Genomic DNA, 112,403 nt, shown 5'->3' with positions numbered 1-112,403 from the left:
TGGCGGTCAATTGGCGATATTCGGCCGAGGCGCGCCAATCGGTCAGCGGCGTGTAGTCCGCGTCGAAGGCGTTGCGTGCGGCCATGACGGTTGCCTCCGTCCACGGCTTGCCGATCAATTCTGCCTCGACCATGCGCGCGCGCTTCGGCGTACCGGCCATGCCGCCGAAGGCGATGCGGATATCTTCGACATTGCCGGCAGCATCCAATGACAGATGGAAGGCGCCGCAGGCGGCCGAAATATCCTCGTCGCGGCGCTTGGAGATCTTGTAGACGGCGAAATGCGCTGAAACGGCCGGGTAGGGCACGAAGATGCCTTCCACAAATTCGCCGGGATGCCGGTCCTGCTTGCCATAATCGATGAAGAAATCCTCCAGCGGCAGGCTGCGCGTTCCCGCTGTCGAGCGCAATTTGACCGTTGCGCCGAGCGCGATCAGCGGCGGTGGCGTGTCGCCGATCGGCGAGCCGTTGGCGATATTGCCGCCGATCGTGCCCATGTTGCGCACCTGCTCGCCGCCGATTCGATTGATGAGGCTTGCAAAGGCCGGGATCTTTTCGCTGATCGCTGCAAAGGCGCGGCTATAGGTGACGCCGGCGCCGATGCTCAGCCCTTCCGCTTCCACCGAGATTTTCTGCAGATCGGTCAGGTGGTTGATGAAGACGACCGGATTGAGCCGGCGCATCTGCTTCGTCACCCACAGGCCGACATCGGTCGAGCCGGCGACAACGGTTGCCTTCGGCTCTGCGGCAAGCACCTGTGCCAAAGCGGAAACGGAGCCCGGCACGATGAGGTGATCCTCACCCTCGACAATCTCGATGGTGTCGCCGCCCTGCATGGCCCAAAGGCGGGCGATGATATCGGCTCTGGTTTTTTCGAGGGGATCGAAGAGCGCGCTCGGCCGCTTCTGGCTGACCTGCTCTGCCGCCTTGACGATCGGCTCGTAGCCCGTGCATCGACAGAGATTGCCCTGCAGCGACTTCTCGATCTGCGCGCGGCTCGGCTTCTCCGTCGAAAGCCACAGGCCATAGAGCGACATGATGAAGCCCGGCGTGCAGAAACCGCATTGCGAGCCGTGGCAATCGACCATGGCCTGCTGCACGGGATGGAGGGTGCCATTCTGGGCGGCCAGATGCTCGACAGTCACGACATGCGTCGCATGCAGCGAGCCGACGAAGCGGATGCAGGCATTGACGGACTCATAATGCAGCCCGCCATCGATCAGGCGTCCCACAAGCACCGTGCAGGCGCCACAATCGCCTTCCGCGCAGCCTTCCTTCGTTCCTGTCAGGCGCCGCTGTAGGCGCAGGAAGTCGAGCAGCGTCTCGGTGGGGCGCAGGCTGGATAGCGTGATATCCTCGCCGTTGAGGATAAAGCGAATACTGTCGCTCATGTCGTTCCCGTTTATAATGTCTTGGTGGGGCCGGATGCGCAGACGAATCCGGCCCTAACCGTATATGGTTATTCTGCGGTCCAGCCACCGTCAATCGAGACGTGCGTGCCGGTCACCTGGCGTGCCTCGTCGCTGGCAAGGTAGAGCGAGAGGGCGCCGATCTCCTCGGCCTTGACGAATTCATGCGTGGGCTGGGCCTTGAGGATGACTTCGTTCTTGACCTGCTCCTCGGTCATACCGCGGGCCTTCGCGGTGTCCGGGATCTGCTTCTCGACAAGCGGGGTCAGCACGTAGCCGGGGCAAATGGCGTTCACCGTGACGCCGAATTCGGCAAGCTCCAGCGCCGCCGTCTTGGTCAGCCCAAGTATACCATGTTTTGCAGCGACATAGGCGGATTTGAACGGGGAGGCGACCAGGCCGTGTGCCGAGGCGATGTTGATGATGCGGCCGTATTTTTTGGCCTTCATCAGGGGAATTGCGGCGCGGATCGTGTGGAAGGAGCTGGAGAGATTGATCGCGATGATCTGATCCCACTTCTCGATGGGGAAATCCTCGATTTTCTCGACATGCTGGATGCCGGCATTGTTGACGAGGACATCGACGCTGCCGAAGGTGGAATTGGCCGTTGCAATCATGTCGGCGATCTCGGCGGGCTTGGTCATGTCGGCCGGATGATAGATCACCTTACCGCCGCCGGAGGCTTCGAGCTTGCTCTTGATCGCATCGATTTCCTCCGGTTTTCCGAAGCCGTTGATGACGACGTTATCGCCCTTTGCGGCGAAGGCCGTCGCGATGGCGAGGCCGATACCGCTCGTGGAACCGGTGACGACAACTGTTCTAGCCATGATCTTCTCCTTGGACAGCGCAGCTTCCCTGCTGCAGTGCAAAACGGCCCAAACCTAGTCCCAAACCTGCGGATATGGCAATCGCATTGCTACCGGCCCCTCGGCCACGATGCCGTGAAGCGGAAAGCGTATCCTTTGGCGAAAAATTTCGTTTTGCTTTCTTTTCACATTCGTTTTGCTCGCGTATTTGTTGTTTCGGGATGCAATAAGGCGGGAGGAATGCATGAGCGGTTATGTCTTGGCGATCGATCAGGGAACGACGTCGACGCGGGCTATCGTTTTCGACGGCAAGATGAAGGTGGCCGGTGTCGGGCAGAAGGAATTCACCCAGCATTATCCGAAGCCCGGCTGGGTCGAGCATGATCCGGAAGAGATCTGGTCCTCTGTTCTCGTCACCGTTCGCAAAGCGATCGAGGCTGCCGGCATTACCGCCAAGGATATTTCCGCGCTCGGCATCACCAACCAGCGCGAGACAGTCGTCGTCTGGGATCGCGAGACGGGCAAGCCGATCCACAACGCCATCGTCTGGCAAGACCGCCGCACGGCGAGCTATTGCGAGAAGCTCAAGCGTCAGAACCTGGAAAAGCTGTTCACACGCCGCACCGGCCTGCTGCTCGATCCCTATTTCTCCGGCACCAAGCTCGCCTGGCTCTTGACCAATGTGAAGGGTGCGCGTTCCCTTGCCGCCAAAGGCAAGCTGTGCTTCGGCACCATCGATACCTTCCTGATCTGGCGGCTGACTGGCGGCAAGAGCTTCGTCACCGATGCAACCAATGCCTCGCGGACGCTGATGTACAATATCGGCGCGAACGAATGGGACGAGGAGCTGCTCGACATCCTGCGAGTTCCCGCGGCGATGCTGCCCGAAGTGAAGGATTGCGCCGATGATTTCGGCGTGACCGATTCCTCGCATTTCGGCGCCGAAATTCCGATCCTCGGCGTTGCCGGCGATCAGCAGGCGGCAACGATCGGCCAGGCCTGCTTCGAGCGCGGCATGATGAAATCCACCTATGGCACCGGCTGCTTCGCGCTTCTCAATACCGGCGCGGATATGGTGCGTTCGAAAAGCCGCCTGCTGACGACCATTGCCTACCGGCTGAATGGCGAGACGACCTATGCGCTGGAAGGCTCGATCTTCATCGCGGGCGCCGCCGTGCAATGGCTGCGTGATGGTCTGAAGGCGATCCAGCGCGCTTCGGATTCCGGCGAGCTGGCGGCAAAGGCCGATCCGCTGCAGGAGGTCTATCTCGTGCCGGCTTTCACTGGCTTAGGAGCGCCGCATTGGGATCCGGATGCACGCGGCGCGATCTTCGGCCTTACGCGCAATACCGGACCTGAGGAAATCGTCCGGGCGGCGCTGGAAGCCGTCTGCTACCAATCGCGCGATCTGCTGGATGCCATGCATAGGGATTGGCGCAATGGCAGCGGGCAGGATACGGTGCTGCGTGTCGATGGCGGCATGGTCGCTTCCGACTGGACGATGCAGCGGCTCGCCGATCTGCTGGATGCACCGGTCGACCGCCCGACGATCCTCGAAACGACCGCGCTGGGTGCTGCCTGGCTTGCGGGCAGCCGCGCCGGCGTTTGGCCGGATCGTGCGGGTTTCGCGAAGGCCTGGGCGCGTGACAAGCGCTTCGAGCCCGGCATGGATGACAAGACCCGAAACGCGAAGCTTAAAGGCTGGAAGAGCGCGGTCTCGCGCACCTTGAGTACACGGCAGGGATGATCGGCCTTCGCCGACCGCTCACCCTAGGTTATATCGTGTAAGATTTCTTTATTTTGCTTATATAAGTGCGCGCAGCGATACTCGCATTGTTCGTGGCTCGGGGAGGATTCCGGGCCACCTTTCGCCGGAGCGAGCCGTTCGAGGACGGACGCCTTCTTAAGAGACGATAAAGCGAATAATGGCTGCTCAATTTTCCGAACTGAAAAAACATTACTATCGGCAGATCAAATATCATTTGACCAGACCGAAGCCGCCGATGCTGGCCAAGCGGTTCGATGGGCCTGTTCTCGTCGTCGGCTCGGCACCCGTTTCGAACAGGCCGGCGGATTTCGATGAGAGCTTCCGGGTCATCACCATCAATGGTTCGCAGATGGTGACGAAGGGCTGGGGAATAGAGGCGCCCGACGTGACGCTCGTCCAGTTCAACCAGATCGAGGGAACGAATACAAACGCCGTCGAGGTGCGCCGCGTGCTGAATGGCGAGCGCACGAAGATGCTCTACGTCCTGTTATGGCGGAAGGAGTTTCAGCGGCTGGAAGACGGGCTGAAAGCCTTCAATTACGGCTACGACAAGCTTGAGATCGTCGATCGCTACAAGCGCATGGCATTGCTCGACCGGGTCGGCGGGGTGAAGTGCAGCGAGCTCGGTGCGGACGACAAATGCTCCAACGGCATCAACGCCGTGCTCTTCGCGCTCTATAATGGCGCGACTGAAGTCATCATCACAGGCATCAATCCCGATTCCGGTGGGCACGTCTACAACACGGAAAATCTGGCGCGACTGCATGTGCGGAAGGACCGTGAGGTTCTCGAGCGGCTGATCGAGCGCGGCTATCCTGTGTTCACCGCCGATCCTGGCGTTTCGCAATCGGTCGGTCTGCCGCTATGGACAGGCAAGGCGAAGGCCGGCCGGACAGTCGAAGCCGATGCCAAGGGCAAGCGACCGGCACCGATAACGGCTGCGGCTGTCATCAACCCTTGAGCCAAGGGCTCGCCAACGGTCAATCTGCGGCTGACGCTGGTCGTGATTCCGTGCCAAGATCGCGGCATGGAATCACTCGATTGAGCAGAGGTCAGTCCAATGCTGATGCCGCCGCCACCACGGCCGGGCGACAAGGTGCGCTTTGTGTCGCCCGCAAGCTCGCCCGACAGGGACAGGGTTCTGAGGAACGCCGAAATCCTGAAGGGCTGGGGGCTTACAGTCGATTTCGGCGAACATGTCTTCCGCAAGTGGAATTATCTTGCTGGCACGGACGAAGAGCGGCTGTCGGACCTTAACGCCGCGCTTCGCGATCCCGATGTGCGGGCGATCTTCACCACGCGCGGCGGCAAGGGAGCTTATCGCATCGCGGATCAACTGGATTTTGCCGCGGCGCGGCGTGCCCCGAAATTCGTCATCGGCTTCAGCGATATCACCGCATTGCATTTGATCCTGCTGAGGCATTGCCATCAGGTCGGCATTCACGGCGCTTTTTCTATCGGGCCGGGTGAAGAGAGCGTTAGCCCCTATACGCATGACTCGCTACGGCAGGCGTTGATGGCAATCGAGGACATCATCATTGCAGCGCGCCCGGAAGAGCCGACCTCGCGGCTGACGACAAACGGAACGGTCAAGGGCAGGCTGATCGGTGGCAACCTCGATATGGTGGCGGCATCCGCAGGCTGGGCGCTGCCGGATATGCACGGTGCCATCCTGCTGCTTGAGGCCATCGGTCTGTATCCCGGTCAGGTGGACCGGCAGATGACGATGCTGCGCAAAGCGGGGCATCTGGATGGTTTGGCAGGTGTTGCTGTCGGTCAGTTTACCGACTTCGAATTCGATCGCCCTTATTCGGTAATCGATATCCTGCGTGAGCATTTGACGGCACTGAATGTCCCGATCCTCGGCGGCTTGCCGCTCGGGCATGGCGATAGCCCGGCAAGCGCCTTGATCGGTGCGGTGGCGGAGCTCGATGCGAAGGCCGGTATCCTGGCGATCCGGCGGGGGAACGTCTGACGTCCTCTTCAATATTTTTTTGACGTAGCCTGTCGGTGCAGATGATATTCCTTCGTCTTTAAAGGGAGAAGGGAATCCTCATGCTCTATGCGATCCTATGCTACAACGACGAAGATACCGTATTCGCCTGGTCCAAGGAACAGGAGGAGGCAACCATGGCACGGCTGATTGCCGTGCAGGAGCCGCTCAGGGAGGCCGGCAAGCTCGGTCCCGTGGCGCGCTTGATGCCGACGACGGCGGCAACGACGTTGCGCAAGGGCAAGAACGAGCCGATCGTCATTGACGGTCCCTTTGCGGAAACGAAGGAGCAGTTGCTCGGCTTCTATGTGGTCGATTTCGAGACCCTCGACGAAGCCATCGGTTTTTCGAAGGAGCTTGCGGCGGCCAATCCTGGCGTCGGCTCCTATGAAATCCGCCCGCTTTACGTCTTCCGGCCGGGAGCTGTTGCGACATGACCGACATTGCTTGGATCGACATCGCTCTTACCAATGCCCGGCCCCAGGTAATGGGCGCGCTTTTGCGCTATTTCCGCAATCTCGACACCGCCGAGGAGGCCTTTCAGGAGGCCTGCCTCAGGGCTTTGAAGACCTGGCCCGACAAGGGGCCGCCGCGCGATCCCATTGCCTGGCTGATCTTCGTCGGCCGCAACAGCGGCATCGATACGGTGCGCAAGCAGGCCAAATTGCAGAGCCTGCCGGATGAAGAGGCGATCTCCGATACGAGTGATGTGGAGAGTGATCTGGCCGAACGGCTTGATGGCTCCGGATACCGCGACGATATTCTCCGGCTGCTGTTCATCTGCTGCCATCCGGATCTGCCGGCAACGCAGCAGATTGCGCTGGCTTTGCGCATCGTTTCCGGCCTTTCGGTGCAGCAGATCGCCCGCGCTTTTCTGGTGAGCGAGAGCGCGATGGAGCAGCGGATCACCCGCGCGAAGGCACGGGTGGCCGCAGCCGGTGTTCCCTTCGAGACGCCGGGCGCCGTCGAGCGGAGCGAAAGGCTGGCTCTCGTGAGCGCCATGATCTACCTCATCTACAACGAGGGCTATTCCGCCGGTGGGACGCATCGCGAGGCCGCCGCCTTCGCCGACGAGGCGATCCGGCTTGGCCGGTTGCTGTTGCGGATCTTTCCCTCCGAGCCGGAAACCATGGCGCTGCTGGCGCTGATGCTCCTGCAGCAATCGCGCAAGGACGCTCGTTTCGATGCGGACGGGCAGATCATCCTTCTGGAAGATCAGGATCGTTCGCTATGGGATCGGACATCGATAGACGAGGCGCTCGCCCTTCTCGACAAAGCGATCCGCCATCGCCGGCCAGGCCCCTATCAGGTTCAGGCGGCGATCGCAGCGCTGCATTCGAGGGCAAAGAGGGCTGAGGATACGGACTGGGAAGAGATCGACCTTCTCTATCAGATGCTGGAGCGGTTGACGCCGTCACCCGTCGTCACGCTCAACCGTTCGGTCGCGCTCTCGAAGCTGAAGGGGCCTGAAGAGGCTCTGGCACTCGTTGCGACGCTGGAAGCGCAGCTTGACAGCTATTTCTATTTTCATGGAGTGAGGGGCGGCCTGCTCGCGCAGTTGGGCCGCTCGCAGGAGGCGCGCGTCGCCTTCGACAGAGCCATCGCACTTGCCCGTTCGCCCGCCGAGGCCGCCCATATCCGCCATCAGCTCGATTGTCTGAGCGCGGATGCTGTTGCCGCTGCAAAATAATCGAAAAATCTGCGTCTGCGCTGTCGGGAAATGACGGTCTCGAACGTCATTAGAGTATGAGCCAAGCAGGCCGCGTCAAGCAGCAAAGAGGAGCAAGACATGACTGAGCAGAGCCAACGCCACGCGCTTTCCCTGACCCGCGTCATCGACGCACCGCGAGACAAGATCTTCCGTTGCTGGACCGAAGTGGAGCTTATGAAACAATGGTTCGCGCCGCTGCCATGGACGGTTTCGGCAGCCAGCGTCGACGCGCGTGCCGGCGGCTCGAGCTCGATCACCATGCGCAGCCCCGAAGGCGAGGATTATCCTGGCAACGGCGTCTATCTGGAAGTCGTTCCCAATGAGCGGATCGTCTTCACGGATGCCTTCACCAGCGCCTGGGTGCCATCGGCAAAGCCCTTCATGGTGGTGACGATCCAGCTCGACGATCTCGGTGGCGGCAAGACCCGCTATACCGCGACCGTCCTGCATTGGTCGGCCGAGGATCGCGAGGCGCATGAGAAGATGGGCTTCCATCAGGGATGGAGCCAGTGCGCCGAGCAGCTCGCCGCGCTGGCGGCCAAGATCTGAATTTCCGATAGAATTCCGGGGGATATGACAATGTCTTATGCAGCTGATTCACCTCTGCCGTCGGTTACGCGCGCGCAGCGCGTGGCCGGCATGATCCTTAGCGGACTGGTCGTTGCCTTTCTTGTCTTTGACGGCGCGATCAAGCTCGTTCCGCTTCCAGTCGTCACCGAGACGATGGCGGGGCTCGGCTATTCGGCCGATCCGGCGCTTGCGCGGCTTCTTGGCGTCATCACGCTCGGCTGCGCCATTCTCTATGCGATCCCGAGAACGTCGGTTCTCGGCGCCATCCTGCTGACGGGTCTGCTCGGTGGGGCGATCGCGACGCACTTGCGGGTCGGCAGCCCGATCTTCTCGCATCTGCTGTTCGGCGTTTATCTCGGGGTGATCGCCTGGGGCGGACTTTATCTTCGCTATGAAGCGGTTCGGAAAATGATTCCGTTCTTTCAGCGAAGCTTTTGATTTCGGATTCGATTTGCTAAGGCTCGCTCCTCCAGATCACCTCGGCATTTCATGGAAATGCCGAGGTGATCTCTGTCTGTTTCTACGCAATTCCGGTTTCCTGGAATTGCTCTGACGAGGGGAGCGAGGCATGCCGCAAGTGATCATCGCACCGGTCAGGCAATCGGATGCGGACGAGTTGATCGCCGCCAATATCGCCAGCCGAGCCCACCATGTGCCATGGGCCTATCCCTTTCTCGACCGTGACGGTTTCGACGCGTGGTTCGGTCAGACGGTGACGGGTCCGAACATCGGGCTGGTGGCGCGAGACCCCGGTTCGGGCGGCATCGTCGGCGTCGTCAATATCAGCCAGATGGTCTGGGGCGGCTTTCGCAGCGCCTTTCTTGGCTATCACGGCATGGTGGGTTTCGCCGGCCAGGGGTTCATGACGGAGGCGGTGCGTCTTGCCGTCGCGCATGCTTTCGATGCGGTTGGCCTGCATCGGGTCGAGGCCAATATCCAGCCGGGCAACCATCCGTCCATAGCGCTGGTCAAGCGGCTCGGCTTCCGCAAGGAAGGGTTCTCGCCCAAATATCTGAAAATCGGCGGCGTCTGGTGCGACCATGAACGCTGGGCATTGCTCGCGGACGATCCGCGTTCCTGACCTCTTTCGGATTTCGAAAGCCGCGCTATCTGGCGGAAAACCTCACAAAGACATTGACTGCGCGGAGGGAAGGGGCGAAAGCGACCTTGAGCCTCTCGCTGAACGTTGCCGAGAGTGCGGGGGTGCCGGAAGCCGTAGATGATCGTTTCGACCGAAGAAGAACTGACCAAACTGAAAGATATCGGCCGCATCTGCGCCAATGCGCTGCAGGCCATGGCGGCCGCGCTGGAGCCGGGCATCACCACGCTGGAACTTGATGCCATCGGCCGCAAGGTGCTCGAGGATGCCGGCGCTCAATCGGCGCCGGAGCTGGTCTACAAGTTTCCCGGCGCGACCTGCATCAGCGTCAATGAGGAAGTTGCCCACGGCATTCCCGGCCCGCGCGTCATCAAGGCAGGGGATCTGGTCAATCTGGATGTATCGGCCGAGAAGGATGGTTTCTTCTCCGATACCGGAGCCTCATTTACCGTGCCGCCGGTCAAGCCGAAGATCGAACGCCTGTGCCGGGACGGTAAGCGTGCGCTCTGGGTCGGCCTCAATCAGGTGAAGAGCGGCGCGCCGCTTGCGAAGATCGGGCAGGCCGTCGGCGCCTTCGCGCAGAAGAACCGCTACACGCTGATCGCCAATCTCGCCAGCCATGGCATCGGCCGCTCGCTGCACGAAGAGCCCGCCGAGGTTTCCACCTGGGCGGACCCTTCCGAGACCCGGATCATGGACGACGGCCTGGTCTTCACCGTCGAGCCATTCCTGTCACTCGGTGCGACATGGGCAGAGGGCGGCGACGATGCGTGGACGCTCTATGCCGATCCGCAGGCGCCGACGGTCCAGTACGAACACACGATCATCGCTACCCGCAACGGACCGATCATCCTGACATTGCCGGGCGCCTAAGGCGCCGGCTCAATCGTCGGATTTCGGTTCGTCCTGGCCTTTCGTTTCGCCGCGGATGATCTCGGCGGCGGCGTGTTCGAGGATTGCCGCGATGCGTAGGCCTTCGGCCTTGCTCCAGGGGAACTTCGAACGCAGTGCGGAACGCAGCAGGTGGCGGGCGCGATGGACATCGCCGGCGCCATGGCGATCGAACGGATTGTCGCGGCCATCCTCATCGCCACCATCGAAAACCTCGCGGACGCGAGCCATCTTCTCGCCGATGGAGGTGAGCTTGGCGAGCGTTACCTCGACCAGATCTCGGTTGTCGTCGACGCGTTTCTGGCCGCTTTCGGTGATGCGGTAAAGCTTCTTCGTGCCGCTCACCTCGACTTCGGCCTGGCCGGTCTCCTCGAGATAGGTCAGCGCCGGGTAGATGACGCCCGGGCTCGGAACATAGAAACCGCCGGAGCGCTCCTCGAAAGTCTTGATCAGTTCGTAGCCGTGGCGCGGCTGCTCGGAGAGCAGGGCGAGGATGATGAGCTGCAGGTCGGCTGCATCGAACTTGCGGCCGGTGCGAAACCCGCCGCCGAACATGCCGCCCTTGAAGCCTCTCATGAAGTCTCTCCTGTGCTCGCCGTGCGATTCACGGCCTCGGCCATGTCGTAGGATATATGCCTCGACGATGTCAAAGCCATCTCCGAACATGTGGCGATCTCTAAAACCTCTCATGTCGTTTCTCCTTGAAGTGTGAGAGTTTGTATCGTTAGTCATGTCGTAAGATATATATCGTAAGATAGAATTCTGCAAGGGGACGGACTGCAGATGGGATGGATTGGAGGAGAAGGTGCGACCGTATAGGGGAGGCGCTCATCCAATGGGTGAAAATTCGCCGCTGAACAACTGCATCACGATCATGGGATAAGCGATTACATCTACGTAAGAATAGGCCGCTGGCGGTTGCCGCTCCCGGCGAACTGTCCTAGGCTCGCCACAAATTGACGCCATTGCGGTCGTTCGAACCAGATCAAGGAAGCTTATCTCCCGTGTTCCATTCTTTCTTCCCGAATCCGAGACTGTTTTTTTCCTCAGCGGTCGTCTGGGCGCTCGTCTGCGTCTTCCTATGGTACTTTGTCGGCGCACAGGTCGTAGCGTCCATGGGCTTTCCTCCATTGGCGGAAGAACAGCAGCCGGTCGGGGCGGCGTTCTTTGTTGCTCCTACTAATTTCTTGTTTTACCTTTACTTTATTCTCTGCGCCGCGGTCTTTTGCGGTTTTTGGCATGTGATTTCGAAGAGCAACCCCTGGATCGCCTGGTCCGTGTGGGGCTCTGCTTTCATCGTCTTCATCACTTATTTCGGTGTTCAGATCGACGTGGCGGTGAACGTGTGGCGCCGGCCTTTCTTCGACCTCCTGCAAAATGCGCTCGGTGGAAAGCCCGGTGTTACGGATGGCGATTTTTATGGATTGCTGTGGGCATTCACGCAACTTGGCCTGGTGGGGGTCGCGGTCAGCGTCATTTCATCGTTTTTCCTAAGCCACTATCTCTTCCGCTGGCGTTGGGCGATGAACAATTTCTACATGTCGAAATGGGAGAAGCTTCGGCACATCGAAGGCGCATCGCAGCGCGTCCAGGAAGATACGATGCGTTTTGCAACCAACCTAGAAGGGCTCGGCGTCAGCCTAATCGGCTCCGTCATGACGCTCATCGTCTTCCTGCCGATCCTGCTAGAACTGTCGAAATACGTAACCGATCTGCCGATTATCGGCGCAATTCCCTATTCGCTCGTTTGGCTGGCGCTGATTTGGTCGGTGTTCGGTACGTTCCTGCTCGCGCTTTTCGGGATCAAACTTCCGGGGCTGAACTTCCGTAACCAGCGTGTCGAGGCGGCCTACCGAAAAGAGCTTGTTTACGGCGAGGATCGCGAAGATCGCGCACAGCCGCCCACCATGAAGGAACTCTTTTCAAACGTTCGCCGCAACTATTTCCGCATGTACTTCCACTATGCCTATTTTAACGTCGCTCGCTATTCCTACGGTCAGCTCGACGCGATCTTCCTCTATTTCGTGCTGGTGCCGACTTTCGTCGCGCACAAGATTACGCTCGGCATCTGGCAGCAGATCGCCACGGCCTTCGGCCAGGTCAGCAACTCCTTCCAGTATCTCGTCAGCTCCTGGACGACGATCATCGAGCTTCTGTCGATCCACAAGCGTCTAAAGGCCTTCGAGGCCGCTATCTATGACGAACCGCTGCCGCCGATCGATCAGCGCTATTTGGAGCGTGAAGCAGGCGTCATTCACGCCGATGGCTGACGGCAAAAGGTCTGATCTTTTCATTGATTAGAAGATTGGGCCATCCGCGCCCTTCGACAAGCTCAGGGTGAGGATGGAGAGCGCTGTTGCGTGAAGCCGGTGCAATATGTGGCCTTGCGAGGGGGGCTCATGGTGAGGAGGCCCGAAGGGTCGTCTCGAACCACGAGTGCGTATGGTGAAACCTCGGAAATCGGGCACGCTTGGCAAGATGGCCTCTACCCCTGCTGCGGCTTGCCTCTTGCCGTGATTAGCGGGATCGCCTCGGTATAGCTGACGCAGGCGACATCCTGCTTGTGGCAGACATCGCTGACAAAGCGGTCGAGGGCGCGCCAATAGGCGCCGTCGTTCATTTCGACGAAATGGAAACCCAACTGCAGCGGGATGCGCTCGCCGTCATACTGCTTGTTGAAGGCGGCTTCGAAGGCATCGAAGGTGCGGTCTTCATAGGTCTTGGCGTTGGCCTTGTCCTCGGCGCCCTTGGAATGGCGGACATAGAGATTGTAGTCCATACCGATGACCAGGCGTTGCTCGGGACCTTCAGGGATCAACGGCAGGCCGAAGCGATAGATGCCGTCAACCACCTGCGGCAGGGCAGGGCCTTTGGTGACCAGGCTTGCATCATACTGGAAGCCCATCTCCTTTTCCGCCGGCACGAGGCCGTCGCTGGTGGAGAGATAAGGCGCGCGGAATCCCCTAACGTCATTGGTGGCGAAATCTTCCCAGCCCTGCGGTTCCTTGTCGGCAAGGCCGACATTCTTCCAGGCGTCGCGAAGGGCGATGCGGGCATTCATGAATTCCTGCTTCCAGTCAGCGGCGCTCCAGCCCTTGCCATCGAAATGGCCGCAGGCGTGACTGGAAATGTCGTGGCCTTCCTGATGCGCGCCCCAGATGTTGGCGATGCGCGTGCGCACATCGTCCTCGCTCTTGGCAAAGCCGACGTTGGATTTGCCGACACGCTGCTTTGGCCCCTGATAGGCCTTGGCCTGCGTCTTGTTCATCAGGAAGGTGCAAGAGAGGAAATAGGTGAAATGGGCACCATTGCGCGAAGCGATCTCACGGCTCTTGGTCCAGAGCGCATTGTCATGAGCGCCATCGAAGGAGATCATCACGAGTTGCTTGGGCTTGCCATCGGCCTGGGCGGCGGCGGGTAGGCCCAGGGAAATGGCGACGGAGAGACAGGTAGCAAAGCGAAACATGGGCACCGAATATTGATTGGGTCGAGCACGGCTTGCCAGGGATCGTCCAGCGATATCGGATGGCGCGCTCGGGGTCGCTTCCTTCCTTTCGTGCAAATGCGGCGAAGCTGCGGTGATGCTGGTATTTTTTTACGGCAGCCGATAAGGATGTGACTACAAGACCATAAAGGATCTCATCCATGGCATTGCTCATTCTCGGCATTGTTCTCTTTCTCGGCCTCCATCTGATCCGTGTCGTCGCCCCTGGCCTCAGAAGCTCGATGATTGCGAGTTTGGGCGAGGGCGGCTGGAAGGGGGCCTATTCGGTTGCCAGCATCGTGGCGCTGGTCGTGCTGATCTACGGCTTCGGTCAGGCGCGCGACATGAACCCGATCTGGACGCCGCCGTTCTGGATGAGTCACATCACCATCCTGCTGATGCTTTTCGCTCTGATCTGTCTTGTCGCCTCGCTGCTGCCGGCGGGGCATATCGCGGTCCGAACCAAGCATCCGATGGTGCTTTCGGTGAAGATCTGGGCGCTGGCGCATCTTCTGTCCAACGGCGACGGCGCGGCGATGCTGCTCTTTGCCGCCTTCCTCGCCTGGGGCGTGATCCTTCGCATTTCGCTGAAGCGGCGCGAGCGTGCCGGCGAAATTACCCTGCGTCCCTTCGTTTCGGCGAAATATGATCTTTATGCGATCGTCATCGGTGCTATCGTCTGGGCCTTGATCATTTGGAAGCTTCATGCGTGGATTATCGGGGTTTCGCCGCTCGTTATGTGACGATTTCTGCCATTCCCCCTTACATCAGGCGCAAAATGGAGTAGAAGGCCCCACTAAACCTAAGCTTTGAACTATTTGGCCTGGGCCGGAGACAAGAATGGCATTCAATGACGATAGCTTCATCCGCGAGGTGAACGAGGAACTGCGCTCGGACCAGCTGCGGTTCATATGGCGCCGTTTTGGCAAGCTCATCATCGGGGCTGCCGTGCTCGTCGTTCTCGGCACCGCGGCTTATAGCGGCTATCGCTATTGGGCCGGCAATCAGGCCGGCAGCGGCGGTGATCAGTTCCTTGCCGCGCTGACGCTTGCCGATCAGAACAAGACGGATGAAGCGCTGGCCGCATTCGCTGCCATCGAAAAGAGTGGCCCTGGCTCCTATCCGGTGCTGGCCCGCCTGCGCGCTGCGACGTTGCAGGCCCAGAAGGGAGACAAGGCCGCTGCCATCGCGACGTTCTCGGCGGTCGGCAAGCAGACGGACCTCCCGGTCGTTATCCGTAATGCGGCCCGCTTGCGCGCTGCCTATCTGCTCGTCGATACCGGCACTTACGATCAGGTTGCCGCCGAAGCCCAGGAACTGGCCGTTCCGGCTGATGCCTTCCGCCATTCGGCACGCGACGTTCTCGGTCTTGCCGCTTACAAGGCCGGCGATTTCGTGAAGGCCCGGCAGTGGTTCCAGGCGATCGTCGATGATCCGCAGAGCCCGCGCAACGTTGCCAACCGTGCCCAGATGCTGCTCGATCTCATCACTGCATCCGGCAAGGCTCCGGTCGCAAAAGGCTGAAGGATCGCTCAATGAGTTTTACGGTCGCGATCGTCGGTCGCCCGAATGTCGGCAAGTCCACGCTGTTCAACCGTCTGGTTGGCAAGAAGCTGGCGCTCGTCGACGATACGCCGGGTGTGACGCGTGACCGCCGTCCCGGCGATGCCAAGCTGATCGATCTCCGTTTTCGCATCGTCGATACGGCCGGTCTTGAGGAGGCTCAGGATGAATCGCTTCAGGGCCGCATGCGCGCCCAGACGGAAGCGGCGATCGACGAAGCCGACCTGACGCTGTTCGTCGTCGATGCCAAGATGGGCCTGACCCATGTCGACAAGACGCTTGCCGAAATGCTGCGCAAGCGTGGCCGGCCGGTGGTGCTCGTTGCCAACAAATCCGAAGCGCGCGGTTCCGACAGCGGCTTTTACGATGCCTATACGCTCGGTCTCGGTGAACCTTGCCCGATCTCGGCCGAACATGGCCAGGGCATGATGGATCTGCGTGACGCGATCGTAGAGGCGATCGGTCCCGAGCGCGCTTTCCCGGAAGAGGAAGACGAGGCCGAGACGAATGTCAGCATTCCGCGCCCGGCTGTCGGTGAAGATGGCGAGGAGATCGACGAAGAGCCCGCCTATGACGAAACGCGGCCGCTGCGCGTGGCGATCGTTGGCCGCCCGAATGCCGGCAAGTCGACGCTCATCAACCGGTTCCTCGGCGAAGACAGGCTGCTGACCGGCCCGGAAGCTGGCATCACGCGCGATTCCATCTCCGTCGACTGGAGCTGGCGCGGCCGTACCGTCAAGATGTTCGATACCGCCGGCATGCGCCGCAAGGCGAAAGTGACCGAGAAGCTGGAAAAGCTGTCCGTCGCCGATACATTGCGCGCGATCCGCTTTGCCGAGACAGTCGTCATCATCTTCGATGCGACCATTCCCTTTGAGAAGCAGGATCTGCAGATCGTCGATCTCGTGATCCGCGAAGGACGCGCCGCCGTGCTTGCCTTCAACAAGTGGGACATGATCGAGGATCGGCAGGCCGTGCTCGCCGATCTTCGTGAAAAGACCGATCGGCTATTACCGCAGGCGCGCGGCATCCGCGCCATTCCGATTGCCGGTCAGACGGGCGAAGGGCTTGATCGCCTGATGCAGGCAATCGTCGATACCGACAAGGTCTGGAACAAGCGTGTCTCGACCGCACGTCTCAACCGCTGGCTCGAGACGCAGCAGGTTCAGCATCCGCCACCGGCGGTATCCGGCCGCCGCATCAAGTTGAAATACATGACACAGGTAAAGGCGCGACCGCCGGCCTTCATGATTTCCTGCACGCGCTCGGATGCGCTGCCGGATTCCTATGTGCGCTACCTGATCAATGGTCTGCGTGCAGATTTCGCCATGCCGGGAGTGCCGATCCGCATCCATTTCCGCTCGTCGGAAAATCCTTACGAAAACAAAAAGAAGCGATAATTCGCTGAAGCGCCCCATCGGGATATGGGCGCGCTTCAAATCAGGCGGCGTTCCTGCTGAGCGCCTCGCGCAGCGTCGTGATTTCCGCCTTCAGCCGTGCCAGTTCATCGACCGTCTGCTCGGTGGCATCGAGAATGCACGGCGGAACGGTTGCGGCTTTCTTCTTCAGCGCCTTGCCTTCGCTGGTCAGCTGAATCAGCACCTGGCGCTCGTCTTCCTTGCTGCGGATGCGCTTGATGAAGCCGGCGGCCTCCAGGCGCTTCAACAACGGTGTCAGTGTGCTTGATTCCAGGAACAGCTTTTCACCGATGCCGCCAACGGTCTGGCCGTCTTCTTCCCATAGCGTCACCATGACAAGATATTGCGGATAGGTGAGGTTGAGCGCGTCCAGCATGGGTTTATATAGGCGGTTCATCGCATGGTTCGCCGAATAGAGCGCGAAGCAGATGAAGTTATCCAGCTTTAACGGGTCGTCGGTCATCTCAAGTACTCCCTGAGAGGTCTAATGTAAGTCGTGCGATAAATAATTGTACACCCAAATTTATGCTCGGGCTATGGGTTTCTTCTGCTTTTTGGAAAGGCGGCCCGACGGGGCAGGCCGGAGACGATCCATATCAAGGAAGCGGCCGGCGTCATCGGGCCGCTTGCCGAACGCGCTCGAAGCGCCAACATGGATCTCGTCATCAAAATGGATTGCCAGGGATCGGAGTTTGGAATTTTCGAGGCTCTGGCGAGGCGCGGTCTTTTCGGGTCGATCAATGCCATGGTGATCGAATGGCATAAATGGTGGTCCAAAGATAAGAACCAAATGACACTCATCGCTCCATTGCTAGATGCGGGCTTCATCGTGCTGGATAAGACGCAGCTATCCAATCCTCATGCAGGGTTATGCTATGCCGGCAGGGCAGTGCGGTGATCGTTGACGGCATGTGAGGCCGGTCTGCAATTTCACCGGCGATGCCGATCATCCGAGAATTCAATGTTCGTTGTGGACGTGCAGCCGGCCTCGGTGATTGGCAATCCGGACATTGCCGATGAATTGCGCCGTCGCGGCCTCCCAGGAATAGTTGAGTGCCAGTGCGCGCGCAGCATCGCGGGAGCAGGAGAGTGCAGCAAGGCAGGCTGTCGCCAGATCCGCGTCTACCACGCCGGCTGTCCTGTCTTCCCCCAGGATGTCCGCGGGGCCGGTAACCGGATAGGCCGCGACCGGAACGCCGCTCGCGAGCGCTTCCAGAATGGCGTTGCCGAAGGTGTCCGTCTTCGATGGGAAGACGAAGACGTCGGCCTGGGAATAGGCATGGGCCAACTCCTCGCCGAACTTCGCTCCCAGAAAATGCACATCCGGATAGAGCTTCTGCAATTCTGCCCGCGCTGGCCCATCGCCAACCACCACTTTCGATCCAGGCAGGTCGAGATCGAGGAAGGCGGGCAGGTTCTTTTCCAGCGCAACCCGGCCGACGGTCATGAAGATCGGACGGGGCAGGCCGAAGGGTTTGTCGTCAAGTGGTTGGGGACGGAAGAGGTGGGAATCGATCCCACGGCTCCAGGGCAGCAGATTGCGGATGCCGCGCAGCTTCAGTTCGCTCGCAAGGCTTGGTGTCGCCACCATGCAGCCGTAGCCGGCATTGTGAAACCATTTGACGAAGGCGTAGAGCCAGCTTTCCGGTATCGGCAAACGCGCGGCCACATATTCCGGAAAGCGGGTGTGATAGCTCGTGGAAAAAGGCATGCCGTTTTTCAGGCACCAGCGCCTTGCCGTGAGCCCGAGGGGACCCTCGGTGGCAATGTGGACATAAGTCGGCCGGAGTGCTTCTATTCTTGCGGCGATCTTGCGATAGCTGGCGATCGAAAGCCGGATTTCCGGATAGGTCGGGCAGGGGATGTTGCGAAAGCCGTCCGGCGTGATCATCGAAACTTCGACGCCCATGCGCGTCAGTTCGCGATTGGTGTTCTCGATCGAGCGGACGACGCCGTTGACTTGCGGATGCCAGGCATCGCTGACGATGAGCAGCCGTTCGGGCACCGCGACAGGTGTCGCCGCCTGCGCCCAGGTGGTTTGATCGATGTCTGACAAGCGTTGCAACATGCCCAAAACAGTCCATCCGCACCGCATCCTCATGATGACGGTGCCAGCGATTGCGGTGTTTCAAACATGATTCCCGCGCCCACTCTATTGTGGGGGGTGTCCATGATGGAAATATTACAGCGTTTAGCGGATGGATTTCAGCTTTTCAGGAGCGACGAGTGCACCGTATTCCTGGATGACCTTTGCTGCGATCTTGGCTGCGAAGCCGGCGGCGGCGACCGCATCCTGGTGCTGCAGGTAATGCGCCAGAAATGCACCGTTGAAACTGTCGCCGGCGCTGGTCGTATCTATGACCTTGCTGACCTTGGCCGCCGGAACGAGAGTCTCATCGGTGCCATCGCCGATGGTTGCGCCGTCAGGGCCATTTTTGACCACGACCATATTGGCCCCGTATTGCCGGTAGCGGCGAATGGTCGTGGCAATTGAATCATCACCGAAATGGATGGCCTCGTCGTCAAAGCTCGGCATGACGAGCGTCGCAGCCCGCGCACCTTCCGAGATCATGGTGTGCATGGCGTCCAGGCTCGACCAGAGGCGCGGGCGCAGGTTCGGATCGAAGGCGACGAGCTTGCCGGCCGCCTTGGCGCGGCGCAGCTCTGCAAGAAGCGTGAAGGCGTCTTCGCGCGACAGGATCGCCAGCGTGATGCCGGAAAAGTAAAGCACGTCAGAGGCTTCGATTGCGATGCGCAAAGCATCACCGTCGGCTGCAAGCTGGCGGGCAGCGGAACTGTCGCGCCAATAGCTGAAGGAGCGCTCGCCGTCCTTCAGGTTGATCATGTAGAGACCGGGCGTCTTGCCGCGAAGGCGGCGGATGCTGTCCGTGCCGATGCCGGCACCATCCATGAAGGTGACCATTTCGTCGGACATGGCATCGTCGCCGAGTGCGGTGAAATAATCGATCGACCAGTCTGCGGGCAGGCAGGCACGGGCATACCAGGCGGTGTTGAATGTATCGCCGGCAAAGCCTTTGCGCAGATGTCCGTCATCGGCCTGCGACAGTTCCACCATGCACTCGCCGATCGAAAGAAAACGCCCGCCCAAAACTGCCTCCTGCATTTTGTCTTGGTGCTGCATACGCGCAAGCAGCGGCTGGGGCAAGGTGGACGGCGACTGTCGCCGTCCACTTTTCTTGGGGCAGCTTTACGGCCGGTCCATGTGATAGCAGGCCGCCGTCTGGCCCGGGCGCACCTGTTCGGTCGGCGGCATTTTCGTGCGGCAGACATCCGTCGCCTTCCAGCAGCGGGGCGAGAAGACGCAACCCGGCGGCGGGTTGAGCGGCGAGGGCGGATCGCCCTGCAGGCGGATGCGCTCGCGGCCGCGCGCCAGCTTCGGGTCGGGGATGGGGGCCGCAGAAAACAGCGCCTGCGTATAGGGATGGGCCGGATGATCGAAGACCGTCGCGGCCTCGCCCGCTTCCACCACCTTGCCGAGATAGAGCACCAGCACGTCGTCCGAGATCAGGCGCACGACGGAGAGGTCGTGGCTGATGAAGATCAGGGTTAGGCCGAATTCCTTGCGCAGACGGCGCAGGAGCGTGATGACCTGACCCTGGATCGAGACGTCGAGCGCCGAGACTGGTTCGTCGCAGATGATGAGCTTCGGACGGGTGATCACGGCGCGGGCGATGCCGATGCGCTGCGCCTGGCCGCCCGAGAATTCGTGCGGGTAGCGGTTGATCATTTCCGGCACGAGGCCGACCGCCGCCATGATCTCGCGAACGCGATCCTGCCGCTGCGCGCGGCTCAGCTTCGGCTCGAAGACGGTCAGCGGCTCGGCGATGATGTCGCCGACGGTCATGCGCGGATCGAGCGAGGCGATCGGATCCTGGAAGATGATCTGCATGTCGCGGCGTGCGGCGCGCATTTCCTCTTCCGTGAGATCGAGCAGGTTGCCGCCCTGCCAGAGGATGCGCCCCTTCTGCGCCTTGATCAGCCGCAGGATGGAGCGGCCGAGCGTGGACTTGCCGCAGCCGGATTCGCCGACGATGCCGAGCGTGCGACCGGTCTTCAACTCGAAACTGACGTCATTGACCGCCGTGAGGATCAGCGGCGGCTTGAAGAAGGATTTCGACGGCAGCTCGAATTCGGTGGTCAGATGTTCGACTTTCAGAAGCGTTTGCTCAGCCATGGACGAGGCTCCGTTCCTGATCAGCCGAAAGGGGATGGAAGCAGGCTGCGCAACGGCGTGGCGCCAGCGGATCGAGCGGCGGTGCCGCATCCAGACAGTCGTCCTGCACATGGGCACAGCGCGGCGAGAAGGCGCAGCCACGCGGCAGGTGCATCAGGTTCGGCGGACGTCCCGGAATGACGGTGAGATCGTCGACATCCTGGTCGGGGCGCGGGATCGCCGAGTGGAGCGCTGCCGTATAGGGATGAGCCGGGCTTTCGTATAGCTCTTCCACCGGTGCTTCCTCGACGATGCGGCCGGCATACATGACGGCAACGCGATCGGCGAGGCCGGCGACGACGCCGAGGTCATGGGTAATCATGATAAGCGCCGTGTGCATTTCCGCCGTCAACTCGTTGAAAAGATCGAGGATTTGCGCCTGGATCGTCACGTCGAGCGCCGTCGTCGGCTCGTCGGCGATGAGCAACTTCGGTTTGGTGAGCAACGCCATGGCGATGACGATACGCTGGCGCATGCCGCCCGAAAGCTCGTGCGGATAGAGGTTGAAGCGCCGCGTCGGGTCAGGGATGCCGACCCGCTTCAGCATGTCGAGCGCCGCTGCCGAGGCAGCACGCGCCGTCAGGCCGCCATGAACCTCGAGTTGTTCTGTCAATTGCCTGGATATGCGCAGTGACGGATTAAGGGCGGTCATCGGGTCCTGGAAGACCATGGCCATGTCCTTGCCGCGCACATGGTCGAGTTCACGCGGTTTCAAGGTCAAGAGGTCCTTGCCGTCAAGCAGCGCCTGGCCGCTGGTGCGGCCGTTCTTGGCAAGCAGGCCCATCAGACCGAGGAAGGTCTGGCTCTTGCCGGAACCGGATTCGCCGACGATGGCGATGCGTTCGCCGCGGCCGATCTTGAGGTTCATCTTCGAGACCGCCGCCACTTCGCCCTCGGGCGTGCGGAAGGTGATCGAATAGTCTTTAAGTTCGAGAAGTGTGTCTGTCATGTCAGCGATCCTTCGGATCGAAAGCGTCGCGCAGACCGTCGCCGATGAAGAGCAGGCTCATCAGCAGCGCGACCAGGAACCCGGCCGGGAAGAACAGCAACCAGGGCGTCGTCTCCATGCCGGCAGACCCTTCGGCAATCAGCGTGCCGAGCGAGGTCAGCGGCTCTTGGACGCCGAAGCCGAGATAGGAGAGGAAGCTTTCCGTCGCGATGATTTCCGGGATGGTCAGTGTCGCATAGATGACGACCGGGCCGACGAGGTTCGGCACGATGTGCCTGAGGATAATCTTGAATGACCGTTGCCCGGAGGCGCGTGCGGCTTCGATGAATTCCCGCTGCTTGATCGACAGGGTCTGGCCGCGCACGATACGGGCCATGGTCAGCCATTCCAGCGCGCCGATCGCTGCAAACAGCAGATAGACGTTACGGCCGAAGATCACCATCAGGAGGATGACGAAGAGCACGTAGGGCAGGGCGTACATGATATCGACGAAGCGCATCATGATGGCGTCGACGCGGCCGCCGAAATAGCCGGCGACGGCGCCGTAAAGCACGCCGATCACAACGGAGACAAGCGTTGCCACCAGGGCAACGGTCAGCGAAACGCGCGTGCCGTAGAGCGTGCGGGCGAGAAGGTCGCGGCCGTTGCCATCGGTGCCGAAATAATGGCCGGCGGCAAAGTCAGGCGCGCCGCGGAACGAATTCCAGTCCGGATCTTCGTAGTTGAAGGGCAGGAAATACGGGCCGAATATGGCGACCAGAACCAATACTGCCAGCACGATCAGCGAAAGTGCCGCTGCCTTGTTGCGCAGCAGGCGGCGCATCGCGTCGCCGGTGAGGGAGCGCCCCTTGGGGGCGAGCCCCTCTGCCGAAAGCAATTCCGCTTCCAGCAATTCTCTCTTGGCGGAATTGAGGATCATCGCATTCTCACTTTCGGATCGAGCCAGGCGTAGGCGATGTCGACCAGCAGGTTGAGGACCACGATCAGGACCATGTAGAAAATGACCGTGCCGAGAACCATGCCGTAGTCTCGGTTCAGCGCCGCTCCGACGAAGTAGCGGCCGACGCCGGGGAGGCCGAAAATGCTTTCGACGACCAGCGAACCGGTGAGCAGGTAGCTTGCCGCCGGTCCGAGATAGGAGACGACGGGCATCATGGCCGGCTTCAATGCGTGCCGCATGATCGTCAGCCGCGGGCCGATACCTTTGGCCTTGGCGGTGCGGATGAAGTTCTGGCTCATTACCTCGATCATCGAACCACGCATCAGGCGTGAGATGCGTGCTGCGTGCGGCAGCGTCAGGACGATGATAGGCAGGATCAGGAACTTGACGGAGCCGTCGCCCCAGCCGCCGACTGGCAGCCAGCCGAGCGTATTGCCGAAGATGAGCTGGAGGATCGGAGCGATCAAAAAGCTCGGCATGACCAGGCCGATAAGGAGGCCGCCGCCCAGCCAGTAGTCGGCCGCGCGGTTCTGATAGAGCGCGCCAAGACAGCCTATGAAGATGCCGACGACGGTTGCGAGAACGAATGCGGAGCCGCCAATGGTCAGCGTGTAGGGGAAGCCGGACATGATCTGCTGGGTGACGGTGAAGTCCTGATTGGCGAAGGAGGGGCCAAGGTCGCCCTTCATGACGTCGCCGACATAGATCAGGTATTGCTCAACCAGGGGCTTATCGAGGTTGTAGTGAGCCGCGAGGTTGGCTTTGACTTCCGGCGGCAATGGCCTTTCGCCATCGAAGGGGCCGCCGGGAGCGAGGCGCAAAATGAAAAAGCACACTGTCACGGCAATCCATAGAACGGGGATTGTCGACAGCAAACGACGGAGAGCGTAGCCAAACATGGTCTTAGACGGCTCCCTCCCGGTTGTGTCCGGGAGGGAGCCTGTTCCCAATTATTCTTTAACCGACAGCCAGCGCGTGCGGTGGATGTCCTGGATGTTGTCGACGAAGCCCTGGACCTTCGGGGCGACGATGTTCTGGGAAACGTAGTAGTAGATCGGGATAGCCGCGCTGTCGTCGAGGGCCAGCTGCTCGGCCTTCTTGTAGATTTCGGCGCGCTTCTTCAGGTCGATCTCTTCATTGCCCTGCTTGATCAGGGCATCATAGTCCTTGTTGCTCCAGCGGCCGTAGTTCATCTCGACGCCGGTGGACAGCAGATTCAGGAAGTTGATCGGGTCGTTATAGTCGGCGAGCCAGCCGGCACGGCCGATCTGCACCTCACCGCGCTGCATTTCATCGTAATGCACCTTGGTTTCGGTGTTGTAGAGCTCGATATCGACGCCGAGCGGCTTCCACATGGCGGCGATCGCAACGGCGATGCGCTTGTGGTTGTCGTTGGTGTTGTAGCGCAGCTGTGCCTTCAGCGGATGGTCAGGGCCGAAGCCAGCTTCCTTCAGCAGCTTCTTGGCCTCTTCGACCTTCTGCTTGTAGGGCTCATCCTTCCAGCTGACATAGGCCGGTTCGCCGTAGTTCGCCGTGCCCGGCGGGACCCAGGAATACATCGGCAATTCGCCGGTGCCGAGGATTTTCGGACCGATGACTTCGCGGTTGACGGCCATGGAGAGAGCCTGGCGGACGCGCTTGTCGTTGAAGGGCGGCTTGGTGGCGTTCAGGACGTAATAGTATGTGCCAAGGAACGGCACCACATGCGCCTGACCGGGCAGGTTCTTCTGGATCCAGTCGTACTGGTCGGCTGGGAAGGAGGTGAGAATGTCGAATTCGCCGGCGCGATAGCGCTTCAGAGCGGCGGCCTGATCTTCCAGCGTGTAGAAGTTCACCTTGTCGATTTTTACGTCCTTGGCGTCGTAATACTGATCGTTCTTGACGTTGGAGACGTGCGAGCCAGGGACCCATTCGACCGGCTTGTACGGGCCGTTGGTCACGATGTTCTCGATCTTGACCCATGCATCGCCCTTGGCTTCGACGACATGTTTCGGCAGCGGGTAGGCCGTATAGTGCATCAGAGCATTGAGGAAGTAAGGAGTGGGGTTCTCAAGCGTGATTTCGAGCGTCTTGTCGTCGATCGCCTTGACGCCGAGCTGGGTCGGATCCTTGATCTCGCCCTTGTTGATCTTTTCCGCGTTCAGGATCGTGTACTGCAGATAGGCGTACTGGGCGGCCGTCTTCGGATCCATGAGGCGCTGGAAGGCAAAGACGAAGTCCTGAGCTGTAACCGGCTGGCCGTCAGACCACTTGATGCCGTCACGCAGCTTGAAGGTATAGACCTTCTGGTCGGGGGAAATGGTCCAGCTGGCAGCCTGGCCGGGAATTGGATTGTCCTTGGGATCTTCGGTCACCAGACCTTCGAAGATATCGCCGTCGATGCGGTTTTCCCAATCGCCGGAAATTTTTTGCGGATCGAGCGAAGTCGGGTCGCCGCCGTTGTGGATATTCAGTGTGGCAGCGTGCGCAGAAACGCTCAATATCGTGCTGACGAAGGCAGCAGCGATAAATTTCCTGGTGATATGAGTCATATGTTTTCCCACCTTTCTGGAGTTATTGTCCTTGTTTTACAAGGGTATTCTTGATCCCGCAGGTGACCTGTACGTGCAGGTCAATGCGCGAAATTATCGAAAGCGACGTCGCTTTCAAGTTAAAAAAAGTCGGGCATGCTTAGCGTGTGAACTTTCATATTGATAATTCGCTAAAATTGATACTGCGAATTTATCCGCCCGGTGGTTGAGCTTCTCAGGTGGCCGATTGCGGCTTGCCGCTTGAGCCCGAGTGTGCAAACTGGAAGGCCTTGTGCGATATCGAGGCGGTTTGATGAAATCGACGAATAAAGCGGCGGGAGCCGACTGGTGGCGCGGGGCAGTGATCTATCAGGTCTATCCGCGGTCGTTTCAGGACACGGATGCCAACGGCCTTGGCGACATCAAGGGCATTACCCGACGCCTGCCTCACATTGCCGCACTCGGGGTCGACGCAATCTGGCTGGCGCCGTTCTTCACCTCGCCGATGGCCGACATGGGCTACGACGTCGCCGATTATTGCGACGTCGATCCGATCTTCGGCACGCTTGCCGATTTCGATGAGATGATGGCGGCAGCGCACGAGCTCGGGCTCAAGGTCATTATCGACCAGGTGATCTCGCATACGTCGGACCGGCATCTCTGGTTCGTGGAGAGCCGGGCAAGCCGCGACAATCCCAAGGCGGATTGGTATGTCTGGGCTGATCCGAAGCCGGATGGGACGGCGCCGAACAACTGGCTGTCGATCTTCGGCGGCCCCGGCTGGGAATGGGACGGCGTGCGCCGGCAATATTACCAGCACAACTTCCTGACATCGCAGCCGGATCTAAACTTTCATAGCCAGGAGGTTCAGGACGCGGTGTTGGCGGCCGTCAAATTCTGGTTGGACCGGGGTGTCGACGGTTTCCGCCTGGATACGGTCAACTACTATTTCTGCGACAAGAAGCTTCGCGACAATCCGCCGGCGCTCGTCGCGACGGGCGGGCTCGATGCACCCGAAAGCAACCCTTACGGTATGCAGAACCACCTCTACGACAAGACGCAGCCGGAGAATATCGGTTTCCTGAAGCGCTTCCGCGCATTGCTCGACCAATACGAGAACCGCACGACTGTCGGCGAAGTGGGCGACGGCGCGCGCTCGCTGGAGACGGTGGCCGCCTATACCAGCGGCGGCGACAAGCTGCACATGTGCTATACGTTCGATCTTTTGGGGCCTGATTTCACGCCGGCGCATTTCCGCCGTTGTGTCAGCGACTTCCAGGACAATGTTGTCGACGGCTGGGTCTGCTGGGCCTTTTCCAACCACGACGTTCAGCGCCATGTCAGCCGCTTTGCCAAAACGGAAGAAGAGCAGCCGCGCGTTGCGAAGCTTGCGATCTCTCTGCTTTCGACGTTACGCGGCTCGATCTGCCTGTATCAAGGGGAAGAGCTCGGCCTGCCCGAGGCGGAGCTTGCCTTCGAGGATCTGCGCGATCCCTACGGCATTCGCTTCTGGCCGGCCTTCAAGGGGCGTGACGGATGCCGCACGCCCATGCCCTGGGAAGCGAGCCGCGCCCATGCCGGCTTTACGACGGCCGAGAAATCATGGTTGCCGGTTCCCTACCAGCATGCGGCGCTTGCGGTCGACAAGCAGGAGGTGGACGCGGATTCCGTACTGCATCACTATCAGCGGACGCTGGCCTTCCGTGCAGAACATGCCGCATTGCGCGATGGCGACATGACCTTTCTTGATACCGAGGAGGATGTCCTCGCTTTCACGCGCTCCAAGGGAGAGGAGACGCTGCTCTTCATCTTCAATCTCTCCCGCAAGCCTGTGAAGGTTGCCTTGCCCGAGGATATCAAGCTTGGCAAGACGATCGCCATGCCAGGGTTTGGTACGGCTGATGCCGGGGCGACGGTGGCGCTTGCCGCGCTTGATGTTTATTGCGGCAAGCTCGCCTGATCAGCCGATCAGCATGAACTTGTCGACATCGACCAGGCCTTTGTCCGATATCTTCAGATGCGGGATGACGGGCAGGGGCAGGAAGGCGAGCTGCAGGAAGGGTTCTTCCAGCGTCGCGCCAAGGGCATAGGCTGCCTGGCGCAAGTGGTGCAGCGTGTCGCGCACACTTTCATAGGGCTCGAGGCTCATCAGGCCGGCGACGGGCAGGGCGATTTCACCTGTCACGACGCCATCCTCGACGACGACGAAGCCGCCGTTGATATCGCTGAGGCGGTTGGCGGCGAGCGCCATGTCATCCTCATTGACGCCGACGACGCAGATATTGTGGCTGTCATGGCCGACTGTGGAGGCGATCGCGCCTTTCTTCAAACCAAAACCTTGGACGAAGCCGTTGGCGTGGTTGCCGTTCTTGCCGTGCCGTTCGATGACGGCGACTTTGATGATGTCGTTGCCGAGGTCGATATCGGTCTGGTTGCCGTTGGTCGGCAGGCGATAGCGGCAATGTTGGGTGATGATCTTGCCGGGCGTCACGCCAATGACGGAGCTTTCGCCTTCGGTGACCGGCACGCCGAAATCGGCGGCGTTGATCGGGCGGGCCTTGACGCTATCGAGGCCGACCGGCGCAATGGTACCGCGCGTGGCAAACAGCTCGGCCGTCACCCGCCTGCCGGCGGAAAAGACCATCTCGGCCTTGCAGTTCTCCAGGCTGTCGACGATGACGAGATCGGCGCGCCAGCCGGGCGCCACCAGGCCGCGGTCGCGCAGGCCGAAGGCGCGGGCGGCGGAGATGGAGGCGGCGCGATAGATTGCCAGCGGCTCGACGCCATGTGCGATCGCCGTGCGGATCATGTAATCGAGATGGCCCTGTTCGGCGATATCAAGCGGATTGCGGTCGTCGGTGCAGAGTGCCAGATGCGGCGACAGGCGCTCGGTTATGATCGGCATCAACGCGTGCAGATCCTTGGAGACGGAGCCTTCGCGCACCAGCACATGCATGCCCTTGCGGATCTTTTCGAGTGCCTCTTCGGCGGTGGTGGACTCATGTTCGGTGCGGATGCCGGCGGCGAGATAGCCGTTGAGATCGTTGCCGCGCAGCAGTGGCGCATGGCCGTCGATATGGCCGCCCTGGAAGGCCTCGAGCTTCGCCATGCAGACGGGATCCTTATGGACCACGCCGGGGAAATTCATGAATTCGGCAAGGCCGATCACCTGCGGATGATTGCGGAAGGGCAGGAGTTTCTCGATCGGCAGATCGGCGCCGGAGGTTTCCAGATGCGTCGCGGGCACGCAGGAGGAAAGCTGGACGCGGATATCCATGATGGTTTCCAGCGAACAGTCGAGGAAGTAGCGTATGCCCTCGGTGCCGAGCACGTTGGCGATTTCATGCGGATCGCAGATGACTGTGGTGACGCCGTAGGGAAGGACGCAGCGGTCGAATTCGAGCGGCGTTACCAGCGAGGATTCTATGTGGAGATGCGTGTCGATGAAGCCCGGTACGACGACGCGGCCGGCAATATCGATCTCTTTGCGCCCCTGATAATCACCGAAAGTGCCAACGACGCGATCGCCGCAGATGGCGATGTCCGAAGCAACCAGCTCGCCCGTCACCAGATCGAAGAACCGGCCGTTCTTCAGCACGATATCCGCTGGCTCCCGGCCAACGCCCTGGTCGATATAGCGTTCGAGTTTGGTGGTCATGGTGTTTTCCTGCATCTACTTTGATTCCGTATTGCCCCTCACCCTAGCCCTCTCCCCGTTTTACGGGGAGAGGGGATCTGTCCGAATATGTTGATAGAGCTGTGTTTCATACGGCGAGACGTGAAGGCTCCCTCTCCCCGCTTGCGGGGAGAGGGCTGGGGTGAGGGGCTACTTCGAAGACGCAGCCGGAAGAAACTTGAAATCGCGGGCTATTACGGCTTCGGTCAATCGGTCCTCGCAGATTGCAACGATGGTGTCGAGCACGGATGGCATGTCTGCAATGACGTCAATGTTCCAGAAGCGAGCGACGGACCAGCTCTTTGCCGTCATGAATTCGTCGCGGATTGTGTCACGCCCGCTGACTGCATGTTGGCTGCCATCGATCTCGATCACCAGACAGCGTTCCCGACAGGCAAAATCGGCGAAGTAGGGACCGACTGGAAACTGCCGAACGAATTTGAAACTGTTCAGTCGTCGGTTGCGCAGCTCCGACCAAAGTTTCGCTTCGGCATCATTGTCCACTTGCCGAAGGCTGCGTGCGCGATTTGTTGTTTTAGGTTCTGGGCCGCGCATCTCGGTGTCCGTTGGAAAAAGCCCCTCCCCCTAACCCTCTCCCCGCAGGCGGGGAGAGGGGACGTTCGCGAATTCGCCGATGTCACTTTGCCTCATTGAGGTGAGGGCGCGCTGTAGCCGCTTCAGGTATTATTCTGCAAGATCTCTCTCAGTTTGCCGAACAGTTCGTCGATGTGGTGCTTTTCGATGATGAGTGGCGGCGAAAGCGCGATGATGTCGCCGGTGGTGCGGATCAGCAGGCCCTTTTCGTAGGCCTTGAGGAAAGCGGTGAAGGCGCGCTTGGTGGGCTCGCCGGCGATCGGGTCGAGTTCGATGGCGCCGATCAGGCCAGTGTTTCTGATGTCGATGACGTTCGGGCAGTCCTTGAGCGAATGCAGGGCGTCGGCCCAGTAGTCGGAAAGTTCGGCCGCGCGCGTGAGAAGGCCTTCTTCCTTATAGGTGTCGAGCGTCGCAAGCGCCGCGGCAGAGGCGATCGGGTTGCCGGAATAGGTGTAGCCGTGGAAGAACTCGATCATGTGTTCGGGTCCCTGCATGAAGGCGTCATGGATCTCCGAGGTGACGAAGACCGCGCCCATCGGGATAACGCCATTGGTCAGGCCCTTGGCGGTCGTGATGATATCCGGTTTCACATCATAATATTGGGCGGCAAAGGGCGCGCCAAGGCGGCCGAAGCCGGTGATGACCTCATCGAAGATCAGCAGGATGCCGTGCTTGGTGCAGATTTCGCGCAGCTTCTGTAGATAGCCCTTCGGCGGGATCAATACGCCGGTGGAGCCGGCAATCGGCTCGACGATGACGGCAGCGATGGTCGAGGCGTCGTGCAGCGTGACGATGCGCTCAAGCTCGGTGGCGATATCGCCGCCATGCTCTGGCTCGCCACGCGTGAAGGCGTTCTTGCCGGGAACATGCGTGTGCGGCATGTGGTCGACGCCAGTCAGCAGTGTGCCGAACATCTTGCGGTTGGTGACGATGCCGCCTACGGAAATGCCGCCGAAATTGACGCCGTGATAGCCACGCTCGCGGCCGATGAGACGGAAGCGTGAACCATTGCCCTTCACGCGGTGATAGGCAAGCGCGACCTTGAGCGCGGTTTCGACCGATTCCGAACCGGAATTGGTATAGAGAACATGGTCCATGCCCTCCGGCGCAATGTCGACCAGCCGGTTCGCCAGCTCGAAGGCCTTGGGATGGCCAAGCTGGAAGGCCGGGGCATAGTCGAGTTCGCCTGCCTGCTGGCGGATCGCCTCCGTGATCTTGGGGCGGCAGTGTCCCGCGTTCACGCACCACAGACCCGCCGTTCCGTCCAGTACCTGCCGACCGTCGTGGGTGGTGTAGTACATATCCTTGGCGCTGACGAAGAGGCGCGGTTCCTTCTTGAACTGGCGGTTGGCCGTAAACGGCATCCAGAAGGCGCGCAAATCGTTGGGGGTGGCATTCAAACGGTCCGACATGCTGTTCTCCAATGGCCATTCGGGGGCCTGTTACCCGACCGCGGCGCCGCGCCGCGCGATTATATTTACTGCTTGGTCAAATTATCAGCCGGCCTTTTTGCGTCAAGGCAAAGATAGGGTCGGGGGAGGGAGGCTGGTATCCGGCAGGGATTGGATCGCGGCATGCCGACGGCGCCAGGCGAGGAATTATCCGTGTGGTGCGGGCTCGTCCGGACATGAAAAAACTGGCAAATCCGGAGATTTGCCAGTTAAAGCAGTAAAACACCTGGTAATGAAAGCAAGTCGATCTTTCAGGGTCTAAAGTGTCCCCCACGGATCGTCTGTCGACAGGCCTTGAGCTATTGAAAGCTCTTAAGCAGCCGATCTACTTTTTTCCGGCTCGCAATAAATGTCTTCCAGCGTTTCAAGAACACGGATCACGGATTCTGATGTGCTGGAGTAGTAAATCGTTTGAGCATCACGACGCGTCTTGACCAGCTTCTGAGCGCGAAGCTTCGAAAGATGCTGAGAAAGTGCTGACTGGCTCAGTCCGACCTGATTGGCAAGAACGCCAACAGGAACTTCACCCTTAACGAGACTGCAAAGGATCAAAAGACGCTTCGGGTTCGCCATTGCTGATAATAATGCTGCCGCAACATTAGAGTGTTCGGCCAAATCTCTTGTCTTCATCTGTTAATCTTCCCAATGCGGAGCGTACATCAGAAACTGTGCTATTTCCAACCCGGCCCTAACCGATATCTAACAATACCAAGAGGGGTCGAAGATTGTATATACCTAAATTTAAGGTATCGAGTATGCTGTTTTAGGTATGTACGTATGATGCCTCAGCGATAATGCTGAGGTCTCCAACGTCCCATCCAGGGGCTGAATTAGACCAAAATAGGTCGATTCTTATCGTTTCGGAGCCGCAAATATGCCAATTTTGGTCACAACGGATTTGCAACCTGCGAATATTGGCCGTTTCTACGTCAGGCTGTCCACCTACTAATTCTCGCACTATTGTATGATTTTATTGCCGCCGGATTTTGTTTTCGGTTTAAAGCATCATCAGGTCTTTTGAGGACAGGATGTAGGCCCTTCCGAAGCCGCCGTTCAGGCTGGCATCGAGCGGAACGAGGCGGAAGAAGCAGAAATCCGGAAAGTCGATATAGAGCTTGGATTTCGGGTGGCGATCGAGAAAGAGCGTTCGTATGCGATCGTGCGCCTGGTTTTGCCGATCGATGCGCTCCGCGCTGCAGCGTAAGGTCAGGCGGGGATGGGCGAGGGGGTCGCCCTTGCCAGGCTCGCCGAAGAGCGCCGAAGCCCGGCTGTCCTTCATCAAAGCCTTGGTATGTGACGAGAGACCGGAGACCAGGATGACCGGAGCGCCATCGGCATCCATGGCGATCAGGACGCGGCTAACGGAGGGAAAGCCGGTTTCGAGGTCGATGACGGCCAAGGCCGCATGTGCGGCTTTGTGCATGAGGTCGCGCGCCTGAATGCGCGCATCCTCATCCGTTTCCCTGATCACCGATGGTTTATCGTTCATTACCTGCTCCATGAATTGAAGAGCAGTCGCGAACGACTACTCCTTTCGCCGGTGGCTGGTCAGGCCCGACACCACGTCCTGCGCCGAGATCGTTCCAATAATCGTGCCATTGTCAACAACGCCGATATTGCCTGGCTGGCGTGTCAGAGCGTCGAGGATGTCGACAAGCGGCGTTGTGGCGGTTGCCGTGGCGGTGACGGAGCCGGCATTGGCAGAATGTCCGACGCCCTGCTGCATCACGTCGCGCGCCGTCAGCATGCTGATCGGGTTCATGTGCTGTACGAAGTCGGCCACATATTGATCAGCCGGATTCTTGACGATCTCCTGCGGCGTTCCGCACTGGATGATGTGGCCGCTTTCCATGATGGCGATACGGTTGCCGATGCGGAATGCTTCATCCAGATCGTGGCTGACGAAGAGGATCGTGCGTTTCAGGCGGCGCTGGAATTCCAGAAGCTCGTCCTGCAGGCGGGTGCGGATCAGCGGGTCAAGGGCCGAGAACGGCTCGTCCATCAACAGGATCGGCGCACCGGTCGCAAAGGCGCGGGCGAGGCCGACGCGTTGCTGCATGCCGCCCGACAGTTCGTTGACCTTGCGATTGGCCCATTGCGCGAGATTGACGAGCTGGAGCTGTTCGTCGACGCGCTTCTTGCGCTCGGCTTCCGGCACGCCGGCAAGCTCGAGCCCGAAGCCGACATTGTCGGCCACCGTTCGCCAGGGCAGCAGCGCAAACTGCTGGAAGACCATGGAGACGGTGTGCATGCGCAGGTCGCGCAGGGACTTGGGGCTGCAGGAATAGGGGCTGACGGCGCCGTTCTTGGTGTTGACGGAGACTTCGCCGCGCACCACCGGCGCCAGGCCGTTGACGGCGCGCAGCAGCGTCGATTTGCCGGAGCCGGATAGGCCCATGAGCACCAGGATTTCGCCTTCCTCGATTTGCAGCGAGGCATTGGCGACACCGAGCACCATGCCCGTCGACTTGCCGATCTCGTCGCGCGATTTGCCTTCGTCGACGAGTTTCAGTGCGGCATCGGGACGATCGCCGAAGATGATGCTGACATTCTTGAAATCGACGGCGACGGTCATGAGCGGTCTCCTTCGCCGGGCGCGCGGAACATACGGTCGAGAATGATCGCTAGGATGACGATGCAGGCGCCGGAATCGAAGCTCTTGGCGACGTTGACGCTATTCAACGCGCGCAGAACCGGCACGCCGAGGCCGGGGGCGCCGACGAGTGCCGCGATCGAGACCATCGAAAGCGACAGCATGATCGTCTGCGTCAGGCCGGCCATGATCTGCGGCGTGGCGAAAGGCAGCTCGACCTTGCGCAAAACCTGGCGTGGCGTCGCGCCGAAGGATTCGGCCGCTTCCACCAGCGAAGGGGGAGTGGAAATGATGCCGAGGCGCGTCATGCGGATCGGTGCGGGAAGGGCAAATACGACGGTGGCGACCAGGCCCGGGACCATGCCGAGACCGAGCAGGATCATTGCCGGCACAAGATAAACGAAGGTCGGGATGGTCTGCATCAGATCGAGGATCGGCCGCATGATGGCGTAAAGCCAGGGACGTCGGGCTGCCGCGATACCGAGGGGGACGCCAACGAGCATACAGACGAAGGTGGAGGCCAATACCAGCGCCAGCGTCTCGGTCGTCTCTTTCCAGTAGCCCTGGTTGATGGTGATCAGCAGGCCGATCAAGGTGAGGACCGTGATCGTGACGCTCCGGCGCATCCAGTAGGCGATTGCCGTGAAGACAACGACGACGATCAGCGGATGCGGTGCCTGCAAGACGAACAGCAGTCCGTTGATTCCGTGCGCGACAACGAAGGAAAGGCCGTCGAAGAACCATGTGACATTGCTCGTCAGCCAGTCGACGACGGCTTTGGCCCATGGCCCGATGGGGATGCGGTAATCGGTTAACCAGTTCACGTCTTTGCCCACGATTGGGGGCGGCGTTTTCCGACTGTTACTTATGGTTCCGGAAGTGCCGCCGAAGAATAACGGTCTGTCACGCCACACGGATCTTGTCCGGGTGGTGGCGGGACGCGAAAGCAAGCAGTCCGTTCAAGGAAGAGAAAGGGGCGGTTTGGCCGCCCCTCGATCCGTCCTCGTATTACAGGCCGAGCTTGGCCTTGACCGCCGCCAGGCCGTCGCCGCCATCCTTGGTGGTGACGCCGGCGAGCCACGGCGTGATTGCCGTCGGGTTGGCCTTCAGCCATTCCGTGGCAGCCGCTTCCGGCTCCTTGCCGTCGTTCAGGATCTTGCCCATGATCTCGTTTTCCATCGGCAGCGAAAAGACGAGATTTTTAACGAAGGTGCCGACGTTCGGGCATTCCTGGAGATAACCGGCCCTGACGTTTGTATAGACGGTCGCACCACCGAAGTTCGGTCCGAACACGTCGTCACCGCCGGTGAGGTAGGTCATCTTGTAGGTGGTGTTCATCGGATGCGGCGCCCAGCCGAGGAAGATGATCGGCTTGCCTTCCTTGTCAGCGCGGGAAACCTGCGCCAGCATGCCCTGTTCGGACGACTCGACCACTTCGAAGCCCTTGAGGCCGAAGGTGTTCTTGTCGACCATGTCGATCACCAGGCGGTTGCCGTCATTGCCCGGCTCGATGCCATAGATCTTGCCGTCAAGGTCGTCCTTGTGGGCGGCGATGTCCTTGAAGTCCTTGATGCCGAGATCTGCGCCCTTTTGGTTGGTCGCCAGCGTATACTTGGCGCCTTCCAGATTGGCGCGGACGGTCTCGACCGATTTGTCCGCCGCGAACGGCTTGATGTTCTCGGCCATGGAGGGCATCCAGTTGCCGAGGAAGACGTCGATGTCCTTGTTCTTCAGCGACTGATAGGTCACCGGCACGGCGAGCACCTTGACGTCGGTGTCGTAGCCAAGCGCCTTCAGGAGAATGGAGGCGGTGGCCGTCGTGGACGTGATATCGGTCCAGCCCACATCGGCGAAGTGCACGGTGCTACAGCTTGCCGGTTCGGCTGCGGAGGCCGTGGTGGCGCCCAATGTCAGTGCGGAGAGAGTTGAGGCGAAAGCGATTGCAGTAAGGGTCATTTTTATCATTGCGTGACTCCCAGTCTAACGTTCCCAAGCAACCATCAATAACTGACATTTTCAAGCGACCACAGTGTATTTGCGGCGGTTTGAGGGGGCTGAATGCGACGCCCGTCTTTTTCTGTCCACCTGTGGCCAAGGCTTTTGCGCCCTGAGCGAAGCACGCCTGAATCCTGTGGTTTTCGCCGCGACCATCTTTTCTTATCGACCTGGAGCACCCATGAAGCATTCAAGGAGAATGTCATGGCCAAGCTCTACTTCCATTATTCGACGATGAATGCCGGCAAATCGACGATGCTGCTGCAGGCTGCCTATAATTATCAGGAGCGCGGCATGCGCACCGCAGCCTTCATTGCAGCCCTCGATGATCGCGCCGGGCGTGGCACGATCGCCTCGCGCATCGGCCTGACGATGGATGCCTTGCCCTTCGAAACCAGCGACGATCTCTATGCGATGGTCGATGAAATGCATGCGAGCGAGCCGCTTGCCTGCGTCTTCGTCGACGAGGCGCAATTTCTGACGCGCGAGCAGGTCTGGCAGCTTGCCCATATCGTCGACCGCCTCGGCCTTCCGGTCATGACTTACGGGCTGCGCACGGATTTCCATGGCCGCTTGTTTCCGGGGTCGCAGGAGCTGCTGACCATTGCCGACGAATTGCGCGAGGTGCGCACCATTTGCCATTGCGGGCGCAAGGCGACGATGGTCGTGCGCCTGGATGCCGCCGGCAAGGTCGTTCACGAAGGGGCGCAGATCGAGATCGGCGGCAGCGACAAATATGTCTCGCTCTGCCGTCGTCATTGGGAAGAGGCGATCACCTGCGAGTGAAGCGCCTCCAAGCCTTCGATAGCGTTGCGGACTCTCTTCGGCATATGGTCATCCGTCGAGATTGAGCTGATCTGGAGGGATGATGAAATTGCTATGTCTGATGTCGATGGCCATTGTGCTTGCCTCGACCTCTTCCGTGCTTGCAGACGGCGATGCGGTCGCAGGCGCTGTCGTTTTCAAGAGATGCGCCGCCTGTCACACGGCGACCGGGCCTGACAATCGGGTTGGCCCCTCGTTGATGGGGGTCGTCGGACGAGCCGTCGCAAGCAAGCCGGATTATGCCTACTCGCCGGCGATGAGGGCATTCGGTGCGGATGGCAAGGTCTGGGATGAAGCGCTGCTGCGAAAATATCTGCCGGCGCCGCAATTCCTCGTCAAAGGCACGCGGATGACGTTCCCGGGTCTGAAAAGCGACAAGGACCTCGACAACCTTATCGCCTATCTGAAGAATCCTGCTGCTGCCCAATAGTTTTCGAGCATTTCCTTCGCCTCAGGAAGCCGCTAGTCTCGCGTCAAAGGTAGGGGAGGGAATGCTTTCATGGTCAGGCCTCATTCCTTCGATGGCATGCTCGATAAGGCGCGAACGACGCTGGATGACGCCATGAACGACGCGAATTCGGCGGTGGCGACGCTCGCCGGTCACGCCAGGGGGGGCGAGCGCGTCGAAGTCGTCAATTTTCCTGTCGAAGAAGCATCTGTCCGCGAAGCGATCGAACTGCTCGACCGTTGGAAATCGGTCGCCCTGTCGCTGGTCAAGGAGCTGGATCATGCGACCGAGGAGGCGGACCTGCAGCATCGGCGATTGTTCAACGAGAAGCTCGGTCTTGAAAATGCGAACCTGCTCAGCCGGACGCTGGCGCGGGGACCCATGAAGCCGGAGGCTATCATCGCCGATCTCGATACAGTCCTGAACGTATCGGCCGAACTCGATCTTCTTTTCAAGCAGGCAAGACCCGTATTCTCACGATGCTTTCATGACTGCGAACTACAGCTAGAAGGCGTGATCGAACGTCGGCGAAAACTCGATTTCGATATAGAGGAGATGCAGCGCCGGGCCGATGCCCTGGCGGAAAAGCTCATGTATCAGCGGCGCAACCGCCCATCCTCGCGCCATGCCGATCTGCAGTCCGAACTCGAAGGGGACTATCGTGCACTGATGGCGGAGCGGGATGATATTCGGCGGCAAGAACAGGAACTTCAATCCCGCCGGACGGTGCGACAGCGCCTGATAGACATTTATGAAGGGCTGGCGGCGGCTCTGAATGGGCAGATCGCCGCCATCGGCGCCATGGCCGCCAAGCTGACCATCGATATCGAGCAGCGGATTGCCTTGCTCAAGGCATTGGCGGCAGAAGTGGCGTCGGCATCGACCACGGTTTCGCGAACGGGAGCGGTTGAGAGCCTGATCCAGGCGTTCGAGGCGAATGTGCTGGCGGGGCATGACCTTGCCGTGCGCAAGGCTCATGTCGATGCCGTCTTCAAAAGACGGCTGGAGCCGCATCCGCTACCCGTGTCCACTGACCCGAGCGGAGCAACGGAAGAGGCGCAACCTGAGGGTTGACTGTCGCGCGGCACTGAAAATTCCATGCGGACGGTTGTTGTTTTTCCCAAGAACACATATTTGCTGGAACGTGAATGGCGATAAGGACTTAATGATCCGAGGACCGCGGCGATTGTCGCGATGTCCATCGCGCAGGTTTGGTGTGGTGCGTCCTTTGCGTGTCGGCGGGATGCGCGGTACGGTTTAGGAGGCGTGTCCATGCTTGACTCGATCACGGCATTCTTCAAGCGGATCTGGGCCGCTATCATACGATGGCTGGGATTGGTTTTCGTCGGGCTTAGCTGGCCATTCCTTGCAGCACATGGCTGGTATCGGCAGCGCAACTGGCTGATCAAGCTGCCGGTCGCCGCCTTCGTGACGCTGATGGTGCTGCTCTATATCTATTTCGTTTGGCAGACGCAGGTCTGGACCGGGTTCAATCCGGCCTATCCGGACGTCTACAAATTCTCCGAGCGCAAATATTCGGCCGGGCAGGAACTGCCTACAACGGATGGCCAGCAGGCCGCCGCAACGGTGCCCAAGACCTGCCAAACCTCGGCTGTCGTCGATGTTGCCACCGATCTGATCGATTTCAACGTCAACCAGAATGCCTGGATTTCGTCGATGCTGCTCTACAAGCTCGGCTTCTTCGGCATTTCATGGGATGACACGCCGTTCCTGGACAACAAGGCTTCCTTCCAGCGGGGTGTCAATTCTGTTGTTCGCCGTACCTCGGCCGAGCTGGTCGATACGCTCGGCCGCGTGCGCGGAACCTCCGGCATCAACAGCGATCTGCAGAAGGCGCGCGGCAACCTGCAGTTCGACGAGTCCAGCTGGTATTTCGGCCTGCATCCTTTCGGACCGAAGACGCCGAGCCCAAGCTATTATCGCGCCGCGATGACCAATCTGCGCAGTTTCAATAGCGACCTCGGCAACTGCAAGGCAATTTTCGACGGGCGTGCGGACAATCTCCTGCAGTTCGTCGACCACATTGCCAACGATCTCGGCAGCACGGCAGACATATTGGCGAAGCGTGCGGGGGATCACAGCTATGGTTGGCTGGACATGCGGGCCGACGATCGCTTCTGGTTCGCTTATGGTCAACTTTACGCGAGCTATGGCATTCTGACTGCGGCCCGCTCGGATTTCCAGCAGGTGATCGCCGAGCGCAATGTTGGCACGCTTTGGGCTGACGTCACGACGCAATTGCAGACAGCCTTGCGCATCCAGCCCTTCATCATTTCCAATGGGCCGGAAGACAGCTCCTTCATGCCGAGCCATCTCGCGACCATGGGCTTCCATATTCTGCGGGTACGTTCGAGCCTCGTCGAAATCCGTACGGTTCTGGGCGGTCGCTAAACAAGAAGTAGACTGCCGGTCCATTCCGGCGCGGCAGGCATGCACCGACGCTGAGCCTGGTCGCCAGGCTTAGTCCGGAGAGTGCTTGAGCGAGGGCTCGCCTAGCTGATCAGCTTCAGGCGAATGGCTTTTGCGACGAGCTGCGTGCGGTTGACGCAATCGAGCTTCTTGATCGCATTCATCATATAGGCGTTGACCGTATGGTCGGAGAGGGTGAGGATCTGGCCGATCTCCACCGAGGTCTTCCCTTGGGCGGTCCAGCGAACCACTTCCAGCTCACGTGCCGAAAGCGAGTGCGGCGCGGCACTATCGTTGCGCTTGAGGCAATTATAAGCATCGAGCGCCTGCAGCATGATCAGGGTGAGTTCGTTGATCTCACTCTGGCCAAGACTGTTGCGATTGCCCATGAACCAGAAGACGAGGCGTTGACCATCCGGGGCGTTGACCGGAATGATGACGCTCATCGGACAATTGTAATTGATCAGGAGCGCGCGAAGTTCGCGCGGCAGATCGGCGTCGGGTTCGGCGTCCTTTTCCAGCAGATGCCAGGAGCGCGGCATCACCGAATCGCGCGTGCGCAACAGCATTGGACAACGGCGAACGAGCTGATGGCGATCGAATTCACGTACGAACTGAGCCGGCACCGTCCCCTCGATGAGCAACGGCGTCATCATCGTGTCGTCGGGAACCGGGGCGTTCATGAGAGCCATATGGCTGAAGCCAAAAGCTGACCCCGTTCGTTCCAGGGCCAGTGCAAAGGCCACTTGCGTCCGAGCAGCAGCCAGCTCGGCAGAAAGCAGCAATTGTCTCTCGGCAGTAATGATATAGGACATATGAGTTGAAGCGCCCACAGCGTGTTATCGTTATCAAATACCGGATTTATGAGTGAATGCTAGACGCAAAAATACCACAGGACCAGAAATAATTTCATTTTCATATATTTTAATATTCAGACATGTAAAGCTACGCAAATCCTCGCCCAAAATGGTCATTAAGCGTAAAAATAGCGTTTCCGTCGGCCTAATTTCGACGGAGCCATACATTTTGCGTCGACCTCGGCAGCTAAAGAGCAACCCGGCGAAACGCATTTGCTAGGTCAAAATGAGGCCTGAATGTGCGTTTTGGACCGGGCGGCCCGGAGCTGGCAGAGAGGCTCGACTTGATCCAAAACTGTCCCACGCCTCGCGTTAGGATTAACCGTTTATGACAGCATCAGTTCGGTTCCATCTCTTGTTGCTGAGGTCCGACGGTGCCCATTTTCTCGTCGCCAGCTCTTGCATGGGTGCAAGCAGCCAGGAGTTTCATCAAATGATGCGTTGCCGCGTCGGCGCGCCTTGCGAAGGCCCAAAGCGGTTGCTATCGGTCTTGCCAAAGTAATCGCTTGCAGGCGTATAGCTCATGAATTTTCGCTTCTTCCCGCAGCTTGCGGCGCGCTGTTGTCAAACGCTGTTATGGTTCGTCACCGGCGTTTCGCTTCTGCTTGTTTCGCCTGCGCTTGCCGAAGCGGCTGGCGTTACCGGCGGCACGCCGATGCGGTTTTTGCTCGTTCACGGCGAGATGGGCCAGTGCCGCGCCGATAACACTTGCCCGGACTGGATCTCCGCCGAAGGGCAGATCATGGCGGACACGCCAAGGAAGCTGCAGAAAATCCTGAAGCAGGTCGGCAATCGCAAATTGCCCATCGTCGTCAGCTCGCCCGGTGGCGATGTCAAGGCGGCGATGGAGATGGCGCGGATCATTCGCAAGCAGAAGCTTTCGATCGCAGTCGGCCGTACACGCTCGCGGGCATGCCCCTATGCCGAGCCGATCTGCTCTGCGGCTTTTGCCAAGGACGGCTCGATCACAGGTCAGCCATTTTCCTACGGCGCAATCTGCTTTTCCGCCTGCCCGCTGTTTTTTGCAGGCGGCATTCAGCGCGTTTCCAGCCCGTTCGCGCTGCTGGGCGTTCATCAGATCACCACGACCTACAGCGAGGTGCGCGTCCAGTACCGCACTGAGTATGAGATGGTGGACGGCAGGCGCAAGGTCATCTCCAAGAAGGAGATCGGCCGCAAATTCGTCGGCAAATACGATACGACCAAGCTCGACAAGGCGCAAAGGGCCAGGCTGGTCAGCTTCCTCGACAAGATGGGCATAGACCGGGGACTTGTCGATCTGATGCTTGGAACCGACCCGAACGGCATTCATCTGATTTCGCAGATGGACGCGTTGAGGCTGAAGCTGACGACGGAGCTTGCCGATGCCGATGCCCTGGTCTCGGCTCGTAACTGCAAGGAAAATCAATTGATTTCCGATTGTGCCGCGCCGGCTCCGTCGACGACCGATGCGCCGATGACGAGCGCATCGGCAATGGCCGGCAAGTAGCCGCTGGTCCGGCCTCAGCTATCCTTTGGCTTTGGCTTTCGCCATGATCTTCTCCAGAAAGCCCAGCAACAGTGCCGAGACGACGAAGGCGAGGTGGATGATCGTGAACCACATCAGCTTGGCATTGTCATATTGAGTGGCGTTCAGGAAGATCTGCAGCAGATGGATCGAGGAAATGGCGACGATCGAGGACGCGACCTTGATCTTGAGGCTGCCTGAATCGAGCTTGCCGATGAAGGAAACCTCACCCTGGTCTTCCGCTTCGTCGAAGCGGCTGACAAAATTCTCGTAGCCGGAAATCATCACCATGACGATGAGGCTTGCCACCAGCGCGGCATCGATGAGGCCAAGAATGGCTAGGATCATGTCGGCTTCGTCATAGGCGAAGACGTTGATCGCTACCTTGTAGAACTTATAGGCAAAGGAAACGGCGTAGACGACGAGCGAAGCGGCAAGGCCGAGATAGAAAATCACCAGGAGCCAGCGACTGGAGAGGATGATGCGCTCGACCAGCAATTCCAGGGACTTCATATCTTTGTCTTTCCTTCTCGGTTTTCATTGGATGCCGAAAATAGGCATGCCGCCGTCTTGAGACAAGGCGGTACGTTTCGACTAACAGAGTGCTTCGCCACTATTCACACCCGATACATATTGGTTTATCCCGACAGGGAAATGACCGTATGTTTGGGGGCGAGACTTATGGCGACGACCGTGGCATCCGATATCGAGATCGCGCGCGCGGCAAAGAAGCTGCCGATTACGGAGATCGGCGCAAAGCTCGGCATTCCGGCGGAAGATCTGGCACCTTACGGCTACGACAAGGCAAAGATCGGCGCCAATTTCATCGCGGCGCAGGCCGACAAGAAGGACGGCAAGCTGATCCTCGTCACGGCCATCAACCCGACGCCGGCGGGCGAGGGCAAGACCACGACCACGGTCGGGCTTGGCGACGGCCTGAACCGTATCGGCAAGAAGGCCGTGGTGTGCGTGCGCGAGGCGTCGCTTGGCCCATGCTTCGGCGTCAAAGGCGGCGCGGCCGGCGGCGGCTACGCGCAGGTCATCCCGATGGAAGACATCAACCTGCATTTCACCGGCGATTTCCATGCGATCACGTCAGCGCACAATCTGCTCGCGGCGCTGATCGACAATCACATCTACTGGGGCAACGAGCAGAATATCGATATCAGGCGCATCACCTGGCGCCGCGCAATGGACATGAACGACCGCGCGTTGCGCGATATCGTATCCTCGCTCGGCGGCGTTGCGAACGGCTTCCCGCGCGAAGGCGGCTTCGACATTACCGTCGCCTCCGAGGTGATGGCCATCCTCTGTCTGGCCTCCGACCTCAAGGATCTGGAAAAGCGGCTCGGCAATATCATCATCGGCTATCGCCGCGATCGTACGCCCGTTTATGCCCGCGATCTGAAAGCTGACGGTGCCATGGCCGTGCTCCTGAAGGACGCAATGCAGCCGAACCTCGTACAGACGCTGGAGAACAATCCGGCGCTGGTGCATGGCGGCCCCTTCGCCAACATCGCGCATGGCTGCAATTCGGTGATTGCGACGCGCACGGCATTGAGGCTTGCCGACTATGTGGTCACGGAAGCCGGCTTCGGCGCTGATCTGGGTGCCGAGAAGTTCTTCGATATCAAATGCCGCAAGGCGGGATTGTTGCCGGATGCTGCCGTTATCGTCGCGACCGTGCGGGCCTTGAAGATGAATGGCGGTGTCAAGAAGGACGATCTCGGCAAGGAGAATGTGGAGGCTTTGGTGAAGGGCTGCGCCAATCTCGGCCGGCATGTCGCCAATGTCCGCAAGTTCGGCGTGCCCGTCGTTGTCGCCATCAATCATTTCGTTTCGGACACGGAAGCTGAAATCGAGGCGCTGAAGAACTACGTCGCCCGTCTCGGCGCCGAGGCGATCCTCTGCCGTCACTGGGCCGAGGGCTCTGCCGGCATCGTTGATCTCGCGCACAAGGTGGTCGAGCTTGCCGAATCCGGTCAGGCGAAATTCCAGCCGCTCTATCCCGATAATCTTCCTCTGCTGGAAAAGATCGAGATCGTGGCCTCGAAGATCTACCATGCCGGCGAGGTCACGGCCGACAAGTCCGTGCGCGATCAGCTCAGGTCCTGGGAGGACCAGGGTTATGGGCATCTGCCGGTCTGCATGGCGAAGACGCAGTATTCCTTCTCGACGGATCCGAATGTTCGCGGTGCCCCGGAGGGTCATATTGTTTCCATTCGCGAGGTGCGGCTTTCCGCCGGCGCTGGCTTTGTCGTCGTCATCACCGGCGAGATCATGACTATGCCCGGTTTGCCGAAATCGCCGGCCGCCGAGAGGATTTTCCTCAACGATCAGGGCTACATCGAGGGATTGTTTTAAGTTCAGAATCCGATTCAACTTGTTGGTCGCGAGTTGCCGGTCGGCAGTTGCACCCGCAATTGTTGTCATCCGATCCCGCTACGATATCTAACGCATTGACCTTGGCGAAATCCGAAACAAATCGGCATGGTCCGAACATGGTTAAGACGGGGGTGGATCGTGACTGCTGATAGCCGCGCAAGTTTGGATGAGATACGAGATTTCCATGCGAAGATGATGGCAGCCGCCAGCAATTCTTCGGATGAAAGGCTGGAGCAGGCCTTCCGCCTCGTCAGGCGCGAGGCATTCATGGGGCCTGGACCCTGGCAGATTAGGGCCGGTCGCCACTACCTGGAAACGCCGAGCGCTGATCCTGTCTTCCTTTATCAGAATGTGCTCGTCGCATTGGACAAATCCAAAGGCATCAACAATGGCGAGCCGTTTCTCCATGCTGCCTTCTTGGGTGCGGTCGCGCCACAGCCGGGCGAAACCGTTGTCCATATCGGTACCGGAACCGGATATTATACCGCCATCCTGTCGACGCTTGTCATGCCAGCTGGCCATGTTCATGCCGTCGAGATCGATGAGGCGTTGGCGAGCCGCACGCGCGACAATCTCGCCTCATTCGAGAACGTTTCCGTCATCTGCGCCGATGCAACTGCGTTGGAGCTTCCGGAGGCCGATCTGATCTATGTCAATGCCGGCGTCGTGGCGCCGCCGATATCGTGGTTGCAGGCGCTGCGCCCCGGCGGCCGGATCATCATGCCCTGGCAGGCGAATGACAAGGTCGGGCTCGCCGTGCTGATTACGCGTAAAGAGCAAGGATTCAATGCTCGCGCCTTGATGCCTGCCTATTTCATCCCCTGCATCGGGGCGTCCGATCCGATGCAATCCACGAAAACTCCAAATGGCGGCGAGGCTCGCTCCATTCAATCGGTTTGGTTCACTCACGATCGAGCGCCCGATGAAACGGCGGTGGCGATCTATCGAGACCTATGGTTCTCGAATGCGGGCCTCGGGGTATGACGAGGTTCAAAGGTCGCCGCAGGACCAGGCCGACTACGCGTTTCTAATGGCAGTAACGAAAGCCGCCGTTCCTTTCGATGACGTCGAGATGAAAATGGGTCTCGTGGGCAGCATCGCTTTCCGGGTCCAGAACGGTCGTGAAATAGAGGCAGGCAGAGGCGCTGGCTGCACGCTGGAACGCGCCTGTCAGCGTCGGATCTTCGCGGCGCGGCTCGATTGCGATGGTTTTGCCGTTTTCGAAGGTGAAGCTCGCGACATCTATGGCGTTGCCGCGGGCATGCTCGGAAATCTTGCCGGTGGAAGCATTGTTGCGCAGCCGGCAGACATAGGTCGACGCCTGGTTGATCGTGACGATCTTGCCATTGTCCAATGCCTGGGCTGATGGGATGACACTTTCCTTCATCCATTGAGCCAAGGCGAGGGCGGCTTCGCAGCGCATTTTCCCTTCGGGCTTGAATTCTATGCCCGGCAACGGGGAGCTAAGCGTGATCGGCTTGTCGATGCCGCAGCCATTGCCATCGTCGATGCGGGCGATCTCCTTGAAGGTTGCTCCGATGGTGGTCAGCGCCTTCAGGCAGGCCTGGTGCTGATCTTCCGGTTCGGCTGCAATGGTCAGAGGCGGACGGGGAGGGCCTTGCATCTGTTGGCCGCTTGTCTGCTCCTCCGGCCGTGGCGCCGGCTTTTCTTCCGGTCGAGCCGTCGGCTTTTCCGCCGGAACGACAGGGCTGTCCGGTGATGCTGCGGGTTTTTCTGCCGGGATCGGTGCTTTGCCATCCGGCTGAACTTGTTCCTGATCCGGTTTTTGCTCGGGTATCGGGCCGGTCTGCGGGAGAGAGGTGGCCGTGAGAAGGATGGCCGCGGAGATTAATGAAACAATTCTAAACAGCATCAAGTAATTCAGCCAATTCTAATGATGATGCCGATAGAACGCGCGAGGCCGTCATTTCGTTGCAATTGAGCAACGTTCGCTTCTTGTCTTAAAAGGTGACAATTTTATTCATGATTATAGGGGCCGGATATATTGACAATAATACTCATGTTTTTTATGCGGCAGAAAGAAGGCGGAATATTTCCGTCCGTTAACAAGATAACCTAGCCAGCCCCTTGCCTGCTTTCGACGCAGCAACCAGCCAGCCCGGTGAAGCAATTCGAAAGGAATGGTTATGGTTGTCCGGCGCTCACGCTCGGCCCTCTTGGCATGCACTGCGTTTCTGGCTCTCGGGCTGGCGACGACATCTTTTGCGCAGACCGCAGCTCAAAATGATGGGGCGGGGAAGGGCGATCGTGTTACCGACCTGAAACCGATCGTCGTGAAGGGCAAAGGCAAGGCGAACAAGGATGTGCTTGCCGACTCTCCGACCGCCAGCGAGACGACGGCCAAGGACATCGACGAGAAGCAGATCACGCGCATCGAGGATCTCGGCCGTAGCACCGAGGTCGGCGTCGGTTTCAACCGCGCCAGCGGCGGCGTCAACATTCGCGGTCTCGGTGATGACCGTGTCCTGACCTCGATCGACGGCATCAAGATTCCGTTTCTTCTCGATACTTCGCGCGGGTCCAACGGCGGCGCCAACAGCTTCGATTTCAACGCGCTCTCCAGCATCGACGTCGTTCGCGGCGCTGATTCCAGCCGTGGCGGCTCAAGCGCTCTCGGCGGAGCCTTCGTGCTGCGTACGCTGGAACCGGAGGACCTGATCACCCCCGGCTCCACCTGGGGCGGCGTTTTCAAATTCGGTTATAACGGCGATGACCGTAGCGTCGGCGGTTCGGCGGCTGTTGCCAAGCGCATCGACAATACAGCCGTCCTCTTTGAAGGCGGTTATACGCATGGCCATGAGCTCGAGAACAAAGGCGATGTCGGTGGCTATTCGACCAAGCGCACCGAGGCGAATCCGGCCGACTACAATCAGAGAAGCGGCCTTTTCAAGATCCGCCAATACACCGATGTCGGTACCTTCGGCATCACGGCAGAGCACTACAACAAGGACAAAGATACCGATCTGATGACCCTGCAGAGCCCGACCGGAAACTTCCGGCCCGGCAACTATAACGGCACAGACAATATCGAGCGCAATCGCCTTTCTCTCGATTACAAATATGAAGCCGAGAGCGCCGATTCGCTGCTCGATACCGCCAACGCCGTATTCTACTGGCAGAATCTCGTGCGTGAAACCGGCACTGCAGGTTATCGCTACACCTCCGTCATCGGAGACTATTCGCGCCTCAATGATTTGAAAGACCGCAGCATCGGCTTTAACGGCAATGCGTCGAAGTCGTTCGACACCGGAAGCCTGCATCACACCGTTACCTTCGGTCTCGACACTTCCTTCGATAAAATTACTCAGTATTCCTCGGGTAAAGACAGCTGCAGCAACCCGCGTTGGCGCGCGACTTGCGCGTTCCTACATACCAACCAGTCCGACATGCCCGATGTCGATGGCAAGCGCGTTGGTGCTTTCGTCAATGACAAGATTGAGCTCGGTTCCAGCAACGTCTCGCTCACTCCGGGTCTGCGTTTCGACTGGTATGACTACTCGCCGAAAAACACGACTGCCTATCGCGACAGCGCCAACTACAAGGGGCTGCCACCCGGCCAGTCGGATACTCGCTTCTCGCCGAGCCTGCGCGCTTCCTATGAGCCGCAACAGAATGTCGAGATCTACGCCCAGTGGGCGATGGCTTTCCGTGCGCCTAATGCCAACGAACTCTACGTCAACTATGGCGTTCCCGGCGGTTATGTCACCTACGGCAATCCCAGCTTGAAGCCGGAAACCAGCAACGGCATCGAAATCGGCACCAACCTCGGCGACGACGATTTCGGCGGCCATATCGGCGCGTTCTATAACAAGTACAAGAACTTCATCGACACGCTGAACTACCGTGATCCCACAGGCACCTATCCGCTCGGGATCACCGAATACTTCAACCGCACCAATGTCCGCATGTTCGGCGTCGAAGTGAACGCGCACAAGAAGTTCGACAACGGCATCCATGTCAAGGGCGCGCTTGCCTATGTGAACGGCAAGGATTCCGACACCGATCAGTGGATCAACTCCGTCGCTCCGGCCAAGGCCGCCTTTACCGTCGGCTATGCGACGGATGTCTGGGGAACGGACCTGACCTTCATCACCGCGGCTCGCGAGGCGAAGAAGACGGGCGACACGCTGCAGACTCCTGCCTACGGCGTCTTCGATCTGACCGCCTGGTGGGAACCGGAGCAGGTGAAGGGGCTCAGCATCCGCGGTGGCGTCTATAACATCTTCAACAAGACCTACTACGACGCGCTCAATGCGCCGTCCTATAGCGGCACATTGACCCAGCCTGCTTCCTTCTATTCCGAGCCCGGCCGGACCTTCAAGCTGACGCTGACGCAGCGGTTCTAAGCAGTTAGATCAATGCAGCAAACTTGGGCGATGCTTCGGCATCGCCTTTTTTATATCGATAAATAAACCTCCACCTACGGTGGAGGACTGGACGAGTTCTACACGGTAGTTGAGAGACCTCCTGCTTGAACCGCTGGCGTGGCCCAGACATCGAACAAGGAGGTTTTATGGATGAGCAGACGCTCTCGCATGCGACGTGGGACTGCAAGTATCACATTGTTTTTGGCAGCAAATACCGCGCGAAAAGACTCTACGGGGACGTACGGCGTGAGTTGGGAGAACTCTTACGTCGGCTGGCACAGCAGAAAGGCTGTCAGATCGAGGAGGGGCATTTGATGCCTGACCATGTGCATATGTTGATCTCGATCCCGCCCAAATACTCGGTTGCGCATATTGTCGGCTTTTTGAAGGGCAAGACAGCCCTTTACGTCGCGAACAAATATGCGCGCAAACGCCGCTACAAAGGGTATCACTTTTGGGCACGCGGGTATTTCGTCTCGACGACGGGCTACGATGAGCAGGTCGTCAGACAATATATCCGTCATCAGGAAAAGGCCGACAAAGCTTCCGACTTTGCCGACCTCTTCAATCGTAGCTACTAAGCGCTAACAATACCGCTTCTAGCGGTTCAAGCGCAGCGTTTCAAACCTCCACCTCTGGTGGAGGTCATGACTTTGCTCTCCTGCGTGGCATCCGACGGCTTGCGCAATTGTAAATCGCAACGTTCGGTGCTATTCGAGCGACACAGTCTTTAAGCCGTCGAGAGAAAAGAGAGGAGGACCATATGACCAAGATAGTCTGGCATATTCGCCAGTTCGGTCCGACTCGTGCCCTGCAGATGCGTTTGCAGGGCTGATCAGAGGCTGTTCCTCACTCATTCCTTCTGGTCTGCCCTTTGGGCGACGTGAGCCTGCGCATCCGTGCGGCTGCGTCATGACATGTTTTCGAGCATTGGCCTGCTTGTGGCCATAGACATCGGCGTAGCGCGGCAAAAGGAGCCGCCGGCGGTGTCTTGAAATGTTCGATCGAGACCGGAAAAGACCATGACTCTGATCAATCTCCGCAATCTGGGCGTCACCATGAGTGCGCCGCTGTTTTCCAACCTCAATTTTACCATCGATGTCAGCGACCGCGTCGGTATCATTGCCGCGAATGGGCGTGGCAAGACCACGTTGCTCAACTGCCTGGCCGGCAGGCTGGAGCCGACGACGGGCGAGATCACCCGCGCCCGAGGCTTGCGTGTCGGCTATGTCGAGCAGAATGTGCCGGCGAGCCTGCTTGATGTTTCCTTCTACGAGGCCGTTCTGCGCGCTTTGCCGAAGGAACAGGTGGGGAGCGAAAGCTGGCGCGTCGACGTCACGCTTGATTCCCTCGATGTCCCGGCGGCGATGCGGCAAAGGACGCTTGCTCAGCTCAGCGGCGGCTGGCAGCGGCTTGCCATGCTCGCCCGCGTCTGGGTCACGGAGCCCGACGTGCTGCTGCTTGACGAGCCGACCAACCATCTCGATCTCGCCAAAATCGCGCTGCTGGAGGATTGGCTAAATGCGTTGCCGCGCGATGTGCCCGTCATCATCGCCAGCCACGACCGCGCCTTCCTCGATGCCGTTTGTAACCGGACGCTTTTCCTGCGCCAGGACCAGCCGCAGGCCTACGCGCTGGCCTATAGCCGGGCGCGGGCGGCGCTGGATGAGGTCGATGCCTCGGACGAACGCCGTTATCAGAAGGAGATGAAGACGGCGCAGCAGCTGCGCAAGCAGGCGGCCAAGCTCCACAATATCGGCGTCAATTCCGGCAGCGACCTGCTGACGGTCAAGACAAAGCAACTGAAGGCGCGAGCCGAAAAGCTGGAGGATAGTGCGAAACCGGGCTACCGCGAGCGCTCTTCCGGTTCGATCAAGCTCGCCAATCGCGGCATCCACGCCAAGGTGCTGCTGACGCTGGAGGATGCTTTGGTGACGACGCCTGATGGTACATTACTGTTCAAGACGGGCCAGCAGTGGATTTGCCAGGGTGATCGTATCGTGCTGCTCGGGCAGAACGGCGCCGGCAAGACGCGCTTCGTCGAGATGATCCGCAAGGCCATCGCCGATCCGTCGAATGGCGGAGCGATCAAGCCGACGCCATCGCTGGTGCTCGGTTATAGCGATCAGGCGCTGTCCAATCTCGGCCAAAAGGACACGCCGCTCGGCATGATCACCCGCCTGTTCGAGCTCGGCGAGCAGCGCGCCCGCACGCTGCTGGTTGGTGTCGGCATCAATATCGACATGCAGGGCAAGGAGATCGGCCGCCTGTCCGGTGGGCAGAAGGCACGGCTTGCCATGCTGGCGCTGCGGCTGACCAATCCCAACTTCTATCTGCTCGACGAGCCGACCAACCATCTGGATATCGACGGCCAGGAGGCGCTGGAGGGCGAGCTGACGGCAAACGAGGCGAGCTGCCTCCTCGTCTCGCACGATCGCAGTTTCGTGCGATCGGTCGGCAATCGATTCTGGCTGATTGATCGGAAGCGATTGGTCGAAGTTGATGGGCCGGAGGAGTTCTTCGAAGCGGCGAGAGCGCAGGAATAAGAGATGGGCGCGACGAGCGCGAAGGTTAATCTCGCCCCCGGCGGGCGAGAAAGCAAAAACTTAGGCTTAGATGAGGGCTTGCCTTCGTCTAAGTCTTGGTTTTTGCAAGAGAGGGGGTAGGCGGGAGGGCAATATGCTGTGATCTGCTCGCACCGGAAACAGACCCCCGCTCTTGCAATTTCAATGGCTTAGAAATTGCGCTAAGCTTTTGAACATGCTGAACCTCCGATGCCGCAATTCCTAAACCAATGAAATTGCTTTCTCGCCCGCCAAGGGCGAGATCGGCTCCTCGCCCCGCCGCCTACGAACTTTCCTGCCATCTTCCGCTTGCGCATCGCAACATCTCACGCTAACAATTCCCGCCATGAACACGTCCTTGAACAACATTGCAGTTTGGTGGTGGGCACGCTAAGGCGGCCTCGACCAATCGTGTTCAAAGACGACGAGTGAGCCGCCCGAGATTTCGAGGCGGCTTTTTTGTTATATTGGCCGCCTGTCATCCGGGCCTGACAACGGAGTGAGGAACAATGGTAACGATCCTTCGGGATGATGGTGCGGAAATCTACGAGACGAAGGGTGGGATCACCGTCACCCGACAACGACGCTCGACACCCTACGCGGATGCCGTCTCGTCCTATATCGACAAGCTCGACGAGCGCCGCGGCGCGGTCTTCTCGTCGAACTACGAATATCCGGGTCGCTATACGCGCTGGGATACTGCCGTCGTCGATCCGCCGCTCGGTCTTTCCTGCAATGGCCGCAATGTCTGGATCGAAGCCTATAACGAACGCGGCGAAGTCATTCTCGGCTTCATCGCGGAGAAGCTGAAGACGGTCTCGGAGGTTGTTCTCGGCGCCTCAACGTCGCGCCGGCTCGATCTCACGGTGAAGACGCCGGATCGGGTCTTCACCGAGGAAGAGCGCTCGAAGATGCCGACGGTCTTCACCGTGCTGCGAGCCGTCACCGAGCTGTTCTATTCCCAGGCCGATGCGAGCATCGGCTTCTACGGCGCCTTCGGCTACGATCTGGCCTTCCAGTTCGACGCCATCAACCTGAAGCTCGAGCGTCCCAGCGATCAGCGCGACATGGTGCTTTATCTGCCGGACGAGATTCTGGTGGTCGATAATTATTCCGCCAAGGCCTGGATCGATCGTTACGATTTTGCCAAGGACGGCGTATCGACGGAAGGCAAGTCCGGCGAGATCGCGCCCGAACCGTTCCATCACACCGACGCCATCCCGCCGAAGAGCGATCATCGCCCTGGGGAATATGCCGAGCTGGTGGTGAAAGCGAAGGAAAGCTTCCGCAAGGGCGACCTCTTCGAAGTGGTGCCCGGCCAGAAGTTCATGGAGCGCTGCGACAGCAAGCCCTCCGACATTTCCAAGCGGCTGAAGGCGATCAACCCGTCGCCCTATTCCTTCTTCATCAATCTCGGCAATCAGGAATATCTGATCGGCGCATCGCCCGAGATGTTCGTGCGCGTATCCGGCCGCCGCATCGAGACCTGCCCGATTTCGGGCACGATCAAGCGCGGCGACGATCCGATCGCCGACAGCGAGCAGATCCTGAAGCTCCTGAACTCGAAGAAGGACGAATCGGAGCTGACCATGTGCTCCGACGTCGACCGCAACGACAAGAGCCGCGTCTGCGAGCCGGGCTCGGTCAAGGTCATCGGGCGTCGCCAGATCGAGATGTATTCGCGCCTGATCCATACGGTCGACCATATCGAGGGCCGCCTGCGCGACGATATGGATGCTTTCGATGGTTTCCTCAGCCACGCCTGGGCCGTCACCGTCACGGGCGCGCCGAAGCTCTGGGCTATGCGCTTCATCGAGAGCCACGAGAAGAGCCCGCGCGCATGGTATGGCGGCGCGATCGGTATGGTCGGCTTTAATGGCGACATGAATACCGGCCTGACGCTGCGCACCGTCCGTATCAAGGACGGCATCGCCGAGGTGCGGGCCGGCGCGACGCTGCTCAACGACTCGATCCCTGAGGAAGAAGAAGCCGAAACCGAACTGAAGGCCTCCGCCATGCTTTCCGCCATCCGTGATGCCAAGACCGGCAATTCCGGCAAACAGCAACGCGACGTCGCTTCCGTCGGCAAGGGCGTGAAGATCCTGCTTGTCGACCATGAGGACAGCTTCGTCCACACGCTGGCCAACTACTTCCGTCAGACGGGCGCAACGGTTTCGACCGTACGCACGCCGGTGCCGGAAGAGGTCTTCGACCGGCTCGATCCGGATCTCGTCGTGCTGTCGCCGGGTCCCGGCAATCCGAAGGATTTCGATTGCAAGGCCACCATCAAGAAGGCGAGGGCGCGCAACCTGCCGATCTTCGGTGTATGCCTGGGCTTGCAGGCGCTGGCCGAAGCCTATGGCGGCGAGCTGCGGCATCTGGCGATCCCGATGCACGGCAAGCCCTCACGCATCCGCGTGCTGGAACCCGGACTGGTCTTCTCAGGCCTTGGCCGTGAAGTGACGGTCGGCCGCTATCACTCCATCTTTGCCGATCCGTCGAGCCTGCCGCGCGATTTCATGATCACGGCCGAGAGCGAAGACGGCACGATCATGGGTATCGAGCATGTGAAGGAGCCGATTGCGGCCGTGCAGTTCCACCCGGAATCGATCATGACGCTTGGTGGCGATGCCGGAATGCGGATGATCGAGAATGTCGTGGCGCATCTGGCGCGGCGGGCGAAGACGAAAGCCGCCTGAGGCGAGAGTTCATAGCTCCAGAGTTTGGATACCTCATGCACCCGGAAAAGTGCATGAGGTATTTTTATGCCTTGAAAGAGCCGACAAACTGCAGAAGACATTCGATGTCGGTGGGGGCGTCGATCGGTGATTCTACGAATATTCAAGGGCATTTTCGTCGTTGTGCTTGCCCTAGTGGCGCTTGTCGTACTCGGCATCGTTGTACCGCGGCCGCTATGGCATAGCGAGCCGACCGAAAAAGCCGAGCGCCTGCAGCATGTTATCATGCTCAGCAATCCCATCCACACGGATATTGCCATTCCCGTCGATGGCGATCTTTTGAGCCGTTTCGCTTTCCTGCGGACCGCCGGGCTCGACCTTGATAATCCGAATCTGCGCTATCTCGTCTTCGGTTGGGGTGGCCGCAGCTTCTATATCGAGACGAAGACATGGGCCGATTTGAAGATGGGGCCAGTCCTGAAAAGCTTCACGCTGGATCGTTCCGTCATTCACGCGGAACTGGCGGGCGATATTCCGCTGGATGCTCCAGCCGTCACTGTGATCGGCATCGACGCTGATGGATTGGAGCGGCTCAAGCGATTCATTCTCGATAGTTTCGAGCAAGCTGCTGGTGGCGGGCCGGTGCCGTTGCTTGGCAGCAATTATGGACCGAATGATGCGTTTTTCGAAGCGCGTGGCTATTTCAACGCCTTGATGGGATGCAACACCTGGACTGCCGCAGCACTCAGGCAGGCGGGCTTGACTTCCGGCCTCTGGACGTCGCTGCCGTGGATGCTGCGATTGTCCCTGCGCCTGCACAATGAGGACGAGCGTTTCGTGGTAAGTCAAGCTCCGCCTTGAGGCTGTTTGACTTGCCGCAGGTTGTATCCTAGTCTTCGCCCGTTCCTGTGGGGCACATCGGCATTGGGCCGAAAGGGCTAGGCCCGCCCGCTGATATCACTCAGCAGCAGGAGTCTGCCCATGCCAACCCTCGATACCTATCGTAAACAAGCCAAGCTTTTAATGCGCTGGCATCGTGAGCGCGACTATTCCATTGGCGGTAGAGTGCGATCGCTCGACCGCTTCCAGGCACTGACGGATCGCGAGATCCTGGCGATGAAATTCCCTTTGGCGCTGGCGCAGGAGATCGTTGCGGTCGAGGCCGGGCACAAGAGCTGGGCCGAGTTGAAGATCGCGACGACGGATGCGCCAAAAATGCAGCCAGCGCCAGCCGAGCCTCCGGTTTTCAAGAGCATCATTCCCATCCTTTTCGTTCGGGATGTGACAGCGAGCGCGGCCTTCTTCAGGGAGAAGCTGGGTTTCTCAGAGGATTTCCTGCATGGCTCGCCGCCGTTCTATGGCGCGGTGTCGCGCGACGGCATCTGGATTCACTTACGGCTCGTCTATGAGCCCTATTTTGCTGCGGCGGCGGCAAAGGAGGGGTCGCTCATTCTCGCCTCTATCGAGGTTTCGAATGTCCAGGGATTGTTCGAGGAGTTCAAGGCCCGTGGCGCAGAGTTCGCGCAGCCGCTGATGAAGCAAGCCTGGGGCGGTACCGATTTTCATGTGCGAGACCCGGATGGCAACGTGATCTCGTTTGTCACGTTCAGATCGTAACTCTTTGATCCATCGAGGGTTGCCGAGGAGCGGCGACCCTCACATGTCCTCGCAACCCTGCCAGCCTTCTTCGAAGACGAGTTTGTCGAGCGGCAGGCGATCGCGCCATCCCTTCACGGCGAGTTCCGGCATGTCATAGAGTTCGTCGACATAACCGACACAGAGCCATGCGACGATCTTCACATGCTCGGGTATGCCGAGGATCACCTTGATGGCATCCTCGTGGAAGATGCTGACCCAGCCGACGCCGACGCCCTCGGCCCTTGCCGCAAGCCAGAGATTTTGCACAGCGCAGACGGTCGAGTAGACATCGGTATCCGGATTGTGCGTGCGGCCGAGCACGACCGGGCCGCCGCGCTTGGTGTCGCAGGTGATGCAGATGCTGAGCGGCGCCTTGCGAATGCCTTCCAGTTTCAGCCGCTGATACTGTGCGCGGCGATCGCCTTCGAACATCGCGCAGGCTTCCTCATTGGCCTGATGGAATGCCTGCCACACGCGCTCACGCGTCTCGCTCTGGCGGATCAGGATGAAGTTCCATGGCTGCATGAAGCCGACCGACGGCGCTGAATGAGCAGCCTCGAGCAAGCGCCGGACGAGATCGTCGGGAAGGGGATCGGGCCGGAACTGGTCGCGCACGTCGCGCCGGGTCCCGATAGCGCGGTAGACGGCACTGCGCTCCACCTCCGAAAATGCGCCGGCTGCGACCAGATGATCCGACACACCTGCGGGGGCGTCGGCGATGGAAGGTGTAGCATCGGCAGTCTTTTCAGGAGCGGGCATGTTCAACCATGATTTTCATTAGGAGGCTGCGGCGCATCGGCCGGTATCGCCGACCCTTGCACGTCAGGCTGAAGCACAGCTTAGTGCTGGATGGCAAGCCAAACTACCAGCACGATTTTCCACAGGCGAGCGCATTATCGGCCTCCAATTGTCGCGGAACGGCGGTTTGGGAAAAGTCTTCCTCTTGTTCCGCAAACGAACTGTCCGGACGGCGTTTCCATCGATCCGCGTATCGGTAACGAATTGTCGTGTGAAAAGGGCGGCCGCCTTTGACAAACGCGAAGTCCTGGCCCATATGAAGCGTCAATGAACCGCCTGCGCGAAAATTCGCGCGGGCGGTTTTGCATTTCAACGGCGCCTTTTTTGCAATTCATTCGCATAAGCATGGCGCGAGACACTGGAGAAGGGCATGAGTGCTCAAGGAAACGATACGATCAGGCGGCTCGCCCTTTGGGGCATTCCGCTGTCGCTCGGCGTCATGGGGCTGAAGATGCTGGCCTGGTGGCTGACGGGCTCTGTTGCGCTTCTGTCCGATGGACTTGAATCGCTCGTCAATGTCGTTGCCGCCTTCATCGCCTTTTTCGTCATCCGTTATGCCCAGAAGCCGGCCGATCACGATCATCCTTTCGGTCATCACAAGGCGGAATATCTCTCCGCCGTTACCGAAGGGGTGATGATCGTCGTTGCCGCTTTGATGATCGTGCAGGAGGCGGTCGGACATCTCGGCAATCCGCAGCCCATGCAGGCGCCGGTACTTGGTCTCGCCATCAACTTTGTCGCCGGCGTCATCAACGGCGTGTGGGCCTTGACGCTGATCCGGGCTGGACGGGCACATCGCTCACCGGCTTTGACGGCGGACGGCCAGCATATCATGTCGGATGTCTATACTTCCATCGGCGTGCTCATCGGCCTGTTGCTGGCGCTCGGCACCGGCCATCCGATCTTCGACCCCGTGCTTGCCATTCTCGTCGCCATCAACATCCTCTATCAAGGCTGGAAGGTCATCTCCGCTTCGATCGACGGACTTATGGATAAGGCCGTGCTTCCGGAAGAGGAGGCCGTCATCAAGGATGCGATCGCGGGGAATGCCGAGGGCTCGCTTGGCGTGCATGATCTGAAAACGCGCAGGGCCGGGGCCGTGACCTTCGTCGATTTCCACATGGTCGTGCCGGCCGCCATGCCGGTGCGTGAAGCGCATCGCATCTGCGACCGCCTTGAAGATGCCATACGGGCGATCCATGCGGGCGCCGAAATAACCATTCATGTGGAGCCGGAGGGCGAGAAGGCCCATGGTATCCGCGTCAAAGTGATCAAGGAGACCTGAGATGCCAAAGACCGATGTGTCCGGCCTGTCGATGCTCGGCAACCAGACGGAAACCGCCAGCAATCCGGAAGAGGCCGTTCTGGAGAAGGTGCCATCAGGCCATGCCGGCACCGATTATGTTGTGCGCTTCACAGCGCCCGAATTCACCTCGCTCTGCCCGATGACGGGGCAGCCGGATTTCGCCCATATCGTCATCGACTACATTCCGAACGAATGGCTGGTCGAATCGAAGTCGTTGAAGCTCTTCCTGCATTCCTTCCGCAATCACGGCGCGTTCCACGAGGATTGCTCGATCTATATCGCCAAGCGCCTGGTGGACCTCTTGCAGCCGAAATGGCTGCGGATCGGCGCCTACTGGTATCCGCGCGGTGGCATTCCGATCGACGTTTTCTGGCAGACTGGCAAGCCGCCGGAAGGCGTGTGGCTGCCGGATCAGGGCGTTCAACCCTATCGCGGCCGAGGCTGAACAAAAAAGCCGCCATCCGGAGATGGCGGCTTTTTTGTTAGACTGGCATCGGCTTTGGCTCAGGCAAACGAGCTGTCGTCGCTGTTGTCAGCCGAATCGTCATAGTCGTCGTCCTGAGCGTCTTGCGCAGCGTCCTGGGCGTAATCGGTCGCGCTCTGGTCGCTATTATCGTCATTGCCGAAATAGTTGTTGTTGATGATCGTTTCCTGCACCGGCTGTTCGGCTGCATTGGCCGCCGTGCCCCCGAAGAGGCCACTACCGGCATTGCCGCCGAAGAGGCCGCCGCCAGTGCCGCCCAGATGCGGGCTGAAGAGGCTGGAAAGCGATTCCGCCAACATCACGCCGCCGGCGACGCCGGCTGCCGTGCCAAGCGCACCACGCAGAAAGCTGCCGCCTGCCGAAGGAGCTGATGCCTGCTGGCTCCACGGGCCGGACGGCTGCGGTTGCGGCTGGCCGGCCCAGGGGCCGGGTTGAGGCGCATTGCGGGCGTAGTCGTCATAAAGGCGGCCCTGTTGCTGCGGATTGCCGCCTTGCGGCGAGGCCGCGCGCTGTTGCTGGCCGCCGCCAAAGAGGGAACCGATCCCACCGAGGAAACCGCCGCTCTGGCCCTGCTGGTGATTGTCTGCGCCCTGCTGCTCGAGCTCGTGCACACGGGCTTCGAGCTGCTGGATGCGATCGGCCGCAGCCTTCATGCCCTGTTCCTGCATGATGACGGCCTGCGCCAGGAAATAGGGCGCATAGGGCTGGTCGCGGACCGACTGGTTGATGAAGGCCTCCGCATCGGCATCGCGCTGGGTATTGGATGCACCGCGCACGCGATCGAAGAGAGAGGCGAGCAATTGACGTTCTTCTGGCGACATGATGGCCTCCTTGGCTATCTGTGCTGCAAATTCGGGGCGCGATCTCTAACCGCGCTGACCTGACGTAGGATCAAATCTCGGCTTTTCAAAGCCATTCAAGTTACATTTCGGTAATCCGCAACCATAACACCATGTTGTCAGTCGCTATTCCCGCCTTGTCTTTTTCCGGCATTGTTTTACGCATTGAGTCGCACTATGTGCGGTGAACGACGCATCATGCTGGAGAGTTGAATGAACGACGAAGACGAACAGGAAGACAAGAAGACCGAGCAGCCCCTGGGCAAGGACGCGGAGGCGAATCTTTTCAAGTCGCGTTCGATCTTCATCTATGGCGGCATCACGCAGGAACTGGCGCAGAAGGTCTGCTCGCAGCTTGTAGCGCTTTCCGCCGCCAGCGACGATGATATCCGCATCTATGTGAACTCGCCCGGCGGCCACGTCGAGTCAGGCGATTCCATTCACGACATGATCAAGTTCATCAAGCCGAAGGTCTGGATGATCGGTACGGGATGGGTCGCCTCCGCCGGAGCGCTGATCTACGTCTCCGCTCCCAAGGAGCGCCGTATTTGCCTGCCGAACACGCGCTTCCTGCTGCACCAACCGTCCGGTGGCACGCGCGGCATGGCCTCCGACATCGAGATCCAGGCACGCGAAATCATCAAGATGAACGAGCGCCTGAACAAGATCTTCTCGGAAGCCACCGGCCAGCCGATCGAAAAGATCGCCAAGGACACGGACCGCGACTACTGGCTCTCTGCCGAGGAAGCCAAGTCGTATGGCCTGGTCTCGCGCATCGTGACCTCGCAGGCGGAAATCTGATCTAGAGCCTTTTCGCTTTTCTTCGAATCGCGAAAAGGCTCTACCTCTTTGTATTCGCGCAATTCCGGACGGAAAACCGCTGCGCGCTTTTCCTGGAATTGCTCTAGCGGGTTTTTCCGATTGAATTGAGCGCCCTCGCTTGCCGGAAGGCTGGCGGGGGCGTTTTGCGCTGGATCGGCTTTGATCGAAAGTCAAAAGCTGGCGGCAGAAATCTCCGCCGCCAGCCTTCGCCACTCGGGAGGTTGCAACGTTTCCGGGAGCGGCGAACTCGAAAGCGTGAGTTACGGGCCGAGTGCGCCCCCTATATGGTAATTTCCACCGGTGTTCCGTCCGGCATGGTGATGACGGCCTCATAGAAGCCGTCGCCTGTGGTGCGGGGCGCAGATTTCAGGCAATCATCCGCCTTGCATCGCTCGGCCAACGCATCGACGGCAGCTTTGCTGCCGAGCGATATCGCAATGTGATCCCAACCGATGCGTTCGTCATGGGGATTGGGAAGGAGCCAGTCGCCGGTCATCAGTTCGATCTGGTTGCCGCTTTCAGGCAAAGAAATGAAGCGGGAGATGAAGCCCTTTCGGCGCTGGCTTCGATAGGGTTCGCCGACGGTCGCGCCGAAATAGGTCCTCCAGAAATCGACGGCGGCATCGAGATCATGCGTCCATAGAGCGGTATGAGCGATCTGCATCTGTCTCTCCCTGTTCCTGATTGCGGGGCTCCTGGTTGCGGGTCACGATGCCGGCGCAGAGCGGTGCGACGCAAAGCAACAGCGCGAGCATCCAGAAGGCTCCGGGCAGGCCGATGTGATCTGCGACGAAGCCGACGCCGGCGGGGCCGACCAGTACGCCGGCATATCCGGTCATGGTGATGGCCGCGACCGCCAGGCCTGCCGGCATGACCGTTTGCGAACCGCCCTTGCGGAAGAGCACTGGCACGATGTTGGAGGCGCCGAGCCCGATCAGCAGGAAGCCGACCATTGCAAGGATCGCGATCGGGCTGACGAGGAGGACGGCAAAGCCGGCGACCGCGATCACGCCGCCCCATAGCATGACTGCCTTGTCTCCGACCCTTGCGGTGATGGCATCGCCGCTCAGCCGGCCGACTGTCATCGCAATGGCAAAGAGCATATAGCCGAGGCCGCCATGGCTCGTATCGACCCGACCTTGCGTTGTCAGCAGCAGGGCGCTCCAGTCGAGGATGGCGCCTTCGACGAGAAAAGTGATGGCCGCAAGAGCCGCCAGCAGCAGCACGAAGCCGCGGGGCACGACGAAGAGCGGCGCGTCCTCCGATTGGACCGTTCGAAGCAGCCGCGGCCACGCGATGATCATGGCGACGACCATCACGGCCGAGCTTAGAAGCGTGGCAAAGAGCGGACCGGCCTTGACGGATAGAAGCAGGGTGACGAGCAGGGAACCTATGAAGCCGCCTATGCTGAACAGGGCATGGAAGCCGGACATCAAAGGCCGATCCGCGCCTTTCTCCACTTCGACGGCGTGGATGTTCATGGCAACGTCGAGCGATCCGAGACAGGCACCGAAAGCAGCCAGCGCAAGGCCGAGGGTGAATGGCGTGCTGGCTACCGCCAGCATCGGCAAAATAAGCGCAAGACCGAGACCGCCCGCGATGATGATCGGCTTGCTGCCATATCGCGCGCTCAACATGCCGGTCGCAAGCATTGCCGCCACCGAGCCCAGGCCGAGGCACAGCAGCAGCATGCCCAGCACGCCGTCATCGACGCCGAGACGAGCCTTGGCGAAGGGGACGAGAGGAGCCCAGCAGGCGAGGGCGAAGCCTCCAACCAGAAAGGCAAGTCGTGTCGCCAGCCGGGTTTCCGGCCGATCCGTGGATTGCATTGTCATTCCTTGTCTTTCGAAATCAGGAGGGAGAGGTGATGTCGCTGGCCTTTACGAGCGAGAAGCCGGCGTCGGCGGCCGCCTTTTCGTCAGTGGCAGGCAGATCATCCTCGACAACAAGCCAATCGATATCGTCGCCGCCGCCGATGCGATGCGGCGCGCGCTCATGAAATTTCTCCGAGGTAATCAGTGCGATGCGTGCTGCGCTTCTCTTGAGCAGCGTCCGTTTGAAAATCGCATCTGCATGTTCGTACACGCTGATGCCGTTTCTTGCCGAAACGGCGCAGACGCCCAGGAAACAACGGTCGATGTTCATGGCTTCGATGGCTGCGACGGCAGATGCATCGACACTGCCGCCGACGACGGGATCGACCGCACCACCGATCAGGACGAGCGGTATGTCGCCGCGTTTCATGACGGCGCTGGCGATATCGATGGAATTTGTCGCGATCGTCACATCCAGGTCCTTCGGCAGAAGATCGACCATTGCGAGATTGGTGCTGCCGCTGTCGATAAACAGGAATTCGCCCGGCTCGATCATTGCGACGGCCGCCCTGGCCAGAGCTCTCTTGCGGCCGGATTCCTGCCCGACGCGCGCCGCCATGGGCTGTGATGGTGTCAACAGCGGGAGCGCGCCACCGTAGACGCGGCGGCATTTGCCCTCTGCGGCCAGCGCCCGCAGATCACGACGCACAGCATCTTCGGACACGTTGAACTCGGCCGCCAACGATGCAGCCACGATCTGCCGCCCTTCTGCAAGCCGCGCTTCGATGACGTCCCGGCGGGACAATGGGAGTGAATTGCTCATAAATTTGCAATAACGTGCATGAACAAGAGAGTCAATGTGCACGTTTATACACGATATGACTCGGCGACGACATATTCCGCGAGCGATTTGCTGAATGACACTGTCATTTTGCGCGAAAACAGCACTTGCACGCCCGATGCTTGTGATGCTCCATGCGCGTTCAGTCGATCTTCGCGCCCCAGAGTCTCCATCGCCATGCTCAAAGATTTTTCCGTTCAAAGCCTGTTCATGGGGTGCCTCACGGCCTTCGTCGGCTTTGCCAGTTCCTTCGCCGTCGTCTTTCATGGCCTGCAGGCGGTGGGCGCCTCGGATGCGCAGGCGGCGTCCGGTCTGACGGCGCTTTCGGTTGCGATGGGCCTCTGCGCGATCGTGCTCAGCATGGTCACGAGACTGCCGATCAGCATCGCCTGGTCGACGCCGGGAGCCGCACTGCTGGCGAGCGCAGGAGCGATCGAGGGTGGCTTTCCAGTTGCTATCGGTGCGTTCTTCATCTGTGGCATATTGATCGTCATTGCCGGGCTCTTTCGGCCTTTCGGTCGTGCCGTTGCCTCCATCCCGGCGCCGCTCGCCAATGCCATGCTCGCCGGCGTGCTGATCGGCCTCTGCTTTGCACCGGTGAAGGCGATCGCCTTCAATCCTGCCTTCGGTCTCCCGATCATCCTTGCCTGGATCGTCGTCGGTGCGTTCAAGCGGCTATGGGCGGTGCCGGCGGCACTTGCGGCCTTTGCCCTGGTGCTGGCCTTCGGCGTGAAGATACCGGATGGCGCCTTCGCCTCGCTCGAGCATTCGCTGCTGCCGACGGTCGAATTCGTGAAGCCGGTTTTCACGCTTGCCGGCATCGTGTCCATTGCGTTGCCGTTGTTCATCGTCACGATGGCGTCGCAGAACATTCCCGGCATCGCGGTGCTGAAAGTGCATGATTACGATCCGAAGCCGGGTCCGCTGTTTGCCGTGACCGGCGTCTTCTCGCTGCTTGCTGTTCCCTTTGGCGGCCATGCCGTCAATCTTGCGGCGATCACCGCGGCGATGTGTGCAGGGCAGGATGCCCATGCCGATCCCGGGCGGCGCTATTGGGCGGCGATCATTGCCGGTATCGGCTATGTGATCCTCGGATTGCTGGCGAGTGCCGTCACGGCTTTCGTGGCGCTCGCGCCGCCGATCCTGATCGAGGCGGTTGCCGGTCTGGCGCTGGTCGGTGCGCTCTCCAATTCCGCACTGAATGCCTTCCAGCGGCCGGAATCACGCGAGGCGGCCGCCATCACCTTTCTCGTGACGGCATCGGGCGTTTCCTTCGGCGGCATTTCCGGCGCCTTCTGGGGGCTGATCGCCGGCGGGTTGATGATGGCGCTGTCGCGCGGCGTGCAAATGCTGAAGAAGTGAGCAGGGGGGTTGCTTCTTCCGTATCCGGCAGCTATAAGCGCGGCCATGAAGCTGACTGGCGCAAAGATTTCCGAACAGATTGCACGTGGGCGCGTTGCCCTGCGTGACAATACGCGCGCCCTTACTTCGCTTCTCCTCCTCGGCCTTACGCGCGGTTGCCGGGTCCTTTGAGGAGCGCCCGGCGGCCGAAAAGCCCGCTGGCCATCGCTCCTCGCGACTTACCCTAAAATCGACAGCTTACCCGCAAAGGGTCCGCATTTATCATCGCCAAGCCGCATCCGATCGGCTAAGACGCGGGATAAAATGACGGGAAAGGAAGAGACGAGACCATGGACGCGAACAGCCATTCCCCCAAAGGCATGCCCGAAGCGACGGTGAAATACCGCGCCTATCCCCAGATCAACATTCCCGACCGGACCTGGCCGTCCAAGATCATCACCAAGGCGCCGATCTGGTGTTCGGTGGACTTGCGCGACGGCAATCAGGCGCTTGTCGACCCGATGGGCCACGATCGCAAGGCGCGGATGTTCCAGCTGTTGCTGGACATGGGCTTCAAGGAAATCGAGATTGGTTTCCCCTCGGCCTCGCAGACCGACTTCGACTTTGCCCGCTGGTGCATCGAACAGGGCAATGTGCCCGCCGATGTGTCGCTGCAGGTTCTGGTGCAGTGCCGTCCAGAATTGATCACGCGCACCTTCGAAGCTTTGGAAGGCGCCAACAAGCCGATCGTGCATTTCTACAATTCCACCAGCGAATTGCAGCGCCGCGTAGTGTTTGCCAAGGATGTGCAGGGCATCAAGCAGATTGCCGTCGACGCGGCGAAGATGATCAGCGACATGGCGGCCAAGGCTGGCGGCGGCTATCGCTTCGAATATTCGCCGGAAAGCTTCACCGGTACCGAGTTGGATGTGGCGCTGGAAATCTGCAACGCCGTCATCGACGTCATGAAGCCGACGCCTGACAACAAGCTGATCATCAACCTGCCATCCACCGTCGAAATGGCGACGCCGAACATCTATGCCGACCAGATCGAATGGATGTGCCGCAATCTCGACAACCGCGAAAATCTGATCATTTCGCTGCACCCGCACAATGACCGCGGCACCGGCATTGCGGCCGCCGAGCTGGCCCTGATGGCCGGCGCCGACCGCGTCGAAGGCACCCTGTTCGGCAATGGCGAACGTACCGGCAATGTCGATGTCGTCACCATGGCGTTGAACATGTTCACCCAGGGCGTCGATCCGGAACTGGATTGCTCCAACATCGAGCGCATGAAGGAAGTCTTCGAATATTCCAACCAGATGGCGATCGGCGAGCGTCACCCTTACGTTGGCGAACTGGTCTACACCGCCTTCTCGGGCTCGCACCAGGATGCGATCAACAAGGGCATGAAGGCCGCCAAGGTCGCCAATGATCCGGTCTGGGAAGTGCCTTATCTGCCGATCGACCCGCAGGATGTCGGCCGCACCTATGAGGCGATCATCCGCATCAACTCGCAGTCGGGCAAGGGCGGCATCGCCTATATCATGCAGCAGGACTACGGCTTGAACCTGCCGCGCAATCTCCAGGTGGAATATCGCGAAGAGATCCAGCGCATCACCGACGAGGAAGGCAAGGAATTGCCGTCCAAGCGCATCTACGAGCATTTCATCGAGCATTATGTGACGCAGCCGGACGCGCGCATCCGCTTCGTCGATCACCACACCTTCGCCGACCCCGAGCACAAGGGTCAGCGCATCGTCGCTGCCGAGATCACAGACAAGGGCGAAGTGAAGCGCATCGAAGGCCGCGGCAACGGCCCGATCGACGGCTTCATCAACGCGCTCTCGATCTATCTCGGCATTCCGATGTCCGTCGAGGATTATTCCGAGCATTCGCTCCAGCACGGCTCGAACGCTTCGGCGATCTCCTATGTCGAGGTCTCGTATCCGGGCGGCAAGCTCTTCGGTGCCGGCATCAACACCAATATCGTCGCTGCGTCTCTCGAGGCGATCGTATCGGCGGCAAACCGCGTACTCGCTATCAAGGCGGCCTAAGGCGCCGGCTTGGTTGCAGCTTTGATTTGAAAAGCCCCCTCGATTGTCGAGGGGGCTTTTTATTGCGCGTCAGTCGGCAGCCGGCTCGTCGCCTTCGATGAAGCCGCCGGATTGGTGCGACCACAGCGTTGCGTAGATGCCGTTTTGGGCGATCAGCTCCGCATGCGTGCCATCCTCGACGATGCGGCCGTGGTCGAGCACGACGATGCGGTCCATGCGTGCGATGGTCGACAGGCGATGGGCGATGGCGATCACGGTCTTGTCTTCCATGGTGCCGTAAAGCGTATCCTGGATTTCGGCTTCGACTTCCGAATCGAGGGCAGAGGTTGCCTCGTCCAGCACCAGGATCGGGGCGTCCTTGAGGATGGCGCGGGCGATCGCCACGCGCTGCCGCTGACCTCCGGAGAGCTGAACGCCGCGTTCGCCGGCATGCGCGTCGAAGCCGGTGCGCCCCTCTTGATCCTGAAGCTTTGAGATGAAGACGCTTGCGGCAGCCTTCTCGGCTGCATCGAGAATCGCTTCCTCCGAGAAGCGGGGATTGCCATGGGCGATGTTCTCGCGAATGGAGCGGTGAAGAAGCGATGCCTCCTGGCCGACCACGGCAATCTGCCGGCGCAGACTATCCTGCGTCACATGCCGGATATCCTGCCCGTCGATTTCGATAATGCCTGCCTCCGGATCGAAGAAGCGCAGCAGCAGGTTGACCAGGGTCGATTTGCCGGTGCCGGAGCGACCGACAAGGCCGACCTTTTGGCCGGCCGTAATTCGAAGGGAAATGCCGTCCAGGCCGCCATTTCCCTTGCCGTAGTGGTGCGCGACCTGCCGGAAGATGATCTCGCCCTTCGTGACGGCAAGCGGCTTGGCGTCCGGCGCATCGGTAATGGCAAGCGGCTGCGAGACGGTCAACAGTGATTGCCGCATGGCGCCGAGATGGGCAAAGAGCGAGGAAACGGCATCCAGCATCCATTCGGCCATGCCGGTTATGCGGAAGCTCAAGGCGAGCGATGCCGCGATCAGCCCCAGCGGCGCGCCGCCGGACTGCCAGAGGACGACCGCATAGCCGACGAGTGTGACGATGAGAAAGCTACCGAGGAACAGCATGCTCGAATTGACCAGCACTTCGAGCCTCTGCACCCGCACGAACGTTTCGCGCGTTTGAGAGAAGCGACGATGGGCCTCTCTGTCTTCCGCCTTTGCATCGGCAAAAAGCTTGATGAGGTCGATATTGGCATAGCTGTCCACCAGCATGCCCGTCAGTTCGGCATAGGCTCCCTGATATTGCGCAGAGGCTTTCTGCAGGCGAGGGATGACATAGGTCATCAGGCCGAGATAGCAGAGGAGCCAGACCGCCAGAGGCCAGATGAGGCGCGCGTCGATCGAGGCCATCAGCCAGAGCGAGCCAGCCACATAGATCGTGACAAAGGAGAGCGTGTGCAGGACCTGATAGGCCGCACCCGTTGCTGCCGTGCCTATGTCGCGCACCTGGCTGGCGATACGGCCGGAAAAGTCCTGGCGGAACCAGCCGACCGATTGCCGAAGGACATGGCGGTGAGCCCGCCAACGGAACAGCGTTTCGGCATTCGGCCGGAATGCGATGTCATCCAGGCTTTCGCGGAGATAGCCGGCAAGAGGCCGTCCGATCAGGACGAGGGCGGCCGCGGCGAGCAGGCCAAACCCTTCGGATAGCCAGAAATCCTCCCGTCGGGCGGCGGCGAGATTGTCCACCAGCCGGCTGGAATAGCCGATGAGCCAGATCTCGATGATGGCGCCGATCACCGTCAAGCCGAGGCTGATTGCCATGACTGTCCGAAACGGGCGAAGGTTGGTTAGGAGATAGCGCCAGGCCTTGGGTGACGGTTGCGGCTCGTCACGATCCTGAAATGGATCGACAAGCTCCTCGAAGCGACGAAACATGAGTGCCCTCCACGGGCGAAAGATAGCAATCTGATGGTCGGGCCGATAAAGCAGCCCTTCACGGCACTGCTTTTCAGCGGTGGTTTCCTGTGCCGTGACTTTTCATCAGAATGCTCTCCTCATTGGTCGCTACAACCTCTATAGCGTGTATCGGCGCCGATGTCAGCAGCAATTGTATCATGATCGTTCGGACATAAGGGGGGCGAGCGTCGTCCGTGCTTACACGGCTCGCGTCGAAGTCGTCCGAGGATATGTGCTTCAATGGTGGATTTTGCTCAGGCTTTGCCCTTGGCAAGCTCTTCGCGCTGCTTCGTCAGGCGCTCGAGCTCTTCTTCCTGTTCGGCAATCCGCTCCGACGTCCGCTCTTCGTCGGCGGCGCCGGAAAAGGCTGCTGCCTGCTCGATCAGTTCACGAAGATTTTCCCTTATCGCCGCGATACGCCTGTCGATTTCAGGAATGGTCAGCAGAACGTCGGACATGTCGAAACTCCAGCAAGAATATCGGGCTCATGCGGTTATCGCCGCCTATTATCCATCGGTCGGCTGGTAGCCGCAAGCCACAAAGCGGATGGGATATCAATCAGATTTCCGAGGATACCCGGTTGGCGATCTGATCGAGCATCGCATCCGAGGAGGGGCCGACGATCGCATAGGTCGTGCCGTTGCGGTGCCAGGATACGATGCTGATATCGTCCTTGATGGTTTCGCTGAAATCGTCGTCGGCCACGCCGTCCGTCTTGGTAAAGCAGATGGCGACGACATCGCCGTCGAGGTTCTTGTAGATCAGCTGGCCGACAGGCTTGCCGCCGGCGACGAACATGCGCGCGCCCTGGAAGACCAGACCATCGGCAGCAAGGTCCGGAAAGTTGAATTTGACGCCGACCGTGCTCGTCAGCCATTTGGCGATCTCGTCCAGCTGGCTTGCCTGCAGCTCGACCATATGCTGCGGCTGACGCGAATAGATGCGGTGATAGGCGGCAATATCATCCAGCCAGTTGCGTGTCGCAACCTGTGTCGGGATCGGCGAGGGATTTGCCGGGACGTCAGCGGGCTGCATGCCGAAAAGATAACCGATACCGCCGCCGACGGCGAACAGGATGAGAGCTGCGGCCAGCGATTGCTTGCCCGTGGGCGCCAGCTTCAACGATTGCCGGGTGAGGCGTGGAGAGGGATCCCGGGTCTTTGGAGGCTGGGCGCTCTTGATCGAACGAACGAGCGCCAGCGGCACCGGCTCCTTCAAAACCTCGTCAAAAGCCTTGCGGCCGACATCGGAGCCATGCTTCAGCTCATCGAAAATACGTCGAGCGTTCGGATCCGAGGCGATGAGCTTTTCCAGCTCTTCTTTTTCTTCGCGGCTCGTCTCGCCATCCATGAAGGCGGACAAGCGGACTTCGAGCGGCGTTTTCTTCATGTCTTGCAATGCTTAAAACCTTCGAGGCGAGCGACTATGACCCTGGGAGGCAAGGTAAAGGCGTGCGCTGGAGAGCCTTGACATCACTGCCGACAAAGGGATGCCGAGGACGTCGGCGGCTTGCTTGTAGCTGTGCCCTTCGACGTCGACCAGCAGGAAGACACTGGCAAGTCCTTCTGGCAAAGATGTGACGAGACGATGCGCTTCGCCGGCTTCTACAAGATTTAAATGGGTGCCGGATATCGGCTCGCCCTGTTCCAGTGCACTGCCCTTTGCGGCGGGGCGCAGCTTGTGGCGCCGTGCCTCATCGACCCATTGATGCCGGGCCATCGTATAGAGCCAGCTTTCCAGCTTGCCGCCGCTGTTCCAGAGATGGAACTTGGCGATGCTGCGCTGACAGACGTTTTGGACGAGCTCGTCCGCCTCTGCCAAATCGCCGGTCAGTGTCACAGCAAAGCGGCGAAGCTTCGGAAGAAGGCCGACCAGATCGCGTCTGATATCAGTGGCTGCTACCGGCGTTGGCATGATCGTTCCAGGAAGGCGTTGGAGGTTGTTACATCGACAATTTGCTTCTGCAATGGACGGCCTTCCCCGTAAGAAAGGTGATGCGAGCGGAATGATCGTCCTGTGTTGGTATGAACCATTTCTGTGCCGTTTCGCAAGTCTTCAAAAGCACCCGCGCGTTTGACTGTCATTCTTACCGCGGTGATCCCACAATGTGCCGGCCGGTACTGTCCCGGCGCAGGCCCGAGCCTTCCAAGAAGCAGCAACCCCGCCGGATACAGGCTCTGAAAGCTGGCATGCGATGCTCCTTGTCGCGAGCTCAAAATCCGTTCCGTATCTCGGGATTCCAACGGTTCGATTGTAGCTCCGTATCTTAGAAAACGCTATCGAAACGATGCGGGCGACGACGCTAAAAGGCTCACCATGTCGCCAGAATATCGAAGCCTTCGGAGTCGACGCCCCTGCCATTGTCGCTGAGGCTATAACGTTCCGCCTTCAGCTCCCAGGCGCCCGGTCGGCCGGCGATGGTGAAGAGATTATAGGCAGCGCGCGGCTTCAATCCGCCGACCCCTTGCGATGCGGAGGCGATCCCGACGACCGGAACCGGACCCATGTGGCCGCGCAGCCAATGCAAGGTGTTGAGGTGTGTATGGCCATGCAGGACAAGTTCGGCGCCGCCGGTCGAGATGACTGCTGCAAAACGGCGAATGCCGATCATCCGCTTGTAGAAACTGGTTGCACCGCGAATCGGTGGGTGATGGATCATGACGACGCGGAAGAGCCCGGCATCTCCGGCTGCGCGCAGGATGTTCACCGTCTCGCGCGCCTGGCGTGAGGAGTAGAAGCCGCTTGCGGCAAAGGGTGGAGTGGCGACGGCTGTGGAGCATCCCACAAGCGCGACCTGTCCGCGGATGCGCAGATAGGGGAAAATGCGCTTGTCCTCCTGCCATTCGGCGGGAGCATTGTCGCCACGGACATAGGGATACCAGGAGCGCATGGCCTTTTCGTAGGCGCCGGGCACATAGGCATCGTGATTGCCGGGAACGACTGATGTGTGGAGAGGATTGCCGACCGTCCTCAGCCACTCAGCCGCAGTCTGGATCTCCATGCCGCTCGCAAGGTTGACGAGATCGCCGGTTACGGCCAGATGATCGGCCTGTCTCGCCTTGATGTCGTCAAGAAGCAGGTCGAGCGTATCGCCAAAAAGATGCTTGCGCCGGTTCCGGTGCCAGTTCACAAATCCGGTAATGCGTTTGGAGGCGAGTTCTCTGATCGAAAGACGTGGCAGCGGACCAAGGTGAACATCGGAAATATGCGCGAGCTTGAACATGGGATGAGACATAGCCCACTCTATTGTCAAAACAAATACATCCCCAATCCGATTGCAGATCGGGATGCCGGGGTTCAGGCATGAGCGAAGACAATCGACGCGACGAAAGGCAGAGTTTGGCTGTGCGTCTGTTCGGCCGCGCGCTGCATGTCTATTTCGTGCTGACGCGCAGCATGACCATCGGCGTGCGCGCCGCCTGCTTTGATCGCGAAGGCCGGATTTTTCTGGTTCGGCATTCCTATATCGCCGGATGGCACATGCCCGGCGGCGGCGTCGAACGCCATGAGACTGTGGAGCAGGCGCTCGAAAAGGAGCTGCGCGAGGAAGGCAATCTGGCAATTTCGGGCAAGCCGCAGCTCTTCCACGTCTATTTCAACAATCACACCAGCAAACGCGACCACGTCGTCTTCTATCGCGTCGAGGTTACCCAGACCGCGCCGCGCAAGCCGGATCGCGAAATCGTCGAAAGCGGCTTCTTTCCGGTCGATGCGCTGCCGCCAGGCACGACGAAGGCAACCTATCGCCGGCTGCAGGAGCTGGAAGGTGCATCGGCTCCCTCCAGCTATTGGTAGCTCCCGACGCTTGGGTCAGGCGGCTTTTGCCAGCCGCTCGCGCCCATGCGGGCGATTGAAATCAAGCTCTGGTCCGATCGGCACGATGCCTGTCGGATTGATCGCCTTGTGGCTGCGATAATAGTGGTTCTTGATGTGGCCGATGTTCACCGTCTCGGCAATGCCCGCGATCTGATAGAGATCCCGGAGATAGGCCGAGAGGTTGGCATAATCGGCAATGCGGCGGATATTGCATTTGAAATGTCCGACATAGACGGCATCGAAACGAACCAGTGTCGTGAACAGCCGCCAGTCGGCCTCCGTCAAGCGATCTCCGAACAGATAGCGCTGCGTCGCCAGTCGCTGGTCCAGCATGTCGAGGGTTTCGAAGAGGCGGAGCGCGTTTTCCTGATAGGCTTCCTGCGTCGTCGCAAAGCCGGCCTTATAGACGCCGTTGTTGACCGTATCGTAGACACGATCGTTCAATGCATCGATGTCGGCCCGCAGATCGGCGGGATAGAAATCCGCCGTGGAGCCGGTCAGGCCGTCAAAGGCCGTGTTGAACATGCGGATGATTTCGGCCGATTCGTTGTTGACGATCGTGCCGGTCTGCTTGTCCCAGAGAACGGGAACGGTCACCCGGCCGGAATAATTCGGATCGGCCTTGACATAGACCTCCCAGAGCTTCGTCGCGCCGAAGAGGTGGTCGACGGTGCCGCCATCCTGTCCTTTGAATTCCCAGCCGTTTTCAACCATCAGTGGATCGACGATCGAGACGGAGATCAGCTCTTCCAGCTTCTTCAGCCTGCGAAAGATCAGGGTTCGATGCGCCCAGGGGCAGGCAAGCGAGACATAGAGATGATAGCGCCCGGCCTCTGCCTTGAAGCCGCCGGTGCCCGTGGGGCCAGGGCTGCCATCTGCCGTGATCCAGTTTCGAAACTGCGACGCGGCGCGCTTGAAATGGCCCTTCGTCTCCTTGGTATCATACCAGACGTCGTGCCAGACGCCGTCCACCAACATGCCCATTGCTCGATCCTTTCGGGAAACTGCCGAAACCTATGTATCTGAAGATACGGCATGCACGCCGGATTTCGAGACGGCAAATGATGAACACTGCGTCATAGGTGCTGTCGGCTGCCTCATGTAGGGGCGCCGGGCTCGAGAAAAGACATGATGCCGACACGATCTTGCATGAATGAACGACAGGATGCATTTTGCATTGGACGCGCCGAATATTTCCTGCTATCCGGCTTTTCACACTTTAAGGACCTCTTGTCATGAAAGTAACCAGAAGCCTGCGACGACGCCGATGATCTTGAACGCTCGATGAGCGCTTTCGGGAACAATATCGTCCGTTTATCTGGTTTTCTTGGGCTAATGTACAAGCACGATCTGGTCTACCTCACTGAGGATGCGTCGCACGACGCTGCTATCGAACTCATCAACGAAGAAGCTTTCGGTCCGGGACGGTTCACCCGTGCCGCTGCTCGTATTCGCGAGCAGGGGCCACATGACCGGTCGCTGTCCTTCATCTGCGCCGATGATGGCGAGACGATCGCCTCCGTCCGGATGACGCCGGTGCTGGCCGGATCGGTCAAGGGACATCTGCTCGGCCCGCTTGCCGTGCGTCCGTCGCACAAGAACAAGGGCATAGGCCGCGAACTCGTGCGGATCGCGGTGGCCGCTGCCAAGCGCAAGGGATCGGAAGCCGTCATCCTCATCGGCGACCCGCCCTATTATTGCCCGCTCGGCTTCGAGAAGGTTGCCTACAATGCGCTGACTTTCCCGGGGCCTGTCGATCCCAACCGGGTGCTGGTCGTGCCGATTGCCGGGGATACGCATGCGCTGCTGCATGGCTCAATCGCGTGGCGCGATGATTCCGCTTCGGCTATGGAAGCCGAAGACGACGATCTGGATGATGTCGTGCAGCTCACGGCGATCGCCGTCTAAGGCGCTATCAACGAAAGATCGCCCTGCTTGGTATCAGCGGGGCGACAACGTCTTCTGCAGAAAGAACCGGCTGCGACCGGCCGGGAAATCCGGCAGTTCGCCGAAGATGGCATAGCCCTGCCGCTGATAGGCTTTCAGCGCCTGTGGATTGAAGGTATCGATCCACGCGCCGAAACAGCCACGCGCGCTCGCCTCCGCTTCCGCCGCGTCCAGGAGCTTTCCGGCCATGCCCTGACCGCGCAGGCTTTCCGGCACGAAAAGCCATTGGGTGAACAGCCATCCCCAGGCGGTGTAGCCGGATATGCCGCCGATAGGCTTGCCGGCATCATCGCGGATCAGAACGGCCAGGGATTGGCGACCGGATGGGCCAACATCAGCGGTGTTGAAAGCCGTCAATCCCTCGCTGATGGCCGCGAGCTCGCTTTCCGATGGCGTATCGGTCACTTCGATCTTCATCACATTCATCGTCCTTCGCGCCACCATGTGGCGGAGAAAGCAAAGAGGAGGGCGGCAAGGCCGGCAAAGCCTGCGAAGAGCGGCAGAGTGTTGATGCCCTTCAAGACGGTTTCATCGGTCATGCGGATTGTCAGGCGCTGGCCGTCGGCAACACGCACCGCGCCGCGCACAGGCAGGACTTGGGGCACGGTGACCGCGCCGTTGGCACCGGCAACGCGGGTAACCAGACCCTTGGTCTTCTGCGCCAGCGGCTTCAGCGTCTCGGTGGTCGAGATCATCGCCTTGAACTCCGGAGCGTCGATGGCGCCGATGTGAACCAGCGTCGACAGATTGCCGTTGGCGATCTGGTAAAGGCCGATCTCATCCATATGCTTCCCGGCCTGATAGAGACCCGGCTGTGTCTGCTTGAGCGGCAGGGTCTCACTCTTGCCCGATGGCGTTTTGATCGTGGCGGGGCCGGGATCGTCGCCGATGGTCTGGCGCGTCACCTGCAGCATGCGCCCGGCGGCATTGGCCGTCAGGGCTTCTTCTTCCAGCGCCGGCTCCTTCAGCAGCCAATGGGCGATGCGACGATAGAGCGAGACATGCGGGCCGCCGCCCTCGAAACCACGCGCCCAGAGCCAGCCTTCGTCGGAAAGCAGCATGGCGACGCGGCCCTGGCCGACGCGATTCAGCACCAGCAGCGGGCTATTGTCGGCGCCGACCATCACGGTCTGGCCCTGTGGCTTCTCGACATCGACGCTGCGGAACCAGCGGCCCCAATGCGGCGGCTCGGTCTCGGAACCATCGAGGCCGCGCGTCACCGGATGCTTGCGGCCCTGATCCGACAAGCGCGGATAAAAGGCCTTCTCGATCATCTGGCCGGTCGGCTCGGCTGGCAGCACGGAGGCAAGCGGCGTCAGCGCGATCGAGCTGCCGCCGGCATGTTCGGGACCGGCTGCCACGAGCAGCGCGCCGCCGTTTTCGACATATTGCGCCATGTAATCATAATAGATCGTCGGCAGGACGTTCTGGCGGTCCTGATAGCGATCGAAGATGATGAGGTCGAAAGAGCTGATCTTGTCGACGAAAAGCTCGCGAGTCGGGAAGGCGATCAGCGACAACTCGTTGATCGGCGTGCCGTCCTGCTTGTCCGGCGGACGCAGGATGGTGAAATGCACGAGGTCGACCGAGGCGTCCGATTTCAGGAGATTGCGCCAGGCGCGCTCGCCGGCATGCGGCTCGCCCGAGACCAGCAGGACGCGCATGTTCTGGCGGATGCCCTCAATCAGTTGGACTGTCTGGTTGTTGACGCCAGTGACCTCGCCCGGCACTTCGGCCACGGCGAATTCGAGCACGTTGTTGCCGGCGCGCGGCACCTTGAAGCTGAAGGGCGTGTCCTGGCCGGGCGTTGCCTGCAGTGTGGCGATTTCGTCGCCATTCATCTTCACCGTCACCGCTGCGGTGCCGCCCGGACTCTTGCCGTCGTCGACGACCCGAAACACGAGCTGCTGCTCTTCGTTGACAAGACCGAAGCGGGGCGCACGCACGATCTCGATGCGGCGATCGAATTCGTCCGGCTTGCCTGTGATCAGCCCGTGGATGGGCGCGTCGAAACCGAGTTGCTGGTTGACGCCGGGGATGTCGTGAATCTGGCCGTCCGTCAGGAAGATGGCGCCGCCAATGCGGGCAGGCGGCACGTCGGCGATCGCGGAGGAGAGGGCGGAGAAGAGTCGTGTCGACGGCGAATCCGATTCCGCCGGATCGCGGAATTCGACGATCCGAGGCTCTATGCGCGGGAATTGCGCCAGCCGATCCTTGAGCATTGCCAGGGCTTCGTCCGTCATCTTCGCGCGTTCCGGCGTCTGCTGGCTGAGGCTGCGGTCGACGACCACGGGCACGATCGTCGTCAACTGATCGCGATCCTCCTGCATCAGCACCGGGTTGGCGAGTGCCGCAAGGAGGGCAATCCCTGCAAGGCCACGAACCCAGCCGCCGCGCAGGCGCCTGTAGATGGCAAGCGCCGCGATGACAAGTGTCAGCACCGCCAGAGCGGCAAGGATAGGCCAGGGGAGGAATGGGGCAAAACCGATATTCATATTATTGCCCCAAGCGCTGCAGGATATCCGGAACGTGGACCTGATCGGACTTATAGTTTCCGGTCAGCATGTACATCATGATGTTAACGCCCGTGCGGTAGGCATATTCGCGCTGGGTCTCGTCCGGCGGCACAGTCGGCAGCAGCGGCGAGCCGTTGTCGTCCACGGCCCAGGCGCCGGCAAAATCATTGCCGGTGATCATGATCGGCGTCACCCCATCGGAGGTGGCGACCGCGTTTGCGTCGCGGCGCGCATCCTGCCGCGCCTCGACCCAGAGCGGGCTGTCGGCATAGCGGCCGGGGAAGCTCGACAGCAGATAGAAGGATTTGGTCAGCACATGTCCCGCCGGCACAGGCTCCAGGGGAGGGATATCGAGATTGGCGAGGATCTGCTGGAGCCGCTGCCCGTTCGGGCTCGGCGACGAGGTGTCGCCCATCGTATCGATGGCGTCACGCGTATCGAAGAGCACGGTGCCGCCATTGCGCATATAGGCGTCGATGCGGTTGATGGCGTCGTTGGACGGCATCGGTGCAGTTGCTGAAATCGGCCAGTAGATCAGCGGGTAAAAGGCGAGCTCATCCTTGGCAGGATCCACGCCGACCGGCGGGCCGGGTTCGAGCGTCGTACGATAGGTGAGGTAGTCGGAGAGGCCGGCAAGCCCGCGCTCCGACATGTGATCGACGTCTGTTTCGCCAGTGACGACATAGGCGAGATGCGTCTTGTCCAGTCGCGAGAAGATGGCGTCGTCGCCCGGTTTGGAATCATCGGCGAGCGCGCCTGTCGGATGCAGGAACATGGCGAGCGAGGCGGCCAGCAGCAGCATTGCCGCGCCGCCCGCAATCGTCCTGGCCGATCTGCCCAGGCGCGGGAAGGCGCCGTTCATGAACAGGACGATGATGCTGTCGGCCAACAGCAGGAGGAAGGCGAGGGTGAAGAGGATCGGCTTTGCCGACCAGGCTTCGCCGCCGATAAGGCCCTCGTGCGCGACCGCACCGGCTGCCGAGGTATCCAGCGGCTTGAGCGCTGCGCCGCTCGGCAAGGTATTGAGCGCGCTAAAGCCCTCCTCGGAACCATAGAGGCCGGGCGGGTTGTCGAAACTCGCGACTGCGGCCCCCTTGCTGCTTGGTTCCAGTGGGCGGGCGCTGCCGATCTCGCTGGTCAATACACCCTTGGCGGTCAGGAGCCGGTAGGGTGGCATTGCTTCACTTGTCTTGGAGGCAGCCCCTTGTCCCGACGCGACGCCGCCGGCACGCGACAGTTGTACGATGCGGCGCAGCATCTCGACGAAATCGCCTGATATCGGCAGATCGGACCATTGCGGCTCGGCGCTGACATGGAAGAGCACGATGCGGCCGGCCTGCATCTGCTTTTCGGTAACGAGCGGGGTTCCATCGGCAAGGCTCGCCCAGGTGCGCTCGGCGAGATCCGGTGTCGGCTCGGCCAGAACCTGCCGCTTGATCAGGACGTTGTTCGGCTTCGGCATGCCGGCGAAGGGGCCGAAAGAGGGGAAATCGGCAAGCGGTTGCGGTTCGGCCCAGGACAGTGCGCCGCCGAATGTGCGCTCGCCCTGCCGCAACGTGACGGGAACGAGGGGATCGTCAGCGGGTGCCGCGGCAAGGCGCGGTCCGGCGAAGCGGACGAGCGTGCCGCCATTCTCGATCCACTTTTGCAGCGGCGCATAGGTTTCCTGCGGCAGGCGGCCGACATCGGCCATGATGATGACGGAGGGATTGCCCGCGAGCAATTGGGGGATCGACTTTGCTAGATCGGCGCTGTTCGGCTGGGTCAGGTCGGCATAGGGCTGGAGCGCGCGCTGGATATAGTAAAGGGGCGACAGGATCGGCTGGAATTCGTCCGCAGCCTGTCCGGAGAGGAGTGCCACGCGGCGGCGGCGAAAACCGTCGTCCAGCAGATAGACGCTGCCGGCACTTGCCTGGCGGTCGATGCTGATGCGGGCAAAATCATTGCGCATTTCGAAGGGGGCGGCGATAGAGCCGGTCGCAACCGTCTGCCCGCTTGAGAAATCAAGCGAACCGGCAGCGATCGGCCGTCCCTGATTGTCCTGCGCCGTCAGTCCGAGGCGCATCGGGCCGCTGCCGTTCAGTCGCGTTGCCGTAACAGTCATGTTGCTGGCGGTATTGACTGCGCCGGTGAGCGCGACGATATCGCGACCGTCGCCCTCGATGAGCCTTAGCTCGCTCGGCTGCAGGGCGGCAAGGCGGCTGACGATATCGTCCTTGTCCTTGCTTTCGATACCGTCGGAGAGGAAAGCGATCGTGCCGGGCTTGCTGCCGTTGAGCGCCGCCTTGACGGCATCGGCGGCGCGTTGCCGATCCGGCACCAGCGGTCTCGGGTTCATCGCATGCAGCTTGTCGCGGGCAGCCGTTGCCGCGCCCGGTGTCGCGTCATTGCCCTGCTCGGCGGTGAAGGCGATCGAAACGGGGATGCTCTTGGCGTCGGCATCGTCGATCAGCGCGTCGGCCGTGCGCACGCGGCGTTCCCAGTCGGAGACGCTCGCCCAGCTATTGTCGATCATTAGCACCAGCGGGCCGTTGCTCGACAGCGTATTGGTGCGCGGATTGAACATCGGATTGGCGATGGCGAGAATGACCAGCGCGGCAAGCAGCATGCGCAGCAGCGTCAGCCACCAGGGGCTGCGCGCCGGCGTTTCCTCGCGCTTGAGGATGCTCGCCAGGATGCGGAGCGGCGGGAAGACTTCCGTTCGCGGCTGTGGGGGCGTGAGGCGCAGCAACCACCAGATGGCGGGGAGCAGGATCAACGCTGCGAGAATGGCCGGTGACGCGAAGGCGAAGGAGAGACCGCTCATGGCTGCCCTCCGGAGGCGACCCTGGCAGGCATGCCGGAAAGATACATGTGCACGGCGACCAGCGCTTCCGATGCCAGACGGTCGGTGCGGTGGCTGACGAAGGTCCAGCCGAGATGACGCAGCGACTGGCCGAGATTTTCGCGGCGCGCGAGATAGGCGCGCTGATAGTCGTCGCGCAGGTTTTCCGCACGGCCGGCAACCAGCTTCGAGCCGGTTTCCGGATCGCTGAATTCGGTGCGTCCGCTATAGGGAAAGAGTTCCTCGGCGGGGTCGGCAACCTCGATCACATGACCGCGCAAGCCACGGCGGGCCAGCGGCCCGATCCTGCCCATGACGCTGTCGGCATCGTCAAGAAAATCGCCGATCAGCACGATATCGCTCCAGCCGCGGATCATCGCCGTCTGCGGCAGGCCGCCTTCGAGCGGCGTGTGCATCAGGGCCGCGGCGAGGCGCTCGGCGGCATTGCGGGTCGAAACCGGCTCCATGATGCCGGGGCAGCCGATGCGCTCGCCGGAACGGGACAGGATTTCGGCCAGCGCCAGCATGATGACGAGTGCACGGCCTTCCTTGGAGGCATGGCCATAGGTAGACTTATACATCATGGACGGCGAAAGATCGGCCCAGAGCCAGATCGTGTGGGCGGCTTCCCATTCATGATCGCGGATATAGGTATGATCGTCGCGGGCCGAACGGCGCCAGTCGATGCGCGACAGGCTTTCGCCTTCCGTGTAGGGACGGAACTGCCAGAAATTTTCGCCGATGCCGCGTTTGCGCCGGCCGTGCCAACCGGCGATGACCGTGTTGGCAATGCGCTTGGCTTCGACGAGGCAATCGGGCACGAGGGCGGCACGGCTGCGGGCTCGGGAGAGGGCATCATTGCCTGAGGTCGGTCTGACGATCTGTCCGATGGATGCCACGCGCTATACTCTCCTCGACATCCGGGTCACGATTTCGACTGTTTGACCAGCCCTGAAATGACATCGCGTACGGACATGCCTTCGGCGCGGGCTGCGAAAGTCAGCGCCATGCGGTGTTCCAATACTGGCTCGGCGAGCGCATGAATGTCGTCGATCGACGGTGCAAGCCGGCCCTCATAGAGGGCGCGGGCACGGGCGCAGAGCATCATCGCCTGGCCGGCACGCGGACCTGGACCCCAGGCGACATGCTTGTCGGTCGAGGCATTGCCCTGGCCCGGGCGGGCGGAGCGCACCAGCGACAGGATCGCATCGACGACGCCGTCGCTGACGGGCATCTGGCGGATGAGCTGCTGGATTTCCAGCAAGCGCTCGGCGTCGATCACCGCCTGTGGCGTCGCTTCGCTCAAGCCTGTGGTTTCGAGCAGGATGCGGCGTTCGTCGGCAAGCTCGGGATAATCGACGTCGACCTGCAGCAGGAAGCGGTCAAGCTGGGCTTCCGGCAGCGGATAGGTGCCTTCCTGCTCCAAAGGGTTCTGCGTCGCGAGGACGTGGAACGGAGCTGGCAGGTCGTAACGCTGGCCGGCGATGGTGACGTGGTACTCCTGCATGGACTGCAGCAGCGCCGACTGCGTGCGCGGCGAGGCGCGGTTGATTTCGTCGGCCATCAGCAATTGCGCGAACATCGGCCCTTTGACGAAACGGAAGGAGCGGCGGCCGGTTTCATCCTGGTCCATGACTTCGGAACCGAGAATATCCGAGGGCATCAGGTCCGGCGTGAACTGCACACGGTTGGAGGCAAGGCCGAGAACCGCGCCGAGTGTGGTCACGAGCTTCGTCTTGGCAAGGCCTGGCACGCCCACCAGCAGGGCGTGGCCGCCCGCGAGCACGGCAAGCAGCGTGTTCTCCACGACACTTTCCTGGCCGAAAATGACCTTCGACACCTCTTCGCGGACGCGGGCAATATCGCTCAGTGCCTTTTCGGCAGATGCGATGATGGCCTGCTCGTCGAGGCTCGTTTCGGTCGATTTGATCATGCCCATTTGCGTCTCCAATGGCAGAAAAACGGTGCGCGTGATTCGCAGACGTTACACATTTGCCTCATAATCAATACAACTTATCGCCAGCAAGACGGCTGACAAGCACGTTTCAAATGACTATCTCGTGAGAACTGTCATATTCCTGACTAACGACCAACCGGGACAGAAGAATGGCAACCGAGGAAATCAGGACAACGGGCGATGCCGCAAGCCTCGCGGCGCTGATTTCGCGCGCGGCCGGCGACAGCGGCGGCTCCAAGAAGGGTTTGCCGCCCGTCGATCACTGGAATCCGCCGTTCTGCCGCGATATCGATATGGAGATCCGCGCCGACGGCACCTGGTTCTATCTCGGCACGCCGATCGGCCGCGCGCCGCTGGTGCGGCTGTTTTCCACAGTTCTGCGCAAGGATGAGGATGGCAAGACCTATCTCGTCACGCCTGTGGAAAAGGTCGGCATCCGTGTCGTCGATGCGCCGTTCGTGGCTGTCGAAATGAGCGTGACGGAGCGCGAGGGCAGGCGCGTGCTGACCTTCCGCACCAATGTCGGCGATGTCGTCGAGGCGGGCAGGGATCATCCGATCCGTTTCGTCATTCGCGGCGAGAATGACGAGCTGAAGCCCTATCTGCATGTGCGCGGGCGCCTTGAGGCTCTAGTGACGCGGGCCGTCATGTACGATCTCGTCGAGCTTGGCGAGCCCGTCGAGATTGCCGGTCGTGAGATCTTCTGCGTGCGTTCCGGCAGTTCGATCTTCCCCGTCATGCCGGTTGCCGAACTGGATGCACTCACTCGATGAATGAATTCCCTCTTTATTCCGCGGATGAATTCCGCCGTCGCGCGCTCCATCAGAGCGGTGGGCCGGTGGAGCTTGCCTGGCGCGATCATGGCGATCATCGGCTCAACCCGGAAACCATTTCCCAGGTCGCGGATCTGAAGCTCAAGGATGCCGCCGTGCTGGTGCCTGTCGTCGAGAATGGAGACGATGCCAAGGTCATCTTTACGCTCCGGACCTCGACCCTGCGCAAGCATTCCGGCCAGATCGCCTTTCCGGGTGGCGCCATCGATCCGGAGGATGCCTCGCCGGAAATGGCTGCCGTGCGCGAAGCGGGCGAGGAGATCGGGCTGGCTGACATCTTCATCGAGCCGGTGGCGCGGCTGCCGCACTATCTGGCGGCGACCGGCTTTCGCATCACACCCATTCTCGCCGTGGTGAAACCCGGCTTTCGTCTGGATCTCAATCCGACCGAGGTGGAGGATGCCTTCGAGGTGCCGCTCTCCTTTCTGATGAACCCTAGCCATCATGTGACCGATACGATGGTCTGGCAGGGGATCGAGCGCCATTTCTACCGCATGCCCTATGGGCAGCGCATGATCTGGGGCATTACCGCGGGCATCGTCCGCACGCTTTATGAAAGGCTCTATACATGACATCCGTTGCCGGTGAGGCCTGGTTTCGCGATGATGCATTGCAGCGGGTGCTGGCGCTGCTCGATGCCGATGGCGGCGAGGGACGCGTGGTCGGCGGCGCCGTGCGCAACAGCCTGATGGGGCTGCCCGTCGCCGATATCGATATCGCGACCACTCTTTTGCCGGAAACGGTTGTGGAAAGAGCTGAGGTGGCGGGAATCAAGGCGGTGCCGACCGGTATCGCACATGGCACCGTCACCCTGGTTATCGATGGAAAGCCGTTCGAAATCACCACCTTGCGGCGCGATGTTGAAACGGACGGGCGCCGTGCCGTGGTCGCCTTCAGCCGGGATTGGCTGGCGGATGCCGAGCGGCGCGACCTGACGATCAATGCGCTCTATGCATCCGCCGATGGTGAGGTCGTGGATCTCGTCGGCGGGCTTGCCGATCTGGAACGCCGCAACATTCGCTTCATCGGTGATGCGGCGACGCGGATTGCCGAGGATCACTTGCGCATCCTGCGTTTCTTCCGCTTCTTCGCCTATTATGGCAGCGGTCGTCCCGATGCCGATGGCTTGCGCGCCTGCGCCGCCGCAAAATCGAAGATATCAATGCTCTCGGCCGAGCGTGTCTGGTCCGAGATGAAGAAGCTGCTGGCGGCTCCGGACCCGGGCAGGGCGCTGCTCTGGATGCGCCAGATCGGTATTTTGACCGAAGTGCTGCCGGAAACCGAGAAATGGGGGATCGACGCCATTCCGGGGCTGATCGCCGCCGAACAGGCTCTCGGTTGGCCGGCGGAACCTCTACTTCGTCTTGCGGCCATCGTGCCGCCCGATGCGGCAAGGCTTGCCAAGCTTGCCGGGCGGCTGCGCCTCTCGAAGGCCGAGGGCGCTTATCTTCAGGTCTGGGCGAATGCGCCCATCGTCAAGGACGATATTTCGGAAGCGGCCTTCGATCGCCTGCTTTATCGCCATGATCCGACCGGCGTCGCGGTTCGCCTGAAGCTGGCGCTAGCCGTTGCCCGGAGCAAGGCGGAGGGCGATTTCGAGGAGATGGCGCGGGTCGCGCGGCTCGGGAGATTGCTGGAACGGATGGCAAAATGGAAGAAGCCGGCTTTTCCGCTCAATGGCGCAGATGCGCTTGCCGCGGGCGTTGATGCAGGACCGCGCGTGGGCGAGCTTCTTGGCAAACTCGAGCAGGAATGGCTCGACGGGAATTTTGCGATGAACCGGGCGAGCCTTCTCGCCCGACTCAAGGATTTGGCCAATGGCTGATAATGAGGCCTGATTGGCGGGACTGACTGGCCGGCCCGCCAATCAGGCTGCGTTGGCCTCGTCGCGAATCCGTGCCTTGATATTGTCGACCATGTTTTCGCGGATGATGGTTTCGCCATGCGCTTCGCGCATGTGCTCGACGGCGCGGCGAACCACCTCGGCGTCATCCTTGGCGCGAGTATGCCAGGCGCAACCGGGCACGAGCGTACCACATTCGAACAGTCGCATATCTTCCTCCTCATTTCTCACTAATTTCCCGTCCCTTCATGCAAGGGCATGAAGGTCTAAACGCAACGAACGAGAAAAGGTTTCTGCCATCCGGCAAGTCTCTCGCCTGCCGGCGGCGGTCTTCCGGACATCAATCCGGCATTGCCCAGGATTTGAAGCAATCCGACGATTGATATCGGGTGATAGGCATTTGTTTGGCCGAGCGATCGGCTGCGAAGCGGGCGATATCGCTCGGTGATTTGCCTGCCAATTGCATTCTCACCTGCTCCACAAAGCAGGAAAGCGGCAGATCGGACCCGCTGCGGGTCCGCATATCCTCGGCCAGTCGAATGATGAACTCCGGACTATCGACTGTGCGCGAAAGTTTCTGTTCTTTCGAAGCTTCCGTGACTTGTTTCTCTGCTGCCATTACAACCTCCTCCGATTGAAACGAGCATTAGGTCACTTAGGCACTCCTCCCGCCTATTTCAGGGCACTGTCCGATCATTTAAAGTTGAACGCTCTAAGCGCATCGCGTTTTCATATCCGCTGACTGCGCTTTGAATTCCCGGCTTTTCGCATGCCATTGTCTCAAGATGCCGCCACATGTGCGTGACATGCTTTAGGGCCAACGCACCACCGGCGGCAGGGATGATAGGATGGACTCGACATTGCCGCCTGTTTTCAGTCCGAATATTGTACCCCTATCGTAGAGCAAATTGAACTCCACATATCGTCCGCGGCGAATTAATTGCTCGTCGCGATCCTCTTCCGTCCATGTCTCGTTGAAATTGGAACGGACGATGCGCGGGTAGACCATCGCGAAGGCACGGCCGACATCGCGCGTGAAGGCGAAATCGGCATTCCAGCCGCCGGCTTCTTCGGTCGAATGCAGCCAGTCGAAGAAGATGCCGCCGATGCCGCGCGGCTCGTTGCGGTGCTTCAGGAAGAAATATTCGTCGCACCAGCTCTTGTAGCGCTGATAGTCGGCGACGGCATGGCGGTCGCAGACGATCTGCATGGCGCGGTGGAAGAGGGCGCTGTCGGGATCTTCCTGGGTGCGGCGGCGATCGAGCACCGGCGTCAGGTCGGCGCCGCCCCCGAACCAGTGGCTCGTCGTCACCACCATGCGCGTGTTCATATGCACGGTCGGCACGTTCGGATTGACGGGATGGGCAATCAGCGACAGTCCCGAGGCCCAGAAGCGTGGATCTTCCTCGGCGCCAGGGATCTGGCTGCGGAAATCGGGAGAGAATTCGCCATAGACCGTCGACGTGTGGACGCCGACCTTCTCGAAGACGCGGCCCTCCATCATCGACATGCGGCCGCCGCCGCCCTGACCCTTCTCCCTCTGCCAGTCCTTGGCGACAAAGCGGCCTGGTTCCTGGTCGGAAAGGGGGCCGGTCAGCTCGTTCTCAAGCTGTTCGAATTCCGCGCAGATCGTATCGCGCAGGCCTTCGAACCAGTGTCGTGCTGCCTCTTTCTTTTCTTCAATATCCTCGGGCAATCCCTTGGGAAGATTGGGTCGTTCCATTCATGCTCTCCGACGGTGCGAGCAGCCGGCGGCCCGCGATTCGCACTGTATGTATCGTGGTTTCGAATATCAGCAAGATTACGGCGCAGCCAGTGCAGCAACGTCGCAGGAGAATCGACTCGCAAATTTCACAATGCGGTATTATGTTCCCTCTCTCAAAGGCGAGGTTTTATCATGAGGATACCCGGACCGCCGCCCCTGGATGGGTTGAGAAACAGAATATTCCGTTACCGGCAGGAACATCCGACCGGTGGGAAGAGCGAATTCGTTCGCGAGACCTTTTGTCTCAGTCGCCCCGAAGCGCGTGAAAAGGCGCGTGAATGGTTCAACGAATTCCCCAAAGCTGCCTATTGGACCGAAGTCGAAAGCTGGCGTCAGGTCGACGGCGATCGCATCGAATTCACCATGCGGCGCTTGCCATCGGCGGACTGAACTGAACGACGTAGCTGCCTGTGTCGACGGGTTGTAGAGCTGGGGCGCGCACCTGCGTGCGCGCGGCGGTGTTGGTCTATGGCCTCAACTCAATGTGGCTTAGGTGATTGTCCATCATCAGACGGGCCGGCCGCCGGCGGCTGGACTCCGGACTTGGGTGCTTTCGAGAAAGCCTTTTTCACCATCTCGATCGTCGCGGTGTTTTCGCCTGGCGCCGTTGGTGACGGAGGCTTTGTTTCCGTGCTTGTCGGCGCGGTCGCGGTGCTAAACGCTGCAGCTTTGCGCTTTTCCACCTTCTGATCTTCGGCGATTGGCGATGCCGCCAGGATGTCCATCAGCGTGATGGTCACCGGCAGGTGGCCGCCCAAATCAGTGTTCGTATGATGCCATGCATGCGCAACGCGCCGATCGGCGTGAATGAATGCTCGGGAGTTGATTTCACCGAACCAGTCCCATTCCCCCATGACGTCGACGACATCCGTGAAAACGGGCGGCATGGCGATGCGCGTGCTGATCGTCACGATCTTTGCATGCCGCGCCAGTTCAGTGACCAGCCCTTCATCCTGCTTCCAGAGATTATGCAGTGCGGCTGACAGCACGAGGTTTCCCTTGGAGTGGCCGGTCAGTAGACGGAAGGAGAGGCGGGGGTCGGCCAGGAGCGCCTGCACGGTTCTCGTGTCGAGACTGGTGCGAGCCGCCGCCGTCTCAGCCTGTGCTCCGACCTTGGGGCGGCCGGCAAGGTCGTCCAGGCTTTCCAGAAATGGCCGCAAGCCTCGCAGGTGGCCAAAGAAGAACAATCCACCCAAGGCTTCGGTGATGACATCGGCTATGCCGTAGCCGGAGACGACGACCGCGACCGGCGCATCGATCGCATCGGCCACGTTGCGGGCGAAAGCAGCTGCTCCGAGCGCGGAACCGCCGATGCCTGCGACCGCAAGCGCCCGGGCATGGTCGCCGCCGCGCAGGACGAATTCATCGATTGTTTCGCAAAGGGTGAGTGCTCCAAGTCCGCTTGGAGGAACGAGGATGATCGCACCCTCGGCTGCCAGCGAGTCGCTGAGGTAGAAGGCTTCCTCGGGCGCGATGACCGTGACGTCGTAAAACAGCGCATCGAGCGCGAGATTGCGCTGGCGGAGGCCCTCGAGAGCGAGATTGCGGGCGGGGGAGCGCTGGAGCCGTTCGGGGAGGCTCAGGCTGCGTGCGAACTGCGTAAGGGAAAGCGTGAATGCCGTCTGGAACATGGGGTCACCTCGCCAAGGTTGCCTGAGTTAGAGCATTCCAAAGCGAAGCTTCTCACACTTTATTCGGCGTGCCAACGCCTATTCGGGTGTGACATTCAGGCTCGGTGTCGAGGGCGCCGGCCATTGTGTTTGCCGCAGCGCTTCACCTGAAATCATGGCGGCGGACATCGCGACATTGATGGAGCGCTGGCCGTCGACCATGGGGATCAGGATGCGGCCATCGGCCTTGTCGTGCACATGCTCCGGCACGCCAGCGCTTTCGCGGCCAAAGAGGAGAATATCGTCGTCGCGGTAAGCAAAATCCGTATAGCGCCGCGCCGCTTTCGTCGAGGCGAGGACCAGCCGACGACCGCTTTCCTGTCTCCATGCCTCGAAGCGCTCCCAATTGACGTGCCTCGTCAGGGTGACGGCGGCAAGATAATCCATGCCGGCGCGCTTCAGGTTACGGTCGGATATGTCGAAGCCGGCCGGCTCGATGATGTCGACGCCGAGGCCGAGGCAGGCGGCGAGCCGCAGGATCGTGCCGGTGTTGCCGGGAATGTCGGGTTGGTAAAGGGCGATGCGCAGTTTTGTCATATGCTGCAACTAGCGAAATCGCCTGGATTTGTCTCAGATTTTTCGCCAGCCCTTCATTTCTGTGATGTCTCCCATAAAGAGAATTGAAGGATTTAGCCCATTTTTCAGGCATATTTCGCTTTTCAAACAGGAAAAGTCGCGCTAAAAGACGGGCGCTCTACAACTTGCGAAAGAAGGAGGCGCAGATGGATAACTCGTTTGTAATGATGCGCCTCTGTGCCGTGAAGCCACGGATGAACTGAGAGCGCTGTAAGGCGCGTATTCGCAAGTACCCCCCTTCTTTTAAATCATCGCGCGGCCGGCATGGCCTCGTCGTTTTACCGCCCGACCACCATATAGTTCTGCGACCTTTAGGCGCAGTGGGTGGTCGAAGGGTCGAGTCTTTGGAGCATTTCAATGTTTGGCTGGTTTGAATGCCGACTGAATCCATTCCCGAGCGAGGTGCCGGATACTCCGCCGCGCGGCCTCTTCGCCTTTTGCTGGCACTATTCCAAGCCGGCTCTGCCATGGCTGATCGCCATGAGCTTCCTCACCATGTCGATCGCGATCGGCGAGGTGGCGCTGTTCCAGTTCCTCGGCGACATCGTCGACTGGCTGACACATGCGGATAAGGCGACCTTCCTGCAGACGGAATGGCACAAGCTGTTCTGGATGGGGGCGATGGTGCTGATCGGTTTGCCGGCTGCGGCAATCCTCGACAGCTTCATCATGCACCAGGTGTTGCTCGGCAACTATCCGATGATCGCGCGCTGGCAGATGCACCGCTTCCTGCTGCGCCACAGCATGACCTTTTTCGCCAACGAGTTTGCGGGCCGCGTCGCCACCAAGGTGATGCAGACCTCGCTTGCCGTGCGCGAAACGGTCATGAAGATCCTCGACGTCTTCGTCTACGTGTTCACGTACTTCCTGTCGATGATCCTCGTCATTGCGGCGGCCGACTGGCGGCTGATGATCCCGATCCTTGTCTGGCTCGGCGTCTATGTCGCGATCGTCGCCTACTTCGTGCCGGTGTTGCGCAAGATTGCCGCGCAGCAGGCCGATGCCCGCTCGATGATGACGGGCCGGGTGGTCGACAGCTACACCAACATCGCAACGGTGAAGCTGTTCTCGCATGCGGGCCGCGAGGAGACCTATGCGAAAGCGGGCATGGAGGAATTCCTCGATACCGTGCACAAGCAGATGCGCAAGGTGACGCTGTTCCACGCCTCGGTCTATTTCAACAACTGTGCGGCGCTGTTCATCGTCTCGGCATTGTCGATCTGGTTCTGGCTGAGCGGTTCGATCTCCGTCGGCTCGATTGCCATTGCCATCGGTCTTGCCATGCGCGTCAACGGCATGTCGCAGTGGGTGATGTGGGAGGTTTCGGCGCTCTTCGAAAACATTGGCACCGTCTATGATGGCATGGAGATGATGACGAAGCCGCACGATATCGTCGACAAGCCGGCAGCGTCGTCGATCGTTGCCAAGCAGGGTGCGATCCGCTTCGACCACATTCGCTTCCATTACGGCAAGGCGAAGGGTGTCATGGAGGATCTGACCCTCGATATCCGTGCGGGCGAAAAGGTAGGCCTTGTCGGCCGCTCGGGTGCCGGCAAGACGACGCTGATGAACTTGCTGCTGCGCTTCTACGATCTCGAGAGCGGCCGCATCACCATCGACGGCCACGATATCGCAGGCGTCACGCAGGACAGCCTGCGTTCGATGATCGGCGTGGTGACGCAGGATACGTCTCTGCTGCACCGCTCCATCCGAGACAACATCGCCTATGGTCGTCCAGACGCAACCGACGAGGAAATCATCCAGGCGGCCAAACGCGCCAATGCCTGGGACTTCATCGAAGGTCTGGTCGACATGCAGGGCCGGACGGGGTTGGATGCGCAGGTCGGCGAAAGAGGCGTCAAGCTCTCCGGCGGCCAGCGGCAGCGCGTTGCAATCGCCCGCGTCTTCCTGAAGGACGCGCCGATCCTGGTGCTCGACGAGGCAACCTCGGCGCTTGATTCCGAGGTGGAAGCGGCGATCCAGGAAAACCTCTTCGCGCTGATGCACGGCAAGACGGTCATCGCCATCGCGCACCGGCTGTCGACGCTCACCGAGATGGACCGCCTCGTTGTTCTCGACAAGGGCAAGATCATCGAGATGGGCACGCATCAGGAACTTGTGGCGAACGGCGGCATCTATGCCGAACTCTGGAGCCGCCAGTCCGGCGGCTTCCTCGCCGACCACGAAGAGGTCGAGGCGGCGGCGCAGTAATGGAGTGGACAACTGGGGCGCCCTGGCGCCCCAGTTGCTGTTTCTCCTCGGCGACTATTCCCCAAAGTCCTAAAACGCAGCGAAAAAGCCTGTGAGACGATGCTGCGAGCTAACGGCTCGCAAGAGCAAGCTGTACGGCGAGCACTCCGAACGCGGTCGCGAAACTTCGGCGCATCCACGACTGAACAGTCGGATTTGAGACGATATGGCGGCGCAGGTAGGCCGCGAATACGCCATAGGCTGCGAAAATGATGAAGGTGAGGGCCATGAAGACCAGGCTGAGCTTCAACATCAGCATGATCGGATCTGTCTGATCCGGCGCCACGAATTGGGGCAGGAAGGCAAAGAAAAAGATCGACAGTTTCGGATTGAGGAGGTTGATCAGGATTGCCGCGCCAATCACCTGCCGCGTGCTCTTGTCAGTGGGTGCACCGTCGATTCGCAGGACACCGCGCTCTTGAAACATAGACCAGGCCATGAAAAGCAGATAGGCGACGCCCAGCCATTTGAGGGCCTGAAATGCCACGGCGCTGGCATGTAGGAGTGCGGCAAGGCCGCTTATCGCAGCGAGCAGATGCGGGATGATACCAAGCGTGCAGCCGAACGCGGCAATGATGCTCGCCCTTACGCCACCCGACAATCCCGCCGCAAGCGTGTAGATTGCCCCAGTGCCGGGAGATGCCACGATGATGAGGGTCGTTATCAGAAACTCCACGCTCATATGATCGCCCTCACGACAGAGTGATATATGTGTGCAGCGGAATGCACGTGGCCCGTTCGTTGCGAGGCAGCTGCTGGCGAATGATGGAGGTTATTGATGCGTCGCGTCGATGTGTATGGGGAGATGGCAAGCATGGGTCTCTCTCGATGATGGCCTGAGGCAATATCGAGGCGTCGTGTTCTCCGGTCTTGAATGAAATTGCGGATCGGTCGCTATGTGGAACCCGCCGTTCAATCATCGGGCACAGGGGCGGTATTCTAACGAAAATGTAACCTTCGCTATGGCCTGCCTTTACTTTCCGGGCGCACCGAAATTCCCTATATCGCTGGCATGTTCATACGTTCCGTGTTCCGTCTGTTCGAGACGTGGATTGATCCTTACTATCGCAGCGGCGATCTTCGGCCGCCGCGGTCGCTCGGTGCCTTCATCTGGTACTATGTCGGCCAGGCCAAGGGGCCGTTCCTGGCGATGGCAGCGCTCGGCGGTGCGGTCGCCATGCTCGAGGCGGCGCTCTTCTGGTTCGTCGGGCATCTCGTCGATATTCTTGACAAGGTGAAACCGGGCGAAGGGTGGAGCGGGCTGCTTGCCGGCCATGGCGGGGCGCTGCTCGGCATGGTCTTCGTCGTGCTCGTCGTGCGCTTCGTGGTCGTCAGCCTCGGCGCATTGGTCGAGGAGCAGGTGGTTGTGCCGGGCTTTCTCAATCTCGTGCGCTGGCAGGCCTATCGGCATGTGGCGAGACAATCGGTCGAGTTCTTCCAGAACGATTTCTCCGGCCGCGTCGTCACCAAGGTCTGGTCGGCGGGGCAGGCAACCGGCGATCTCGTCGTATCGCTGCTGCAGGTCGTCTGGTTCATCATCATCTACGCCGCCTCGACCATCGCGCTGGTCGGCGGGCTGGATTGGCGGCTGGCGCTGGTGATTGCGATCTGGATCGGCGTCTTCTCCTTGCTTGCCCGCCACTTCGTGCCGCGCATTCGGCAGCATGCCCGCAACGCGGCGGAAGCATCCTCAATGCTGAACGGCCGCATGGTCGATGCCTACGCGAACATCCAGACGCTGAAGCTCTTCGGGCGGGAAGAGCAGAACGACGATTATATCCGCAGGGGCTTCGATCGTTTCCAGGCGGCCGTCATGCCGTTCACGCGGCTGCTGACCGGTGTGCGGTCGTCACTGGCGCTGCTGTCAGGGGTGATGATTACGACCATCGGCGCGCTCGCCGTGCATCTCTGGCTGATGGGGGAGATTTCGACCGGCGGTGTTGCCTTCACGCTCAGCATGGTGCTGCGGCTGAATATGCTCTTCGGCCGCATGATGTCGCAGTTCAATGCCATCATGCGCAATCTTGGCACGATCCAGAATTCGGCCGAGATGATCTCCGAGCCGATTGGCCTTGTCGACCGGCCGGAAGCCAAGGATCTGAGGGTCAGCGGGCCTGAAATCCGCTTCGACAACGTCACGTTTCACTATGGGCGCGGCGGCGGCATCATCGACAATTTCTCTCTCAGGCTGCGCGCGGGCGAGAAGGTCGGCATCGTCGGCCGCTCAGGTGCGGGCAAGACGACGCTCGTCAATCTGCTGTTGCGTTTCTACGATCTGGAGGGGGGCCGCATCCTGATCGACGGTCAGGATATCGCCGCCGTCAGGCAGGAGTCGCTGCGTGGCGCGATCGGCATGGTGACGCAGGATACCGCGCTCCTCAATCGCTCCATCCGCGACAACATTCTCTTTGGCCGGCCCGATGCCAGCGACGAGCAGATGGTGGAGGCGGCCCGCCGGGCGGAGGCGGATCGCTTCATTACCGTTCTCGAGGATCAGAAAGGGCGCACCGCCTATGCCGCCCATGTGGGCGAGCGCGGCGTCAAGCTTTCAGGCGGCCAGCGCCAACGCATTGCGATCGCGCGCGTCATGCTGAAGGACGCGCCCATTCTCGTGCTCGACGAGGCAACGTCTGCGCTGGATTCAGAGGCAGAGGCCGTGCTGCAGTCCAATCTGGATGGGCTGATGAAGGGCAAGACCGTTCTTGCAATCGCGCATCGGCTGTCGACTATCGCCAAGCTCGACCGGCTTGTTGTCATCGACAAGGGCGAGATCATCGAAGAGGGCACGCATGATGAGCTGATCGCTCGCGGCGGCCTCTATTCCGAGCTCTGGGCGCGCCAGTCCGGCGGTTTCATTGCTGCCGAGGCACGCTGAACTCCGTCATCAAGCCGAAATGGTTAGAGCCCATCGCGTCGCGGATCTGCTTTACGGATATCAGGCGCAGCGGCGCGCGGGCAAAGACGTGATCGATGGTGATGCCATAGGCTCCTGCCGCGATCGGCCAGGTGGCGGGCTCCAGAAAGGCATGGCGAAGGCCGGTTGCCGCCAGGAAATCGCGCATGTCGGGCGTGATGACCGAGGCGTTGAAATCTCCTGCGAGAATCAACGGCCCTTTCACGTCATTAAGGGCCGAAGCGAGGAGGCCAAGCTCGATCTGGTGGAACGCATCGAAATAAGGCTTGCTCAGATGAACAGAGGCGAAATTCACGGGCTGGCCGTCCATGTCGATGGTGGCGAGAATGAAGCGATTGTCCCAGAGGCTGCCGAGGCTGCGCATCAGTTGGGTCTGGAACGGTCTCTTCGACAACAACAGGGAATCGCAATCGGTGGTCATCACGCCGCAGCCGATGCGGTTGGGATAGACTTTCAAGATGCGGTCCATCTCGGAAAAGATCGGTCCTGCCTCGAAGATTTCGACGACGTCGGCCTTCGAGGCGATGATCAGATCGGCGATGCGAGGGCCGTTTTCGAAATTGCTGTCCTCGATGTTGAAGGAGAGCAACCTGAAATGGCCGCCGCTTGCCTCCGCCGAGGCAACAAGGGAAGACGTGGTGTATTCCTGCAGCATGAGGACGGAGTGAACGAGCAGGATTATCCCGACCACGGTCAGAAAGAGCGCATACCAGTGGCGCTTGAAGGCGAATGCGATCAAGGCAAGCAGGATCGCGAACAGGCTTATATGGGTCTGCAGACTTTCGAAAAAGGCCAACAGCCAGGTATCGGCGACATAGCGCGCCGCAAGGATGCCCAGCGCCAGTGTGGCGAGAACGCATAGAACGCAATAAATCGTGTGTCTCATGAGAGGTTCTCGTGCTTCATTTTCGCTGTTTCGAATGCGCATGACAACGCATGCAATCCTCCATAAAACGCGGGGGAAATCCATTTGGATTTAAGAGGTAAAACCTAAGTCTCGCGCGGTGCCGAAGGTGCTGATGCTATGCTATTTTCTGCAATGCAGCATTGAAATTGCTGACTATTTTGCCTTGCAATATAAGAAGATGCTATAGAAATCCCATGATTTTTCATGGGCTTAACTTTTCGTGCCGGCGCGAGAAGAGTTTAGGCTACGGCCTTGCGACGCAATGGCGCAGTTTTGCCGCGACATTGTGCCCTTACCCCTTGCCAAGACTGGACATAATTTGCGATCAAGCTTAGAACGCAGCGGGTTACGGAGGAATCTATGGCGGAATTATGGTCGCGTTGATTCGCCGTTAGTGAGAGGGGTACCGCGGTTTTACCGTGGTTTGCGGGAAGAGGATGTGCAGCGTTGAGCGAGCATAGTACGACAAGTGAATCCACAGGCGAGCCTACGCGCCGCGATTTCCTTTATTTGACGACAGGTATGGCCGGTGCCGTTGGTGCGGTTGCGGTCGCATGGCCGTTTATCGATCAGATGCGCCCGGATGCATCGACGCTCGCTCTTGCTTCCATCGAAGTCGACGTGTCGAGCCTTGAGCCTGGCATGTCGCTGACAGTGAAGTGGCGCGGCAAGCCCGTCTTCATCCGTAACCGCACACAAAAAGAAATCGACGATGCCAAGGGCACCCAGCTCTCGGACCTGAAGGATCCGGTCGCCCGCAACGCCAATCTTCCGGCCGATGCTCAGGCAACCGATCTTGCCCGCTCCGCTGGCGACGGCAAGGAAAACTGGCTTGTCATGATCGGTGTGTGCACCCATCTCGGCTGCATCCCGCTCGGCCAGGCAGGGGAATATGGCGGGTGGTTCTGTCCCTGCCATGGCTCGGTCTACGATACCGCGGGCCGCATACGCCATGGGCCTGCACCGATGAATCTTGCGATTCCGCAATATGCGTTCACGTCGGAAAAGAAGATCAAGGTCGGTTGAGGGGGAGCTGAATCATGAGTGGTCATTCGTCTTACGAGCCATCTACAGGGCTCGAAAAATGGGTAGACGCGCGGCTTCCGCTGCCGCGTATGGTCTATGATAGTTTCATTGCCTACCCGGTTCCGCGCAACCTGAACTATGCCTACACGTTCGGCGCCATGCTGGCGGTCATGCTGGTTCTGCAGATCCTGACCGGCGTCGTGCTGGCCATGCACTATGCGGCCAATACGGCGATCGCCTTCAATTCGGTCGAAAAGATCGTCCGCGACGTCAACCACGGCTGGCTGCTGCGCTACATGCATGCCAACGGCGCGTCGTTCTTCTTCGTAGCCGTCTATCTGCACATCGCCCGCGGCCTCTACTACGGCTCCTACAAGGCGCCGCGCGAAATTCTCTGGATTCTCGGCGTAATCATCTACCTCTTGATGATGGCAACCGCCTTCATGGGCTACGTTCTGCCCTGGGGCCAGATGTCCTTCTGGGGCGCGACCGTCATCACCGGTTTCTTCTCGGCCTTCCCATGGGTCGGCGACTGGATCCAGACCTTCCTGCTCGGCGGTTTCGCCGTCGATGATCCGACGCTCAACCGCTTCTTCTCGCTGCACTATCTGCTGCCGTTCATGATCGCGGGTGTCGTCATCCTGCATATCTGGGCGCTGCATGTGACCGGCCAGACGAACCCCACCGGCGTCGAAGTGAAGCTGAAGACCGATACCGTTCCCTTCACGCCCTATGCGACGCTGAAGGATGCGCTTGGCGTCTCCATCTTCCTGCTGGTCTTCGCCTATTTCGTCTTCTACCTGCCGAACTTCCTCGGTCATGCCGATAACTACATTCCGGCCAACCCACTGAAGACGCCGGCCCATATCGTTCCGGAATGGTACTTCCTGCCGTTCTACGCGATGCTGCGCTCGATCACCTTCAACATCGGCCCGATCGACTCCAAGCTCGGCGGCGTTCTGACGATGTTCGGCGCGATCATCGTGCTGTTCTTCCTGCCCTGGCTCGATACGTCGAAGATCCGCTCGGCCGTCTATCGTCCCTGGTACAAGCTGTTCTTCTGGCTGTTCATCGCCGACGCCATCCTGCTCGGCTGGCTGGGCTCGCAGCCTGCGGAAGGTATCTACACGACGGCTGCGCAGTTCGCGACGCTCTTCTACTTCCTCTTCTTCCTCGTCATCATGCCGGTGCTCGGCATTGTCGAGACACCGAGGCGCATTCCAAATTCGATTACGGAAGCGGTTCTTGAGAAACAGGGCGGTAAAGTTGCCGCTCCGGTTCAAGCATAACCGGCGATAGAGGAAGAAAACGATGAAAAAACTTGTTGTCGGCCTTCTATCCCTGACGCTCATCGCCGGTTTCTCGACCGCCGCCGTGATCGCTGCGGAAACGAAGCCTGCCGCTGAAGCAGAGACGCCGCATTATCCGCTGAAGGAGCCGCGCGAGCAGCATTGGACCTTCTCTGGCCCGTTCGGCTATTATGACAAGGCGCAGCTGCAGCGTGGTCTCAAGGTCTATACGGAAGTCTGTTCCGCCTGCCATTCGATGAAGCTCGTGGCTTATCGCACGCTGGAAGACCTCGGTTATACGGAAGCACAGGTGAAGGCCTTTGCTGCCAATTACGAAGTGCAGGACGGCCCGAACCCGCAGGGTGAGATGTTCACCCGCAAGGCGCTTCCGTCGGATCATTTCAACTCGCCGTTCCCGAACGACGAAGCTGCCGCTGCTTCCAACAACGGCGCAGTACCGCCCGACATGTCGCTGCTTGCCAAGGCACGCGAAATCGAACGCGGCTTCCCGCAGTTCATCTTCGATATCTTCACGCAGTATCAGGAAGGCGGGCCCGATTACATCTACTCGCTGCTGACAGGCTATGAGGACGCGCCGGCAGGCTTCACCGTACCGCAGAGCTCGCACTACAATCCGTATTTCGATGCGGCTGCGACCTTTGCGATGCCGAAGCCGCTTTCGGATGGCCAGGTCACTTACGACGACGGCTCGCCACAGACGGTGGACCAATATGCGCGAGATGTCTCCGCATTCCTGATGTGGACGTCGGAACCGCATCTGGAAGACCGCAAGCACCTAGGCTTCATGGTCATGGTATTCCTGCTGATCTTCTCTATCCTGATCTATCTCACCAAGCGCTCAGTCTATGCAAAGGCTGGCGCTCACTGAGCATCGCGATAATGATTGAGAAAAAGGCGGCCCGTCTTGGCCGCCTTTTTTGTTGGTATAGCGCCCCGGTATTGATAGGGTGCAGCCGGCCCCATCACAGCCTGAGAGACTATATTTGATGAACACTATTGCTTCGGAGCTTGCCGCCAGCATCCGCTCCATTCCGGATTACCCCAAGCCCGGCATTATCTTTCGCGACATCACGACGATGCTTGGCGATGCCAAGGCATTCCGCCGTGCCGTCGATGCGCTGGTGCAGCCTTATGCTGGCACGAAGATCGACAAGGTCGCCGGAATGGAAGCGCGGGGCTTCATTCTCGGAGGGGCGGTGGCGCATCAGCTGTCGTCCGGCTTCGTGCCAATCCGTAAGAAGGGCAAGCTTCCGCACGATATCGTCCGCATCGCCTACAGCCTGGAATATGGCGTCGACGAGATGGAGATGCATCGCGATGCGGTCAATCCGGGCGAGAGGGTCATCCTCGTCGACGACCTGATCGCGACGGGCGGCACCGCCGTCGGCGCGACCAAGCTCCTGCGTCAGATCGGCGCGGAAGTCGTTGCAGCCTGCTTTGTCATCGATCTGCCTGATCTTGGCGGGCGCAGGAAGCTGGAAGAGCTTGACGTGCCGGTTCACACGCTGGTGGAATTTTCCGGTCACTGACCGTGTTCAGAAGATTGGCGGGGTTGCTACAAGCTACCCCGCCGCTTGCTATTCAAAGGCAAGCACGGTGCTTTCGAAGCGCAAGGCCGGCAAGCCGTCCTGGTTTACCCCGTCACAAGCGAGTGTGTAGAGCGTCCAGCCGGGGCGCGAGGCGAGCGCGCGGCTGCCGAGGATCGTTACGCCATAGCTGATGGTATCGCCCGCAAAGACCGGCCGCAGCCATTGCAGCTTCGTGAAGCCGGGCGAGGGGCCGAGAACGGGCGGCGTCTTGCCCTCGGTGGTCAGTCTTGCCGTTTCGGATTTCCAGTAATCGACGAAGCTGCGCATCCACATGGAGCAGCTATGCCATCCCGAGGCACAGAGGCCGCCAAACAAGGAGTGCTTGGCCGCCTCCGCATCCATATGGAAGATCTGCGGGTCGAAGCGCGAGGCAAAATGGACGATGCCCTCAGGCGTGAAGGTATGGCTGCCGATGTCGATGCGTTCGCCGACAGCGTAGAGGTCGCTCATCTTCATGCCGAAACCTCCGTGCCAGCGCGCATGCGGATCATTGTTGCATTCTGACCAAGGCAGACGAGTTCACCACGCTGGTTCTCAACTTCGTGGCGGAACGTGACGATGCCGATGCCCGGACGCGAGCGCATGGGACGCGCCTCGACGACGATCGATCGGCCCGAAAGGGTATCGCCCGCCAGAACCGGCTTCTTCCATTCCATAAAATCGATGCCGGGGGCACCTTGCGCATCGGCGGCAAGAAGATAGGAGTCGCACATCATGCGCATGAACATCGATGAGGTGTGCCAGCCGGAAGCAGCAAGGCCGCCGAGAATGCTGGCGCGGCCGGCTTCCTCATCCAGATGCATCGGTTGCGGGTCGAACTCCCTGGCGAATTCTATAATCTCCGCCGCCGTCACATGTTTTGGGCCGAGCGGAAATTCTCGTCCCGGCTGGAAGTCTTCATAGACGAATTTCGTCATGTCTTTTGTCGTCCTCCACATTCGACCCATGGGCAATCGCATGGCCCGCGGTGGTGGCGCAAGCATTTTCATGGCCAATATAAGGGAGGGACGACGATGACTGTCTATTGGCCGTCGACAGCCCTTGATTGTATGCCGGCGATGTGTTGAGGCTTGGTCGTGGCAAGATGGTATGAGAGCTAGAATGAGCGAACTCAAAGTCGCACTGGAAGAGGCAGCAGGCGCGGGGATCATTTCTTCCAGTCAGGCCGAACGATTGCTGCCCTATCTGGCGGGCAAGAACATCGGTGCCTTGCCGACCGGGCAGGGTCTCTCGGCGCCGCGTTTTTCCGATGATCCTAATCCGCTGGAAGATACAGAAGCGCCGCGCTTCGTGCGAGGCTTTCATGATGTGCTCATCACCATCGGCGTCGTCGTGCTGCTCATCGGGCTATGGGGGCTGGCGAACCGTTATGCGCCCTTGCTGGCAATCGTCGTGCTCGCCGAGATCCTGGTGCGCCGCCAGCGGCTGGCGCTTCCGGCTGTGGTCTTGACCGTCGCGCTCGCCGTCTGGGTCTTCTATACGATGGTGAGCTATGTCGGCTCCACACCGGCGCTGAGCAATAATTTTACGATCGGCGCAATCGTCTTGGTGGCGCCATTCCCACTGTCGCTGGCCTTGTTCTACTGGCGCTACCGCGTTCCGCTATCGCTGGCCTTGTTCCTGTTTTCGCTGTTCGGCCTGTTTCTCGCCGCGGTCTTCTATATCGCCGGCACCGTGACGGGGTCTTCGAATGTGCCGGCGGACTACCCCATCCAGACGATGATGATCTTGCTGGTGACCGCGCTTGGCAGCTTTGCATTGGCAATGCGCTACGATCTCAGCGATTCCGCCAGGGTCACGCGCCGGTCCGACGTGGCGTTCTGGCTGCATCTCGCAACGGCGCCGGCCTTGCTTTACTCGACGATCCTCTTGGCCCTGCGCCTCGAGCTCGCCAGCAGCGGCACCGTCTTCACCAATCTCACCGATGCCCTCTTCGGCGGCTATCTGCAGGCCGTGACTGTGCTGGCGGCGGTTCTGGTGATGATGCTGATCGGTCTGATCATCGATCGGCGCGCTTTCGTGACCGCCGGCCTCGTATCACTGGGCTTGGCGACCGCCGCCATTCTCCGGCACAACAATGCCGGCCTCGACAAGGTCGGTTTCCTGGTGCTGATGATTGTGGGGCTGGTCGTGCTTGTGATCGGTATTGGCTGGGCCGATCTGCGCCGCCTCATCGTGCGGCGCCTGCCTGCCGGCATGCAGGCGAGATTGCCGGCACTCAGATAGGCGCCGGCAAGATAAAGGCGATCAGGTGTTGAAGCGGAAGTGGATGACGTCGCCGTCCTGGACGACATATTCCTTGCCTTCGTCGCGCGCCTTGCCGGCTTCCTTCGCACCCACTTCGCCGTTGTAGGCGATGTAATCGTCATAGGCGATGGTGTTGGCGCGGATGAAGCCGCGCTCGAAATCCGAGTGGATGACGCCGGCGGCCTGTGGCGCCTTCGTGCCGGTTTCGATCGTCCAGGCGCGCGTTTCCTTCGGGCCTACCGTGAAGTAAGTGATGAGGTGCAGGAGCTTGTAGCCGGCGCGGATGAGGCGGTCGAGGCCAGCTTCGTCGAGGCCGAGCGCGGAGAGGAATTCCGTCGCCTCTTCATCGGGCAGCTGCGCCACTTCCGCCTCGATGGCGGCGGAGATGATGACGACTTCCGAATTCTGCTCCTTGGCCATGGCGGCAACGGCTGCGGTGTGCTCGTTGCCGGTCACGGCATCGCCCTCGGCGACGTTGCAGACGTAAAGCACCGGGTGCGAGGTCAGAAGGTTCAGGCCCTTGAGGATGCGGGTCTCTTCGGCATCCAGCTTCGATAGCAGCGTGCGGACCGGCTTGCCGTCCTGAAGCAGCTTCAGCGAGGCTTCCATGATCGGCAGCATCGCCATGGATTCCTTGTCCTTGCTGGTGGCGCGCTTGCGCGTCTGCTCCGTGCGGCGCTCGAGGCTTTCGAGATCGGCGAGCATCAGCTCGGTCTCGATCGTCTCGGCATCGGCCACCGGATTGATGCGGCCTTCGACGTGGGTGATGTCGCTGTCTTCGAAGCAGCGGAGCACATGCACGATGGCATCGACTTCGCGGATGTTGGCGAGGAACTGGTTGCCGAGGCCTTCACCCTTCGACGCGCCGCGCACGAGGCCGGCAATATCGACGAAGGATATGCGCGTCGGGATCAGCTCCTTCGACTTGGCGACGTCGGCAAGCTTGCGCATCCGCGGATCGGGAACCGCCACTTCACCCGTGTTCGGCTCGATCGTGCAGAACGGATAGTTCGCCGCCTGCGCCGCCGCCGTCTTGGTCAGCGCGTTGAATAGAGTGGACTTGCCGACATTCGGCAGCCCGACGATACCGCATTTGAAACCCATGGCACCTTGTCCATATCTTGAAAATCTTTGCAGTGCCTATGGGGGAAGGGCCGTTGCGGGTCAAGTCTTGGCCAAGCAAAGAGCCACTTTTCTGCAAAAACGGGTTTGCCGGTGAAGATTAGTGGCGTTCTCTCCCCAACATGCCCGTCCTTGAAGGATGTGGTGCGCTGCACTATAATTACGCTATTAGCCCAAAGCTCCTTTCCCCTGTCGTCAACGGTGATGCCGATGAGTGACAATGATGTTGTCCTGAAACCAAAGACTAAAACCAAGCCGAAGGTCGAGAGGCCGAAGCTTTACAAGATCATTCTCGTGAATGACGATTATACGCCGCGGGAATTCGTGATCATGGTGCTGAAGGCCGTCTTCCGCATGAGCGAGGAAACCGGCTATCGCGTCATGATGACGGCGCATAAGCTCGGCACTTGCGTCGTCATGGTCTGTGCGCGCGATATTGCTGAGACGAAGGCGCAGGAGGCGGTCGATCTTGCCAAGAGTGCCGGCTTCCCGCTGATGTTCACCACAGAGCCGGAAGAATAGGTACGGCTGCTGCCCGTTAGGTAGCCGAGGAACGGCGGATCTGGAAGCCGGTCTTGTCCTGCGTAAAGCCGCAATTGGCATAGAAACGGAGCGTTGCCGGATTTTTCGAGCCGGTCAGCAGCATGACCTTGTAGCAATTCCTCTTCCAGGCACTTGCGAATGCCTTGCGGATGACCGCGCCGGCAAGGCCGCGCCGACGGTAGTCGGCGTGGGTCACCACATTCTCGATCAACGCATAGGGCGCGCCGCCTCGCGAGAGATTCGGAATGACTATCAGTGTCACGGAGGAGACGGCTTTTTCGTCGTCAAAGGCGGCGAAGATCGTCATGCCAGGATGGGCCAGGATTTCCGCAAGGCGGTTCTCCGCCAGGTTTAGCTCCAGTATCGGATCTTCCGCATTCAGGTGTCGGTAAAGTGCAAGCAGCGTCGGCAGGTCCGTCATCGTGACCGGGCGGATGACGATATCTGCCGCGCTTTCCGGTGCTATCGCCGACATCTTAATTGTCCTTCTTGCCGAACATCCGCTTCAGCATTTCTGCCATGGGACCAGTTTCCGGGATCTTCGGCTGGTTATGATTGCGCGCCTGATGAATGTGAGACTTGGCTGGCGCCTTCTTTTCCGGCTTCGGCGCATCGTCTTCCGCCTTGCCGCCCAGGGCGAGCGCGATCTTGTTCATCAACTGCGAATCCTCGCCGCGCACTAGCATGTCGGCATTATCGGCAAGTGCGTCGAACAGCGGCTCCAGCCAGTCCCTGTCCACCTTGGCGAAATCGCCGAGAACGTGATTGTGCACGAGCTCCTTGGCGCCGGGATGACCGATCCCGAGGCGCAGGCGGCGATAGTCCTTGCCGCAATGGGCGTCGATCGACTTGATGCCGTTATGGCCGCCATGGCCGCCGCCGGTCTTCAGTCGTGCCTTGCCTGCCGGCAGGTCGAGTTCGTCGTAGATGACGACGAGGTCGGATGGCTGCAGCTTGTAGAAGCGCATGGCTTCACCCACGGCTTCGCCCGAGAGGTTCATGAAGGTCTGCGGCTTGATGAGCAGCACCTTTCGCCCGCCGAGCTCACCTTCGGCAATCTCCGCCTTGAATTTCTTCGACCACGGCGAGAAGTTGTGGCGACGGTAGATCGCGTCCACGGCCATGAAGCCGATATTGTGGCGGTTGCCTTGATATTTGGCGCCGGGATTGCCGAGGCCTGCGATGAGAAGCATGCGCTTCACCCCTTGGAAAATGCCGATGCCTTTCACCACAGCGATTTGACAGCAAAGTCAAGGCGGGATGCGGTCAGTCGCCGAGATGCAGGCCGTACTTCAGGAAAATCTGCTTTTGCGTTCCGTCGGCAATCAACGCATTCAGGGCCAACTGCATCTTGTTCAGGAGGTCGCCGGGGAAATCCTTGTGGCAGGCGATCCCCATGGGCTGTTGCGAGAGAAGGGTCACCTTCTCCACGGCATTGCCTTCTTTCTTCAGCTTGTCGAAATAGAATTCCGAGATCGGCATCAGGTCGATGCGGTCGCTCATCAGCTTCTTGAGCGCGGCCTTGAAATCGCTACCGACGTCGATGCGCGGGAAGTTGTTTCGACGCAGGATCGCTTCCGTATAGTCCTCTCGCCAGGTTCCGACGAGATATTTCCTGGCTTCGGTGATGTTGCCGGCGCTAACGCTGGAGCCGCTATGCTTGATTAAAACGTTACGGTCGATCAGCAGCGGCTGCACCCATTTGAAGAGCTTGTCGCGTTCTTCGTTGTGAGCTGCGACGAATACGCAGGTCATGGGTTCCATCAGTGCCTGGTTGTAGGCTCGCGCCCAGGGCATGATGTCGATCGTATAGTCGACGCCGATATCGGTCATCACCTTCCGCACCTGTTCGGTGGTCGCTCCGACAACGGTCTTACCCTCGCGATAGTTGAAGGGCGGATATTCCTCGGTGGTGAAATGGATTGTTTCGGCGTGGGCGGAGGAGAAAAGCGTGAGCGAAAACAGGCCGGTAGCAATCATGAGCAGCGGTTTTCGCATGCAGTTCCTCATCGCTATGACGCTTGCGCTACGGGAGAAGGGTGATGTTGCTGCGAGCCGACCAGTGTCTTCACCAGATTGTCTGGATGCAACGGCCGATAGAATAGATAGCCCTGGCCATAGTCGATGCCCATGGTGCGCAGGGTTGCGCATTCCTCTTCGGTCTCCACGCCCTCAGCGATCACCGTGCAATTCATCTTGTGCGACAGCGTGGTGATGCTTTCGACCAGCATGCGGCTCTTGGCGCTGACATCGGAGGCGGTGTCGTTGATGGCGCGGATGAAGGACTGGTCGATCTTGATAATGTCGACCGGGAAGCGATTGATATAGCTCAGTGACGAATAACCTGTGCCGAAATCGTCGAGTGCGATGCGGCAGCCGTAGCGGCAGATTTCGTTGATCACCATGCGCGTCTCCGGATTATCATCCATGAGCACGGCTTCGGTGATTTCGACGACGATGCGCCGGGCGGCAATTTCGTGGCGCGACAGCAGGGCCGCAATGCGCAGCGGCAATTCCTGCTCGAACTGCAGCGGCGAGAAGTTGATAGCGAGATAGGTATCCTGCATGCCCTCGATCCGCGAGAGGCGAGCAAAATCGGCGATAGCCTTCTCCATGATACGGTTGCCGATGCGAATGATGGAACCCGTCTCCTCCGCGACCTCGATGATACGGCCAGGGGGCAGGATGCCTTTCTGAGGGTGATGCAGACGCATCAGCGCCTCGAAACCGGCGATCGAGCGGTCGTCTATATTCACGACGGGCTGCAGATAGGCCTCGAACCAGTCTTCGTTGAGGCCGGCTTCGATATGGTTCTCCAGCTCGGCGCGACGGCGGGAATCGTCCAGCATGCCGTTGTCGAAAATCTGTGCGCCGTTCTTGCCATCGCGCTTCTTGGCATACATGGCGATATCGGATTTCAGCAGCAGTTCGGCCGCATTGGCGGCCTGACGCGGGTAGATCGCAATGCCGATGCTGGCGCTGAGGCGCGCATCGCCGATGAAGGGGGCTTCGAAGACCTCGGCGATAAGGGCCGCCATGTCGATCGCTCTTGCTTCCGCATTCTCGGCCAGCAGCAGCATGGCAAATTCGTCACCGCCGAGGCGCGCGGCGATATCGCCCGGCTTCAAGCATTTCTGCAGGCGCGATACCAATTCGCGCAGTGCCGTATCGCCGGCGGCGTGACCCATATTGTCGTTGATCCATTTGAAGCGATCGAGATCGATGAAGAGGCAGGCGAGCTCGCGCCTGCGCAGATCGGCTTCATTGATCTTTGCGTCCAGCGCGCTCTCGAAGCCCTGGCGGTTGAGAAGGCCGGTCAGGTGGTCGGTAATCGCCTGCCGCAGATTACGGTCTTCCGACTGCTTGAGTTCGGTGACATCGGTCATGACGGATAGTGACAGACCGTCCTGGATCGCGGTTGTTTCGAGAATCAGGACATCCATGACCCGCCCATCCTGGCAAAGGAATTTCACCGTGACGGCGAGGCGGGCTGCACTGTCGGGGTTGCCGCGTTTGCGCTCAATATATTGCACGCGTGAATCCGGCAGGATCAGGCTTGCAAACTCGCGGCCGATCACGTCGGCGCGATCGTAGCCTGTTGCGGCGAGCCAATAGTCGCTAACGGCGGCGATGCAATCATTCTTGTCGAGCGAGAAAAGCATGGCGGGCGTCAGATTATAGGTGTCCGTCGCCCGGCGATGGGCCAGCTTCAGTTCGTTTTCTTCGCGTTGCAGCTTGCTCTGCATATCGTTGAAGCTGCTGGCAAGCCGGCCCATTTCGTCGTTTGACTGCCAGTCGACGTGATGACGCGAGCCGAGCCGCCGTGTGGCCTCGATGGCATGCGTCAGCCGCATCAGCGGTTGGATGACGAAAATGCGGTTGCCGATCAGCGCCGCGCCGAAGACCGTCAACACGGCGAAGATGAAGATGGAGATGAAGACGATCTCTTCGCTCTTCAGGCCGTCGAACAGGCCGAGCTGAGGATAATAGACCGTGATAGTGCCAAGCCGCTTCGCACCATCGACGCCGTTGTAGATGATCGGCCGGTCAACCGACTCCAGATTGCCCTTGTACGATTTCGGGATGGTCGATTGCGTGACGTCGAGCTGACCGGAAAGATCGCGGACGTTGACACGGACGATCGCGCCTTCGGCGACGGTGGTCGCGCTGATCTGGGTGACGCTGTCTTCGTCAAGGTCCCATAGCGGCTTTGCGAGGGCCTGGGCATTGGCGACGAGGAGAACGGTTATGTGATCCTTGATTTCCTTCTCGGCGCGTTCCGACGACAGAAAAAGGAAAAGGACGAAGAGCGGCGCTACGAAAACCAGCAGCGCACCGCAAACGATCGCGAAAAACCTGTTTTCGACCGAATGGCTCATAGTTCCGTTAGCTCCCCGGTTATAGACCAGCGGATTTTGGGGGCTCCGCTTTCTACAACTCTTTCGCGCAGATTTTCATGAATCCGTTAAATGTTGCTGAAACTGTGGGGTTAATGGAAATCAACGATAGTATAGATCCAAGACGTTCTTATTTTTACTTTCTCTAATATTTATTTTCGGACATGAAAAAACCCGCCATCCCAAAAGGGAGGCGGGTCTCAAATGCCTCAGGTTGAAGATGCCAATCAGGCGCTGGCTTCTTCGCCGCCTTCTGCTTCGTCTTCAGCAAGGCCGGCTGCCGGAGCAACGATCGTTGCGATCGTGAAGTCGCGGTCGGCGATGACCGGGGTCACGTTCTTCGGCAGCTTGACGGCCGAGATGTGGATGCTGTCGCCGCTCTTCAGACCGGAGAGGTCAACGGCGAAGAATTCCGGGATCGCATCGGCCGGGCAATGAACTTCGACTTCGTGACGAACGATGTTCAGCACGCCGCCGGCCTTGAGGCCCGGAGACTTCTCGTGGTTTTCGAAGTGAACCGGGATTTCGACGGTGACCGCCGTGTTGCCGGAAACGCGCAGGAAGTCGACGTGAACCGTGAAGTCACGGACCGGATCGAGCTGGTAGTCCTTCGGCAGAACCTTGATCTTCTTGCCGTCGACGTCGATCGTTGCGATCGTCGTGAGGAAGCCGCCGGCGTGAATGCGCTTCGTCACCTCATTGGTGTTGAGAGCGATGGAAATGGGGGCCTGCTTGTCACCATAGATGACAGCGGGGATCAGACCATTGCGGCGAAGTTCACGGGCGGACCCCTTACCAACCCGTTCGCGCGCCTCGGCCTTGAGCTCGTAGCTTTCGTGGCTCATAGCTATTCCTTTCGAGGTTATTTGGAGAGTTCAGTCGGTCGGTCATGCGCCGTATCGATTGAACTGGAGGAGGGCGTGCCCTGCCTCATCCGCGTTGCCTCCAAGGGTGTCTACGCGGACGCGTGGCGTATAATACAAAGCGGCCGAAGGTGCAAGCATCCCCGGAATGCGAAGCCTTGTGGTGACATTGCAACTGCCGCGAACAAGCCTGAGGTGCCATGTCTATCAACGCCTTGACATATACCCTCGGCCCCATCAACAGTCGAATCCAATCGATTGGCGTCAGAAGGAGAGGTCGGGCATGCGTTCCAGAGCAATCGCCGCCGCGGTTTTTTCCATGGGTCTTGCTGGCGCATCACAGGCTGCCGACGTCAATGAGCAAGGCGCCAAGGAACTCCGCAACGTCCTGACCCATTCGCTTTCGCAGGATCTTGCCCGCAGCGATTTCGTGACCGTCAAGCCGGCCGGCGATCAATATGAGATTACCTACGATCTCGCGAAATTCTTCGACAAGATCAATTCGAGCGCCTTTTCGGTCTCGGGCTTCAAGCCGCTTTCGCTTTTTGCGCAGCCGGTCGAACAGGGACGGTGGCATCTGACCGGCGACAATAGCCTCGATGTCGCCCTGCATTCGCCGACCTCGGACATTGCTTATTCCATCGCCTCCAGCTCTTTCGACGGCATTTTCGATCCTGGCATCGAAATGATGCGGTCTATGGGTATCAAGAGTAGTGGCGTGAGATTTTCGAGCGCCGGCAGCGGCCCGAAAAGCGGGCGCAAGATCGATGCGACCATCGACAGCGCCTCGTTTGCTCATACAGTCACCGACAGCAGTGAGGCGGGCAAGGTCGATCTGCAAATGCAGGGCACGCTGCAGCGTTTGAATGAGCAAATTACCGTAAGGCCGAATGGTTTGCCGATAACCCTGAGCGCCGATAGCGTCGCCACCAGCGTCACGGCCACCAGCCTGCCGGCGCAGGATTTGCGCGCGCTCATTCGTTTCTTCGTTCAACACGTCAAGGCCAAGCAGCTATCGCAAAGCGGCAGCGAGAAGTTCGAGCAGCTGGTACATCAAGCCCTGCCGGTTTTCGGTTCGCTCGGCAAGACCGTGACCGTGAACAATGCGCTGATCGCGACGGAGAAGGGCAAGGTCGGCGTCAAGCGCATCGACTACAGTTTCAAGATGGACGGTCTGACCAAGGCGTCCAACGTCAATCTGGAGCTTAGGGCCGAGCAGTTCACGCCCGATGCCGATCTCGTGCCGGCCGCCTTTACGCCCTTCCTGCCCGCGGCGCTGGATATTCAGCTCGGCGTGCCCAATATCAACTTTGCCGGCCTCATCGATGCCGGGCTCGATTCGATTGCAACACGGGCGACGCCGGTTTCCGGCGAGGCGCTGAAGCGCACGATGTTCCCGAGCGGCTATGGAACACTGGAGTTCCCGAAGATCAGCGCAAAATCTGACGTCTACGACGTCGAAGTTTCCGGTGCGCTGAAGGGCTCGACCAAGCCGCATTCCGGCATTTCGCTGCAAGCGACGATCCTGGCGCGCGACTTCGACAAGACGGTCGCAGCGCTTCAGGAGGCCGCCAAGGCTCAGCCCCGTTTGAACAGCGTTTCCTTCAGCCTGCTGGCTGCCAAGGGTTTTGCCAAGACCGACCCGGATGGCCGTCTGCGCTGGGACGTCACGATGGATGAAGACCGGACGGTGACGGTCAACGGACAGGTGATGAAGAAGCCTTGAGGTTCGAGGGCAAGCCCATGTATCAGGGCGATGATAAAGTTCCACGCGAAGGGCCGGTCGGTTCTTTCCAGATTTCCACGTTTCTTTTCCATCATATTTGGGGGTGAATTATGCGTTTCAAAGCGGTTGCCACGGCGGCTGTTCTCGCTGCCGGCGTGGCCGGCGTTGTGCAGGCGGCCGACGTCAGCGAGCAAGGTGCCAAGGATCTCTACGGCAATCTGACCTATTTCCTGCCTGACGATATCGCGAAGAGCGGTGCGATTTCGGTCAAGCCGGTCAGCACGCACTATGAAGTCACTTATGACGTGCAGAAGCTTCTCGACAAGCTGAACGTGAGCGATTTCGCCATCAGCGGCCTCAAGCCATTGATGATGTTGGCGACGCCGCTCGATAGCGGTCTCTGGAATATCGAAGGCAACAATGCCTTCGATGTGACGGTCCGTTCGAAGCCCGGCAGCAGTCCCGACGGTGAATTTCGCTATGCCTTGGCGTCATCGACCTTCCAGGGCGTCTTCGATCCGGCACTTCATTATCTGCGCTCCATGGATATGAAGGGCACCGGTTTCACCTTTACGACGAAGACCACCGACGAAGATAAAAGCGTCCAGAAGAATGACGCTACGGCCGACAGCATCGTCTATACTCTGTCATCGGCTGACAGCGGTGAGCCGGGCAGGCTCGATCTCAAGATGAACGGCAGCCTGCAATCGCTCTACGACAAGATCTCGGCCGACGACGCGACGCTCGGAGAAATCAAGATCGCGGCGATCGATTTCAACATGGGGGCGACGAAACTGCCGCTGAAGGCGGTCAACTCCCTGCTGCAGTTCGTTTCCGAGCACAAGGATCAGAAAACGCTCTCCGATGCCGATAGCAAAGCGGTCAAGGCTTTGCTGATGGATGCCATGCCAATCGTCGGTTCCTTCGAGGAGTCCGTCGCCATCAAGGACATTGCGGTCACGACACCATTCGGCAATGGTGGCCTGCAGAAGATGGGCTATTTCTTCAAGGTAGCCGGGCCAGCCAATGCCATGAATGCCGATTTTGGACTGAACGCCGAAAAGCTTGCCTTGGAAACGGGCCTGGTCCCCGAAGACTATATCGCCTTCATTCCAGATACGGCCGATATCCAGGTGCAGGTACCGAACCTGAACTTCTCCGCTCTGGCTGAGATTTTCCAGCAGGCCGACTTCAAGAACCCGGAGAGCGATAAAGCCCTAGACGAGAAGCTGCAGAAGGCCATGTTCCCCGATGGGACTATGACCATCAACTTCCCGAAGATCAGCGCCGTCTCGGGTCTCTATGATGTCGAGGCTTCCGGCAGCATGCGAGGCTGGCTGACCGAAAAAGACCGCGTCGCCATGAAGATGACGGTTCTTGCCCGTGATCTCGACAAGACGATCGCTGCCATCCAGGAAGCTGCAAAGACGAAGGCCGATCTTTCTCAGCTCTCCTTCGGTCTCATGATGGCCAAGGGCTTTGCCAAGACGGATGCCGATGGACGTTCGCGTTGGGATATCGATCTTTCCGACGACGGTCACGTGACGGTCAACGGGCAGGTCATGAAGTAAGCCACTCCGAAATCAGAATGCGATCATGTTTGTCCTGAAGCCGCTGAGCCAGCGCTCGATCTCTCTTCTATGGGCCGGCCAGGTGTTGGCGGCTACAGGCTCCGAATTCTACATGGTCGCAGTCGTCTGGATTGCGGCAGACTTCATTGGCAGCAATGCGGGATATGTTTCCGCGCTGCAGTCCGGCGCGCTGCTGTTTGGCAGCTTGTTCGGCGGTATCGTCACGGATCGCTGGCGGCATAGCACGACGATGATCACGGCCGATCTGATGCGTGCGGCTCTATTGCTGATGCTGTCGCTGGCGGGGATCCTGCATCTGATGAGCCTGCCGTTGTTGGTGGTGCTTGCCGGAAGTATCGCGTTGCTGACGTCGACATTCGATCCGTCGCTGCAGGCGACCCTGCCGGTGATTGCGGTCGATGCCGAGGTCCGGCATGCGACCAATGGCCTTTTCGACGCCACGCGCCGCATGGCGCGCATCCTCGGTCCGAGCCTGATCGCGCTCGTGAACGGGCTCCTGCCGAAATCTCAGTTCTTCACGGTCACGGCCGCCACCTTCATACTGTCGGCGCTTGCCGTGTGGCTGGCGGTGGCGAAACTCCCGACGGTGTCGCGGCGTCGCGATTTCTCCGGAATGACGGCCGTCGTAGACGGCGTTCTCGGCGGGTGGCGCGCAGCGCGTGGTCATGCGGCAATTCTCTATGGCCTCTTCACCAACCTTATGGGAAACGTCGCCTGGGCGATGGGGATTCTGCTCGGCATGATCCTGCACTTGCGCGAGACCAGCGCTGATCCGCTGACCGACTACAGCCTGATGATGACGGCTTACGGTGTCGGCAACCTGACCACCAATCTGATCCTCGGCAGCGTCAAGCCGCGCCGGCCGGTGGTCTGGATCATTGTGGCGAAGCTCATTTTCGGATTTGGAGTTTTCCTGTTGCCGCTGATGCATGATCGGATTGGGCTGATGAGCGTTGCCTGCTTTGCGGCGATCAACGGACCCTTCGAGAACCTTGCCATGCTGCATCTGATGCAGACGCGTAGCGAGCCGCATCGTCTGGCGCAGGTCTACCGTCTATTGATGTGCGCGATCTTCACCGGCCTGCTTCTGGCCTACCTGATGTCGCCGACCCTGTTCGCATGGTTTGGTATAGGACCTTCGATCATGGGCTCGGGTGCGGCCGTCTTCATCTCGGGCCTGCTGGGAATCGGCTTGCTCGCATGGAAGCAGGCGCATCCTGCGGGCGCAAAGGCCACCTGAAGCGGCCCTGGAGCATTTCCGCTTTTCTTCGAATCGCGAAAACGCGCTATCCTCTTGTTTTTAAACAATTCCAGACGGAAAGCCGCCGTACACTTTTCCTGGAATTGCTCTAAGGCTCAGTCGAACAGGCTTGAAACCGATTCTTCCTGGCTAGTGCGGTTGATGGCTTCGCCGATGAGGGTTGCCGTCGTGATGACGCGGATATTCGGCGCTGAAAGCACGGCGGTCGTCGGCTGGATAGAATCGGTGATCACCAGTTCCTTCAGCTTCGAATTTGCTACGCGGGTCACCGCGCCACCGGAGAGAACGCCATGGGTGATGTAGGCGGTGACGCTTGCCGCACCTTGTGCAAGCAGTGCTTCGGCAGCATTGCAAAGCGTGCCGCCGGAATCGACGATATCGTCGATCAGGATGCAATCCTTGCCGGCCACTTCGCCGATGATGTTCATCACTTCGGACTCACCCGGGCGGTCGCGGCGCTTATCCACGATCGCCAACAGACAGTCGAGACGTTTTGCCAGGGCGCGGGCGCGCACGACACCGCCGACATCGGGGGAGACGACCATCACGTTGCCGATATCGTAATGCGCCTTGATATCGCGCGTCAGGATCGGAACCGCATAGAGATTGTCCGTGGGTATATCGAAGAAGCCCTGGATCTGTCCGGCATGCAGGTCGAGCGTCAGAACACGGTCGGCGCCAGCCTCGGTGATCAGATTGGCGACCAGCTTGGCCGAGATCGGCGTGCGCCCCGAGGCGCGGCGATCCTGGCGGGCATAGCCGAAATAGGGGATGACCGCGGTTATGCGCCGTGCCGACGAGCGGCGCATCGCATCGATCATGATCAGCAGTTCCATAAGATGATCGTTGGTCGGAAACGACGTCGGCTGTACGAGGAACACATCCTCGCCGCGTACGTTTTCCTGGATCTCTACGAAAATCTCCTGGTCGGCGAACCGGCGGACGCTAGCTCTTCCCAAGGGAACGTTGAGATAATTGCAGATCGCTTCGGCAAGATGCCGGTTCGAATTGCCTGCGAAAACCTTCATTGTGGCCCGCCTATTACCAACCTGATAGCCGCGCTTTTAACCGCCTTGCTCTCGAATGCAAGGGGGAGAGGCGTGTTACCTTTCATATTTCTGAAAAGCTTGTGGCTATCCACCGTTGGATTCGCGCCAGGAATTGAATTCCGACATGGTTTTGGTGGCAATTTTCTGCATGACCGTCGGAGGAACGGCCGACCAGGGGTCGCCGCGTTTCAGAGGCGCGCTTTCCGAACCCTGGATGCGGTGGACGCGGTTGCCGTTACTATCAAGCACA

The 112,403-nt window shown here is 59.9% G+C and carries 106 protein-coding genes (2 of these 106 cut by a window edge); 50 read left to right on the top strand and 56 right to left on the bottom strand.

Annotation, left to right across the window (positions count from 1 at the left end):
* Together xdhA and GA0061103_RS13230 are read right to left on the bottom strand one after the other, a co-directional pair.
* Positions 1 to 1,390: the 5' portion of a xanthine dehydrogenase small subunit gene (xdhA, locus tag GA0061103_RS13235; RefSeq protein ID WP_092711832.1), read on the bottom strand. 80 nt of this gene lie to the left of the window's left edge; only the first 1,390 of its 1,470 coding nucleotides appear in the window; the start codon lies at positions 1,388 to 1,390; its stop codon lies beyond the left edge, outside the window.
* A 68-nt stretch (positions 1,391 to 1,458) separates the two neighbouring features.
* Positions 1,459 to 2,235: a 3-hydroxybutyrate dehydrogenase gene (locus GA0061103_RS13230; RefSeq protein ID WP_092711830.1), complete on the bottom strand. Its 777-nt coding sequence runs from the start codon at positions 2,233 to 2,235 to the stop codon at positions 1,459 to 1,461.
* A 223-nt stretch (positions 2,236 to 2,458) separates the two neighbouring features.
* Between GA0061103_RS13230 and glpK the strand changes: the two genes are divergently transcribed.
* From glpK to map, 9 genes are all read left to right on the top strand, one after another.
* Positions 2,459 to 3,961 carry a glycerol kinase GlpK gene (gene glpK / locus GA0061103_RS13225; RefSeq protein ID WP_092711828.1) on the top strand — a complete coding sequence of 501 codons (1,503 nt, stop codon included), beginning with the start codon at positions 2,459 to 2,461 and terminating at the stop codon, positions 3,959 to 3,961.
* Between the two features lie 178 nt (positions 3,962 to 4,139).
* A complete protein-coding gene (locus GA0061103_RS13220) occupies positions 4,140 to 4,943 on the top strand; it encodes a membrane-anchored protein (RefSeq protein ID WP_092711826.1) in 804 nt (267 codons plus the stop codon).
* Positions 4,944 to 5,042: 99 nt separating this feature from the next.
* Positions 5,043 to 5,957 (top strand): S66 peptidase family protein, encoded by a 915-nt coding sequence (locus GA0061103_RS13215; protein ID WP_245304747.1) that lies wholly within the window; start codon positions 5,043 to 5,045, stop codon positions 5,955 to 5,957.
* Between the two features lie 80 nt (positions 5,958 to 6,037).
* Positions 6,038 to 6,412, top strand: coding sequence for a YciI family protein (locus GA0061103_RS13210; protein ID WP_092711824.1), 375 nt, complete (start codon positions 6,038 to 6,040; stop codon positions 6,410 to 6,412).
* Positions 6,409 to 7,665: an RNA polymerase sigma factor gene (locus GA0061103_RS13205; protein WP_092711822.1), complete on the top strand. Its 1,257-nt coding sequence runs from the start codon at positions 6,409 to 6,411 to the stop codon at positions 7,663 to 7,665. The genes GA0061103_RS13210 and GA0061103_RS13205 overlap by 4 nt, the downstream gene beginning before the upstream one ends.
* Positions 7,666 to 7,764: 99 nt before the next feature.
* Positions 7,765 to 8,235, top strand: coding sequence for an SRPBCC family protein (locus GA0061103_RS13200; RefSeq protein WP_092711820.1), 471 nt, complete (start codon positions 7,765 to 7,767; stop codon positions 8,233 to 8,235).
* 30 nt (positions 8,236 to 8,265) lie between these two features.
* The gene (locus GA0061103_RS13195; RefSeq protein WP_092711818.1) at positions 8,266 to 8,694 is read left to right on the top strand and encodes a DoxX family protein; all 429 of its coding nucleotides are present in this window, start codon (positions 8,266 to 8,268) and stop codon (positions 8,692 to 8,694) included.
* Between the two features lie 130 nt (positions 8,695 to 8,824).
* A complete protein-coding gene (locus GA0061103_RS13190; protein ID WP_092711816.1) occupies positions 8,825 to 9,337 on the top strand; it encodes a GNAT family N-acetyltransferase in 513 nt (170 codons plus the stop codon).
* Positions 9,338 to 9,475: 138 nt separating this feature from the next.
* Positions 9,476 to 10,228 (top strand): type I methionyl aminopeptidase, encoded by a 753-nt coding sequence (gene map, locus GA0061103_RS13185; protein WP_092711815.1) that lies wholly within the window; start codon positions 9,476 to 9,478, stop codon positions 10,226 to 10,228.
* A gap of 9 nt (positions 10,229 to 10,237) precedes the next feature.
* On the opposite strand, the gene GA0061103_RS13180 is transcribed toward map, so the two are convergent.
* Complete coding sequence (locus GA0061103_RS13180) at positions 10,238 to 10,822, bottom strand: PadR family transcriptional regulator (protein ID WP_092712787.1); 585 nt, start codon at positions 10,820 to 10,822, stop codon at positions 10,238 to 10,240.
* A gap of 428 nt (positions 10,823 to 11,250) precedes the next feature.
* Between GA0061103_RS13180 and sbmA the strand changes: the two genes are divergently transcribed.
* Positions 11,251 to 12,516 carry a peptide antibiotic transporter SbmA gene (sbmA, locus tag GA0061103_RS13175; protein WP_092711813.1) on the top strand — a complete coding sequence of 422 codons (1,266 nt, stop codon included), beginning with the start codon at positions 11,251 to 11,253 and terminating at the stop codon, positions 12,514 to 12,516.
* A 215-nt stretch (positions 12,517 to 12,731) separates the two neighbouring features.
* Here the strand turns inward: sbmA and GA0061103_RS13170 are convergent, their stop codons facing one another.
* On the bottom strand, positions 12,732 to 13,712 hold the full coding sequence (locus tag GA0061103_RS13170; protein ID WP_092711812.1) for a polysaccharide deacetylase family protein: 981 nt from the start codon (positions 13,710 to 13,712) through the stop codon (positions 12,732 to 12,734).
* Between the two features lie 179 nt (positions 13,713 to 13,891).
* Here GA0061103_RS13170 and GA0061103_RS13165 point away from each other — a divergent pair, with 179 nt between their 5' ends.
* The 3 genes from GA0061103_RS13165 to der all read left to right on the top strand — a co-directional run bounded on the left by GA0061103_RS13165 (position 13,892) and on the right by der (position 16,693).
* Positions 13,892 to 14,473, top strand: a complete 582-nt coding sequence (locus tag GA0061103_RS13165; RefSeq protein ID WP_092711810.1) for an NnrU family protein — start codon at positions 13,892 to 13,894, stop codon at positions 14,471 to 14,473.
* Positions 14,474 to 14,570: 97 nt separating this feature from the next.
* Positions 14,571 to 15,254, top strand: a complete 684-nt coding sequence (locus tag GA0061103_RS13160) for a tetratricopeptide repeat protein (protein WP_092711808.1) — start codon at positions 14,571 to 14,573, stop codon at positions 15,252 to 15,254.
* 11 nt (positions 15,255 to 15,265) lie between these two features.
* Positions 15,266 to 16,693: a ribosome biogenesis GTPase Der gene (gene der, locus GA0061103_RS13155; protein WP_092711806.1), complete on the top strand. Its 1,428-nt coding sequence runs from the start codon at positions 15,266 to 15,268 to the stop codon at positions 16,691 to 16,693.
* A 40-nt stretch (positions 16,694 to 16,733) separates the two neighbouring features.
* Here der and GA0061103_RS13150 read toward each other — a convergent pair whose 3' ends face one another.
* A complete protein-coding gene (locus GA0061103_RS13150) occupies positions 16,734 to 17,174 on the bottom strand; it encodes a MarR family winged helix-turn-helix transcriptional regulator (RefSeq protein WP_092711804.1) in 441 nt (146 codons plus the stop codon).
* Between the two features lie 189 nt (positions 17,175 to 17,363).
* On the opposite strand from GA0061103_RS13150, the gene GA0061103_RS13145 reads away from it, so the two are divergent.
* Entirely contained in the window at positions 17,364 to 17,609 is a 246-nt protein-coding gene (locus GA0061103_RS13145) for a class I SAM-dependent methyltransferase (RefSeq protein ID WP_245304746.1), read from the top strand.
* A 60-nt stretch (positions 17,610 to 17,669) separates the two neighbouring features.
* On the opposite strand, the gene GA0061103_RS13140 is transcribed toward GA0061103_RS13145, so the two are convergent.
* From GA0061103_RS13140 to GA0061103_RS13110, 7 genes are all read right to left on the bottom strand, one after another.
* Positions 17,670 to 18,779, bottom strand: coding sequence for a glycosyltransferase family 4 protein (locus GA0061103_RS13140; RefSeq protein WP_092711802.1), 1,110 nt, complete (start codon positions 18,777 to 18,779; stop codon positions 17,670 to 17,672).
* 123 nt (positions 18,780 to 18,902) lie between these two features.
* On the bottom strand, positions 18,903 to 19,820 hold the full coding sequence (locus tag GA0061103_RS13135; protein ID WP_092711800.1) for a sugar kinase: 918 nt from the start codon (positions 19,818 to 19,820) through the stop codon (positions 18,903 to 18,905).
* 99 nt (positions 19,821 to 19,919) lie between these two features.
* A complete protein-coding gene (locus tag GA0061103_RS13130; protein ID WP_092711798.1) occupies positions 19,920 to 20,906 on the bottom strand; it encodes an ABC transporter ATP-binding protein in 987 nt (328 codons plus the stop codon).
* Positions 20,899 to 21,894, bottom strand: a complete 996-nt coding sequence (locus GA0061103_RS13125) for an ABC transporter ATP-binding protein (protein WP_092711796.1) — start codon at positions 21,892 to 21,894, stop codon at positions 20,899 to 20,901. The genes GA0061103_RS13130 and GA0061103_RS13125 overlap by 8 nt, the downstream gene beginning before the upstream one ends.
* A 1-nt stretch (position 21,895) precedes the next feature.
* Positions 21,896 to 22,813 (bottom strand): ABC transporter permease subunit, encoded by a 918-nt coding sequence (locus GA0061103_RS13120; RefSeq protein WP_092711794.1) that lies wholly within the window; start codon positions 22,811 to 22,813, stop codon positions 21,896 to 21,898.
* Entirely contained in the window at positions 22,810 to 23,733 is a 924-nt protein-coding gene (locus GA0061103_RS13115; RefSeq protein ID WP_092711792.1) for an ABC transporter permease subunit, read from the bottom strand. The genes GA0061103_RS13120 and GA0061103_RS13115 overlap by 4 nt, the downstream gene beginning before the upstream one ends.
* A 51-nt stretch (positions 23,734 to 23,784) precedes the next feature.
* On the bottom strand, positions 23,785 to 25,365 hold the full coding sequence (locus tag GA0061103_RS13110) for a peptide ABC transporter substrate-binding protein (protein WP_092711790.1): 1,581 nt from the start codon (positions 25,363 to 25,365) through the stop codon (positions 23,785 to 23,787).
* Between the two features lie 292 nt (positions 25,366 to 25,657).
* Between GA0061103_RS13110 and bglA the strand changes: the two genes are divergently transcribed.
* Positions 25,658 to 27,304 (top strand): beta-galactosidase BglA, encoded by a 1,647-nt coding sequence (gene bglA, locus GA0061103_RS13105; RefSeq protein WP_092711788.1) that lies wholly within the window; start codon positions 25,658 to 25,660, stop codon positions 27,302 to 27,304.
* Here bglA and ade read toward each other — a convergent pair whose 3' ends face one another.
* From ade to GA0061103_RS13065, 8 genes are all read right to left on the bottom strand, one after another.
* Entirely contained in the window at positions 27,305 to 29,002 is a 1,698-nt protein-coding gene (ade, locus tag GA0061103_RS13100) for an adenine deaminase (protein WP_092711786.1), read from the bottom strand.
* 168 nt (positions 29,003 to 29,170) lie between these two features.
* A complete protein-coding gene (locus GA0061103_RS13095; RefSeq protein WP_092711784.1) occupies positions 29,171 to 29,575 on the bottom strand; it encodes an endonuclease domain-containing protein in 405 nt (134 codons plus the stop codon).
* A gap of 122 nt (positions 29,576 to 29,697) precedes the next feature.
* Positions 29,698 to 31,026: an omega-aminotransferase AptA gene (gene aptA / locus GA0061103_RS13090; protein ID WP_092711782.1), complete on the bottom strand. Its 1,329-nt coding sequence runs from the start codon at positions 31,024 to 31,026 to the stop codon at positions 29,698 to 29,700.
* Between the two features lie 351 nt (positions 31,027 to 31,377).
* Positions 31,378 to 31,695: an ArsR/SmtB family transcription factor gene (locus GA0061103_RS13085; protein ID WP_015340680.1), complete on the bottom strand. Its 318-nt coding sequence runs from the start codon at positions 31,693 to 31,695 to the stop codon at positions 31,378 to 31,380.
* A gap of 367 nt (positions 31,696 to 32,062) precedes the next feature.
* Positions 32,063 to 32,554, bottom strand: coding sequence for a HugZ family pyridoxamine 5'-phosphate oxidase (locus tag GA0061103_RS13080; RefSeq protein WP_092711780.1), 492 nt, complete (start codon positions 32,552 to 32,554; stop codon positions 32,063 to 32,065).
* Positions 32,555 to 32,590: 36 nt separating this feature from the next.
* Positions 32,591 to 33,640: a choline ABC transporter ATP-binding protein gene (choV, locus tag GA0061103_RS13075; RefSeq protein ID WP_092711778.1), complete on the bottom strand. Its 1,050-nt coding sequence runs from the start codon at positions 33,638 to 33,640 to the stop codon at positions 32,591 to 32,593.
* A complete protein-coding gene (gene choW, locus GA0061103_RS13070; protein ID WP_092712785.1) occupies positions 33,637 to 34,482 on the bottom strand; it encodes a choline ABC transporter permease subunit in 846 nt (281 codons plus the stop codon). Before choW ends, choV begins: the two co-directional genes overlap by 4 nt.
* 184 nt (positions 34,483 to 34,666) lie before the next feature.
* Complete coding sequence (locus GA0061103_RS13065; protein ID WP_425349503.1) at positions 34,667 to 35,614, bottom strand: choline ABC transporter substrate-binding protein; 948 nt, start codon at positions 35,612 to 35,614, stop codon at positions 34,667 to 34,669.
* Positions 35,615 to 35,857: 243 nt separating this feature from the next.
* On the opposite strand from GA0061103_RS13065, the gene GA0061103_RS13060 reads away from it, so the two are divergent.
* The 4 genes from GA0061103_RS13060 (at position 35,858) to GA0061103_RS13045 (ending at position 39,338) form a co-directional block, all read left to right on the top strand.
* Complete coding sequence (locus tag GA0061103_RS13060; RefSeq protein WP_075851140.1) at positions 35,858 to 36,439, top strand: thymidine kinase; 582 nt, start codon at positions 35,858 to 35,860, stop codon at positions 36,437 to 36,439.
* Positions 36,440 to 36,521: 82 nt separating this feature from the next.
* On the top strand, positions 36,522 to 36,908 hold the full coding sequence (locus tag GA0061103_RS13055; RefSeq protein WP_092711774.1) for a c-type cytochrome: 387 nt from the start codon (positions 36,522 to 36,524) through the stop codon (positions 36,906 to 36,908).
* 69 nt (positions 36,909 to 36,977) lie between these two features.
* A complete protein-coding gene (locus tag GA0061103_RS13050; protein WP_092711772.1) occupies positions 36,978 to 38,000 on the top strand; it encodes a hypothetical protein in 1,023 nt (340 codons plus the stop codon).
* Positions 38,001 to 38,198: 198 nt separating this feature from the next.
* Complete coding sequence (locus GA0061103_RS13045; RefSeq protein ID WP_092711770.1) at positions 38,199 to 39,338, top strand: DUF2333 family protein; 1,140 nt, start codon at positions 38,199 to 38,201, stop codon at positions 39,336 to 39,338.
* A 101-nt stretch (positions 39,339 to 39,439) separates the two neighbouring features.
* On the opposite strand, the gene GA0061103_RS13040 is transcribed toward GA0061103_RS13045, so the two are convergent.
* Positions 39,440 to 40,171 carry a helix-turn-helix transcriptional regulator gene (locus GA0061103_RS13040; RefSeq protein WP_092711768.1) on the bottom strand — a complete coding sequence of 244 codons (732 nt, stop codon included), beginning with the start codon at positions 40,169 to 40,171 and terminating at the stop codon, positions 39,440 to 39,442.
* Positions 40,172 to 40,736: 565 nt separating this feature from the next.
* Here GA0061103_RS13040 and GA0061103_RS13035 point away from each other — a divergent pair.
* Positions 40,737 to 41,702 (top strand): COG3904 family protein, encoded by a 966-nt coding sequence (locus tag GA0061103_RS13035; protein ID WP_092711766.1) that lies wholly within the window; start codon positions 40,737 to 40,739, stop codon positions 41,700 to 41,702.
* Positions 41,703 to 41,720: 18 nt separating this feature from the next.
* Here GA0061103_RS13035 and GA0061103_RS13030 read toward each other — a convergent pair whose 3' ends face one another.
* Entirely contained in the window at positions 41,721 to 42,233 is a 513-nt protein-coding gene (locus tag GA0061103_RS13030) for a TIGR00645 family protein (RefSeq protein WP_092711764.1), read from the bottom strand.
* 168 nt (positions 42,234 to 42,401) lie between these two features.
* On the opposite strand from GA0061103_RS13030, the gene GA0061103_RS13025 reads away from it, so the two are divergent.
* Both GA0061103_RS13025 and GA0061103_RS13020 read left to right on the top strand, forming a co-directional pair.
* On the top strand, positions 42,402 to 44,084 hold the full coding sequence (locus GA0061103_RS13025) for a formate--tetrahydrofolate ligase (protein ID WP_092711762.1): 1,683 nt from the start codon (positions 42,402 to 42,404) through the stop codon (positions 44,082 to 44,084).
* A gap of 159 nt (positions 44,085 to 44,243) precedes the next feature.
* Positions 44,244 to 45,089, top strand: coding sequence for a protein-L-isoaspartate O-methyltransferase family protein (locus GA0061103_RS13020; protein ID WP_092711760.1), 846 nt, complete (start codon positions 44,244 to 44,246; stop codon positions 45,087 to 45,089).
* Positions 45,090 to 45,132: 43 nt separating this feature from the next.
* On the opposite strand, the gene GA0061103_RS13015 is transcribed toward GA0061103_RS13020, so the two are convergent.
* A complete protein-coding gene (locus tag GA0061103_RS13015) occupies positions 45,133 to 45,978 on the bottom strand; it encodes an extensin-like domain-containing protein (RefSeq protein ID WP_092711758.1) in 846 nt (281 codons plus the stop codon).
* A gap of 274 nt (positions 45,979 to 46,252) precedes the next feature.
* Between GA0061103_RS13015 and GA0061103_RS13010 the strand changes: the two genes are divergently transcribed.
* The 6 genes from GA0061103_RS13010 (at position 46,253) to GA0061103_RS12985 (ending at position 55,352) form a co-directional block, all read left to right on the top strand.
* Complete coding sequence (locus GA0061103_RS13010; protein ID WP_092711756.1) at positions 46,253 to 48,472, top strand: TonB-dependent hemoglobin/transferrin/lactoferrin family receptor; 2,220 nt, start codon at positions 46,253 to 46,255, stop codon at positions 48,470 to 48,472.
* A 167-nt stretch (positions 48,473 to 48,639) separates the two neighbouring features.
* Positions 48,640 to 49,074: an IS200/IS605 family transposase gene (gene tnpA / locus GA0061103_RS13005; RefSeq protein ID WP_092711754.1), complete on the top strand. Its 435-nt coding sequence runs from the start codon at positions 48,640 to 48,642 to the stop codon at positions 49,072 to 49,074.
* Positions 49,075 to 49,515: 441 nt separating this feature from the next.
* Entirely contained in the window at positions 49,516 to 51,039 is a 1,524-nt protein-coding gene (locus GA0061103_RS13000) for an ABC-F family ATP-binding cassette domain-containing protein (protein ID WP_092711752.1), read from the top strand.
* A 527-nt stretch (positions 51,040 to 51,566) separates the two neighbouring features.
* Positions 51,567 to 53,756 carry an anthranilate synthase gene (locus GA0061103_RS12995; protein WP_092711750.1) on the top strand — a complete coding sequence of 730 codons (2,190 nt, stop codon included), beginning with the start codon at positions 51,567 to 51,569 and terminating at the stop codon, positions 53,754 to 53,756.
* 126 nt (positions 53,757 to 53,882) lie between these two features.
* A complete protein-coding gene (locus GA0061103_RS12990) occupies positions 53,883 to 54,596 on the top strand; it encodes a TIGR02117 family protein (protein ID WP_342587967.1) in 714 nt (237 codons plus the stop codon).
* Positions 54,597 to 54,716: 120 nt separating this feature from the next.
* A complete protein-coding gene (locus tag GA0061103_RS12985) occupies positions 54,717 to 55,352 on the top strand; it encodes a glyoxalase superfamily protein (protein WP_092711748.1) in 636 nt (211 codons plus the stop codon).
* A gap of 39 nt (positions 55,353 to 55,391) precedes the next feature.
* Here the strand turns inward: GA0061103_RS12985 and bluB are convergent, their stop codons facing one another.
* Positions 55,392 to 56,132, bottom strand: a complete 741-nt coding sequence (bluB, locus tag GA0061103_RS12980) for a 5,6-dimethylbenzimidazole synthase (RefSeq protein WP_245304745.1) — start codon at positions 56,130 to 56,132, stop codon at positions 55,392 to 55,394.
* 409 nt (positions 56,133 to 56,541) lie between these two features.
* On the opposite strand from bluB, the gene GA0061103_RS12975 reads away from it, so the two are divergent.
* On the top strand, positions 56,542 to 57,456 hold the full coding sequence (locus GA0061103_RS12975) for a cation diffusion facilitator family transporter (RefSeq protein WP_092711746.1): 915 nt from the start codon (positions 56,542 to 56,544) through the stop codon (positions 57,454 to 57,456).
* 1 nt (position 57,457) lies between these two features.
* Complete coding sequence (gene queF / locus GA0061103_RS12970) at positions 57,458 to 57,922, top strand: preQ(1) synthase (protein WP_015340658.1); 465 nt, start codon at positions 57,458 to 57,460, stop codon at positions 57,920 to 57,922.
* Positions 57,923 to 57,981: 59 nt separating this feature from the next.
* Here the strand turns inward: queF and GA0061103_RS12965 are convergent, their stop codons facing one another.
* Positions 57,982 to 58,782, bottom strand: a complete 801-nt coding sequence (locus GA0061103_RS12965) for a DUF2076 domain-containing protein (RefSeq protein WP_092711744.1) — start codon at positions 58,780 to 58,782, stop codon at positions 57,982 to 57,984.
* A 231-nt stretch (positions 58,783 to 59,013) separates the two neighbouring features.
* On the opposite strand from GA0061103_RS12965, the gene GA0061103_RS12960 reads away from it, so the two are divergent.
* Complete coding sequence (locus GA0061103_RS12960; protein WP_092711742.1) at positions 59,014 to 59,601, top strand: ATP-dependent Clp protease proteolytic subunit; 588 nt, start codon at positions 59,014 to 59,016, stop codon at positions 59,599 to 59,601.
* Positions 59,602 to 59,902: 301 nt separating this feature from the next.
* On the opposite strand, the gene GA0061103_RS12955 is transcribed toward GA0061103_RS12960, so the two are convergent.
* Genes GA0061103_RS12955 through GA0061103_RS12945 form a run of 3 tightly spaced genes read right to left on the bottom strand, consistent with a single transcriptional unit; the run spans position 59,903 to position 62,259 of the window.
* A complete protein-coding gene (locus GA0061103_RS12955; protein WP_092711740.1) occupies positions 59,903 to 60,286 on the bottom strand; it encodes a VOC family protein in 384 nt (127 codons plus the stop codon).
* On the bottom strand, positions 60,252 to 61,451 hold the full coding sequence (locus GA0061103_RS12950; RefSeq protein WP_092711738.1) for an MFS transporter: 1,200 nt from the start codon (positions 61,449 to 61,451) through the stop codon (positions 60,252 to 60,254). The genes GA0061103_RS12955 and GA0061103_RS12950 overlap by 35 nt, the downstream gene beginning before the upstream one ends.
* A gap of 22 nt (positions 61,452 to 61,473) precedes the next feature.
* Positions 61,474 to 62,259, bottom strand: a complete 786-nt coding sequence (locus GA0061103_RS12945; RefSeq protein WP_092711736.1) for a DeoR/GlpR family DNA-binding transcription regulator — start codon at positions 62,257 to 62,259, stop codon at positions 61,474 to 61,476.
* Between the two features lie 195 nt (positions 62,260 to 62,454).
* Here GA0061103_RS12945 and GA0061103_RS12940 point away from each other — a divergent pair, with 195 nt between their 5' ends.
* Complete coding sequence (locus GA0061103_RS12940; protein ID WP_092711734.1) at positions 62,455 to 63,639, top strand: benzoate/H(+) symporter BenE family transporter; 1,185 nt, start codon at positions 62,455 to 62,457, stop codon at positions 63,637 to 63,639.
* Between the two features lie 329 nt (positions 63,640 to 63,968).
* A complete protein-coding gene (gene leuA / locus GA0061103_RS12935; RefSeq protein WP_092711732.1) occupies positions 63,969 to 65,675 on the top strand; it encodes a 2-isopropylmalate synthase in 1,707 nt (568 codons plus the stop codon).
* 69 nt (positions 65,676 to 65,744) lie between these two features.
* On the opposite strand, the gene GA0061103_RS12930 is transcribed toward leuA, so the two are convergent.
* From GA0061103_RS12930 to GA0061103_RS12905, 5 genes are all read right to left on the bottom strand, one after another.
* The gene (locus GA0061103_RS12930) at positions 65,745 to 67,589 is read right to left on the bottom strand and encodes an ABC transporter ATP-binding protein (RefSeq protein WP_092711730.1); all 1,845 of its coding nucleotides are present in this window, start codon (positions 67,587 to 67,589) and stop codon (positions 65,745 to 65,747) included.
* Between the two features lie 275 nt (positions 67,590 to 67,864).
* Positions 67,865 to 68,068 (bottom strand): hypothetical protein, encoded by a 204-nt coding sequence (locus tag GA0061103_RS12920; RefSeq protein ID WP_092711726.1) that lies wholly within the window; start codon positions 68,066 to 68,068, stop codon positions 67,865 to 67,867.
* Positions 68,069 to 68,168: 100 nt separating this feature from the next.
* On the bottom strand, positions 68,169 to 69,008 hold the full coding sequence (locus tag GA0061103_RS12915) for an anti-sigma factor family protein (protein ID WP_208603514.1): 840 nt from the start codon (positions 69,006 to 69,008) through the stop codon (positions 68,169 to 68,171).
* Between the two features lie 3 nt (positions 69,009 to 69,011).
* Positions 69,012 to 69,524 (bottom strand): RNA polymerase sigma factor, encoded by a 513-nt coding sequence (locus GA0061103_RS12910; RefSeq protein ID WP_092711722.1) that lies wholly within the window; start codon positions 69,522 to 69,524, stop codon positions 69,012 to 69,014.
* Between the two features lie 397 nt (positions 69,525 to 69,921).
* Complete coding sequence (locus GA0061103_RS12905; protein ID WP_092711720.1) at positions 69,922 to 70,863, bottom strand: metallophosphoesterase family protein; 942 nt, start codon at positions 70,861 to 70,863, stop codon at positions 69,922 to 69,924.
* 50 nt (positions 70,864 to 70,913) lie between these two features.
* Here GA0061103_RS12905 and GA0061103_RS12900 point away from each other — a divergent pair, with 50 nt between their 5' ends.
* Entirely contained in the window at positions 70,914 to 71,405 is a 492-nt protein-coding gene (locus GA0061103_RS12900) for an NUDIX domain-containing protein (RefSeq protein ID WP_092711718.1), read from the top strand.
* A gap of 15 nt (positions 71,406 to 71,420) precedes the next feature.
* On the opposite strand, the gene GA0061103_RS12895 is transcribed toward GA0061103_RS12900, so the two are convergent.
* Positions 71,421 to 72,410 (bottom strand): glutathione S-transferase family protein, encoded by a 990-nt coding sequence (locus GA0061103_RS12895; RefSeq protein ID WP_092711716.1) that lies wholly within the window; start codon positions 72,408 to 72,410, stop codon positions 71,421 to 71,423.
* A gap of 351 nt (positions 72,411 to 72,761) precedes the next feature.
* Between GA0061103_RS12895 and GA0061103_RS12890 the strand changes: the two genes are divergently transcribed.
* Positions 72,762 to 73,334 (top strand): GNAT family N-acetyltransferase, encoded by a 573-nt coding sequence (locus GA0061103_RS12890; protein ID WP_092711714.1) that lies wholly within the window; start codon positions 72,762 to 72,764, stop codon positions 73,332 to 73,334.
* Between the two features lie 33 nt (positions 73,335 to 73,367).
* Here the strand turns inward: GA0061103_RS12890 and GA0061103_RS12885 are convergent, their stop codons facing one another.
* The 5 genes from GA0061103_RS12885 to GA0061103_RS12865 are packed head-to-tail and all read right to left on the bottom strand — an operon-like array spanning position 73,368 to position 80,652.
* Positions 73,368 to 73,790 carry a GNAT family N-acetyltransferase gene (locus GA0061103_RS12885; protein WP_425349502.1) on the bottom strand — a complete coding sequence of 141 codons (423 nt, stop codon included), beginning with the start codon at positions 73,788 to 73,790 and terminating at the stop codon, positions 73,368 to 73,370.
* A gap of 5 nt (positions 73,791 to 73,795) precedes the next feature.
* Positions 73,796 to 75,868: a hypothetical protein gene (locus GA0061103_RS12880; RefSeq protein WP_092711712.1), complete on the bottom strand. Its 2,073-nt coding sequence runs from the start codon at positions 75,866 to 75,868 to the stop codon at positions 73,796 to 73,798.
* A gap of 1 nt (position 75,869) precedes the next feature.
* Positions 75,870 to 78,695, bottom strand: a complete 2,826-nt coding sequence (locus GA0061103_RS12875) for a DUF4159 domain-containing protein (protein WP_092711710.1) — start codon at positions 78,693 to 78,695, stop codon at positions 75,870 to 75,872.
* On the bottom strand, positions 78,692 to 79,612 hold the full coding sequence (locus tag GA0061103_RS12870; protein ID WP_092711708.1) for a DUF58 domain-containing protein: 921 nt from the start codon (positions 79,610 to 79,612) through the stop codon (positions 78,692 to 78,694). The genes GA0061103_RS12875 and GA0061103_RS12870 overlap by 4 nt, the downstream gene beginning before the upstream one ends.
* 26 nt (positions 79,613 to 79,638) lie before the next feature.
* A complete protein-coding gene (locus GA0061103_RS12865; protein ID WP_092711706.1) occupies positions 79,639 to 80,652 on the bottom strand; it encodes an AAA family ATPase in 1,014 nt (337 codons plus the stop codon).
* Positions 80,653 to 80,819: 167 nt separating this feature from the next.
* On the opposite strand from GA0061103_RS12865, the gene GA0061103_RS12860 reads away from it, so the two are divergent.
* From GA0061103_RS12860 to GA0061103_RS12850, 3 genes are read left to right on the top strand one after another with little or no spacing between them, the layout of a single operon-like run.
* Entirely contained in the window at positions 80,820 to 81,443 is a 624-nt protein-coding gene (locus GA0061103_RS12860; RefSeq protein ID WP_092711704.1) for a DUF1285 domain-containing protein, read from the top strand.
* On the top strand, positions 81,440 to 82,075 hold the full coding sequence (locus tag GA0061103_RS12855; RefSeq protein WP_092711702.1) for a CoA pyrophosphatase: 636 nt from the start codon (positions 81,440 to 81,442) through the stop codon (positions 82,073 to 82,075). The genes GA0061103_RS12860 and GA0061103_RS12855 overlap by 4 nt, the downstream gene beginning before the upstream one ends.
* Entirely contained in the window at positions 82,072 to 83,328 is a 1,257-nt protein-coding gene (locus GA0061103_RS12850; RefSeq protein ID WP_092711700.1) for a CCA tRNA nucleotidyltransferase, read from the top strand. Before GA0061103_RS12855 ends, GA0061103_RS12850 begins: the two co-directional genes overlap by 4 nt.
* 42 nt (positions 83,329 to 83,370) lie before the next feature.
* Here the strand turns inward: GA0061103_RS12850 and GA0061103_RS12845 are convergent, their stop codons facing one another.
* The 3 genes from GA0061103_RS12845 to hemF form a co-directional block, all read right to left on the bottom strand.
* Positions 83,371 to 83,556 carry a DUF1059 domain-containing protein gene (locus GA0061103_RS12845; protein ID WP_075851104.1) on the bottom strand — a complete coding sequence of 62 codons (186 nt, stop codon included), beginning with the start codon at positions 83,554 to 83,556 and terminating at the stop codon, positions 83,371 to 83,373.
* Positions 83,557 to 83,686: 130 nt separating this feature from the next.
* Entirely contained in the window at positions 83,687 to 83,965 is a 279-nt protein-coding gene (locus GA0061103_RS12840) for a hypothetical protein (RefSeq protein WP_092711698.1), read from the bottom strand.
* Positions 83,966 to 84,157: 192 nt separating this feature from the next.
* Positions 84,158 to 85,069, bottom strand: coding sequence for an oxygen-dependent coproporphyrinogen oxidase (gene hemF / locus GA0061103_RS12835; RefSeq protein ID WP_092711696.1), 912 nt, complete (start codon positions 85,067 to 85,069; stop codon positions 84,158 to 84,160).
* A 174-nt stretch (positions 85,070 to 85,243) separates the two neighbouring features.
* Between hemF and GA0061103_RS12830 the strand changes: the two genes are divergently transcribed.
* Positions 85,244 to 85,501, top strand: a complete 258-nt coding sequence (locus GA0061103_RS12830) for a hypothetical protein (protein WP_092711694.1) — start codon at positions 85,244 to 85,246, stop codon at positions 85,499 to 85,501.
* 89 nt (positions 85,502 to 85,590) lie between these two features.
* On the opposite strand, the gene GA0061103_RS12825 is transcribed toward GA0061103_RS12830, so the two are convergent.
* On the bottom strand, positions 85,591 to 86,742 hold the full coding sequence (locus GA0061103_RS12825) for a hypothetical protein (RefSeq protein WP_092711692.1): 1,152 nt from the start codon (positions 86,740 to 86,742) through the stop codon (positions 85,591 to 85,593).
* Between the two features lie 78 nt (positions 86,743 to 86,820).
* Entirely contained in the window at positions 86,821 to 87,318 is a 498-nt protein-coding gene (locus GA0061103_RS12820) for a tRNA (cytidine(34)-2'-O)-methyltransferase (RefSeq protein WP_092711690.1), read from the bottom strand.
* Positions 87,319 to 87,714: 396 nt separating this feature from the next.
* Between GA0061103_RS12820 and GA0061103_RS12815 the strand changes: the two genes are divergently transcribed.
* Complete coding sequence (locus GA0061103_RS12815; RefSeq protein ID WP_092711688.1) at positions 87,715 to 89,568, top strand: ABC transporter ATP-binding protein; 1,854 nt, start codon at positions 87,715 to 87,717, stop codon at positions 89,566 to 89,568.
* Between the two features lie 109 nt (positions 89,569 to 89,677).
* Here GA0061103_RS12815 and GA0061103_RS12810 read toward each other — a convergent pair whose 3' ends face one another.
* Positions 89,678 to 90,289, bottom strand: a complete 612-nt coding sequence (locus tag GA0061103_RS12810; RefSeq protein WP_092711687.1) for a LysE family translocator — start codon at positions 90,287 to 90,289, stop codon at positions 89,678 to 89,680.
* 330 nt (positions 90,290 to 90,619) lie between these two features.
* On the opposite strand from GA0061103_RS12810, the gene GA0061103_RS12805 reads away from it, so the two are divergent.
* Positions 90,620 to 92,482, top strand: a complete 1,863-nt coding sequence (locus GA0061103_RS12805; RefSeq protein ID WP_092711685.1) for an ABC transporter ATP-binding protein — start codon at positions 90,620 to 90,622, stop codon at positions 92,480 to 92,482.
* Here the strand turns inward: GA0061103_RS12805 and GA0061103_RS12800 are convergent.
* Positions 92,460 to 93,407 carry an endonuclease/exonuclease/phosphatase family protein gene (locus GA0061103_RS12800; RefSeq protein ID WP_092711683.1) on the bottom strand — a complete coding sequence of 316 codons (948 nt, stop codon included), beginning with the start codon at positions 93,405 to 93,407 and terminating at the stop codon, positions 92,460 to 92,462. The two genes, GA0061103_RS12805 and GA0061103_RS12800, sit on opposite strands and share 23 nt — an antisense overlap.
* A gap of 468 nt (positions 93,408 to 93,875) precedes the next feature.
* Between GA0061103_RS12800 and petA the strand changes: the two genes are divergently transcribed.
* The 4 genes from petA to GA0061103_RS12780 all read left to right on the top strand — a co-directional run bounded on the left by petA (position 93,876) and on the right by GA0061103_RS12780 (position 97,293).
* Positions 93,876 to 94,454 (top strand): ubiquinol-cytochrome c reductase iron-sulfur subunit, encoded by a 579-nt coding sequence (gene petA, locus GA0061103_RS12795; RefSeq protein ID WP_092711681.1) that lies wholly within the window; start codon positions 93,876 to 93,878, stop codon positions 94,452 to 94,454.
* Between the two features lie 14 nt (positions 94,455 to 94,468).
* Entirely contained in the window at positions 94,469 to 95,743 is a 1,275-nt protein-coding gene (locus GA0061103_RS12790; RefSeq protein WP_075851093.1) for a cytochrome b, read from the top strand.
* A gap of 22 nt (positions 95,744 to 95,765) precedes the next feature.
* A complete protein-coding gene (locus GA0061103_RS12785) occupies positions 95,766 to 96,632 on the top strand; it encodes a cytochrome c1 (protein ID WP_092711680.1) in 867 nt (288 codons plus the stop codon).
* Between the two features lie 118 nt (positions 96,633 to 96,750).
* The gene (locus GA0061103_RS12780; protein ID WP_092711678.1) at positions 96,751 to 97,293 is read left to right on the top strand and encodes an adenine phosphoribosyltransferase; all 543 of its coding nucleotides are present in this window, start codon (positions 96,751 to 96,753) and stop codon (positions 97,291 to 97,293) included.
* A 48-nt stretch (positions 97,294 to 97,341) separates the two neighbouring features.
* On the opposite strand, the gene GA0061103_RS12775 is transcribed toward GA0061103_RS12780, so the two are convergent.
* Together GA0061103_RS12775 and GA0061103_RS12770 are read right to left on the bottom strand one after the other, a co-directional pair.
* A complete protein-coding gene (locus GA0061103_RS12775) occupies positions 97,342 to 97,809 on the bottom strand; it encodes a MaoC family dehydratase (RefSeq protein WP_092711676.1) in 468 nt (155 codons plus the stop codon).
* On the bottom strand, positions 97,806 to 98,270 hold the full coding sequence (locus GA0061103_RS12770) for a MaoC family dehydratase (RefSeq protein WP_092711674.1): 465 nt from the start codon (positions 98,268 to 98,270) through the stop codon (positions 97,806 to 97,808). Before GA0061103_RS12770 ends, GA0061103_RS12775 begins: the two co-directional genes overlap by 4 nt.
* A 184-nt stretch (positions 98,271 to 98,454) precedes the next feature.
* Here GA0061103_RS12770 and GA0061103_RS12765 point away from each other — a divergent pair, with 184 nt between their 5' ends.
* Positions 98,455 to 99,579 (top strand): hypothetical protein, encoded by a 1,125-nt coding sequence (locus GA0061103_RS12765; RefSeq protein WP_092711672.1) that lies wholly within the window; start codon positions 98,455 to 98,457, stop codon positions 99,577 to 99,579.
* Between the two features lie 21 nt (positions 99,580 to 99,600).
* On the opposite strand, the gene ychF is transcribed toward GA0061103_RS12765, so the two are convergent.
* Positions 99,601 to 100,704, bottom strand: a complete 1,104-nt coding sequence (gene ychF / locus GA0061103_RS12760) for a redox-regulated ATPase YchF (protein ID WP_092711670.1) — start codon at positions 100,702 to 100,704, stop codon at positions 99,601 to 99,603.
* 228 nt (positions 100,705 to 100,932) lie between these two features.
* Between ychF and clpS the strand changes: the two genes are divergently transcribed.
* Positions 100,933 to 101,244 (top strand): ATP-dependent Clp protease adapter ClpS, encoded by a 312-nt coding sequence (gene clpS / locus GA0061103_RS12755; RefSeq protein ID WP_069612856.1) that lies wholly within the window; start codon positions 100,933 to 100,935, stop codon positions 101,242 to 101,244.
* 16 nt (positions 101,245 to 101,260) lie between these two features.
* Here the strand turns inward: clpS and GA0061103_RS12750 are convergent, their stop codons facing one another.
* From GA0061103_RS12750 to GA0061103_RS12730, 5 genes are all read right to left on the bottom strand, one after another.
* Positions 101,261 to 101,740 (bottom strand): GNAT family N-acetyltransferase, encoded by a 480-nt coding sequence (locus tag GA0061103_RS12750; protein WP_092711668.1) that lies wholly within the window; start codon positions 101,738 to 101,740, stop codon positions 101,261 to 101,263.
* A gap of 1 nt (position 101,741) precedes the next feature.
* Positions 101,742 to 102,458 carry an aminoacyl-tRNA hydrolase gene (gene pth / locus GA0061103_RS12745; protein ID WP_092712777.1) on the bottom strand — a complete coding sequence of 239 codons (717 nt, stop codon included), beginning with the start codon at positions 102,456 to 102,458 and terminating at the stop codon, positions 101,742 to 101,744.
* 73 nt (positions 102,459 to 102,531) lie between these two features.
* Complete coding sequence (locus GA0061103_RS12740) at positions 102,532 to 103,263, bottom strand: substrate-binding periplasmic protein (protein ID WP_092711666.1); 732 nt, start codon at positions 103,261 to 103,263, stop codon at positions 102,532 to 102,534.
* A gap of 14 nt (positions 103,264 to 103,277) precedes the next feature.
* On the bottom strand, positions 103,278 to 105,644 hold the full coding sequence (locus tag GA0061103_RS12735) for an EAL domain-containing protein (RefSeq protein WP_092711664.1): 2,367 nt from the start codon (positions 105,642 to 105,644) through the stop codon (positions 103,278 to 103,280).
* A gap of 245 nt (positions 105,645 to 105,889) precedes the next feature.
* Positions 105,890 to 106,507, bottom strand: coding sequence for a 50S ribosomal protein L25/general stress protein Ctc (locus GA0061103_RS12730; RefSeq protein WP_092711662.1), 618 nt, complete (start codon positions 106,505 to 106,507; stop codon positions 105,890 to 105,892).
* Positions 106,508 to 106,808: 301 nt separating this feature from the next.
* Between GA0061103_RS12730 and GA0061103_RS12725 the strand changes: the two genes are divergently transcribed.
* The 3 genes from GA0061103_RS12725 (at position 106,809) to GA0061103_RS12715 (ending at position 111,083) form a co-directional block, all read left to right on the top strand.
* Complete coding sequence (locus tag GA0061103_RS12725) at positions 106,809 to 108,251, top strand: hypothetical protein (protein ID WP_092711660.1); 1,443 nt, start codon at positions 106,809 to 106,811, stop codon at positions 108,249 to 108,251.
* A gap of 110 nt (positions 108,252 to 108,361) precedes the next feature.
* Complete coding sequence (locus GA0061103_RS12720) at positions 108,362 to 109,822, top strand: hypothetical protein (RefSeq protein ID WP_092711658.1); 1,461 nt, start codon at positions 108,362 to 108,364, stop codon at positions 109,820 to 109,822.
* A gap of 25 nt (positions 109,823 to 109,847) precedes the next feature.
* A complete protein-coding gene (locus tag GA0061103_RS12715) occupies positions 109,848 to 111,083 on the top strand; it encodes an MFS transporter (RefSeq protein WP_092711656.1) in 1,236 nt (411 codons plus the stop codon).
* A gap of 116 nt (positions 111,084 to 111,199) precedes the next feature.
* Here GA0061103_RS12715 and GA0061103_RS12710 read toward each other — a convergent pair whose 3' ends face one another.
* Positions 111,200 to 112,132 carry a ribose-phosphate pyrophosphokinase gene (locus GA0061103_RS12710; protein ID WP_092711654.1) on the bottom strand — a complete coding sequence of 311 codons (933 nt, stop codon included), beginning with the start codon at positions 112,130 to 112,132 and terminating at the stop codon, positions 111,200 to 111,202.
* 105 nt (positions 112,133 to 112,237) lie between these two features.
* Positions 112,238 to 112,403 carry the 3' portion of a hypothetical protein gene (locus tag GA0061103_RS12705; RefSeq protein ID WP_092711652.1) on the bottom strand. 701 nt of this gene lie beyond the right edge of the window, so only the last 166 of its 867 coding nucleotides appear in the window; its start codon lies beyond the right edge, outside the window; the stop codon is at positions 112,238 to 112,240.

The organism is Martinezella multihospitum (genome assembly GCF_900094585.1).
Classification (GTDB): Bacteria; Pseudomonadota; Alphaproteobacteria; order Rhizobiales; family Rhizobiaceae; genus Rhizobium; species Rhizobium multihospitium.
The sequence above is the reverse complement of the archived record's forward strand: the minus strand, read 5'-3'. Positions and strand labels throughout refer to the sequence as shown.

What these genes read in the sequence shown, in the direction of transcription:
- GA0061103_RS13230 (WP_092711830.1), bottom strand. Translation starts at nt 2,235, where the DNA reads ATGGCTAGAACAGTTGTCGTCACCGGTTCCACGAGCGGTATCGGCCTC.
- glpK (WP_092711828.1), top strand. Translation starts at nt 2,459, where the DNA reads ATGAGCGGTTATGTCTTGGCGATCGATCAGGGAACGACGTCGACGCGG.
- GA0061103_RS13220 (WP_092711826.1), top strand. Translation starts at nt 4,140, where the DNA reads ATGGCTGCTCAATTTTCCGAACTGAAAAAACATTACTATCGGCAGATC.
- GA0061103_RS13215 (WP_245304747.1), top strand. Translation starts at nt 5,043, where the DNA reads ATGCTGATGCCGCCGCCACCACGGCCGGGCGACAAGGTGCGCTTTGTG.
- GA0061103_RS13210 (WP_092711824.1), top strand. Translation starts at nt 6,038, where the DNA reads ATGCTCTATGCGATCCTATGCTACAACGACGAAGATACCGTATTCGCC.
- GA0061103_RS13205 (WP_092711822.1), top strand. Translation starts at nt 6,409, where the DNA reads ATGACCGACATTGCTTGGATCGACATCGCTCTTACCAATGCCCGGCCC.
- GA0061103_RS13200 (WP_092711820.1), top strand. Translation starts at nt 7,765, where the DNA reads ATGACTGAGCAGAGCCAACGCCACGCGCTTTCCCTGACCCGCGTCATC.
- GA0061103_RS13195 (WP_092711818.1), top strand. Translation starts at nt 8,266, where the DNA reads ATGTCTTATGCAGCTGATTCACCTCTGCCGTCGGTTACGCGCGCGCAG.
- GA0061103_RS13190 (WP_092711816.1), top strand. Translation starts at nt 8,825, where the DNA reads ATGCCGCAAGTGATCATCGCACCGGTCAGGCAATCGGATGCGGACGAG.
- map (WP_092711815.1), top strand. Translation starts at nt 9,476, where the DNA reads ATGATCGTTTCGACCGAAGAAGAACTGACCAAACTGAAAGATATCGGC.
- GA0061103_RS13180 (WP_092712787.1), bottom strand. Translation starts at nt 10,822, where the DNA reads ATGAGAGGCTTCAAGGGCGGCATGTTCGGCGGCGGGTTTCGCACCGGC.
- GA0061103_RS13170 (WP_092711812.1), bottom strand. Translation starts at nt 13,712, where the DNA reads ATGTTTCGCTTTGCTACCTGTCTCTCCGTCGCCATTTCCCTGGGCCTA.
- GA0061103_RS13165 (WP_092711810.1), top strand. Translation starts at nt 13,892, where the DNA reads ATGGCATTGCTCATTCTCGGCATTGTTCTCTTTCTCGGCCTCCATCTG.
- GA0061103_RS13160 (WP_092711808.1), top strand. Translation starts at nt 14,571, where the DNA reads ATGGCATTCAATGACGATAGCTTCATCCGCGAGGTGAACGAGGAACTG.
- der (WP_092711806.1), top strand. Translation starts at nt 15,266, where the DNA reads ATGAGTTTTACGGTCGCGATCGTCGGTCGCCCGAATGTCGGCAAGTCC.
- GA0061103_RS13150 (WP_092711804.1), bottom strand. Translation starts at nt 17,174, where the DNA reads ATGACCGACGACCCGTTAAAGCTGGATAACTTCATCTGCTTCGCGCTC.
- GA0061103_RS13145 (WP_245304746.1), top strand. Translation starts at nt 17,364, where the DNA reads ATGGATCTCGTCATCAAAATGGATTGCCAGGGATCGGAGTTTGGAATT.
- GA0061103_RS13140 (WP_092711802.1), bottom strand. Translation starts at nt 18,779, where the DNA reads ATGTTGCAACGCTTGTCAGACATCGATCAAACCACCTGGGCGCAGGCG.
- GA0061103_RS13130 (WP_092711798.1), bottom strand. Translation starts at nt 20,906, where the DNA reads ATGGCTGAGCAAACGCTTCTGAAAGTCGAACATCTGACCACCGAATTC.
- GA0061103_RS13125 (WP_092711796.1), bottom strand. Translation starts at nt 21,894, where the DNA reads ATGACAGACACACTTCTCGAACTTAAAGACTATTCGATCACCTTCCGC.
- GA0061103_RS13120 (WP_092711794.1), bottom strand. Translation starts at nt 22,813, where the DNA reads ATGATCCTCAATTCCGCCAAGAGAGAATTGCTGGAAGCGGAATTGCTT.
- GA0061103_RS13115 (WP_092711792.1), bottom strand. Translation starts at nt 23,733, where the DNA reads ATGTTTGGCTACGCTCTCCGTCGTTTGCTGTCGACAATCCCCGTTCTA.
- GA0061103_RS13110 (WP_092711790.1), bottom strand. Translation starts at nt 25,365, where the DNA reads ATGACTCATATCACCAGGAAATTTATCGCTGCTGCCTTCGTCAGCACG.
- bglA (WP_092711788.1), top strand. Translation starts at nt 25,658, where the DNA reads ATGAAATCGACGAATAAAGCGGCGGGAGCCGACTGGTGGCGCGGGGCA.
- ade (WP_092711786.1), bottom strand. Translation starts at nt 29,002, where the DNA reads ATGACCACCAAACTCGAACGCTATATCGACCAGGGCGTTGGCCGGGAG.
- GA0061103_RS13095 (WP_092711784.1), bottom strand. Translation starts at nt 29,575, where the DNA reads ATGCGCGGCCCAGAACCTAAAACAACAAATCGCGCACGCAGCCTTCGG.
- aptA (WP_092711782.1), bottom strand. Translation starts at nt 31,026, where the DNA reads ATGTCGGACCGTTTGAATGCCACCCCCAACGATTTGCGCGCCTTCTGG.
- GA0061103_RS13085 (WP_015340680.1), bottom strand. Translation starts at nt 31,695, where the DNA reads ATGAAGACAAGAGATTTGGCCGAACACTCTAATGTTGCGGCAGCATTA.
- GA0061103_RS13080 (WP_092711780.1), bottom strand. Translation starts at nt 32,554, where the DNA reads ATGAACGATAAACCATCGGTGATCAGGGAAACGGATGAGGATGCGCGC.
- choV (WP_092711778.1), bottom strand. Translation starts at nt 33,640, where the DNA reads ATGACCGTCGCCGTCGATTTCAAGAATGTCAGCATCATCTTCGGCGAT.
- GA0061103_RS13065 (WP_425349503.1), bottom strand. Translation starts at nt 35,614, where the DNA reads ATGACCCTTACTGCAATCGCTTTCGCCTCAACTCTCTCCGCACTGACA.
- GA0061103_RS13060 (WP_075851140.1), top strand. Translation starts at nt 35,858, where the DNA reads ATGGCCAAGCTCTACTTCCATTATTCGACGATGAATGCCGGCAAATCG.
- GA0061103_RS13055 (WP_092711774.1), top strand. Translation starts at nt 36,522, where the DNA reads ATGAAATTGCTATGTCTGATGTCGATGGCCATTGTGCTTGCCTCGACC.
- GA0061103_RS13050 (WP_092711772.1), top strand. Translation starts at nt 36,978, where the DNA reads ATGGTCAGGCCTCATTCCTTCGATGGCATGCTCGATAAGGCGCGAACG.
- GA0061103_RS13045 (WP_092711770.1), top strand. Translation starts at nt 38,199, where the DNA reads ATGCTTGACTCGATCACGGCATTCTTCAAGCGGATCTGGGCCGCTATC.
- GA0061103_RS13040 (WP_092711768.1), bottom strand. Translation starts at nt 40,171, where the DNA reads ATGTCCTATATCATTACTGCCGAGAGACAATTGCTGCTTTCTGCCGAG.
- GA0061103_RS13035 (WP_092711766.1), top strand. Translation starts at nt 40,737, where the DNA reads ATGAATTTTCGCTTCTTCCCGCAGCTTGCGGCGCGCTGTTGTCAAACG.
- GA0061103_RS13030 (WP_092711764.1), bottom strand. Translation starts at nt 42,233, where the DNA reads ATGAAGTCCCTGGAATTGCTGGTCGAGCGCATCATCCTCTCCAGTCGC.
- GA0061103_RS13025 (WP_092711762.1), top strand. Translation starts at nt 42,402, where the DNA reads ATGGCGACGACCGTGGCATCCGATATCGAGATCGCGCGCGCGGCAAAG.
- GA0061103_RS13015 (WP_092711758.1), bottom strand. Translation starts at nt 45,978, where the DNA reads ATGCTGTTTAGAATTGTTTCATTAATCTCCGCGGCCATCCTTCTCACG.
- GA0061103_RS13010 (WP_092711756.1), top strand. Translation starts at nt 46,253, where the DNA reads ATGGTTGTCCGGCGCTCACGCTCGGCCCTCTTGGCATGCACTGCGTTT.
- tnpA (WP_092711754.1), top strand. Translation starts at nt 48,640, where the DNA reads ATGGATGAGCAGACGCTCTCGCATGCGACGTGGGACTGCAAGTATCAC.
- GA0061103_RS13000 (WP_092711752.1), top strand. Translation starts at nt 49,516, where the DNA reads ATGACTCTGATCAATCTCCGCAATCTGGGCGTCACCATGAGTGCGCCG.
- GA0061103_RS12995 (WP_092711750.1), top strand. Translation starts at nt 51,567, where the DNA reads ATGGTAACGATCCTTCGGGATGATGGTGCGGAAATCTACGAGACGAAG.
- GA0061103_RS12985 (WP_092711748.1), top strand. Translation starts at nt 54,717, where the DNA reads ATGCCAACCCTCGATACCTATCGTAAACAAGCCAAGCTTTTAATGCGC.
- bluB (WP_245304745.1), bottom strand. Translation starts at nt 56,132, where the DNA reads ATGCCCGCTCCTGAAAAGACTGCCGATGCTACACCTTCCATCGCCGAC.
- GA0061103_RS12975 (WP_092711746.1), top strand. Translation starts at nt 56,542, where the DNA reads ATGAGTGCTCAAGGAAACGATACGATCAGGCGGCTCGCCCTTTGGGGC.
- queF (WP_015340658.1), top strand. Translation starts at nt 57,458, where the DNA reads ATGCCAAAGACCGATGTGTCCGGCCTGTCGATGCTCGGCAACCAGACG.
- GA0061103_RS12965 (WP_092711744.1), bottom strand. Translation starts at nt 58,782, where the DNA reads ATGTCGCCAGAAGAACGTCAATTGCTCGCCTCTCTCTTCGATCGCGTG.
- GA0061103_RS12960 (WP_092711742.1), top strand. Translation starts at nt 59,014, where the DNA reads ATGAACGACGAAGACGAACAGGAAGACAAGAAGACCGAGCAGCCCCTG.
- GA0061103_RS12955 (WP_092711740.1), bottom strand. Translation starts at nt 60,286, where the DNA reads ATGCAGATCGCTCATACCGCTCTATGGACGCATGATCTCGATGCCGCC.
- GA0061103_RS12950 (WP_092711738.1), bottom strand. Translation starts at nt 61,451, where the DNA reads ATGCAATCCACGGATCGGCCGGAAACCCGGCTGGCGACACGACTTGCC.
- GA0061103_RS12945 (WP_092711736.1), bottom strand. Translation starts at nt 62,259, where the DNA reads ATGAGCAATTCACTCCCATTGTCCCGCCGGGACGTCATCGAAGCGCGG.
- GA0061103_RS12940 (WP_092711734.1), top strand. Translation starts at nt 62,455, where the DNA reads ATGCTCAAAGATTTTTCCGTTCAAAGCCTGTTCATGGGGTGCCTCACG.
- leuA (WP_092711732.1), top strand. Translation starts at nt 63,969, where the DNA reads ATGGACGCGAACAGCCATTCCCCCAAAGGCATGCCCGAAGCGACGGTG.
- GA0061103_RS12930 (WP_092711730.1), bottom strand. Translation starts at nt 67,589, where the DNA reads ATGTTTCGTCGCTTCGAGGAGCTTGTCGATCCATTTCAGGATCGTGAC.
- GA0061103_RS12920 (WP_092711726.1), bottom strand. Translation starts at nt 68,068, where the DNA reads ATGTCCGACGTTCTGCTGACCATTCCTGAAATCGACAGGCGTATCGCG.
- GA0061103_RS12910 (WP_092711722.1), bottom strand. Translation starts at nt 69,524, where the DNA reads ATGCCAACGCCGGTAGCAGCCACTGATATCAGACGCGATCTGGTCGGC.
- GA0061103_RS12900 (WP_092711718.1), top strand. Translation starts at nt 70,914, where the DNA reads ATGAGCGAAGACAATCGACGCGACGAAAGGCAGAGTTTGGCTGTGCGT.
- GA0061103_RS12895 (WP_092711716.1), bottom strand. Translation starts at nt 72,410, where the DNA reads ATGGGCATGTTGGTGGACGGCGTCTGGCACGACGTCTGGTATGATACC.
- GA0061103_RS12890 (WP_092711714.1), top strand. Translation starts at nt 72,762, where the DNA reads ATGTACAAGCACGATCTGGTCTACCTCACTGAGGATGCGTCGCACGAC.
- GA0061103_RS12885 (WP_425349502.1), bottom strand. Translation starts at nt 73,790, where the DNA reads ATGAAGATCGAAGTGACCGATACGCCATCGGAAAGCGAGCTCGCGGCC.
- GA0061103_RS12880 (WP_092711712.1), bottom strand. Translation starts at nt 75,868, where the DNA reads ATGAATATCGGTTTTGCCCCATTCCTCCCCTGGCCTATCCTTGCCGCT.
- GA0061103_RS12875 (WP_092711710.1), bottom strand. Translation starts at nt 78,695, where the DNA reads ATGAGCGGTCTCTCCTTCGCCTTCGCGTCACCGGCCATTCTCGCAGCG.
- GA0061103_RS12865 (WP_092711706.1), bottom strand. Translation starts at nt 80,652, where the DNA reads ATGGGCATGATCAAATCGACCGAAACGAGCCTCGACGAGCAGGCCATC.
- GA0061103_RS12860 (WP_092711704.1), top strand. Translation starts at nt 80,820, where the DNA reads ATGGCAACCGAGGAAATCAGGACAACGGGCGATGCCGCAAGCCTCGCG.
- GA0061103_RS12855 (WP_092711702.1), top strand. Translation starts at nt 81,440, where the DNA reads ATGAATGAATTCCCTCTTTATTCCGCGGATGAATTCCGCCGTCGCGCG.
- GA0061103_RS12850 (WP_092711700.1), top strand. Translation starts at nt 82,072, where the DNA reads ATGACATCCGTTGCCGGTGAGGCCTGGTTTCGCGATGATGCATTGCAG.
- GA0061103_RS12845 (WP_075851104.1), bottom strand. Translation starts at nt 83,556, where the DNA reads ATGCGACTGTTCGAATGTGGTACGCTCGTGCCCGGTTGCGCCTGGCAT.
- GA0061103_RS12840 (WP_092711698.1), bottom strand. Translation starts at nt 83,965, where the DNA reads ATGGCAGCAGAGAAACAAGTCACGGAAGCTTCGAAAGAACAGAAACTT.
- hemF (WP_092711696.1), bottom strand. Translation starts at nt 85,069, where the DNA reads ATGGAACGACCCAATCTTCCCAAGGGATTGCCCGAGGATATTGAAGAA.
- GA0061103_RS12830 (WP_092711694.1), top strand. Translation starts at nt 85,244, where the DNA reads ATGAGGATACCCGGACCGCCGCCCCTGGATGGGTTGAGAAACAGAATA.
- GA0061103_RS12825 (WP_092711692.1), bottom strand. Translation starts at nt 86,742, where the DNA reads ATGTTCCAGACGGCATTCACGCTTTCCCTTACGCAGTTCGCACGCAGC.
- GA0061103_RS12820 (WP_092711690.1), bottom strand. Translation starts at nt 87,318, where the DNA reads ATGACAAAACTGCGCATCGCCCTTTACCAACCCGACATTCCCGGCAAC.
- GA0061103_RS12815 (WP_092711688.1), top strand. Translation starts at nt 87,715, where the DNA reads ATGTTTGGCTGGTTTGAATGCCGACTGAATCCATTCCCGAGCGAGGTG.
- GA0061103_RS12810 (WP_092711687.1), bottom strand. Translation starts at nt 90,289, where the DNA reads ATGAGCGTGGAGTTTCTGATAACGACCCTCATCATCGTGGCATCTCCC.
- GA0061103_RS12805 (WP_092711685.1), top strand. Translation starts at nt 90,620, where the DNA reads ATGTTCATACGTTCCGTGTTCCGTCTGTTCGAGACGTGGATTGATCCT.
- GA0061103_RS12800 (WP_092711683.1), bottom strand. Translation starts at nt 93,407, where the DNA reads ATGAGACACACGATTTATTGCGTTCTATGCGTTCTCGCCACACTGGCG.
- GA0061103_RS12790 (WP_075851093.1), top strand. Translation starts at nt 94,469, where the DNA reads ATGAGTGGTCATTCGTCTTACGAGCCATCTACAGGGCTCGAAAAATGG.
- GA0061103_RS12785 (WP_092711680.1), top strand. Translation starts at nt 95,766, where the DNA reads ATGAAAAAACTTGTTGTCGGCCTTCTATCCCTGACGCTCATCGCCGGT.
- GA0061103_RS12780 (WP_092711678.1), top strand. Translation starts at nt 96,751, where the DNA reads ATGAACACTATTGCTTCGGAGCTTGCCGCCAGCATCCGCTCCATTCCG.
- GA0061103_RS12775 (WP_092711676.1), bottom strand. Translation starts at nt 97,809, where the DNA reads ATGAAGATGAGCGACCTCTACGCTGTCGGCGAACGCATCGACATCGGC.
- GA0061103_RS12770 (WP_092711674.1), bottom strand. Translation starts at nt 98,270, where the DNA reads ATGACGAAATTCGTCTATGAAGACTTCCAGCCGGGACGAGAATTTCCG.
- GA0061103_RS12765 (WP_092711672.1), top strand. Translation starts at nt 98,455, where the DNA reads ATGAGCGAACTCAAAGTCGCACTGGAAGAGGCAGCAGGCGCGGGGATC.
- ychF (WP_092711670.1), bottom strand. Translation starts at nt 100,704, where the DNA reads ATGGGTTTCAAATGCGGTATCGTCGGGCTGCCGAATGTCGGCAAGTCC.
- clpS (WP_069612856.1), top strand. Translation starts at nt 100,933, where the DNA reads ATGAGTGACAATGATGTTGTCCTGAAACCAAAGACTAAAACCAAGCCG.
- GA0061103_RS12750 (WP_092711668.1), bottom strand. Translation starts at nt 101,740, where the DNA reads ATGTCGGCGATAGCACCGGAAAGCGCGGCAGATATCGTCATCCGCCCG.
- pth (WP_092712777.1), bottom strand. Translation starts at nt 102,458, where the DNA reads ATGCTTCTCATCGCAGGCCTCGGCAATCCCGGCGCCAAATATCAAGGC.
- GA0061103_RS12740 (WP_092711666.1), bottom strand. Translation starts at nt 103,263, where the DNA reads ATGCGAAAACCGCTGCTCATGATTGCTACCGGCCTGTTTTCGCTCACG.
- GA0061103_RS12735 (WP_092711664.1), bottom strand. Translation starts at nt 105,644, where the DNA reads ATGAGCCATTCGGTCGAAAACAGGTTTTTCGCGATCGTTTGCGGTGCG.
- GA0061103_RS12730 (WP_092711662.1), bottom strand. Translation starts at nt 106,507, where the DNA reads ATGAGCCACGAAAGCTACGAGCTCAAGGCCGAGGCGCGCGAACGGGTT.
- GA0061103_RS12725 (WP_092711660.1), top strand. Translation starts at nt 106,809, where the DNA reads ATGCGTTCCAGAGCAATCGCCGCCGCGGTTTTTTCCATGGGTCTTGCT.
- GA0061103_RS12720 (WP_092711658.1), top strand. Translation starts at nt 108,362, where the DNA reads ATGCGTTTCAAAGCGGTTGCCACGGCGGCTGTTCTCGCTGCCGGCGTG.
- GA0061103_RS12715 (WP_092711656.1), top strand. Translation starts at nt 109,848, where the DNA reads ATGTTTGTCCTGAAGCCGCTGAGCCAGCGCTCGATCTCTCTTCTATGG.
- GA0061103_RS12710 (WP_092711654.1), bottom strand. Translation starts at nt 112,132, where the DNA reads ATGAAGGTTTTCGCAGGCAATTCGAACCGGCATCTTGCCGAAGCGATC.